The following is a 115,343-nucleotide window of genomic DNA, read 5'->3' on the forward strand; positions in this document are numbered from 1 at the left end:
TCTCGCCATTAAAAAAAAGAATCTAACCGTAAACTTTCCTGAGTTGAGGCCGATAACCCCACTATTCGTTCTACGTGTCGTTACATTAAGGAATAAATATGGCAAGTATTTCTACGTTGGGAGTCGGATCAGGTTTGCAGTTAGGCGACATTCTGGACAGTCTGACCGCTGCACAAAAAGCACAGCTGACGCCGATCTCTAAGCAGCAAACTTCCTATACAGCAAAACTTAGTGCCTACGGCACGCTGAAAAGTGCATTGGAATCCTTCCAGACGGCAAATACTGCACTTAGCAAAGCCGATCTGTTTACAGCGACTACCACCGCCAGCAGCAGCACAGCCTTCAGTGCCACAACCAGCGGCAGCGCGATTGCGGGTAAATACACCATTAACGTATCGCAGCTTGCGCAGGCGCAAACCCTGACAACAGCTAAAACGCAAAGTGATAATAAAACGGCGATTGCGACAGCGGACAGCACCATCACCATTCAGCAAGGTGGTGACAAGAAACCTGTCACTATTAATATCAGTGCGGAAAACTCATCTCTGAGTGGTATCCGAGATGCGATCAACAAAGCGGATGCTGGCGTAAGTGCCAGTATTATTAACGTCGGTAATGGTGAGTATCGTCTGTCCATTACGTCGAAAGATACCGGTAAAGACAATGCCATGACTATTAGTGTCAGCGGCGATACGGCACTTCAGTCCTTCATGGGCTACAACGGTAATAGCGCAGATACCGCTAACGGCATGATGGAAAGCGTTACGGCCCAAAATGCGCTATTGAAAGTTAATAACGTTGATATTGAAAACAGCAGCAATACAATCAGTGATGCGCTGGAAGATATCACTCTCAACCTGAACGACGTGACAACCGGTAATCAGACCTTAACGATCACTACCGATAACACTAAAGCGACCAAAGCGATAAACGACTGGGTGACGGCGTATAACTCCCTGCAAGATACTTTCAGCAGCCTCACAAAATATACTGCTGTGGACGCGGGTTCAGACGCTCAGAATACCAGCAACGGCGCGTTATTAGGCGACAGTACGCTACGCACTATTCAGACTCAGTTGAGAAGCGTGCTGAATAACCCTCACACCAGTTCCAATATCAAGACCCTTGCTCAAGCTGGCATCACTACCGACCCAAGCACCGGTAAACTGGAAGTGGATGATGACAAGCTTAGCGCGGCAATGAAAAACAGCGCGGCTGGTATCAAAGACCTGCTGATCGGTGACGGGAAAACATCCGGTATCACCACCACCGTTGGAACAAACCTTACAGGTTGGCTCTCCAGCACCGGCATCATTCAGGCTGCCAAAGATGGCGTCAGTAAAACCCTGAACAATTTAACTAAGCAATATAACGCGGCCAGCGAGCGTATCGACACCATGGTAGCGCGGTATAAAGAACAGTTTACGCAATTAGACGTCATGATGAACTCGCTGAACTCTACCAGCAGTTACCTGACGCAGCAGTTCGAAAATACGTCCAGCAACAAGTAGTAAACGCTAATCAGACCCTAGGGGGATAACATGTACGGCGCAAAAGGCACGCAAGCCTACGCAAAGATAGAAGTTGAAAGCGCGGTGATGAGCGCCAGCCAGCAGCAGCTGGTTATCATGCTATTTGATGGAGCCCTCAGCGCACTGGTACGGGCACGTCTGTTCCTTGCAGACGGTAATATCCAGGCAAAAGGGCTGGCGCTCTCCAAAGCGATTAATATCATCGAAAATGGCCTGAAGGTCGGATTGGATGAAGAGAGTAAAGACGAGTTAACACAAAACCTGATCGCTCTCTATGCCTATATGGTTCGTCGCCTGCTTCAGGCCAACCTTCGCAATGATGCCAGTGCCATCGAAGAGGTGGAAAATTTACTGCGCAATATTGCGGATGGCTGGAAGGAGGCAGCAGGTATACCAACTCTTGTCCAGGACGCCGTCTAATGAGTAACGCACCGCAACTTTATGCCCTTTATCAGCAACTCCTTGAGCAGAGCCAGTTGATGTTGCGACTGGCCCGGCAGGGACTATGGGATGATCTGATCATCTGTGAAACCGACTATGTTAATGCGGTGCACTCACTGGCTCGTCTCACTCAGGAAAGTGAACCTTCGACGCAGATTCAGGAGCAGCTTCGCCCGACGCTGCGGGTGATCCTGGACAACGAAGGCCAGGTAAAAACGTTGCTGCAAGCCAGAATGGATGAACTGGCGAAGCTGGTTGGTCAATCCTCCATCCAGAAAACCGTTCTCTCCACCTACGGTAACCAGGGCGGTCATGTCCTGGTTCCGCAAAGTAATAGCGATATCAATTAGCCATTTAACTGGCGGGCAAACGTTAACCGTTTCGTTCGCCAGGCATTTCTGCCAAACCTGCTCCATACTTGAGTTTCGCGACCTCATGGAGATGGTGCATGCGCAACCCAACACTTTTACAATGTTTTCACTGGTACTACCCCACCGGCGGTGAACTGTGGCGAGAAGTCACGGCATTAGCCCCCAATCTGAACGAAATCGGCATCAATATGGTCTGGTTACCGCCGGCATATAAAGGCGCGTCCGGCGGCTATTCCGTCGGGTATGACTCTTATGACCTTTTCGACCTCGGTGAGTTTGACCAGAAAGGCAGCGTCGCCACCAAATACGGCGATAAAGCCCAGTTGCTGGAGGCCATCAACGCCTTAAAAAGCAACCAGATTGCGGTACTTCTGGACGTGGTGGTCAACCACAAAATGGGGGCCGATGAGAAGGAACCCGTCCGCGTGCAGCGCGTGGATGCGCAGGATCGCACCCAAATCAGCGATGAGATCATCGAATGCGAAGCCTGGACGCGCTACACCTTCCCCGCTCGGGCCGGCCAGTATTCGCAGTTCATTTGGGATTACAAATGCTTTAGCGGTATCGACCACATTGAAAACCCCAATGAGGACGGTATCTTCAAAATCGTCAACGACTACACCGGCGAAGGCTGGAACGATCAGGTCGACGATGAGATGGGCAATTTCGATTACCTCATGGGTGAAAATATTGATTTTCGCAACCATGCGGTGACGGAGGAGATCAAATACTGGGCGCGCTGGGTGATGGAGCAAACCCACTGCGACGGCTTCCGCCTTGACGCGGTAAAACACATCCCGGCCTGGTTCTATAAAGAGTGGATTGAGCACGTCCAGGAGGTGGCCCCGCAGCCGCTGTTTATCGTGGCGGAATACTGGTCACACGAAGTGGATAAATTGCAGCACTACATCAATCAGGTGGACGGCAAAACCATGCTGTTTGATGCGCCACTGCAAATGAAATTTCACGAAGCGTCACGCCAGGGACGCGACTACGATATGAGCCAGATTTTCACCGGTACGCTGGTGGAAGCCGATCCGTTCCATGCCGTGACGCTGGTGGCCAACCACGACACCCAACCCTTGCAGGCGCTGGAAGCCCCGGTTGAAGCCTGGTTCAAACCGCTGGCGTACGCGCTCATCCTGCTGCGTGAAAATGGCGTGCCGAGCGTGTTCTATCCGGATCTTTTTGGCGCCAGCTATGACGACACCGGCGGGGATGGCGAGACGTATCACATCGATATGCCGGTGATTGAACAACTCCACGAGCTGATCCTCGCCCGGCAGCGTTTTGCCCACGGCGTGCAGACGCTGTTTTTCGATCATCCAAACTGTATTGCGTTCAGCCGCAGCGGGACTGAGGAGCACCCGGGCTGTGTTGTGGTGCTGTCGAATGGTGATGACGGCGAGAAGACGATCTGCCTCGGGGAAAATTACGGCAATAAGACCTGGCGTGATTTTTTAGGCAACCGCGAGGAAACCGTGACCACGGCGGCGGATGGCGAAGGGACGTTCTTCTGTAACGGGGGAAGCGTCAGCGTCTGGGTGATTGAGGACGCGCTGTAGGGCTGGAACAGTGCGGTCTGCGGACCCGCTCCCGAAGCGTACGCCATCCTCACAAAATAATGTCTGCACAGACGGCCCCTTCTCCCTTGAGGGAGAGGGCTGGGGTGAGGGGGAACATACGGCTCTGGTGGTCATTCCGTTCACTTTATGTTCCTTGCTACTCTGTCACAACATAACCGGTGAACGTGCCAGGGTGGCTCAGTCGCCACCACCCTGGCGACCCGGGCTTCCGGCGGAAAATCGCCGCTTCGCGGTACCTTCGGCTTATTCCTTCCGGCTTATCGGGGACGGGCGGAGGTAACATCCCTGTAAAGCCCGCCCTCTCGGCGCATCCCTGCGCCTCGCCCCGGCCTACAGGAAACGCCTCAGCGATTTACAGCCGGACCAGAGCATCGCTGAAAGCCTTCAGTCGTTCTCAAACAAGTTTTTTGCTTCGGGTTAAAAGTTACGGAAGCTTACTCTCCAGCGGATTCTTACTCAGGTAATCTGCGCATTCCACCGTTGGACGGTCAACCTTGTACAGTTCCATACCGTCATACTCCAGCGCCGCCCCATCACGCTCCAGCGGATAGACATCCAGCTTACGCGTCACGTTATAATAATCATCTGAACGCAGCATGATCTTACCCGGCACCGCGATAACGCGCTGCCACTGACGGCAATCCAGCGTATCCCCTTCTGGCGTCACCACCAGCGTGGCAATCGCCTCCGGGCTCACCATCGCGCTCTGCGGCCCTTTCGACTGCCAGTAACCTGCCAGATGCGAAGGTGCCGGATGCTTAACCACTTCCTGATAGTTTTCGACCTGAACGCATCCCGCTAACGTCAGCATTGCAGCCACAATTGCTACTTTTTTCATCATCTTTCCTGCATGCGAAGAAAAAAATATTGTGGCATTAAAGCCATCAGGCTGCCAGCGTAAGATTGGAAGGTTTACACCTGCATCCCCATGACTTCCTGGTATGCCGACACCAGCTTGTTACGCACCTGCAACCCCATCTGCAATGACACCGACGCTTTTTGCAGATCGGCCATCACATCGTTGAGCGCCACGCCGGGTTCGCCAAGGGTAAATCTCTCAGCCTGGGTACGGGCCGCGTTTTGCTTGTCGCTGATCCGGTCCAGCGCCGCATGCAGTTGACCGGCGAAACTGACGCCCGGCAGCTGGTCAGCCACGCTCTGATTACGGGCGGTCATCGCCGTTGCCTGTAACTGACTGAGTACCCCTTCAATGCCCTGTATAGCCATGACTCTCCCCTGGATGGTTTTTTACGAGGTCAAGACTAACAGCTTGTCAATAAGATAATGGCGGTAAATAGCGTTAAAAAACCAGGTTATTTGACGCATAGAAAATCCCGAATCATCAAATAATGGCAGGGCCATCAGTATGGAACTTTTGTCGTGTTTGCCGACCCGGGAGTCAGTTTTGTTTCTCTACACGAATAACGTAAACCACCAGGATTTAAGAGGTGCGCAATGAGTGCGACAGCAGCATCGACAGCGCCACAGAATAAATCACTCGAGTGGATGAACCGCCTTCGCGCCAACCCTAAGATCCCGTTGCTTGTGGCAGGCGCTGCCGCCATTGCGATCGTTGTCGCGATGGTCTTATGGGCAAAAAGCCCCGATTACCGCACGCTCTACAGCAACCTTTCCGACCAGGATGGCGGTGCCATCGTCACCCAGTTGACCCAGATGAACATCCCGTATCGCTTTGCCGATAACGGCGGTGCACTTGAAGTACCGGCAGATAAAGTGCACGAGCTTCGCCTGCGTCTCGCCCAGCAGGGGCTGCCGAAAGGCGGCGCGGTTGGGTTTGAGCTGCTGGATCAGGAAAAATTCGGCATCAGTCAGTTCAGCGAGCAGGTTAACTACCAACGCGCGCTGGAAGGTGAGCTGGCCCGTACGATTGAAACCTTAGGCCCGGTGAAAAGTGCCCGTGTGCACCTGGCGATGCCTAAGCCGTCCCTGTTTGTCCGCGAACAAAAGTCCCCTTCTGCCTCTGTGACCGTTAACCTCGAACCTGGCCGTGCGCTGGATGAAGGGCAGATCAGCGCCGTTACGCACCTGGTTTCCAGCGCGGTGGCCGGTCTGCCGCCAGGTAACGTCACGCTGGTGGATCAGAGTGGTCATCTGCTGACGCAGTCCAACACCGCCGGGCGCGATCTCAACGACGCCCAGCTGAAATACGCCGCCGACGTGGAAGGCCGTCTTCAGCGTCGCATTGAAGCGATTCTGGGCCCGGTGGTCGGCAGCAGCAATGTGCACGCGCAGGTCACCGCGCAGATTGATTTCTCGAATAAAGAACAGACCGAAGAGCAGTACGCTCCGAACGGGGATGCCTCCCGCGCCGTGTTACGCTCGCGTCAGATCAATGAGACGGAACAGGTCGGCGGCCAGTATCCTGGCGGTGTGCCGGGCGCGCTCTCTAACCAGCCTGCGCCTGCCAACGCCGCGCCAATCTCCACCCCGCCGGCAAACCCGCAGAACGGTCAGCAAACGAATCAGCAGACGACCTCGACCGCGAACAATACCGGCCCGCGTAACAGCAGCCGTAACGAAACGACCAACTACGAAGTCGACCGGACCATCCGCCATACCAAACTGAACACGGGCGATATTCAGCGTCTCTCTGTTGCCGTGGTGGTGAACTACAAAACGCTGCCGGACGGTAAACCGCTGCCGCTCACGGCGGAGCAGATGAAGCAGATCGAAGATTTGACCCGCGAAGCGATGGGCTTCTCTGAAAAACGTGGCGATACCCTCAACGTTGTGAACTCACCGTTCAACCCGGTGGATGAGACCGGTGGCGAACTGCCGTTCTGGCAACAGCAGGCGTTCTTCGATCAGCTGATGTCCGCAGGCCGCTGGCTGCTGGTGCTGATTGTCGCGTGGCTGCTGTGGCGTAAGGGCGTTCGTCCTCAGCTACAGCGTCGTGCTGAAGCCGAGAAAGCCGCGCTGGAACAGAAGAACGCGCGTCCGGACGAGGAAGAAGCGGTTGAAGTTCGTCTCAGCAAAGATGAACAGATGCAGCAGCGTCGTGCTAACCAGCGCATGGGCGCAGAGGTGATGAGCCAGCGCATTCGCGAAATGTCAGATAACGATCCGCGCGTCGTCGCGCTGGTCATCCGCGGTTGGATGGGTAACGAACATGAGTAATACGCTTACAGGCACCGATAAGAGCGTCATCCTGCTGATGACCATTGGGGAAGATCGCGCGGCGGAGGTGTTTAAACACCTCTCCCAGCGAGAAGTGCAGATCCTCAGCGCGGCGATGGCCAACGTGCGCCAGATCTCTAACAAGCAGCTGACCGAGGTGCTGGCGGAGTTTGAGCAGGAAGCCGAGCAGTTTGCCGCCCTCAACGTCAACGCCAACGAATACCTGCGCTCCGTGCTGGTTAAGGCGCTGGGCGAAGAGCGCGCCGCCAGCCTGCTGGAAGATATTCTCGAAACGCGCGACACCGCCAGTGGGATCGAAACGCTCAACTTTATGGAGCCGCAAAGCGCCGCCGATCTTATTCGCGACGAGCACCCGCAGATTATCGCCACCATTCTGGTCCACCTCAAACGGGGCCAGGCGGCCGATATTCTTGCGCTGTTCGACGAGCGCCTGCGCCACGACGTGATGCTGCGTATTGCCACCTTCGGCGGCGTCCAGCCAGCCGCGCTGGCGGAGCTGACCGAAGTGCTGAACAACCTGCTCGACGGCCAGAACCTCAAGCGCAGCAAAATGGGCGGCGTGAGAACGGCAGCGGAAATCATCAACCTGATGAAAACGCAGCAGGAAGAGGCGGTTATTACGGCGGTACGCGAGTTCGACGGCGAGCTGGCGCAGAAAATTATCGACGAGATGTTCCTGTTCGAAAACCTGGTCGAAGTGGACGACCGCAGCATCCAGCGCCTGCTCCAGGAGGTGGACTCCGAATCGCTGCTTATCGCCCTCAAAGGCGCCGAGCAGCCGCTGCGCGAGAAGTTCCTGCGCAACATGTCCCAGCGTGCGGCCGATATCCTGCGCGACGACCTGGCCAACCGTGGCCCGGTACGTCTGTCTCAGGTGGAAAACGAACAGAAAGCGATCCTGCTTATTGTTCGTCGACTGGCCGAAACCGGCGAGATGGTGATTGGCAGCGGAGACGACACCTATGTCTGATGAACTGTCGTGGAAGCGCTGGACGCCTGACGACCTCTCCCCTCCCAGCGCAGAGTTCACCCCTGCCGTTGTGTCGTCCGACGAGGGTGACGCCGGGGCGGGCGAACCCGAGCTGAGTGAAGAGGAACAGCGCGCCCAGTTGCTGGCCCAGATGCAAATGCAGGCGCACGAACAGGGCTTCAATGCAGGGATGAACGAAGGCCGTCAGACCGGGCACGCACAGGGTTATCAGGAAGGGCTGGCGAAAGGTTTAGAGCAGGGCATCGAGCAGGCGCGCCAGCAGCAGGCGCCGCTACATGCCCGCATGCAGCAACTGGTGAGCGAGTTTCAGCATACGCTGGATGCGCTCGACAGCGTGATTGCCTCGCGCCTGATGCAGATGGCGCTGGAGGCGGCCCGTCAGGTAATCGGCCAGACGCCGGTAGTGGATAACGCCGCGCTGATTAAGCAGATCCAGGGGCTGCTCCAGCAGGAGCCGCTGTTCAGCGGCAAACCGCAGCTGCGCGTTCATCCTGATGATTTGCAGCGCGTGGAAGAGAGCCTCGGCGCGACGCTGAGCCTGCACGGCTGGCGGCTGCGCGGCGATCCGTCACTTCATCACGGAGGCTGTAAGGTCTCGGCGGATGAGGGCGATCTGGATGCCAGCGTCGCGACCCGCTGGCAGGAACTGTGCCGCCTGGCGGCACCGGGAGTCGTCTGATGACCGCTCGCCTTACGCGCTGGCTTAACACGCTTGATAATTTTGAAACGAAGATGGCGCAGCTGCCATCCGTTCGTCGTTATGGACGCCTGACGCGCGCCACCGGTCTGGTTCTGGAAGCCACGGGGCTGCAACTTCCGCTCGGCGCCACCTGCGTGATTGAGCGTCAGGACGGGGGCGACACGCGTGAAGTGGAAAGCGAAGTGGTCGGGTTCAACGGTCAGCGCCTGTTTCTGATGCCCCTTGAAGAAGTGGAAGGGATTTTGCCCGGCGCCCGCGTCTACGCGAAAAACATTAGCGGTGACGGCCTGCAAAGCGGCAAACAGCTCCCGCTCGGTCCGGCGCTGCTGGGCCGCGTCCTGGACGGAAGCGGCAAACCGCTCGATGGCCTGCCCTCCCCTGATACCACCGAAACCGGCGCGCTGATCACCCAACCCTTCAACCCGCTGCAACGCACGCCAATCGAGCACGTACTGGATACCGGCGTGCGGCCGATTAACGCCCTGCTCACCGTGGGACGCGGCCAGCGTATGGGGCTGTTTGCCGGCTCCGGCGTGGGTAAATCGGTCCTGCTCGGCATGATGGCGCGTTATACCCAGGCTGACGTGATCGTCGTTGGCCTGATTGGTGAGCGTGGTCGCGAAGTCAAAGATTTCATTGAAAACATTCTGGGTACGGAGGGCCGCGCCCGCTCGGTGGTGATCGCGGCGCCTGCGGACGTGTCGCCGCTGCTGCGTATGCAGGGTGCCGCCTACGCCACGCGTATTGCGGAAGATTTCCGCGACCGGGGCCAGCACGTGCTGCTGATTATGGACTCCCTGACCCGCTACGCGATGGCGCAGCGTGAGATTGCGCTGGCCATCGGCGAGCCGCCCGCGACCAAAGGCTACCCGCCGTCGGTCTTCGCCAAGCTCCCGGCGTTGGTTGAGCGCGCGGGGAACGGCATCAGCGGCGGCGGCTCCATCACCGCGTTCTATACGGTACTGACCGAAGGTGATGACCAGCAGGACCCGATTGCCGACTCCGCACGCGCGATCCTCGACGGCCATATCGTGCTGTCGCGCCGTCTGGCCGAAGCCGGGCACTATCCGGCCATTGATATTGAAGCGTCGATCAGCCGTGCGATGACGGCCCTGATCACCGAGCAACACTACGCCCGCGTGCGTAACTTCAAACAACTGCTCTCCAGCTTCCAGCGCAACCGCGATCTGGTAAGCGTCGGGGCGTACGCCAAAGGCAGCGACCCGATGCTCGATAAAGCGATTGCCCTCTGGCCGCAGCTGGAGGCATTTCTGCAACAGGGTATTTTTGAACGCGCCGACTGGGAAGATTCCCTCCAGGCACTGGAGCTGATTTTCCCGCAGGTGTAACACAGGTGGAGGGCGAAGGTCATGGCGCAGAACAGCGCGTTATCAACGCTGAAAGATCTGGCTGAAAAAGAAGTTGATGATGCCGCATTGCAGCTTGGCGCAATGCGACGCGGGTGCCAGCAGGCTGAAGAACAGTTGAAGATGTTAATCGACTATCAGCATGAATATCGCACCAACCTTAACACCGACATGACGCAGGGCATTGGTAGCCAGCGCTGGATTAACTATCAGCAGTTTATCCAGACGCTGGAAAAGGCGATTGAGCAGCATCGCCAGCAGCTTAACCAGTGGACGCAAAAAGTCGATACCGCGCTGAATTTCTGGCGCGAGAAAAAACAGCGGTTGCAGGCCTGGCAAACCTTACAGGACCGGCAGATTGCAGCCTCGACCCTGGCGGAAAACCGTCTGGATCAGAAAAAAATGGATGAGTTTGCCCAGCGCGCATCAATGAGGAAACCAGAATGATCACACTGCAACAACTGCTGATGACCGACAGCGACCCGTCCGGCGGCACGCTTGCCGGAAAAGGCGCTGAGGGCGCGCAAGATTTTCTCTCTCTGCTGGCGGGCGCGCTGACCGAGACCACCGGCAAAGGCAAAGATGCTCCGCTGACGCTGGCCGATCTAAAAGCGGCGGGCAGCAAGCTCTCGACAGCGGCACAGGAAAAAAACGGTGATACCACGCTCCAGGCCAAAATCGCCGAACTGCTCTCCCGTCAGGAGACTCTAACTGATGAAGATACCGCCGTCTCCCTGCAAAGCCTCGTCTCCGGCCTGAAACCCGCCGCGAATACGGATGCGCTGAAGGCGCTAACCCAGCCGGAGGCGAAAACAAACAGCGAGACCACGACTGAAGAAGAGGAGCTGGTCGGGTTAAGCGCGCTGATGGCGATGTTACCGCACCAGCAGACCACCACCCCGGTAGCGACGCACCCTGCGAGCACCGGGGAGATCGCTCCCCGTGCCACCCTCCCCTCTGCGCTAGCCCAGACGGATAACGGCCAGCATCAGCCGCTTAGCCATGCGTTAACGGGTCAGGAAAAAATGCCGGTACAGGACAGCGACACCTCGCTGCCCGCCACGGCAGCCGTTACGCCAGCCGTCGCCGCCGTCGCGGAGAAGCAGGACGTAGCGAGCGCGGCGTCGCCTGCCGCCAGCCCAACCGCGACGCTGGCCCCGATCGTCAGTCACCTGGCGCCTTCACAGCCTGCCGCTACCGTTGCGACAGCGCCGGTGTTAAGCCAGCCGCTGGGCACGCACGAATGGCAGCAGAATCTGAGCCAGCACATCACCCTGTTCACCAGACAGGGACAGCAGACCGCAGAGCTGCGTCTGCACCCGGAAGATCTGGGTCAGGTGCAAATTTCGCTTAAGCTGGATGACAACCAGGCACAGTTGCAGATGGTTTCGCCCCACAGCCACGTTCGCGCGGCGCTGGAAGCGGCCCTGCCGATCCTGCGCACGCAGCTTGCGGAAAACGGCATTCAGCTTTCCCAAAGCAGCGTCAGCAGCGAGGGCTTTGCCGGGCAGCAGCAGTCCTCATCCGGGCAGCAACAGCACGCTTCGCGTTCCGGCCAGCATGGCGGGTTTAACGATGAGAGTGAAGAGTTATTGCCTGCCCCTGCCGCCCTGCAATCCGCCGCGCGCGGCAGCCGTGCCGTAGACATCTTTGCCTAAACGCCAGAGGTAACGTGATTATCCCCGTCTTTTCCACGCTTTGACCTAAGCCGGACACGGGATAATCACCGTATTAAGCTGTACCGAAACAGGAAGCTCGTATCAGATGACAGACTCCGCTATCACCAAAAAAAGCAAGCGTTCCATCTGGATCCCGCTGCTGGTGTTGATTACCCTCGCGGCCTGCGCCACCGCAGGCTACAGTTACTGGCGTATGCAGCAGGAACCCTCCAGCGCGGCCGCCAAAGCTGAAGCGCCGCCTCCACCGGCGCCGGTCTTCTACCCGCTGGATACGTTCACCGTGAACCTGGGCGATGCGGATCGCGTGCTTTACGTGGGTATTACGCTGCGTCTGAAAGATGAAGCGACCCGTGCACGTCTGAACGACTACCTGCCAGAAGTGCGTAGCCGTCTGCTGCTGCTGTTTTCTCGTCAGGATGCCTCCGCGCTCGCCACCGATGTGGGCAAGCAAAAGCTGGTCGATGCCATCAAACAGACGCTGGCGACCCCGCTGGTAAACGGCCAACCTAAGCAGGAAGTCACTGACGTTCTGTATACAGCCTTCATTCTGCGGTAACGACATGGGCGACAGTATTCTTTCTCAGGCAGAAATCGATGCGCTGCTCAACGGCGACAGCGATAAGAGTGACGAACCGAAACCGGGTCTGACCGGCGACGATAATATTCGTCCCTACGATCCCAATACCCAGCGTCGCGTGGTGCGCGAGCGTTTACAGGCGCTGGAGATCATCAACGAACGTTTCGCACGTCAGTTCCGTATGGGGCTGTTTAACCTGCTGCGTCGTAGCCCGGATATCACCGTCGGTGCCATCCGCATTCAGCCGTATCATGAGTTTGCCCGCAACCTGCCGGTGCCAACCAACCTTAACCTGATCCATCTGAAACCGCTGCGCGGTACCGGCCTGGTGGTGTTCTCGCCAAGCCTGGTGTTCATCGCAGTGGACAACCTGTTCGGTGGCGATGGCCGTTTCCCGACCAAAGTGGAAGGCCGCGAGTTTACCCATACCGAACAGCGCGTGATTAACCGCATGCTGAAGCTGGCGCTGGAATCCTACAGCGACGCGTGGAAAGCGATTAACCCGCTGGAAGTGGAGTACGTGCGTTCCGAGATGCAGGTGAAATTTACCAACATCACCACCTCCCCGAATGACATCGTCGTGAATACCCCGTTCCACGTCGAGATCGGCAACCTGACGGGCGAGTTCAACATCTGCCTGCCGTTCAGCATGATTGAACCGCTGCGCGAACTGCTGGTTAACCCGCCGCTGGAGAACTCACGTCACGAAGATCAGAACTGGCGTGAGAACCTGGTGCGTCAGGTGCAGCACTCGCAGCTGGAGCTGGTAGCCAACTTTGCCGACATCTCCATGCGGTTATCGCAGATCCTGAAATTACAACCCGGCGACGTTTTGCCGATAGATAAACCCGACCGCATTATTGCCCATGTGGATGGCGTACCCGTGCTGACAAGCCAGTACGGCACGATTAACGGCCAGTATGCGTTACGCGTTGAGCACTTGATCAACCCGATTTTGAATTCGCTGAATGAGGAACAGCCCAAATGAGTGACATGAACAATCCGTCCGATGAAAACAGCGGAGCACTGGACGATCTGTGGGCTGACGCGTTAAACGAGCAGAAAACAACGCCGACGAAAAGCGCGGCAGACGCGGTCTTTCAGCAGTTAGGCGGCGGCGACGTCAGCGGCACGTTGCAGGACATCGACCTGATTATGGACATTCCGGTCAAGCTCACCGTTGAGCTGGGTCGCACCCGCATGACCATTAAAGAGCTGCTGCGCCTGACGCAGGGTTCCGTGGTGGCGCTTGACGGTTTAGCGGGTGAGCCGCTGGATATTCTGATCAACGGCTACCTGATTGCACAAGGCGAAGTGGTGGTGGTGGCCGATAAATACGGCGTACGTATCACCGACATCATTACCCCTTCCGAACGTATGCGTCGTCTGAGCCGTTAAGTATGAAAACCCAGGCAACACTGTCCGCGCCCTCCGCCGTACCCGGCTCACCTCTGCTCCAGGTGAGCGGCGCGCTGTTCGGTATTATTGCCTTTATCCTTATCGCCGCCTGGCTGGCAAAGCGTTTCGGTCTGGCGGGGAAAACGGCCGGTACCCGCGGGTTGAAGGTCAGCGCCAGCACCCCGCTAGGACCGCGCGAACGCGTGGTCATTGTGGAGGTGGAAGATGCGCGACTGGTGCTGGGCGTGACCGCCTCCAGCATTAACGTTCTTCACATGCTGCCCCCTGCGCCTGCCACGGTGGAGGCTAACGCCCAGGCCCCTGCGGATTTCCAGTCCGTTATGAAGAGTTTGCTCAAGCGTCCCGGGAGATCCTGATGCGCCGTTTGTTATTCCTTACGCTGGCAGGCCTGGGCCTGTTCGCGCCCTCTGTGTATGCGCAACTGCCGGGGCTGGTTTCCACGCCGCTGGCGAACGGGGGACAAAGCTGGTCCCTGTCCGTGCAGACGCTGGTGTTCATCACCTCGCTGACCTTTATCCCGGCGATCCTGCTGATGATGACCAGCTTCACCCGCATCATCATTGTGTTTGGTCTGCTGCGAAATGCGCTCGGCACACCGTCCGCACCGCCCAATCAGGTGCTGCTGGGTTTAGCCCTGTTCCTGACCTTTTTCATTATGTCGCCGGTTATCGACAAGATTTACACCGAGGCGTACCAGCCGTTCAGCGAAGATAAAATTTCCATGCAGGTTGCCCTGGAAAAGGGGGCTCAGCCATTACGTGAATTTATGCTTCGCCAGACGCGCGAAGCGGATTTGGCCCTGTTTGCCCGTCTCGCTAACACGGGCGAGTTACAGGGACCGGAAGCGGTGCCGATGCGCATCCTGCTGCCAGCGTATGTCACCAGCGAGCTGAAAACCGCGTTCCAGATTGGCTTCACCATTTTCATTCCGTTCCTGATTATCGACCTGGTGATCGCCAGCGTTCTGATGGCGCTCGGGATGATGATGGTTCCGCCCGCGACCATTGCCCTGCCCTTTAAGATCATGCTGTTCGTGCTGGTCGACGGCTGGCAGCTGCTGGTCAGCTCGCTGGCGCAGAGTTTCTACAGTTGAGGAGCGCGCAATGACGCCTGAGTCGGTCATGATGATGGGCACGGAGGCGATGAAAGTCGCGATTGCCGTCGCCGCGCCCCTGCTGCTGGTTGCGCTAGTCACCGGTCTGATTATCAGTATTCTCCAGGCCGCCACGCAGATTAACGAAATGACCCTGTCGTTCATCCCGAAGATCATTGCCGTCTTCGTGGCGATTATCGTTGCCGGGCCATGGATGCTCAATTTGCTGCTGGACTATATGCGCAACCTGTTCACCAATCTGCCTTACATCATCGGCTGACGGACGATGCTGCATTTCACCAGCGATCAATTTGTTCAGTGGCTCGGGATCTATTTCTGGCCGATGCTGCGCATCATGGCGCTGATCTCCACCGCCCCCATACTCAGTGAAAAGTCGGTGCCTAAACGCGTCAAAATTGGGCTGGGCATGGTTATCACGATTATCGTTGCCCCTTCCCTGCCGGCGGTGGATATCCCGATCTTTTCCCCGAATGCGATCTGGATTGCCCTGCAACAGGTGATGATTGGCGTGGCGGTCGGGTTCACGATGCAGCTCGCCTTCGCCGCGGTTCGAACGGCGGGTGAACTTATCGGTTTGCAAATGGGCCTGTCTTTCGCGACGTTCGTTGACCCGGGCAGCCACCTGAATATGCCCGTGCTGGCGCGTATTATCGACCTGCTGGCGATGCTGTTGTTTCTCTCGTTCAACGGCCACCTGTGGCTCATCTCGATGCTGGTGGACACCTTCCACACGCTGCCGATTGGCGACAACCCGGTCAACAGCAACGCGTTTCTGGCGCTGGTGAGGGCTGCCGGGCTGATCTTCCTCAACGGGCTGATGCTGGCGCTGCCGATCATTACCCTGCTGCTCACCGTTAACCTCGCATTAGGTTTACTCAACCGAATGGCTCCGCAGCTGTCGGTATTCGTCATCGGCTTTCCGGTGACGTTGACGGTTGGCCTTTTATTAATGTCATTATTGATGCCACTTATCGCCCCCTTCTGCGAACATTTATTCAGTGAGATATTCAATCTGTTAGCGGATATTGTTAGCGAACTTCCACGCAAATAATAACCCGCAGTGTTTGCAATGTCTTTCTGAGGATATTCCTAAAAATAATCTCGAAAAACATCTACCAGGATATATCTGACGCGGTTTAAATGTTTCTAACCACCTCACAATACTTAATATTTACTTTACTTTAAGATGATTCCTGGCAAATTATACGTAACTTTACGGGATAGTGAGTTCGCCTGAAAGTCTTTGTCATGCTCACAGGTTTTATTAGATTTTTTCCATCCCGTATGGCTGTTTATGAGCTCTCAGGCAGGTGGTGAATTATCGTTACGCATTGAGTGAGGGTATGCCATGTCAACGATCATTATGGATTTATGCAGCTACACCCGGCTAGGGTTAACCGGGTACTTAGCAAGCAGAGGGGTTAGAAAGAGAGACATCAACGATGCACACACCGTTGAAGAACTCGCAGCCGCTTGTGACGCCCACAAGCCCGGCGTGGTGTTTATTAATGAGGACTGTTTCATTCACGACCCCGCTAACAGTCAGCACATTAAGCAGATCATTAATCAGCATCCTAAGACCCTGTTCATTGTTTTTATGGCGATCGCCAATATTCATTTCGATGAGTATTTGTTGGTGCGTAAAAACTTATTAATCAGCTCGAAATCGATTAAACCAGAGTCACTTGATGACATTCTGGGCGATTATTTGAATAAAGAAGTTAAGAATGTAGGGGCGATTAACTTACCCACCCTATCATTAAGCAGAACTGAATCAAGTATGCTAAGAATGTGGATGGCTGGACAAGGGACAATTCAGATCTCAGACCAGATGAATATCAAGGCAAAAACAGTATCGTCACACAAAGGAAATATTAAAAGGAAAATTAAAACGCATAATAAGCAAGTGATATACCATGTCGTACGCCTGACAGATAATGTGACGAATGGGATTTTCGTTAATATGCGCTAATTTGCACGGCCATGTTGTACCCTACCTTGATCTCTGGCCTGGCCAGAGATTTTGCTTTTAAGCAGCCGGAGCCGGGGAGAAGACGCCCCCGACGCCGCCCTATTCCGCCGTTTCCACAAAGATCCCATCCGGGTGCCCCAGTTCGTTGAAGAACCAGATGCCGAGCGGGTAATCTTCCAGCGACACCAGATACATTGTGCCTTCATTAAACTCTTCTATTGCCAGAACCACGCCCGGGCGGCGCGGCCCACCGTCCGTTTTGACGGTTACCCGATCGTTGACCTTCATACATTCCTCCTGTGGTTTTGAGCCAGTGTAGAACAAATTACATTGCCTGGCATCGCCGCCTGGCGCGAATGGCGTTTTTGTGTGCGGTCTATACTTAGCTGTTGAGACGGTTAAATGAGGAGCCCGCCATGAAGACTGACAAAGAGTACAGCGACACCATTAAGCGTGAGGTTGAAGTGGATGTCGATGCCCTGCTTGCCGCCATCAATGAAATTAGTGAGTCCGAAGTTCATCGCGCGGAGGATAATTCAGACCGTGTCGTGGTCAATGGTCGGGATTACCATACCTACCGTGAACTGGCTGAAGCATTCGAGCTGGATATCCATGACTTTAGCGTCTCGGAGACGAACCGCTAAGACGAAAAAAATCCCGGTCATGGGGATGACCGGGATCAAACTTGCTTATGCAAGAAGCACTTGTAAATTCGTTACACCAGGAAATCTGATGCAGGTAAGACATTATCCCCAACAGAATTGTCTTACAAGCATATATTCTCTTAGCGAATATTATATTTTATACATGTGAATTTTGGTTATGAGTATAAACCTGCGCCGCGTGTGGGTTTGTCGGGATCGTTTCCACTTAAACGGCGCTTCAATGCCTATTTTTTTTAAGATTTTTCTTAGGAAAAAGCATCATCCGGGAGACATTATGCCTTCGCTTGAGGAGACTCTTCTTGTCTTTACCGACCTCGACGGCACGCTGTTGGATTTTCACACCCTTGACTGGCAGCCTGCGGCCCCGTGGCTGGAAAAATTAATGGATGAACAGATACCGGTCATTCTGTGCAGCAGCAAAACCGCGTCCGAGATGGATGACATCCAGCAGGAACTGGGGCTTGGCGGGCTGCCCTACATTGCGGAAAACGGCGCGGTGATCCAGCCTGACGTACGGTGGGAAAACGCCGCACGGTTCATCTCAGAAAAGAAGCATGACGATATCCGGCAGTGTATTGCCCGGGTACGCCAGGAGATGCATCTGAAATTCACCACCTTCGATGATGTGGACGAGCACGTAGTCGCCGAATGGACCGGGCTGAGCCGTCCCCGTTCGGTGCTTGCGCGCAAGCACGAGGCTTCCGTGACGCTGATCTGGCGTGACAGTGATGAACAAATGAGATACTTTGCCGCCGAACTCGCCCGGCAGCGGCTGAAGATCGTCCAGGGTGCACGCTTCTGGCATATTCTGGACACCTGCTGCGGCAAAGACGTGGCGGTTCACTGGCTTGTGGACCAGTATCGCCTGCACGAGGGCTACGAACCGACGACGCTGGGCCTGGGCGACGGCCCCAATGATGCCCCGCTGCTGGACAGCGTAGGCTTCGCCGTGGTGGTGAAAGGCTTCAACCGGGAGGGTATCAGCCTTATAAACAACGATCCAGCCCGGGTTTATCACACTCAGCACACCGGGCCGACCGGCTGGTGCGAGGGACTTGATTACTTTTTGAGGTGATCTTGCCAGATGACCCGGTTACGCCCGCGCTGTTTCGCCTCATACAGACGCGCATCGGCGGTGGATTGCAGATTTTCGAAGTGATAATTGCCCTTCTCCTGCGCACCAGAGACGCCAAACGACGCACTCACGCGCAGGGTGGTACTTTTCTTAATCAGGATCTCTTTGCTGTCGATACGCTCGCGGATCTGCTCTGCGACTTCCGCCGCCTCTTCAAGCGTCATGCCGGGCAGCACCACACAGAACTCTTCCCCCCCGACGCGTCCGTCAATATCTTTATCACGGAGGGTGCTGGCAATCAGCCCCGCGGCATGGGACAACACCTTATCACCCGCCTGATGCCCGAACCGATCATTGATACTCTTGAAGCAGTCAAGATCGATCTGAATGACCGAGAAAGGAAGCGACTGCTGTTCACACTGCTTCGCCAGTATTTTCGCCTGATCAAACAGCGATCCACGATTATTCAGCCGGGTCAGAGGGTCATGCCAGGCCTGCCATTGCAGCGAGTTCTGCATCGAATACATATTACTGACCATGCGCCGGATCACCAGCCATGAGATGAGCAGCATCGCGGTGAACAGCGCCCAAAGCAATGCCAGCACAATGCTGATGCTACCGAAATCGCCGCGCACCCCTTCATCCAGGGTGTGCACGCGCAGGATGACGCCATCAAAATGGTCAAGACGCTCCCAGCTGACAAAACGACTCCCCAGACGAATGCCGCCTTCGGAATCCGATTCTATCGCGTGCGCTATCTGGGCTAATTCGCGCGCGTCAAAATGATTAACGTCCACAGCAGGTGACTCAGATGTCGCAAGCAGGGTAAGCCGGCTGTCATACAGCTGGTATTCCCCTTCCGGGTTATCGCCCACGGCTTCCACCAGCAGGCGACGCAGGGTGGCAAAGGTGAAATCCATCGCCACCACGCCATACCAGACGTGATGGTAATAAACTGGCACGCTGGCGGTAATCAGCGGCTTTTTGCCCACAAAAGAGGAAGGCGGCGAGATAAACCAGCGCACGGCACGCGCACGGTTTTCACGCTCGGACTGTTGGGTAAACCAGGGCTGAGTGACCAGATGATAATAGCGCTGCACGATATCGCTGGAATTTCCCGGCGTATCCGTTTCCAGAAAGAATCCGGCGCGAGAGACATAAATCACGCGCTCTTCGTTGCGGGAAGGGCTGGATGCCAGACGCAGTAAATACCCCACTTCAAGCGCCGCGGACAATTCATTATCAAGGTACTCATCATCACGGTTCAGAAGAGTGGTCTTTTCAACGAAGGCATCCGAAACACCGTTGATCGGTAATGTGCGCCGTTTATCAACCGCAATTTGCCAGGTGGGAGACGTGCGCAAATGCGCAAAACGCTTTACCGCATCATGCAGCGCGCCAAACGCCAGCGGCGTTTCCAGCGCATCATGCATGCTGTGGCGAAAAAACAGCATTTTATCGACGCTGAACTGAAGCTGTCTGTCCAGCGCACTGGCAACCGTTTCCAGATGGTTACGCTGGCTGGAGATATAAGCATCTTCCAGTACCACAACTTCGCGCCAGGTCAGGAGAGTGGAAAAAATCAGGACAACGATAAAACAGAGGTTAACAATCAAACTGGGATTGCTACGCTTATGCAGCCACTGCAAAAAAGATTGTTTTACAACAAAGGTATCGTGCTGCACACACACTCCCTGATTGTCGCTCACCATCCGATATGATAAGTCTTCTGCCAGTAAAAACGCCCGGCAAGGCCGGGCGTTGTGTGATTAAGCCTTGTCGCGTTTTTGCCTTTTATTAGCAGGCTGAAGCTCGTCTTCACGAAAAGCCTCCCGCTTAATGCCGTATCCATCATGCCACCGACACTCCACCATTCCGCTGGAATACCCGGTGACGATCATGCCTGGACCACCATTTTTAGGCTTAACTTCATCACTGATCAAAAAGACCATACCTGCCTCCTGTATCAGGGTGAAACGTTTTCAATTTAGACGAGGAATAGTCTTTTTGCACCCGGGGTCAGCAATAATTAATGCGATTTCCCGCGTACTTTTTCAACCAGCTTAACAACGGCTACCACAATCAGACCGACGATAAAGCCCAGCACGAGGTTAAGCAGTGTGGGCAGGATCGCAGCGACTACCGCTCCCTGGCCTGACGCAAAATGTTCAATCATGTGATGCAGCGAAGCAACACCGTGCACGATAATTCCACCGCCGACCAGGAACATTGCCAGGGTTCCCACCACCGATAAGGTTTTCATCAGCCACGGCGCTACCACCAGCAGGCTTTTCCCGATGCCGCGCGCAATTGCGCTGGATTTTTTTTCCAGCCAGAATCCGATATCGTCCAGCTTGACGATCAGCCCGACCAGACCATAAACCCCTATCGTCACGAGGATCGCAATGCCGGACAGGATCAGCACCTGGTTCATCAGAGGGGCTTCTGAGACGATCCCCAGCGTAATCGCCACAATTTCGGCCGAGAGGATGAAGTCAGTACGGATCGCGCCTTTGACCTTATCGCGCTCGAAGGTTTTTGGATCCTGCGCGGCCAGCGCTTCCAGACGCTGCTGGCGCATTTCTGGGGTGTCTTTCTCTTTGCGTGCAGCGAACATATGCAACACTTTTTCGGCACCCTCGAAGCACAGGAACGCCCCGCCAATCATCAGCAGGGGCGTAATGGCCCAGGGTATAAAGGCGCTAATCAACAACGCCAGCGGAACGAGGATCACCTTGTTAATAAAGGACCCTTTCGCTACGCCCCACACCACCGGCAACTCACGGTTCGCCCGCACGCCGCTGACCTGCTGCGCGTTCAACGACAAATCATCTCCCAGTACCCCGGCGGTTTTTTTCGCCGCCAGTTTTCCCATAACCGAAATGTCATCCAGCAAGGTGGCGATATCATCCAGCAATGTTAATAAGCTACTTCCTGCCAAAATCTCTATCCTTCTTTTTTTGCTAATTAAGTGAATAGTATGGAACAAAACTCACCGCCCGGAAACAGGCACCTCACGTCAACAAAAATTTCACATTAACTACACAATTAAAGCACTCGCCAGCCCGATAGTTTTGGCGTTAACTATGAGCGAACTTTTTATTTCGTCGTGAGGGACTATGCGTTTTCGGCATTTATTACCGCTCATTGGAGCACTCTTTTCTCTTTATATCATCTGGGGATCCACCTATTTTGTCATTCGTATAGGCGTGGAAAGCTGGCCCCCGCTGATGATGGCCGGTATTCGTTTCCTTACGGCCGGCGTGCTGCTGATGGCATTTTTATTGCTGCGCGGCCACAGGCTACCGCCGCTGCGTCCCTTGCTTAACGCCGCCCTGATTGGCCTGCTGCTGCTGGCGGTGGGCAATGGCGCGGTAACCGTCGCCGAGCACCAGAACGTACCGTCGGGCATCGCCGCCGTGGTCGTCGCGACCGTGCCGCTGTTTACGCTCTGCTTTAGTCGTCTCTTCGGGATCCGCACCCGTAAGCTCGAATGGCTGGGCATCGCGATTGGGCTTGTGGGTATCATCCTGCTGAACAGCGGCGGTAACCTGAGCGGGAACCCCTGGGCTGCCGTTCTGATCATGATCGGCTCCATGAGCTGGGCCTTCGGCTCGGTCTACGGTTCCCGCATCGAGCTGCCTTCCGGGATGATGGCGGGTGCCATTGAGATGCTCGCGGCAGGCATTGTGCTGCTGATGGCCTCCGCGTTGACGGGTGAAAAACTGACGGCGATGCCAGACCTTTCAGGTTTCCTGGCCGTCGGGTATCTGGCGCTGTTTGGCTCCATTATCGCCATCAATGCCTATATGTACCTGATTCGCAACATCTCACCGGCGGTTGCCACCAGCTACGCCTACGTTAACCCGGTGGTTGCCGTGCTGCTGGGTACCGGTTTTGCGGGCGAAGTGCTGTCGACGATTGAATGGCTGGCGCTGGGCGTGATTGTCTTTGCCGTGGTGCTGGTCACGCTGGGTAAATATTTGCTGCCCGCGAAACCCCTTGTCAAGGCGTGTGAGGTGGAGAAACCGTGATCGGGTGAATGCCCTGGGTATCGATCTGCGCGGCCTGACCGCCGCCGCAGATCCACTCTTCCAGCCGCTCCGTCAGTTCCACGTCATTCAGCTTCATTCTTCCGCGCAGCGCGCACTCCCAGACAATCAGCACCCGCCAGCCCTGAGCGTAAAGCTGCGAAACATCGCGTTTATCACGCTCGACGTTCCTGCCAATTTTGTCCAGCCAGAAGTCGGTGCGTGTCGCCGGGACTTTAAACAGATAGCAGTCATGATGATGCCAGAAACAGCCGTGGGTAAAGATGATGCACTGGTACGCGTCGATGACGAAATCAGGACGCCCGGCAAGCGTGGCATCCTGAACCCTGAATTCAAACCCGACGGCGGTCAGGAGGCCCGCGATCCGTTTTTCGATCGCGGTATCACGCGTGCCGATGGCACGCATGTTTTTACTGCGCGTGGCCTTATTGTGAACGTCCGCCATTGACGGCCTCACTCTGACGAAGCTGAACGGCCTTGCTGATACGTGAGGCCAGCAGTTTTGCGACGGCGGCAAAGGCGGGCACTACCACCGAGTTGCCAAACTGACGATAGGCCTGGGTGTCCGACACGGGGATGCGAAAACTGTAGCCCTGCGGCGTCTCAAAGCCCATTAAGCGAGCGCACTCGCGCGGCGTTAAGCGCCGCGGTCGGTGCTGTTGGTTCTGTGGATCGTCGAAATCTTTTTCGCCCAGCGCCTTATCCCAGCCCCGATCGATAAGAATTTCCGCGCCATCTTTGTAATAGCGCGCCGACAGCGTACGCGTCACGCTGTCAGGATTAAGCGGATTGACCATGCCAAACCCAAAGCCATTGCCTTTGGCCTGATGCTTTTTGGCATAGCGATAGAGGTATTTCCACAGCACCGGGGTCAGAATGAATTTTGCATCGACGGCCGGCTCCAGCAGATCGGCTACCGTCGGGCGGCGCGCCGGATACAGCGAAGGCAAATCACGCAGCGTAAAATCGCCTTTCAGGTTGAGATCGCGGCGGAAGCCCACCAGCACAATACGTTCGCGGTGCTGTGGCAGGAAGTGTTTACCGTCGATAATTTTCGGATCGTCCGGCCCCATATCCTCTGCATCCGCCACGTCGTAACCCAGTTCATCCAGCGTTTGCATGATAATGCGGAAGGTTTTGCCGCCGTCATGACTCTTTAAATTCTTGACGTTCTCCAGCACAAAAATTGCCGGGCGGCGGGCATCAATAATCCGGGCAACGTCAAAAAACAGTGTGCCCTGCGTATCACAGGCAAAGCCGTGTGCGCGTCCCAGCGCGTTCTTTTTCGACACGCCAGCCAGCGAGAACGGCTGACACGGAAAGCCTGCCAGCAGCACATCGTGCGCCGGAATGGTATTGCGAATGTGTTCGGCGGCCTCTTCATCGCTGACGCCAGTTTTGTGGCTCAGCGTGACATCACGAATATCCGCGTTGAACTGGTGCGCGTCGGGGTCGCAATACCAGTTGGCTTTATAGGTACGGACGGCATGTTTATTCCATTCACTGGTGAACACACACTGCCCGCCAATAGCTTCAAAGCCATGGCGAATGCCGCCGATACCGGCAAAGAGATCGATAAATCGAAAGGCATAATTCGGATGCGCAGCAGGAGGACGCGGCAGCAGGTTGCGCAGATAACGGAACTCGCCGTCGCTCAGGCGGTGCCCTGCCCTGTCGCTTATCAGCAACCGCTTGAGTATCGCCGGGCTCCAGTGACTCTCGCCATGGGCCACCAGCTGGTTTGCCAGCGTTTTAGCATCATACATTTCCAGCAGCTGACGCAGGAGTGCCTGCACGGCTGCCGTTGATTTCTCAACCCGCTCAGGCGCGGGCACAGTCACTGATCGATTTTCCTGCATTCTCTTAACCGGACAATAAAGACAGAAAACAGAGTACCACAGTTCAGGATCGCACACTGCGACGGAAATGGGTCAATATCTGGCTGTCGGTTCCGAGGTAATCGCCCTGTAATTCGGCACTCAGCTTCGCCATAAACTGGATCAGAAAATCGGCATTGTGACGCGCAAGTTTGCGCCCCCGCGCGGTTTGCATAGTGTCCGGCAGGCGCAGGAGTTTGGTCTGAAAGTGGTCGAGCGCGAAGGCTTTATCATCCAGCGCTCGTGTTCCGGCGAACGGGTCGTCGGCATCAAACAGCGCGGCGCCCAGCGCACCGGAGACGGCAAAGACGCGCGCCAGGCCGATAGCGCCTAACGCCTCCAGCCGGTCGGCATCCTGCACAATTTCGGCCTCCAGGCTTTGCGGCGCGATACCGGCACTGAAGCTGTGCGCTTCAATAGCATGCTCAACGGCTGCATAACGATCCGGCGGAAAATCAGGAAAGTCGCGACTGAGGATCTCGCGCGTTTTTCGCGCTGCCAGCCGCGAGGAGTGGCTACGTTCCGGGTGATTTTTCGGCAGGCTGACAATGTCATGGAAGTAGCATGCGGTCAACACAACCAGCGGATCGCTATCCTCGTCAGCCATAATACCCTGCGCCGTCATCCAGACGCGGCGAAAATGGGCGATATCGTGCGCCGCATCATCAGTAAAATGATTTTCGTCGAGCCAGCGCTCATAACGGTGCTGCCACTGCGCAAGTTCCATCATCCCATCCTGTTGCTCAAAAGAGAGTGAATTATAATACATCCGAATCAAAATCTTTAATAAATAGAATTACGAAATACTTAATAATAATTACCCGCTATATTTTCAATTAATTAATTCACATGAAAAATAAAGAGATAAAAAGAAATATTTTGTAATATTTTTACCAGTTTAATTACATTTATTTTTGAACCTAAATAATAATCCATAGAATAGTATCAGCCATGTAGTTACGGAGGGTAATTACATATATTCAGACAATTTATATTTAAAGGGAATATATAATGAAAAGAAAAGTTCTGGCAATTCTCGTACCCGCGTTATTAATGGCTGGCGCAGCAAATGCAGCGGAAATGTATAACAAAAACGGCAACAAAGTTGACCTGTACGGTAAGGTTGATGCGCGTCATACCTTCTCCGACAACCCAGGCGACGACGGCGATGAAACCTATGTACAGGTGGGTTTCAAAGGCGAAACGCAGATCACGAACGACCTGACAGGTTACGGCCAGTGGGAATATAAAACCTACGCTAACGATACCGAAGGCGCAGGCGACACCTCTTTTAACCGTCTGGCCTTTGCTGGCCTGAAATACGGCGAATATGGCTCATTCGATTATGGCCGTAATTACGGCGTCGTGTATGACGTTGAAGCCTGGACAGATATGCTGCCGGTATTTGGTGGCGACTCCTATACCTGGACCGACAACTATATGGTTGGCCGTACTAACGGTGTGGCGACCTACCGTAATAATGACTTCTTCGGTCTGGTCGACGGCCTGAACTTTGCGCTGCAATACCAGGGTGCTAACGAAGGTGCTAACGCAAACGAAAATCAGGAAGGCACCAAAAACGGTCATGATGATGTTCGTTTCCAGAACGGCGACGGCTTCGGTATGTCTACCACCTATGACTTCGATTTCGGCCTGACGCTGGGTGCGGCTTATTCTTCCTCTGACCGTACTAACGACCAGGTCGCTTACGGCGCTGGCACCTATAACCGCTTCAGCAAATATGCTGGCGGTGAACGTGCGGAAGCGTGGACAATCGGCGCTAAATACGATGCTAATGATGTCTATCTGGCCATGATGTATGCGGAAACCCGTAACATGACTCCGTACGGCAACGATGGCATCGCCAACAAAACCCAGAACTTTGAAGCCGTAGCACAGTACCAGTTTGACTTCGGTCTGCGTCCATCCCTGGCGTGGGTCTATTCTAAAGGCATCGATTTGGGTGGTAACGATTATCATCCAGGCAATGGTTATGACTATGTTGACCAGGATCTGGTTAACTATATCGACGTGGGCATGACCTACAGCTTCAACAAGAACTTCTCCACCTACGTTGATTATAAAATCAACCTGCTGGACGAAGATGATGCCTTCTACAATGACAACGGTATTGCTACCGATGACATCGTTGGCATCGGTATGATCTACCAGTTCTGATCCCCATAAATAGCAAAGCCCGCAACGCGGGCTTTTTTATTTGACGCTGAAATGTTATGGCGCTTCCTGCAAGGCCAGGCGAACAAACCCGTTATTCTGCGCCAGCAATTCATGCGCTTTCCAGGCATTCAGACCCGTCAGCACCATCAGTACCGCCGTTTTGCACTGGTGGTTACAGCTTTCCAGCGCGGCCTTCGCCTGCGCCCGGCTACATCCCCCCGCTTCCATCACAATGGCAATTTGTCGTTCGGCCCATCTGGTGTTGCTTGCCTCCAGATCAACGCGCAGGTTGCTGTACACCCGTCCTGTCCGTATCGCCAGACCGGTGGTGACCATATGCAGGATCATGCTTTGCGCAATGCCTGCTTTAGCGTTGGTATACCCGGCCACCACATCCGCGCCCAGATCGGGAGCAATGACCATACTCGCCAGCTGCGCCGCTTCACTTTGCGCATCCTCCGTAATGAGCGCAACCGTTGAGCCCAGAGACCACGCATGACGCATCGCGCCCCATACCCATGGCGTTTTGCCGCTGACGGACAGCGCCAGCATCATGTCATGCTCGCCAAATTCTATCGTCTGAAGGTCGGCAACGCCGCGCGCGTAGCTTCCGGCGTTATCACCTGCTGTTAACGCAATGACGGGGTGTTTGCCCGGCGCAAACGCTTCTGCCGCCTGCTCAGTCATGCGTCCGGACGCGCCCGCGCCGGTCAGCACCAGACGTCCGCCGTGGCTAAGCGTCGCCGCCGCGTTATCCACCACGCGGGCCAGCATACTTAAGTGTGGGGTAAGTGCAGAAGAGATTTGCGCGTCATCCTGGTGTATGACGTTAAGCATATCCAGCGTCGATAATCTGTCGATGTTCATCGTGCTGGCGTGCCGTCTTTCCCTGGCCGTACCGGTAAGCATAATGCTCATAAACTGCCTCCTTATTATGAGTACCCACACACTATAAAGTGTTTTATATAGGTCACCTGAGAGGAGGCTCACGAAACGCCTCTCTTTACATGGCTTTATGAAACGCCCGTCATCAGCGATAATTAGCCCTTTCTTTTTCATCGCGGAGTGTTAATGAGCGATTTGCAGCCCTTCCCCCCGACGCGCAAGCGCCCTATGAAGCTGAATACGCTGGTTACGCTGATGGTGTGCGCGATTATCGGCTCGGTGCTGCTGGTGGTCTTCGCGCTCTACTCTGTGCAGATCACCCGCGCCACGCGCGATGACGTGAAAGATACCGCGCTGGGTATCGCCCGGACGCTGGCCGACAGCCCGGAGATCAAGCGTGGCCTGATGGAATCGCCGCAGGCTGGCATCATCCAGCCGATTGCCGAGGCGGTGACGAAGCGCAACGACCTGCTGTTTACCGTGGTCACCGACCTGCGTGGGATCCGCTATTCCCATCCAAACGAAGCGCTGTTAGGTTTGCATTTTATTGGCGACGATCTGACGCCCGCCCTGGAAGGGAAAGAGAACGTCTCCGTTAACCGCGGTGCGCTCGCGGAAGCGCTGCGCGTCTTTACGCCCGTGTATGACGACCAGCACGACCAGATCGGCGTGGTGGTGGTGGGCATTTCGCTGAATAAAGTTGAAGATCAGATTGCCCGCGGGCGGCTCAACGCCGTGTGGACCATCTTATTCAGCGTTCTGATGAGCTCAGTGGCGATATGGGGTCTGGTCCGGGTGCTGAAGCGTATCCTCTTCGGGCTGGAGCCTTACGAGATCTCAGCCCTCTTTGAGCAGCGCCAGGCCATGTTGCAGTCCCTGCGCGAAGGCGTGATGGCCGTGGATATACACGGGCGCGTGACGATGATTAACCACACCGCCAGAGAGATTTTGCTCCTGAGCTCGGGTGAGCACTCCGAGAGCAGCGGCGAACCACTGCTGGCCAGCCTGCGGGAAGTGGCGAAAACCGGCATTGCTCGCCAGGATCAGGAGATCGGCTGTAACGGACGGCTACTGCTGTGCAACATGGTCCCCGTGAAAAGCCAGAATCAGGTGATCGGGGCAATCAGCACCTTCCGCGATAAGACCGAAATCAGCCAGTTAATGCAGCGTATCGATGGCATGGTCAACTATGTTGATGCCCTGCGCTCCCATACGCATGAGTTTATGAACAAGCTGCACGTGATCCTCGGCCTGCTGCACATGAAGCGCTACGATAAGCTGGAGGAGTACATCATCCAGACCGCGCAGAATTATCAGACGGATATCGGCGCGATACAGCGCAAAGTTAAATCGCCGGTCATTGCGGGTTTCCTGCTGGGTAAAATTAACCGCGCCAAAGAGGCTGGAGTGACCCTGACGCTGGCGGAGGAGAGTCAGCTTCCTGACACCGTCAATGAAGAGCAGGTTGCGGTGCTGATCACCGTGCTGGGCAATTTAATCGAAAATGCCCTTGATGCGATGGAAGGCCAGCCGGAAGGCGAGATCGGCCTGCTGCTGCATTATCAGAACGGCTGGCTGAGCGGTGAGGTCAGCGATGACGGTCCCGGTATTGATCCCGAGCGGCTGGAGGCTATTTTTACAAAGGGCTACTCAACAAAAGGTGAAAACCGCGGCGTTGGGCTGTTCCTTGCGCGTCAGCAGATCCAGAATCTGGGCGGAGATATTACCGTCGAGTCTGAACCTGGCGTATTTACCCAATTTTTTGTTCAGATCCCCTGGGATAGCGAGAGGAATATCGCGTGATAAATGTGTTAATTGTCGATGATGACGCCATGGTAGCCGACCTCAACCGTCTGTATGTTAACCGCGTTGAGGGTTTTAGCTGCTGCGGCGTCGCTTCCACGCTCAACCAGGCCGAGGCGTTGATCGCCAACCCAGGCCAGCCGATCGATCTGGTGCTGCTGGATGTCTATATGCAGCAGGATAACGGGCTGGATCTGCTGCCCATCATTCGCGCGTCGGGCCGCCCGATTGACGTCATCATGATCTCGTCGGCCTCCGACGCCGCAACAATCCAGACGTCCATGCACTATGGCGTGGTGGATTACCTGATTAAACCATTCCAGTTCCCGCGTTTTGAAGAGGCGCTGAACGGCTGGAAGGCAAAGCGCAGCCTGATGGGATCGCATCAGTATTATGAACAGGCCGACGTCGACAGGCTGATCCACGGCGGCGCGCCGGAGCTGGCTGACAGCAAAAAATTACCGAAAGGCCTAACGCCGCAGACGCTGCGCACCATTTGCCAGTGGATCGACAGCCATCCGGAGATAGAATTTTCCACCGACGATCTGGCGAATGCGGTCAACATTTCCCGCGTCTCCTGCCGCAAATACCTGATCTGGCTGGCGCAAATTAATATCCTGTTCACCAGCATTCATTACGGCGCTACCGGCCGACCGGTATATCGCTACCGTTTGCAGCCGGAACAGGTCGGACTGCTCAAACAGTACTGCCAGTAATTCGGTAGCTGTCGTCCAGAAGGGTAAAACGGAAGTGGTGCATCGAGGAGATCACCACTTCTTTTGTTTTGGTGACAAAAATGGCTTCAATATCGGGGCGCGAACGCAGCGCGGCGCAGCCCTTTTCCACACCCATGCCGTAGATCAGCGTGGTCCAGATATCGCCGTCGAGAGAGTCTGGCGAAATAATCGTCACGCTGTCCAGTTCGTTATCCAGCGGGTAGCCGGTGCGCGGGTCAAGTATGTGGTGATAACGTTTGCCGTTCTGCTCGAAATAGCGCTCATAGGTGCCTGACGTTACCACCGACCGGTTCTCTACCGTCATAGCGCCAATCAGCGCGTCACCGGCGAACGGTTTTTTCAGGCCGACGCGCCAGCCGCCCTCCGGCGAACCTAACGTCTGGACGTTGCCGCCAAGGTTGATCAGCCCAAGTTCAACGCCCTCTTTATGCAGGTGCTCCCGCACCCTGTCGGCGATATAGCCTTTAGCAATAGCACCCAGATCGATCTCCATTCCCTGGCGCGTAAGAAACACGCTGCTGTTGGCTTCATCCAGCACCACGTCCGCAGGATCCGTGATGCCCAACAAGGCGGCGATCTCGTCCGCGGGCGGTACAGCGTCCCCCTTAAAGCCAATTTTCCAGCATTTCACCAGCGGGCCGATCGCCAGGTTAAAGGCGCTGCCTTTAAGCAGGCTTGCCGCTTTCGCGCAGCGGATCAGCTCAAACACCGGACGACTGACGGCAACCGGATGCTGGCCGGCCGCATGGTTGATGTCCATTACCTGGGAGTGCGCACGGTTAACGGTGAGCAGATCTTCGTACTGTTTGATCAGGCGAAACACGCGGGAGGCAAGCGCTTCGTCATGCGAAAAGAGTTTCAGGAGGATGGGCGATCCCATCAGAACGGCGGAGTAGCTGTAAACGCGATGGCTATCAGGCATTGCATGAGTCCTCAGGTGTAGCCCCGGCAGGCACCGCGCCGCCGGGGAAACAGGAGCCTTACCGTGTTTTCGAACGCATAGCCGCCTGATGTCCTGCAAGCGTACCAAAAATAATGATATCTGCCACCGCATTACCGCCGATGCGGTTACCGCCGTGGATGCCACCAACAACCTCACCCGCAGCAAACGCTCCCGGCAATACGTTATGGTTGCTGTCCAGCACGCAGGTATCGGTATTGATGGTCACGCCGCCCATGGTGTGGTGAACCCCTGGTGCAATCTGAATGGCGTAGAACGGCCCTTCGTTGATTGGCGCACGCAGCGCGGTGGTACGTCCAAAGTCGTCATCGTGCTGTTTCTCCACAAAGCCGTTGTAGCGTTCCAGCGTTGCCAGGAACTGGTGGTGATCCATCCCCAGCGCTTCCGCCAGGGCTTTTGGCGAGCTGGCGCTGGTAACAAACCCTTTCGCGATGTACTCATCCGCGGCTTTATTTTTGACGCGAACATGCTCGTCAAAGACGATGTAAGCGTATTTCTCCGGCAGCGCGATGATTGACGCCGAGACTTTATCGCGGGTCGACATTTCGTTATAGAAGCGGTTGCCCTGCTGGTTTACCAGAATCGCCCCGCCGCCGCGGATGGATTCGGAAATCAGATACGACGTTTTCTGCTCAACGGTTGGGTGGATCTGAATTTCGCCCATATCCACTGTGCCTGCACCGATACGCTCCAGCAGCGCGATACCGCCCCCGGTCGCCCCTTTGTGGTTAGTGGTAACGAACCCTGCCAGATCCGGACGGTATTTCACCACCATCTCGCTGTTGGCGCTGAAGCCGCCCGTTGCGACAATCACGCTTTTGGTTGCCACGGTGAGGGTTTCGTTCTCTTCGGTGGTCAGACGCACGCCGGTCACTTCGCCGTTTTCGAAGATGATGTCGCTCACGGAGGTATCCAGCATCACCTCGATGTTGCGCTTGTTGACGTTACGCACCAGGCCGCTGATCAGATACCCGCCCACTGCGGAACCGTCTTTAGGACGGTGCGTACGGTCGATGCTCATCCCGCCGGTGGTGGTGATGTCGTCCAGCATAATGCCGCGCGTTGCCAGCCATTCGATGGCCTGCGGCGCGTTCTCGACAAAGCGACGCAGCAGTTCAGGGTTGTTCTTGTTGCCACCGCCTTTCAGGCTTTCCTGGTAGAACAGCTCTTTGCTGTCCTGAATACCTTTCACGCGCTGGAAGCGGGTCTCCGCCGCGTTCATCCCGGCAGAGGCTTTAATGGTGTTCCCGCCAATAGTCGGCATTTTCTCAACGATCAGCACGCTCGCGCCTTCGTCGTGAGCCTGAATCGCCGCCGCCAGACCGGCGCCGCCGCTGCCGACCACCACCACGTCCACGCTTTTAGTCTCATTCGGGTCAGCGCCCTCTTCTGCCGCCAGCGCTTTGCTGGATTTCAGCATCGCCTTCGAGACCGCTTTTTTCACCGCCTCGCTTTGGCTGGTCGCGCCGGTGATAGCATCTACGTGCGGAGTGTTGGCATCAAGAATTCGGGTACGGATCTCTTCGAAGCTGGTGACAAACTCGACGTCTTCACTCGGGCCGGAGGCCAGTTCGATATCGGCAATACGATCGGTTTCGAGGCTGACGTTAATCACCAGTTCGTTAGTATCGTCCTGCACTTTTTCAATAAAGGTGCCCGGTTTGAATTTAGATTCGCCCATGCTCATGTCGCGGATCATCGCTTCCACCAGCGAGAAGCGCCACAGCGGTTCCGGGATGCTCAGTTCTTCGCGTCGGGTACTGTCCATAAACAGCTCCAGGCTTTCGCCCGCCGCGATGCGATCGGTCCAGTCCGGATAGGCGATGGTGGCACGACCAACGGCAATCAGGTCGTAACCGTGATCCAGCGCTTCATTCACATCCGTGGCATTCACCACGCCGCCAACGCCCATCACCGGTACCTGAGCCAGCGTGTCTGAGCGCATGGCGCAGTATTTTTCGATAAGTGGCGTCGGGTCCTGAGTATCGACGATAGAAGGACGCAGGGCGGCGCCAAGGGAAAAGTGGAGATAATCCACCCCGCGCGCGGCCAGTTTTTCCAGCAGATACAGGGTATCTTCGAAGCGAATGCCCGGGACTTCCAGCTCTTCCGGAGAGAAACGGTAGCCAATGATAAACGCGTCGTCCGCGTACTGGCGCACCATCTTGTGGGTAATGTCCAGCACCGCCAGCGGGAATTTCGCGCGGTTTTCGCGGCTGCCGCCCCACTCGTCGTCGCGCTGGTTGGAGTTCGGGGAGAAGAACTGCTGGATCAGATAGGTATTCGCCCCGTGGATTTCGACGCCGTCGAACCCGGCCTGAATTGCGCGGCGCACGGCTTCGCCAAACTTGCCGATCATGCCTTCCACCTCTTCCGCGGTCAGGGCAACCGGCGTGGCGGCACCGTCACGCGGCGCGGCAACGGCGCTTGGGCCAACCGGCGTGCGACCGCCGATCAGTTTTGGGTCGACCATACGGCCGCCGTGGTAGATTTGCAGCAGGGCTTTGGAGCCTTTTGACTTGATGGCGTCAGCGATTTTTGCCAGCCCGGCGATTTTCTCGTCGTTATCAATGCCAATTGCGCCCGGGAACGCCAGGCCGAGATCGTCAACAAAACAGCACTCAACGATGATGGTGCCGATGCTGCCCGCGCGGGCGCGGTAGTACTCCACCAGCTCGCTGGTCACGGTGCCATCGTAATAACCGGTACAGGTTGTCATCGGGGCCATTAACAAACGGTTTTTCAGTTCAGTACCATTCGGCAATGTGAAGGGGCTTAAAATACGTTCGTTAGTGCTCATAATAGAAACTCCAAACTTTAAAAAATTAAGAATTCGTTATCGGGATGATTTTTTTATTTCGTGTCTTTTGCCGATGTCATGATAGTAATATAAAGCTTTTTTTAGTTTCTAAAGCCATTTCGTTAGTTAATAAACTATTTAATACCTTCGATAACATTAATAACACATTGGTGTTAGCGGGAATGTTTCACTCGTTCACAATAATTTAAAAAAAGTTAAATCACAAAAGGTCAAACCAATACACCACAACTATCAAAAAAACAAATAAAACAACAACAAGCAAAAGCACCAAAATTTAAATGTTATAGTTTTGATACATAAAATGCGTAAAATCAGCGAATAACCACACTACTCAGAGTGGTTATTATAAAAAATATAAAAATAGCCATTCAGTTCCGTTTTTTTGATCGTGATCAATAGTTATGGCATTCAAAAGAGCAATATAAAAACATCATCATTTTTTATTTGGCGCAAACAAAAATGCGTTAAATCGCTATTACTGAAAACACAAAAACGCACCTTAAATAACTAAAAAAAGCAAAACGAATAAAGCAATCGAATTTGTGTTTTCGCTGTACGACGAATTTTTGACAACTTAAGACGTGAAACTATGAAAACAAAAACTGCTGTAACGCCTCCTGCGGCGAATCTGGCATCAAATGGAACAGCAAAACGCCTGCTGATGATGGCCCTGCCCGTCATTGTTGCCGTCCTGCTGTTGTTTGTTCCCGTTCCGGACGGGCTGCCGCCTTATGCGTGGCACTACTTCGCCATCTTTGTCGGCGTCATCGTCGGGTTAATTTTCGAACCGCTGCCGGGCGCCGTGATCGGTCTTACCGGCGTCGTGGCGATTGCGCTGTGCAGCCAGTGGGTGCTCTTTAGCCCGGAACAGCTGGCTGACCCAAAATTCAAGCTGGCGGGCGCCTCCTTTAAATGGGCGGTCAGCGGGTTTGGTAACTCCACCGTGTGGCTGATCTTCGGTGCCTTTATGTTTGCTGCGGGCTACGACAAAACCCGCTTCGGCCGCCGCCTGGCGCTGATACTGGTGAAATATCTGGGCCGTCGCAGCCTGACGCTCGGTTACGCCATTACCTTCGCAGACCTGCTGCTGGCCCCGTTTACCCCGTCCAATACCGCGCGCAGCGGTGGGACCATCTACCCGATCATCGCCAACCTGCCGCCGCTGTACGGTTCAAAACCCAACGACCCAAGCGCGCGCAAAATCGGTTCGTATCTGATGTGGGTGGCAATTACCGCGGCCTGTATCACCAGCTCGATGTTCCTTTCCGCTCTGGCGCCTAACCTGCTGGCGCTGGCGCTGGTAAAAAGCACGGTCGGAATTGATATCTCATGGGGGACCTGGTTCCTCGCCTTCCTGCCGCTGGGTATTCTGCTGATCCTGACCATGCCGCTGCTGGCTTACTGGTTCTACCCGCCGGAAGTGAAGGTAAACAACGAAGTACCGTTATGGGCGACCCGTGAACTGGAAAAACTGGGCAAACTGTCGCGCAATGAGATCCTGCTGCTGGTGTTCGTGTGCTGTGCGCTGCTGATGTGGATCTTCGCCGCCGCATGGATTGAGCCCGCGATGGCTGCCCTGCTCATCGTCGGCCTGATGCTGTGGACCGGCGTGCTGGAGTGGAACGACATCACCGGCAACAAAGCCGCCTGGAACACCTTCGTCTGGTTCGCCACCCTGGTGGTGCTGGCGGATGGCCTCTCCTCCACCGGTTTTATCAGCTGGCTGGGTAAAGAAGGCGGCCTGCTGATGAGCGGTATTTCTCCGGGTGTCGCCACCATTGTGCTGCTGCTGGCGTTCTACCTGCTGCACTATCTGTTTGCCAGCACCACCGCGCACACCACGGCGCTGCTGCCTGCGATGCTGACTATCGCCTCCACCATTCCGGGCATGAATATGGAAGTGTTCGTCCTGCTGATGGTGACCTCACTGGGCGTGATGGGGATCATCACCCCCTACGGTACGGGTCCAAGCCCGATTTACTACGGTAGCGGTTACCTGCCAACCAAAGACTACTGGCGCCTCGGCACCATCTTCGGTGCCATCTTCCTGGCGGCCCTGCTGCTGATTGGTTACCCGTGGATGTCCATGATGTTCTGATTCCTGACCGCCGGACATATCCTCCGGCGGTTTTATTTTTGTGGAGCAAGCTATGTCAAACAAACCCTTTATTTACCAGAACCCCTTCCCTCTCGCGCATGACGACACCGAATACTATCTGCTGACCAAAGAGCATGTCTCCGTTGCCGAGTTCGACGGTCAGGAAGTGCTGAAAGTGGAGCCGGAAGCCCTGACCCTGCTGGCGCAGCAGGCTTTCCACGACGCCGCGTTTATGCTGCGTCCGTCTCATCAGAAGCAGGTTGCCGCCATTCTTAACGATCCGGAAGCCAGCCAGAACGATAAGTACGTTGCCCTGCAATTCCTGCGCAACTCCGAAATTGCGGCGAAAGGCGTGCTGCCCACCTGTCAGGATACCGGTACGGCAATCATTATGGGTAAGAAAGGCCAGCGCGTCTGGACCGGCGGCGGCGACGAAGCGGCGCTGAGTCAGGGCGTGTATAACACCTATATTGAAGACAACCTGCGCTACTCGCAGAACGCGGCGCTGGATATGTATAAAGAGGTGAATACCGGCACCAACCTGCCCGCGCAGATCGACCTCTACAGCGTTGATGGTGACGAGTATAAATTCCTGTGCATGGCGAAAGGCGGCGGTTCCGCCAACAAAACTTATCTGTATCAGGAAACCAAAGCGCTGATCACCCCGGCGAAGCTGAAAAAATATCTGGTTGAGAAGATGCGGACCCTGGGCACCGCGGCCTGCCCGCCTTACCATATCGCCTTCGTTATCGGCGGCACCTCTGCGGAAGCCACGCTGAAAACCGTCAAGCTCGCCTCTGCGCGCTACTACGATGGCCTGCCAACCGAAGGCAACGCGCACGGCCAGGCGTTCCGCGACGTCCAGCTCGAGCAGGAACTGCTTCAGGAAGCGCAAAACCTCGGCCTGGGCGCGCAGTTTGGCGGGAAATACTTCGCGCACGATATTCGCGTAATCCGTCTGCCGCGCCACGGCGCCTCCTGCCCGATCGGCATGGGCGTCTCCTGCTCCGCTGACCGCAACATCAAGGCGAAGATTAACCGCGAGGGGATCTGGATTGAGAAGCTGGAGCACAATCCGGGCCAGTATATTCCTGAATCCCTGCGCCAGCAGGGAGAAGGCGACGTGGTAAGCATTGATCTGAACAAGCCGATGCCCGACATTCTGGCGCAGCTTTCCGCGCACCCTGTCTCCACCCGCCTGTCGCTGAACGGCACCATTATTGTGGCGCGCGACATCGCCCATGCGAAGCTGAAAGAGCTGCTCGACAACGGGGAAGAACTGCCGCAGTACGTTAAAGATCACCCGATTTACTATGCAGGCCCGGCGAAAACGCCAGAAGGTTACGCGTCTGGCTCCTTAGGCCCGACCACCGCCGGGCGTATGGACTCCTATGTAGACTTACTGCAATCCAACGGTGCGAGCATGATCATGCTGGCCAAAGGTAACCGCAGCCAGCAGGTCACCGACGCCTGCCATAAGCACGGCGGCTTCTACCTCGGCAGCATTGGCGGCCCGGCGGCGGTACTGGCGCAAAACAGCATCAAGAGTCTGGAGTGCGTGGCGTATCCTGAACTGGGAATGGAAGCCATCTGGAAAATTGAAGTGGAGAACTTCCCGGCGTTTATCCTGGTGGATGACAAAGGCAACGACTTCTTCCAGGAGATCCAGAATAAACAGTGCAAAGGGTGCTCACAGCGCTGAGCGTTTCCATAACGCCGGAAGCTGCGACAGCGTATCGTTGATCAACCCGCGCTTGTCGCTGCCCGGCTTCCAGATGGTGACCATCGTCTGGCTTATCCCCTGGCTGCCCACTTCGGTGGGCAGCCTTTTTACGTTTTTCCACTGCGTTGCGTGAAGATGGGTCGGCAAAAATCCCCAGCCGCAGCCCTGCTCCAGCAGGCCGCGCAGCATCTCCAGTTCGTTAGTGAAAAGCGTGTGCCCTGAAATTTGCAGGCGACGGGCAACCGGCTCGTCTGACGCGGCATGCATAACCACCTGTGGAACCAGAGAGAGATCGAGCAGCGACACTGGCGACGCAACCTCCGCAAAAAGCGCCGTTGCGGCGTAAAAATCCATTTCGATCGCCCCCAGCGCCCGCCACTCCATCTCATTGCCCACGCTGCGGTTGCGCGCCTGGCAGATCCCCAGATCGGCCTGACCGCTCGCCAGCATGGCTTCCGCCTCATCGCGCGATGCGCTGGTCAGGCTCAGGCGGATCTTTTTCGTCGCCAGTGTGGCAATCAGCGCCTGTAAAAAAGCTCTTGGGGTGAACGGATCGTAAACGAGGGCAATGTCCTGCGTCGCGCTGTCCGGCACCGTACGGGCAAACGCCTCAAACGCTTTGACCTGCCGCATCAGCAGGTGCGCCTGCCGCTGAAGCTGCTCCCCCTCCGGCGTCAGGCGCAGGCTACGCCCCTCCCGCAGGAACAGCGCGTAGCCCAGCCCATCCTCAAGGAAATCGATCAGATCCCGCAGGGTTGTACGATCTTTGCCGAGTTTACTGGCCGCCTTCATCAGGCTGCCGTGCTCAGCGACGGCGGTGAACGCCTCAAGCTGGGCAAAGGAATAGATCAGTGATGCCACGTCATTCTCCACGCGATTTTTCCGGGGGATTTTCCCCCATAACGCGTTTTTTATTATAGGCCTCAGGTTCTTAAACTGAAGTCCTTCCTGAGCCAAACGAGATAAATATGAAAATCAAAACAAACCGCACACTGCTCACGGCGCTGGTTATCAGCAGCCTGCTCTCGCCCGCCGTCATGGCGGCCTGCAACGGTACCGACCTCACGACCTGTCCGGCGCCTTTCGATGCCAGACTCCCGGACGCACATACCATGCTCACCTGGAGCCAGGCCGATCGCGTGGTGGGCTTTCGCAATGACTACCGCAACTACGCGGGCGATGTGTTCCGCCACGGCAACGATACGCCACTGCTGCCCGCAGAAAAACCGCTCACCGATGCCCGCTATCAGGTGAAGGGTAAGATTTACAATATTCAGGATTACCTGAAACGCCAGAACGTCAGCGGCATGCTGGTGCTGAAAAATGGCAAAGTGGCCTATAAATATCTGGGAGAAGGCAATACCGACTCTACGCTCTGGACGTCGCGTTCCGTGGGCAAATCCGTGGTCTCCGCGCTGGTGGGTGTTGCGATTAAAGAAGGGAAAATCCACTCCCTGGACGACCTTGTCACCCAATACGAACCGGATTTAAAAGGCACCGCCTGGGAGGGCGTAACGCTGAAACAGCTCATCACCCACACCTCGGGCGTGGCGTGGACTGAAGATTACACCAACGCGCAATCTGACTTCGCCCGGCTTACCGAATGCGAAGCGAAACCGGGCACCTACGACTGTGTGCGCACCCTGGTGAAGGGGTTACACCGTGAACACCCGGCGGGCGAAAACTGGTCCTATTCCTCGGGTGGCGCCTGGCTGTTAGGCGATGTGCTTGAGCGCGCCACCGGCATGACGCTCGCGGCGTATCTGGAGAAAAGCATCTGGCAGCCGTACGGTATGGCGAGCGACGGCGTGTGGCATGCCTACAGCAAAGGCCAGCACGACGTGGGTGCGCATGGGTTCAACGCCACGCTGGAAGACTGGGGGCGTTTCGGGGAGTTTATCCTGCATAACGGTACCCTGCCGGACGGAAAGCAGATCCTCCCCGAGGGCTGGGTGAAACAGTCCTCAGCCTGGACACAGGCCAAAGGATCGGTGTTCGAGGCGCATCCGAAGGGGTTGTACGGCTACCAGTGGTGGAACAATGAAGTGCCAGCCACCGCCACAAATGTGGAGCCGAAAGTCGAAAATTCGCTGAAGGATTCCCTGTGGGCGCTGGGTATTTTTGGGCAGATGATCATGGTTAATCAGAAAGAAAATCTGGTTATCGTCCAGTGGTCCACCTGGCCGCAGGCAGAGCCGTCATTCAGCGCCCAGCCGCTGGAAGCGTCGCTGATGTTTAGCGCGATTGCGAACGCGCTGCGCTGATAATCCCAAGCCAGGCCCCGCCTGGCTTCTCATCTGCGCGGTGTCACAAAACTGATATATCAGCGACTTAGCGAAACGTGGTAAATAAAAGATCATCGAAATGTTAAGTTATTGTTGAATATGTAAATACTGGTCAACGCATTGTCATTAATGCACCACACGCATCGGTTTATGCGCTATTTGCGCTTATTAATTTCCACTTCCTGATCCAGTTTTCAGAAACAGACGAGCATAACGTCGCTATAAAACTGGAGATAATCATGGTTTCCTCAACCTCACCTACAACGGTTCGTGCGAAAGCGGGCGCGATTTTCCGCGTCACGTCGGGCAACTTTCTTGAGCAATTCGACTTCTTTCTGTTCGGCTTTTATGCCACCTACATCGCCCATACTTTTTTCCCGGCAAGCAGTGAATTTGCGTCACTGATGATGACCTTCGCCGTCTTTGGCGCGGGCTTCCTGATGCGTCCGATCGGGGCCATTGTGCTGGGGGCTTACATTGATAAAGTGGGCCGCCGTAAAGGGCTGATCGTCACCCTGTCGATTATGGCCGCCGGAACCTTTCTGATTGTGCTGATCCCTTCTTATCAGAGCATTGGCCTGTGGGCACCGCTGCTGGTGCTGACCGGCCGCCTGTTGCAGGGTTTTTCGGCAGGTGCCGAGCTGGGCGGGGTTTCGGTTTATCTGGCGGAGATCGCCACGCCGGGCCGCAAGGGTTTCTACACCAGCTGGCAGTCAGGTAGCCAGCAGGTCGCCATTATGATCGCGGCGGCGATGGGTTTCGCGCTGAATGTGGTGCTGGAAGAGAGTGCCATTCGCGAATGGGGGTGGCGTATTCCGTTCCTGTTTGGCTGTCTGATTGTGCCGTTCATCTTTTTCCTGCGCCGCAAGCTCGAAGAGACCGAGGAATTCAGCGCCCGTCGCCACCATCTGGCGATGCGTCAGGTCTTCACAACGCTGCTCGCCAACTGGCCGGTCGTCGTCGCGGGCATGCTGATGGTGGCGATGACCACCACCGCGTTTTACCTGATCACCGTTTACGCGCCGACCTTCGGTAAAAAAGTCCTGATGCTCAGCGCGTCGGACAGTCTTCTGGTCACGCTGCTGGTGGCGGTGTCCAACTTCATCTGGCTGCCGGTGGGCGGCGCGCTGTCGGATCGCTTCGGGCGTAAACCGGTGCTGATCGCCATGACGCTGCTGGCGTTGGCAACCAGCTATCCGGCGCTGACGATGCTGGCGGCAGCTCCGAGCTTCTCAATGATGCTGACCGTGCTGCTGTGGCTCTCTTTCCTCTACGGTCTGTATAACGGCGCGATGATCCCGGCCCTGACTGAGATCATGCCAGCAGAGGTGCGCGTGGCGGGCTTCTCGCTGGCTTACAGCCTGGCAACGGCGGTTTTTGGCGGTTTCACGCCGGTGATTTCGACCGCCTTAATTGAGTACACCGGCGACAAAGCCTCCCCGGGCTACTGGATGAGCTTTGCCGCCGTTTGCGCCCTGCTGGCAACGCTCTATCTCTATCGTCGTCGCACGTTAATCCTGCAAACTGCCGTTAAGGAGTGATCCCTCATGCTTACATTCAGAACGGTGATTGCCGCCCTGACCTTCGCCACCCTCAGCGCGGGCGCGCTTGCGCAGGATGTGACGGTGATGATTTCTGGCGGCTTCAAAGCGGCGCTGGAGAAGCTGACGCCGCAGTACGAAGCGCAAAGCGGCGACAGGCTCATTGTGATCTCCGGCCCGTCGATGGGCAAAACGCCGCAGGCCATTCCGGCCCGGCTCGCCCGGGGCGAAAAAGCGGACGTGGTGATTATGGTGGGCGATGCGCTGGCGAAACTGGAACAGGATCGCAGGACGGCGGCGGGCTCCCGCGTGGAGCTGGCGGATTCGCCCGTCGGGATGGTCGTCAAAGCGGGCGCGCCGGTGCCGGATATCAGTACGGTGCCTGCCCTGCGGCAAACGCTGCTGAAGGCGCATTCCATGGCTTATTCCGACAGCGCCAGCGGCCGGTATGTTGAGAGCCAGCTGTTCCGTAAGCTGGGCATAGACGGCCAGGTCCACGATAAAGCGCACCGGGTTGAGCGTATCCCGGTGGCGTCTGAAGTGGCAAAAGGGAAATACGACCTCGGCTTTCAGCAGGTGAGCGAGCTTCTGCCGGTCCCGGGGGTGACGTTTGTCGGTAAGTTGCCTGACGACATTCAGTACATTACCCGTTTCGCCGGAGCCGTAACGCAGAAGGCCGACCATCCTGAACAGGGAAAAGCGCTGCTGACTTTTCTCGCCTCGCCACAGGCCGCCAGCGTCATTACGGCAACGGGCTTAACGCCCGTCAGTGCACCTCGCGATACTGCTCGGTAATCAGCGTTTCGAGTTCGGCAGCAATATAGGACTGGATCCGACCGCGGCGGCGGATCAGCCCCACGGTTCGCCTGACTTCAGGCTCGGTTAAAGGTACCGACGTCAGCAGCGAATGCTCTGCGCGGGGCATTGACATGGCGGGAACGGCCGCAATGCCGATCCCGGCTTCAACCATCCCCAGCATGGTCGTCACGTGCCGCGTTTCGCAGATGCTGGGGCGCTCAGGCCGAATATGCCCGACCCGCTGGTCGAGAAGATTGCGGTTGCCGGAGGTCTTATCCAGACCGATATAATCCTGCTGATAAAAAGCCTGCCACGTCAGGCTTTTTCTTTTTGCAAGCGGGCTGTCGCGTCGGCAGGCGGCCACGTAGACATCCTCCACCAGCGGGACAAACTCGATGTCGGGCTGCAAACTCCGGGCAAAGCAAATACCAAAATCCGCCTGTCCGCGGGTGACGGCCTCGATAACATTTCCGGCGCTGCTGTCGATCAGTTTTATGCGCACGCGGGGGTAACGGGACTGAAAGCGGCGGATCACATCCGGCATAAAGTAACAGGCGGCTGACGGCACCGTCGCCACGGTGATCAGCCCCGTGCGCTCTTCGCTGGCCTTATCGATATCCGAAAGCATGGACTCCACGTCAGCAAGCAGTTGCCCGCACCGGTCGGCAAAGGTCTGTCCATACAGGGTCAGCGTGACGCGCCGGGTGGTTCTGTCGAACAGTTTTGTCCCCAGTGCCGCCTCCAGCTTTTCAATTCTGCGACTCAACGCCGACTGGGAAAGGCAGATAGATTCTGCCGCAAGACGGAAATTGCCGTATTCCAGTAAAGCGCGGAAGGCATAGAGATCGTTGAGGTCAAAATTGACGGGCATACTGACGGGATCCTTAAGCACGGTAGGGTAAGAAGAGATTTATCATAGCCGCGCACGACATACTTCACAAAATGAAGGGGATACCCCTAAAGCGCTATCAACCTGACGGCACATAGTGATAGTTTATGCGGGCTGGATTCCTCTTAAACAGGCCGCCACTCTGCATGCAGCCGATGAGGAGTGTCATACTGCTTAACAGAGTATGTTGGCATGCTAACAGCCCCTGACCTTTCCATTTTGTTCACGTGCGAGTAACGAGCAAAGCGATGATTAAGTGGCCCTGGAAAACGAACGACGCTGGTCGAAATATGGCGCTCCCCTGGGATGAGGCTCTGGCGATCCCCGTGCTGGCGAATCTCTTGCCTGAAGAGCAATCAAAGCTGATTCAGCTGGCCGAGCGTTTTTTACAGCAAAAACGGCTGGTACCGCTACAGGGCTTCGAACTGGATCCGCTTAAAAATTCGCGCATCGCCCTGCTCTTCTGCTTGCCGGTGCTGGAGCTGGGTATCGAATGGCTGGATGGCTTCCACGAAGTGCTGATCTACCCGGCGCCGTTCATCGTCGATGATGAGTGGGAGGATGACATCGGGCTGGTGCACAACCAGCGTATGGTGCAGTCCGGGCAGAGCTGGCAGCAAGGGCCAATCATCCTCAACTGGCTGGATATTCAAGACTCGTTCGATGCCTCGGGCTTCAACCTGATCATTCACGAAGTGGCGCATAAGCTGGATACCCGTAACGGCGATCGCGCCAGCGGCGTGCCGCTGATCCCGCTGCGTGAAGTCGCGGGATGGGAGCACGACCTGCACGCGGCGATGGAAAACATTCAGGATGAGATCGACCTGGTGGGTGAAAGCGCGGCCAGCATTGATGCCTACGCCGCGACCGATCCCGCCGAGTGTTTTGCGGTGCTGTCCGAGTATTTCTTTAGCGCACCTGAGCTTTTTGCCCCGCGCTTCCCGGCGCTGTGGCAGCGTTTTTGCCAGTTTTATCAGCAGGATCCACTCCAGCGTCTGCGGCAAAGTGAGGACGCAGCAAGCACATCCTCTCATCCGTTCCACTAATGTTTAAGGGGTACGATCGGTCGATCGTACCCACACGCTCACCGCGAGAAACAGCAGTGCCATTCCCCATGCGGCAGTAATCAAAAACTGCTCACCGTAAAAGCGCGTCACCACGGGTACCAGCAGCGCGCTGGCCCCGTAGCCCAGCGTATGGCTGGTGGCGATCACCCCTGCGCCTTTGCCCGTCGTCAGCCGATCGTTGAGCAAAAGCTGGTATCCCGGCGTTGCCATGGCGGCCCCCAGCGAAGTGATGACAATGCCCACGTAGAACAGGGCTAAACTGGCGAGAGACATCAGCCCAAGACCCGCCACCATCAGCACTGCGGCAATTAAGAGTAAAACTCTCGGGGTAAAATGCTGCGGGCGTACCACCAGAAACTGCGCGCCAGGGTCGCCAGGGCGGCCAGACTCAGCAATAGCGCGACATGATGGCTGATTTGCACGGCATCGCCATTGAATAACGGATGAAGATGCGGCGATAAGCCAAGCTGCATCAGGCTGACCAGCGCTGCCAGCAGCAGCGCCAGCACCAGGAAAGGCAGCATGGAGGCCTGTAACCGCGTCGACTGGTGCGCCACCGGCGGCAGCGGGGGATCGGCGGCTTCGCGCAGCACCAGCAGCAGCGCGATCAACGGCGCCAGCGCCATCAGCCAGAGCGGTGCGACCGGGCTGACGCCGAGCATCAGCGCGGCAAGAGGCGGTCCCAGCAGACGCCCGCAGCTCAGGCCAGAGCTTATCGTCGCCAGCGCCGCCATCCTTTTATCCAACCCCGCGCGTTGAATGGCCCACGTCTGGGCCGCAGGCACCAGCCCTGATACCGTCAGGCCGTACAGCATGCGCGACAGAACCAGGCCCGCCATTCCCCAGAGGGCATTCAGCGCGCCGTTCGCCATCGCCCAGACTACCAGCGCCATCACGACGAAGCTCGCCAAGTAGCCGCCCAGCGAGGCCAGCATAACGATCTTACAGCCGTGCCGCTCGCTCTGGCGTCCCCACCAGGGCGATGCGGGTAAAAAGAGCATCGAGCCGAACATCAACAGCCCGGCCCAGACGGAGAGCGACAATCCGGTCAGGGAGACCAGCTGCGGCAGCATGACCAGCAAACCGTTTTGTCCAATACCTAATAAACCGGCGCCCAGTGCCAGGGGCCAGTTAGCTTTGGGGGCCACAACGTCAGTGAGATTCTCGGTACGGGTGCGCATAAAATTGTGAAGATAATGTCAATAAATGTGTGGAAATTATGAAGTTTATGAAAACAAATATTGCAAAAATAGTTGCCACTGTAAACAGAATGAATATCATAACGAGAATTATTATCAGTCATGGAATGAGGTACAACTATGCGTACTCTGCCCCGCTCCGCCGGTACAGATGTTGCGGCCCAGTGTTTTTTGAACGCGCTGCTGCGCGAAACGAAGGACTGGCACTATCTTCCCGCAACCCGTGCGGATGAGTTATCACTGATTCATATCCCGCTCTCCCCAACCCAGGCCATTCGGGTTCCGGTACGCTATTTCTCCCCCACACAGCATCACCAGTATCGTTTCCCGGCAACGCTGATTCAGGCCGACAGCGACGGCGGTGACACGGTCACATTCCATCAACTGATTGATTTAATTATTGAAAAAGAGACGGTTAAAGGCGCTCTGGATGCCGATACGCTGGCTCGCTTTAAGCAGCGCGTCCTGGAAAGCCATACACACACCTGGCAGGCCATTGATTTACGCCACAACTGGGCAAACCTGCGCGATAAGCCGCTGACCTTTGCCGAAGCGGAACAGGCGCTGCTGGTCGGCCATGCTTTTCATCCTGCCCCAAAGTCGCACGAGCCGTTTAACGAGGCCGAGGCGCGTCGCTATCTGCCGGATTTCGCCTCCCGCTTCCCGCTGCGCTGGTTTGCGGTTGAGCATGAGCTGATTACCGGCGACAGCCTGAATGTCTCCCTGCGGGAACGTCTGCTGCGCTTTGCAGCGCAGAGCGCGCCGGCTCTTCTCGGTCACTTCACCGACACCTCCTGGCTGCTGCCGATGCACCCGTGGCAGGCCGACTATCTGCTGGAGCAGGACTGGTGCCAGCGTCTGGTAGAAAAAGGCGCCCTGCGCGATCTGGGCGAAGCCGGTGCGCCATGGCTACCCACCAGCTCTTCCCGCTCGCTGTACAGTGAAACCAACAGCGACATGATTAAATTCTCCCTGAGCGTGCGCCTGACCAACTCCGTGCGCACGCTGTCGGTGAAAGAGGTTAAGCGCGGCATGCGCCTGGCGCGGCTGGCGAAAACGGCACGCTGGCAGGAACTTCAGGCGCGCTACCCGACCATGCGTGTGATGCAGGAAGACGGCTGGGCGGGGCTGCGCGATGAGCACGGCGTCATTCAGGAAGAGAGCCTGATGGCCCTGCGCGTCAATCTGCTGTTCGATACCCCTGAAACGCAAACCAACGTGCTGGTGAGCCTGACCCAGGCCGCGCCGGACGGCGGCGACAGCCTGCTCGCCGCGGCGGTGCGTCGTCTGAGCCAGCGTCTGGACTTACCCCTCGCCCAGGCCGCGCGCTGCTGGCTGGATGCCTACTGCGACCGCGTATTGCTTCCGCTGTTCAGCGCCGAGGCGGACTACGGTCTGGTCCTGCTGGCGCACCAGCAAAATATCCTCGTTGAGATGCAGCAGGATTTCCCCGTTGGGCTGATCTACCGTGACTGCCAGGGCAGCGCCTGGACCGAAGGGGCCGACGCGTGGCTGAATGAGGCAGGTGAAACCGAAGTTGAAAACCGCTTCGGTGAGAGCCAGCTGCTGCGCTACTTCCCTTATTACCTGCTGCTGAACTCTACCCTTGCCGTCACCGCCGCGCTCGCCGCTGCCGGTTTCGACAGCGAAGAGAACCTGATGTCCCGCGTGCGTGACGCGCTGGCCGAACTGCGCACGACGGCGAAGCAGACCCGCTGCCTTGATTATGTGCTCGACAGCCCGACCTGGAACTGTAAAGGCAACTTCTTCTGCTACCTGCACGATCGCAACGAAAACACCATCGTCGATCCGGCGGTGATCTATTTCGACTTTAGCAACCCGTTTTATAAGGAGAAGGCGTGATGGCAAACGCGAATATCGTCCATTCCGGCTACGGCTTTCGCTGCACGGTCACGGAACAAAACCTGCCGCTGACGCTGGGTCTCGACGGCAGCGCGGTGCTGGAGCGGCTGACCGGGCTCCCGGACGGCTGGCTGGTGGACGCCCTCGACCAGCTGTTTGTTGCCGCGCCCGCCCTGACCGGCATTACCCTGCCGTGGGCAGCCTGGCAGGATGAACCTCAGGCGCAGGCGCTGTTTAGCCTCGTTCACGGAGATTATCTGGCGCGTGAAATTTTCTGGCAGCAGCCGCTGTGGCTGAAAGGCGAACGCCCGCAGGCGAGCGGCGGAATGCAGTTTGATGAAAGCCGTCAGCTGTACTTCCCGCTGCGCCCTCACCGCCCGCAGGGCGAGGTGTATCGCCGTTACGATCCGCAGATTAAGCGCACCCTGAGCTTCCGCGTGGCGGACGTGGCGCTGGACGGCGAGCGTTTTACCCGCTGGATGAACACCCCACGCGTGAACGCTTTCTGGGAGATGGCGGGCACGCAGGCCGAGCAGGAAAACTACCTGCGCCGTCAGCTCGACTCGACCTATTGTTACCCGGTGATCGGCTGCTTTGACGATCAGCCATTCGGCTATTTTGAACTCTACTGGGCGGCGGAAGACCGCATTGGCCGCCACTATCGCTGGCAGCCCTTTGACCGCGGGCTGCATATGCTGGTGGGCGAAGAGAACTGGCGCGGAGCGCAGTATATCCGCAGCTGGCTGCGCGGCCTGAGCCACTATCTGTATCTCGATGAACCGCGCACGGCGCGCATTGTGGCGGAACCGCGCTTCGACAACCAGCGTCTGTTCCGCCATCTGGCGTCCGCCGGTTTCGACACGGTGAAAGAGTTCGACTTCCCGCACAAACGCTCCCGCCTCATCATGAGCGAGCGTCATCGCTTCTTCCACGAGGTGGAACTGTGAACGCGCTCTGGCAGAAAGTGAACCGCGAGATGGTGGCGAAGATCCTCGCCGAACTGGAATATGAACGCACCCTGCGCGCCGAGCCGGTTTCGGCGGACTACTGGCGCATCAGTATGGGCAACGCGACCTGGCAGTTTCGCGCCACGCGTGGGATCTGGGGCTGGCTGCATATTGACCCTGATACCCTGACCACCACCAGCGGCGCGGCGGTCGAAGCGGAAAACGCGCTGCTGCAACTGGCCACCGTACTGGAGATGAGCGACGCGCAAACGGCGGAGCACATGGAAGATCTCTACGCCACGCTGCGGGGCGACATGCAGCTGTTGCAGGCGCGTGAAACGCTGGATGCCGATGCGCTGATCCACCTTGACCCGGACGAGCTACAGTGCCTGATGCGCGGTCACCCGAAGTTTATTTTCAATAAGGGACGCCGCGGCTGGGGGCTGGATGCCCTGCGCCTGTACGCGCCGGAATATCGCGGGCGTTTTCGCCTGCACTGGGTCGCCGTGCAGCGCGATCGTCTGGTCTGGAGCAGCGACGCCGATTGCGATATTAACGCCCTGCTCTCCAGCGCCATGGACGATGCCGAGCGCGAGCGGTTCGACGCCCGCTGGCAGGAGCTGGATCTGGATGATAGCTGGCTGCCGGTGCCGCTGCACCCGTGGCAGTGGCAGCAAAAAATTGCCATTCATTTCCTGGCGCAGCTCGCACGCGGTGAAATGGTGGAGCTGGGTGAGTTCGGCGATGAGTATCTGGCGCAGCAGTCCCTGCGCACGCTGACCAACGCCAGCCGTCGCGCGCCGTATGACATCAAGCTGCCGCTGACCATCTACAACACCTCCTGCTATCGCGGTATTCCGGGCAAGTATATTGCCGCCGGTCCGCTGGCCTCGCGTTGGCTACAGCAGCAGTTTGCCAGCGATGCCACGCTGATTCGCTCCGGGGCGCAGGTGCTTGGCGAACCCGCTGCCGGATATCTGTCGCATCCGGGTTATGCCGCATTGCCTGAGGCGCCGTACCGCTATCAGGAGATGCTGGGGGTGATCTGGCGCGAGAACCCATCCTGCTATTTACAGGATGGTGAACAGGCGGTGCTGATGGCGGCGCTGATGGAAACCGATAATCAGGGGCGCCCGCTGATTGACGCATGGATCAAACGCTCGGGGTTAACCGCTGACGCATGGCTGGAAAAGCTGTTTGAGGCGACGGTGATCCCCTTCTATCACCTGCTCTGTCGCTACGGGGTGGCGCTCATCGCCCACGGCCAGAACGTCACGCTGGTGATGAAAGATTACGTTCCGCAGCGCATTTTGCTGAAGGATTTCCAGGGCGATATGCGCCTGGTGGATGAAGATTTCCCGCAGGCGCAGAGCCTGCCGGAGCAGGTAAAAGCGGTGACGGCGCGCCTCAGCGCGGATTACATCATCCACGACCTGCAAACCGGCAACTTTGTCACGGTGCTGCGCTTTATATCCCGCCTCACCCTGCAATGCGGCGTGAATGAAACCCGCTTCTATCAGATCCTGGCGCTGGTGTTACATCGTTATATGGCCGCCCATCCGGATCTTGCGGCGCGCTTCGCGAAGTTCGACCTGTTTAAGCCGCAGATTATTCGCGTGATCCTCAACCCGGTCAAACTGACCTTCTCTGAACACGACGGCGGCAGCCGCATGCTGCCGAACTACGTCTGCGATCTTGATAACCCTCTTTTTCTGGTCTCCCGGGAGTCAGCGCAATGAAAACCTATGATTTCATCGGCATTGGTATCGGTCCGTTCAACCTCAGTATTGCCGCGCTGGCGGAGGGGCTGGACGGTTTTAGCTCGCTGTTTCTTGAACGCAAGCCGCACTTCTCATGGCACCCGGGGATGATGGTGCCGGACTGCCATATGCAGACCAGCTTCCTGAAGGATCTGGTCAGCGCCGTAGAGCCAACCAACCGCCACAGCTTCCTGAACTACCTGGTACAGCGCAAAAAGTTCTACCGTTTCCTCACCACCGAGCAGCGCACCGTGTCGCGCGAGGAGTTTGCCGACTACCTGTGCTGGGCGGCGGATAACCTCACCAACCTGGCCTTCAGCCAGCAGGTACAGCAGGTCAGCTTTGATGAGCAAAACGGCCTGTTTGAGATCGTGACCCAGCGGGATCGCTTCCTGGCGCGGCACGTCTGCGTGGGGATTGGGAAGCAGATCAATCTGCCAGACTGCGTCACCGCGCAGGACGATACCTGCTTCCACGCCAGCGAAATGATGCTGCGCACGCCGGATTTAGCGGGCAAGCGCGTCACCGTCGTCGGCGGCGGCCAGAGCGGTGCGGATCTGTTCCTGAATATCTTCCGTGGGGAATGGGGCCAGCCGCTGAGCCTCAACTGGGTGTCGCGCCGCAACAACTACAACGCGCTGGATGAAGCCGCGTTTGCTAACGAGTATTTCACGCCAGAGTATGTGGACAGCTTCTCGACCCTCGGTGACGACGCCCGACGTCAGATGTTGCAGGAGTAGAAAATGACCTCCGACGGGATCACCACCGAGTCCCTGCTGGCGATTTACCGCGCCATGTACCACCGTTTCGAAGTGCTGCGTGAAAAACCCTGGGCGCACCTGATGCCGTCCCGCTCGGTGACGGCGCTGACGCGCCAGGAAACCGGACCTCGCCTCAGCATCCAGCATCACCTGGACGGCGGGCGCGAACAGCTTGAAAGCGACGTGGTGATTTTCGCCACCGGCTACCGCGCCGTGCAGCCTGCTTTTCTCGCCCCGCTCTCTTCCCGACTGCGTCTGGATGAGGATGAAGCCTTCTGCATCAACAACGATTTTACCCTTGAATGGGACGGCCCGCAGAGCAACCGCCTGTTTGCCGTGAATGCCGGGATGCACCGTCTCGGTATTGCCGAACCCCAGCTCAGCCTGATGGCCTGGCGCGCGGCGCGAATTTTGAATCGCGCTCACGATGACGAGCCGTTTGAGCTGGCAACCACCCCCGGCGTGATCCACTGGCGGAGCACCACCAGCCCGGAGAGCAGCCAGGTTTTTAAATCATTAATAAAGACCACCGAGTACTGACACACACATTCAGGATCAACATAACAATGAAACGTTCTCATCTTTGGGTTTTAAATCCGTGCTTGCTTGCCATGCTTTCTACCTCTGCGTGGGCGGAAGAACAAAAGGAAGAAGATATTGTGGTCTCCGCCAGCCGGGCACATCGCAGCGTGGCAGAGATGGCGCAAACCACCTGGGTTATTGAGCGGGCGGAAATTGAGCAGCAGGTTCAGGGCGGGAAAGAGATTAAAGACGTTCTGGCCCAGCTGATCCCCGGCATGGACGTCAGCAGCCAGGGACGTACCAATTACGGCATGAACCTGCGCGGTCGCTCCATGATGGTGATGGTGGACGGCGTACGTCTGAACTCGTCCCGCAGCGACAGCCGCCAGCTCGACTCTATCGATCCGTTCAACATTGACCGCATCGAAGTGATCTCCGGCGCCACCTCGCTGTACGGCGGCGGCAGTACCGGCGGGCTGGTGAACATCGTCACCAAAAAAGGCCAGCCGGAGACCGAAGTGGAGTTCCAGACCGGGGCAAAAAGCGGGTTTAACAGCCATAACGACCATGATGAGAACGTCTCCGCAGCCGTGAGCGGCGGCAATGACAACGCCTCTGGCCGTCTGTCGGTCTCCTATCAGCGCTACGGCGGCTGGTATGACGGCAACGGCGACGAGGTGATTATCGATAACACCCAGACCGGCTTGCAGTATTCCGACCGTATCGACGTGATGGGGACAGGCACCATCAACATCGACGATCATCAGCAGCTCCAGTTAACCACGCAGTACTACAAGAGCGAATCTGACGGCAAGCACGGCCTGTTCCTTGGGGAGAATTTCGCTGCGGTCACGGGCGATGCCAAAGCCTATAACAAAGACAACCTGAACTCTGACCGTATCCCGGGCACAGAGCGTCACCTGATCAACCTGCAATACTCGAACACCGATTTCTGGGGTCAGGATCTGGTTGCGCAGATTTACTACCGTGACGAGAGCCTGACCTACTACCCGTTCCCGACGCTGAGCAAAGGCGCGGTGACCAGCATTGGCGCGTCCCAGCAGAAAACCGATTTTTACGGCGGCAAGCTGACGCTGAACAGCAAGCCGATGGACGACCTGACCCTCACCTGGGGCGTGGATGCCGACCATGAAACGTTCGATGCCAACCAGCAGTTCTTCGACTTAAGCAAAGCGGCGGCGAGCGGCGGCATGGAGCTGGACAATGCCTACAACGTGGGCCGTTATCCGGGTTACAGCATTACCAACCTCGCGCCGTTCCTGCAAGCCAGCTATGACATTGACGCCATCACCCTGAGCGGCGGCGTGCGTTATCAGTACACCGAAAACAAGGTGGACGATTTTGTCGGTTACGCCCAGCAGCAGGCAATCGCCACGGGCAAAGCCACCTCCGCTGACGCGGTGCCGGGCGGGAAAACCGACTACAACAACTTCCTGTTTAACGCCGGGATCCTTGGACGTCTGACCGAACAGCAACAGCTGTGGTTTAACTTCTCCCAGGGCTTCGAGATCCCGGACCTGGCGAAGTACTACGGCTCCGGCACCTATCAGCTGGTCGATGGTCACTATCGTCTGCAAAATAGCGTCAATGTGAACGACTCAACGCTGGACGGGATTAAGGTCAATGCTTACGAGCTCGGCTGGCGCTTCACCGGCGATAACCTGCGTACTCAGGTGGCGGCATACTACTCGCTCTCGGATAAAACCATCACCATCAACAAGAGCGACATGACCATCAACCTGGAGGACGACAAACGTCGTATCTATGGGGTTGAAGGCCAGGTGGACTATTTCTTCACCGACAGCGACTGGAGCACCGGGGCGAACTTTAACGCCATCAAGTCCGAAACGCGTGAAAACGGGAAATGGGAGAAGCTGACGGTCGACAGCGCCAGCCCGTCTAAAGCCAGCGCATGGGTCAACTGGGCGCCGGGCGACTGGACGCTACGCGTGCAGAGCACACAAACCTTTGACGTGTCTGACGCCGACGGTAAGAAGATTGATGGCTATAACACCGTTGATTTCCTGGGTAGCTACGCCCTGCCGGTGGGCAAAGTCAGCTTCAGCGTGGAGAACCTGCTGGACAAAGACTACACCACCGCCTGGGGCCAGCGCGCACCGGGGCTGTATAGCCCAACCTACGGCGCACCGGGTCTTTATACTTATAAAGGCCGTGGACGTACGTTTGGTCTGAACTACTCCGTTCTGTTCTGATCCTGCGCGCCGTCTGTCTGCGGGCGGCGCGATTTGCTGTGCAATTTGAAAGCAAATTTGCTATTAAATCATCGGTTTGCTGAAATTGTCGACAAACGAACAAAAACGGTGTTTTCCCCTTTGACAAGGCGCACGCAGGTCGATAATATGCGCCTCGTTCACACGATTCCTCTGTAGTTCAGTCGGTAGAACGGCGGACTGTTAATCCGTATGTCACTGGTTCGAGTCCAGTCAGAGGAGCCAAATTTGAAAAGCCTGCTTTTAAAGCAGGCTTTTTGCTTTTGTGGGTTCGGTAAGTTTGCCGGGTGGCGGCTGCGCCTTACCCGGCCTACTGATTAGCGACTAAATCTGATAATCAATCGCCACCTCTTCCGGCTCCATCACCTGGCGTTTGATCTCATCCACCGACAGCCCCGCGTTGCATAGCTCAATAAAACGCCACACGTAGTTACGCTGAAGCTGCCCGCGCTTTAGCCCCAGCCAGACGGTATTCGCATCGAACAGGTGACGCGTATCCAGACGCACCAGATTTCCGGCCTCATATTCTCCGCCAGACTGCTCGGCCACCAGGCCAATCCCCAGCCCTAACTCGACGTAGGTTTTGATCACGTCGGAATCCTGCGCGCTCAGCACCACGTCCGGCGTGAGCCCTTTACGCTTGAACGCTTCATCAATGCGCGAGCGCCCGGTAATGCCCTGCCGGTAGGTAATCAGCGGCCATTTGACGATCTCTTCCAGCGTCAACGGCGAAACCTGATTCAGCGGGTGATCGGCGGGTAACAGCAGGCTGTGGTGCCAGCGGAACCACGGGAACGCCACCAGCAGCGGGTCGTTGCTCAGCCGTTCACTGGCGATACCGATATCGGCCCCGCCGTTATGCAGCAGCACTTCGATTTCCTGCGGCGTGCCCTGGATCAGTTCGAGACGTACGTCCGGGAAGATCTCACGAAATGCTTTGATAACCGTCGGAAGACTGTAGCGCGCCTGTGTATGGGTGGTGGCGATAGTCAGCACACCGGAAGCGTCGTTGGTAAAGAGATCCGCCAGCCGGCGAACGTTGCTGGCCTCGTTGAGAATGCGCTCAGCGATGGTCAGCAATGCCTTGCCTGGCTCGGTCATACCCAGCAGGCGCTTGCCGCGACGGATAAAAATCTCAATGCCTAACTCCTCCTCCAGCTCGCGGATATGCCGGCTGACGCCCGACTGAGAGGTGTAAAGCATATTGGCGACTTCGGTCAGGTTGTAATCCCGCCTGGCCGCCTCACGAATAATTTTAAGTTGCTGGAAATTCACAATTCACTCCGGCGCATCTGACATAAGGCTATTGTTAGAGTCAGCCGGGCTGGAGAACAAATAATAAAAACCAGCATCTTATGCTTATTTGGAATATCAGCTGACCAGTTGCAGCTCGCGATTTTCCAGCGACGGCTTACTGACCAGAGACATCAGGATCTCTTTCACCGCCTGCGCCTGCGGTGACAGGGAGCCGCGCGCGGACATATTTAACGACAGCGGTAAGCTCATGGATGGCGTGGTGATACGGGCCATCCAGCCGTTTGCCGCGCTGCACAGTGAACGTGCGGCAGACTCGGGCAGAACCGTTACACCCATGCCGCTGGCAATGGCGGCAGTCAGCGTGGAGATGGAGTCAATCTCGCCGATGATCTTCGCCGTCAGACGGCGCAGCGAGAAGGCTTCGTCAACGCGCACGCGCACGGCACTGTAGTCGCGCGGCAGAAACAGGTTCATCTCTGCCACAGCGGTTAAATCAATGCTCTGGCCAGGGCAATCACGGGTACCGACCAGATAAAGATCTTCCTTCAGCAGCGGCTGGCTGGTAATCCCGGCAACCGGGGAGCGATCGTACAGCACCGCCATATCCAGCTGACCGTTGAGCAGTTTGTCATTGAGCACGGAACCACTGTTCTCATGCAGATAAACCAGCACTTCCGGTAGCTCTGCGCGCACCGCCTGAAGCAGCGGCATGGTTACCGACGATGCGGCCGTTCCCGGCGCCAGCCCGATGGAGACATGGCCACTCAGGGTCTGACCCACATTGTGCACGGCCAGCTGCGCCTGTTCACACTGACGCAGGATCGTGCGGGCATGGGTATATAAAATTTTTCCCGCTTCGGTAGGCGTTACGCCGCGCTTGGTGCGGATCAACAGTTGCTGGTCCATTTCGCCTTCCAGAGTCGCGACCTGCTGGCTCAGCGCAGGCTGCGCGATATGCAGCACTTCAGCCGCCTGGGTCAGGCTGCCGATATCGACGATTTTTACGAAGTATTTCAGTCGTCTTAAGTTCATGTTGCCCCCTGTTCGAAAATAGCGTGCCGGTAACGGCTGTGTTGTTAAACAGGTTTTGCAATATGGATGCCAGTTTTTTGCAGCGGGTGTATGTCTCTGCTAAGCGGCTGAAAATAAGGAAAGCCAATCACTGATGCCTTTTTTGAGACGGGGACAACGGTTTCCGATCTGCCCCATTCGGGGTATATCTGCACAATAATGGTGCATTCCGTTGGCAAAAACGTCACTTTGCTGGTTTTGTCAGCAAACAGTCTGAAGTGGGCGATCCATCCTTTGACAAGGCGTACGGAGGTCGATAATATGCGCCCCGTTCACACGATTCCTCTGTAGTTCAGTCGGTAGAACGGCGGACTGTTAATCCGTATGTCACTGGTTCGAGTCCAGTCAGAGGAGCCAAATTTGAAAAGCCTGCTTTTAAAGCAGGCTTTTTGCTTTTCTGCGTTCGGTAAGTTTGTCGGGTGGCGCTCCGCTTACCCGACCTACGGTACTCAAGGCCCGGCAAGCGAAGCGCTACCAGTCATAGCAAGCTTCACCGGCATCCCCGACCGCCGTTCCAGTTCAGCGCCCGCCCCTTCACTTATCAGCTGCGTCCTTTGTGCGGCTGAAATGGGCAGCGGCACCTTATTTGTCGATTCAAATTCCGCGCGATTGCGTGAAAGCGGCTCGTGAACCTCTACCCAACGGCTACCGTCCGGCTCCGTGGTCACTTTTACGGGCTGATCGATAAGCTGTACCCGCGTCCCCACCGAAACGTTATCGAACAGGTATTTGATATCGTTATTACGCAGGCGAATGCAGCCCTGGCTGACGCGCAGACCAATGCCGAAATTTGAGTTGGTACCGTGGATCGCGTACAGCCTGCCGATATAAAGGGCATACAGCCCCATCGGGTTATCCGGCCCGGCGGGAACGAACGCGGGCAACGTTTTCCCTTCCTTCGCGTAAGCGCGTCGCGTATTTGGCGTGGGTGACCAGGTTGGGCCTTCCTGTTTGCGCTCAACGGCGGTTACCCAGTTACGCGGCGTTTCGCGCCCGGCCTGACCGATGCCAATAGGCAGCACCTCAACCGTGTTGCTGCCGGGTGGATAATAGTAAAGTCGCATTTCCGCGACGTTCACCACAATTCCCTCGCGCACCGTTGGCGGCAGAATAAGCTGCTGCGGCACCGCAAGCTGTGTTCCGGCTCGCGGTAAAAACGGATCCACCCCCGGGTTGGCTTCCAGCATATTGCTCAACCCCTGTCCGTGCTGCGCTGCAAACGCTTCGAGCGGCAGAGTATTGCCCTCAGGCACGGTGATGGTGATCGGCGCCCCCACCAGGCGGCTGCCCTCGGGAGGGAGGGGGTAGGTTACAGCAGATGCAGCGGGAACCAGAATACCAAGCGTAAAAACGAACGAGGCAAATCGAATCATAGTGTTCTGTACTCAGTCAAAGAGAAAGCCTGCCGGTGGGCAGGCTTAGCCTGCTCATTCAGTCATCTTTTCGTCGTGCGCCATCTCCGGGTAAGGACTTTTTCTGCTTCAACAATCATGAACATCGCAAACCCAATCAGGCAGGTAATGATCCAGTAGCGGAACGGTAGCGCTTCGGTACCGAACAGCATTTGCATGAACGGCGCATAGATGATCAGAAGCTGAAGGGCCAGAAGTACGCCGCTCACGATCCATATCCCCTTATTAGCCAGCAGACCTTTACTCAGGGAGAAACCGTCGGTGACGCGGCAGTTGAGCATGTAAAACCACTGGGCGGTGACCAGCGTTTGCAGCAACACGGTGCGGATGAACTCCGGCGAGTAACCGCGTGGTTGCAGCCAGGCCTCCAGCACAAAGGCGCTGATGGCAATCATCAGTCCGACAAACACCACTCGCCAGATGGCATATCCGTCCATCACATGCAGGTTAGACTTACGCGGCGGCCGGTTCATGATGTCCTTCTCACCCGCTTCAAACGCCAGGCCAAACGACAGCGTTGCCGAGGTTGCCATGTTCATCCACAGGATCAGTACCGGTGTTAACGGGATCAGGTTCCCCGCCAGCAGGGCAATAATGATCAGCAGGGCCTGGGCGATGTTGCTCGGGATAACGAACAAAATGGTCTTTTTCAGGTTGTCGTAGACCCGACGCCCTTCATGGACCGCCCGGGCAATGGTGGCAAAGTTATCATCCGTTAACACCATATCGGCGGCTTCTTTGGTGACTTCAGTACCTTTGATCCCCATCGCGATGCCGACATCCGCCCGCTTCAGCGCAGGCGCATCGTTCACCCCGTCCCCGGTCATTCCGACCACTTCCTGCTTACTTTGCAGCGCCTGCACCAGGCGGAATTTATCTTCCGGGCTGGTTCGGGCAAAGATATCGTATTTTTGCGCCGCCTCGCTCAGCTGGTGGTCGTCCATCGCCTCCAGCTCGCGCCCGGTAATGGCGCTCGCCGCGTTGCCAATACCCAGCATCTGTCCAATGCTCATCGCCGTTTGTGGATGATCCCCGGTAATCATTTTCACGCGAATGCCCGCCTGCAAGCAGTCGGCAATGGCCGAAATGGCTTCCGGGCGCGGGGGATCCATCATGCCCGCAATGCCGAGCAGTATGACCCCTTCTTGCAGATCCGCATGCGTCAGCTCGCGCTGCCCGCTGGCGGCCGGTTTCCAGGCCGCAGCCACCATGCGCAATCCCTCGCGCGCATACTCTTCAATCTTCTCTTCCCAATAGTGCAGGTTGAACGGCTCCAGCCCGTTTTGGGTCTGCTGGTGCTGGCAAAGACGGAAAAGGACGTCCGGCGCACCGGTGATTAACATCACCTCTTCGTCGCCCAGGTGATAAAGGGTGGACATGTATTTATATTGCGAATCGAATGGGATTTTACTGCGCAATTCGGCGTCAATTGTCGGAAGCGGGATTTTGGCCGCCAGCACCTTCAGCGCGCCTTCAGTGGGCCCGCCGGTGATTTTCCACAGCCCCTGCTCATCTTTGATCAGCTGGCTGTCTTTACAGAGATCGACGGTGCGCAGATAGCGCTCAAGCACAGACCCCTGGGTCACGGTGACCGGTGTTGGATCGTCAACAGGGTGAATAGCGCCCACCGGCTCGTAACTGTCTCCCTCCACGCGGTAGGTGGTGTCCGCGGTAATCACCGCTTTTACCGTCATCTCATTCATGGTCAGGGTGCCGGTTTTATCCGAGCAGATAACCGTCATCGCCCCCAGCGTTTCCACGGTAGGCAGCTTGCGAATAATCGCCTTGCGACGCGCCATCGCCTGCACGCCCAGCGAGAGGATGATCGAGATAATGGCCGGTAATCCTTCCGGCACCGCCGCCACCGCAAGGCTAATCAGCGACAGCACCAGCTCTGAAACGGGCATATCGCGGAAGATGAGGCTGAAAACGAACAGCGCCAGCATCATCACCAGAATGGTGATAAAAATGGTCTTGCCGAGCTTGTCCATTTGCACCATCAACGGGGTACGGTGTTTTTCAATGTCTGACATCATCTGGTTGATATGGCCGAGTTCGGTCTCCCCACCGGTTGCCACCACCAGCCCTTTTCCCCCGCCGGAGCTGACGGTGGTGCCCGAATACAGCAGATTGTAACGGTCACCTAACGGGAGTTCGCCGCTGAGCACATCGCTGCTTTTCTCCACTACCGTGGATTCGCCGGTGAGAATAGCTTCTTCCACCCGCAGGTTGTGCGCCTCTATCACGCGAAGATCGGCAGGAATGCGATCCCCGGCGCGTATCACGACGATATCTCCGGGCACCAGCGCTGTCGTCGGGATAGTTTCATGGTTGCCCTGCCGGATGACCACAGCCTCGCTGGAGAGCATATTACGAATGCTTTGCAGCGATTTCTCCGCATTGCTCTCCTGAATATGGCCAATCAGGGCGTTAATGATAGCCACCCCAAGAATGACAAACATATCCACCCAGTGTCCCATTATCAGCTTCAGCAGCGCCGCCGCCAGAAGGACGTAAATAAGGACATCGTTGAAATGGGCCAGAAAGCGCAGCCAGCCGGGTTTACCCGTTTTTTGCGGTAAGGCGTTTTCGCCGTATTTTTCCAGCCTGGCGGTCGCTTCTGTACTGCTGAGTCCGTCGAGGCTGGATTGGATATTTGTCAGGGTTTCATCAACGGTCTGTTGATAATACGGGCGGTGAGGCTTTTCTGTTATCATCGTTCCTTCCTCGGGTTCTTTTCAGAAATCACCTTGCTTTCATGTCATTAACGAATAACGAAAACAGGAACATGCGCATAACGAACGATACTCGCCGCCTCTGACCCTAATAAATGGGTTTGAATATTGGGATTACGCGATCCCACAATAATCGCACCGACGTTAAGTTCATCCGCCAGTTTGATTACCTCATCACGTATATTCCCGCTGCGAACATGCAGATGGACATTTGCTTCCGGCAGGTTGATTTTTTTTACCAGCGCAGCCAGTTTTTCTTTAGCATTATTAATCATATATTCATCCATCTTTCTCGCGTCTGCAATAAAACCGCGGGTCAGTTCCGCCGAGAACTTTGGCATAACGTACAGCAGATGGACATTACCCGATGCGCTTTGCGCCAGGAATTGGGCATGCTGTAGCGCTTTATCAGACAACGCTGTTTCGTATACATCCACCGGCACCAGAATCGTTTTATACATATCAAGCATCCTTTTTATAACCAACACAACAGTGAGTGAATCAGGAGAAATCGCATCAACCCCATGGGTACAGGCGTGAATGCCTTTTACGGAAAAAAGGAATGGATGCTATTAAACGTAGCACAGGAATATCAGGATGTTATTCAAAGGGGATACGCTATCGTAACGCTTGTATAGCCTGAGTATGTCACGCCACTAATAATGGTTATTTAACATTTATTTATTCACCGACTATGCTCATAGTCAGGCATGCAATACGTTCATTCTCTTTATCCCGCGCCACCTTCAACCTCATGGAGGAATGCATGTACGGTTTAAGCCTGATTCGCCTTGGTTTGTTTATTGCGCTCGCCATTATCGCCAGCACAGCAATCGGTTTATTTACCTATGTGGTCGTCTCGGCCCTGGCAGAATAGCGCCACCCCAGCATTGATGACGAAATAAATAAGACAATTATTATCAGGGGAATACTGTGAAGCGCTACCTCTCTCTTCTGCCTGCTGCTTTATTGCTGCTGACGGCGTGCGATCCGAAATCCGACCGCGCCGCGCCCCTGCCGAAAATGGTAAAAGTCGCAGAGGTGGTGAAGGCTGGCAACGCGCAGCAGCGCGTCTTTCCCGCCCGTATCGAATCCGGCGACGCCACGGATCTTGCGTTCAAACGTGCCGGGCAGATTGAGACCCTGGACATTCGCCAGGGTGCCGTTGTCAAACAGGGGCAACGGCTCGCCAGTCTTAACGATCGCGAAGCCCGGCAGCGTCTGAACGACAGGCAAACGACGGCGACCCTGGCTCAGCGGCAATTCGACCGCTTCCAGACCCTGGCAGGACGCCAGGCCGTGTCGAAGGCCGAGATGGATGTCCAGCGCGCAAACCGCGATTCTGCAAACGCCGCGCTTCAGATTGCACGCGAAGAATTGAGTCAGATGACGCTCGTCGCCCCCTTTAGCGGGACAGCGGCCAGCGTACATGTGCGAAATCATCAGGTCGTCTCAGCCGGCCAGCCCGTCGTCACATTGACCCGTACCGATCTGCTGGACGTGGTGTTCAGCCTTCCAGAGAACCTGTTTAACACCTTCGATATTCGCAATGCGCAGTACAAACCGGTAGTGAGGATCAACGCCCTGCCCGGTCGCGAGTTTACCGCTGTGTACAAAGAGCACTCAGGCAGTAGCGACAGCAACACTTTGACCTGGCAGGTAATTTTAACCATGCCCCGCCCGGATGATTTTCCCGTCGTAGGCGGCGTCAGCGGAACGGTCACCATAAATTTAACCAACCTACCGGCGGGCGTGGGCAGTGAGGCGCTGGTGGTGCCGGTTGAAGCGGTCTTTAACCCGGATAACCGCCCGCGCAATGAGCCACACGTCTGGGTGGTGGCGGGCGAAGACGATACGTTGCACCTTGAAGATCGTAAGGTCAGCGTGGGGCAAGTCAGCGCTGAGGGGGTCATCATCGTCGGTGGGCTTAAGGCGGGTGAACGCGTGGTGGCCGCAGGCGTTGGGGAGTTACATCCCAACCAGCCGGTACGTATCTGGACGCGTGAACGGGGACTGTAATGGATATCTCTCGTCAGTTTATCAGCAACCCGGTTCGCGTCTGGCTGACGATTTTGCTGCTGGGCGTAGGCGGCATTATTGCCCTGTTGAACATCGGCAGACTGGAAGATCCGGCGTTTACCATCAAAACGGCGGTGGTGATCACCCATTATCCGGGCGCGTCGGCGCAGCAGGTTGAGGAAGAGGTCACCCTGCCGCTGGAAAACGCGCTTCAGCAATTACCTTACCTGGATAACGTCAGCTCCATCTCCTCCAGCGGCCTGTCGCAGATTACGGTCAATATAGCCTCGCGCTACCACTCAAATGCGCTGCCGCAAATCTGGGATGAACTGCGTCGCCGGGTGGGTGATGCCGCCCGACAGTTTCCACCCGGCGTAGTGACCCCGTTTGTGAATGACGATTTTGGCGATGTGTTCGGCTTTTTCTTTGCCATTTCCGGCGATGAATTCAGCAATCCGGAACTGGTCCGGTATGCCGAGCAGCTGCGCCGGGAGTTGGTCCTCGTGCCAGGCGTGGGCAAAGTGGCCATCGGCGGAGCCCTCACCCAGCAGATTAACGTGGATATTTCTCTGAGCAAAATGGCCGCGCGCGGGATAACGCTGAACCAGCTTTCTGCCCAGCTCAACAGGCTGAACGTGGTCTCCAGCGCGGGAGAGATCCCCTCCGGTACCGAGTCAATTCGTCTGCATCCTACCGGTGAATTCGAGAGTATTGACGAGCTGGCCGATCTCATCGTGACCCCGCCGGGCGTTGGGGCGGCTACCCGCTTACGGGATATTGCCACCCTGTCACGCGGGCTGGATGCCTCCCCTGCCAGCATCTACCATGCCAACGGCAGAGAAGCCGTCACCATGGGCGTCTCCTTTATCCCCGGCGTTAACGTGATCGACGTGGGACATGCCCTGGAGGCGAAGCTTGAGCAGATGTCAGCCGAGAAACCGGCAGGTATCCATATCGACCTGTTTTACGATCAGGCGGCGGAGGTCGGGCATTCCGTTAACGGATTTATCATTAACTTCCTGATGGCGCTGGCGATTGTTATCGGTGTGTTGCTGATCTTTATGGGCTTACGCAGCGGGATCATTATCGCCTTTTCCCTCGCGCTTAATGTGCTGGGTACGCTGCTGATCATGTATCTCTGGGGTATTGAACTACAGCGCATTTCACTGGGCGCGCTGATCATCGCCCTCAGCATGCTGGTCGACAATGCCATTGTTATTGTCGAAGGGGTACTGATAGCCCGGCAGCAGGGCTCGTCCCTGATGAACGCCATTAGCGACATTATTCGCCGTTCTGCGCTGCCGCTGCTGGGTGCGACGGTGATCGCCATCCTGGCCTTTGCGCCCGTCGGGCTGTCGCAGGACTCTACCGGCGAATACTGTAAGTCGCTGTTTCAGGTTCTGCTGATTTCGCTCATGCTGAGCTGGTTCTCTGCCCTCACCATTACACCGGTGCTGATCAAATTGTGGCTGTTTAAACGGGACGCTGCGCCGCCAGAGGCCGACGAAACGGATCCCTATGACAAACGCATCTATCGGATCTATCAGGCGGTACTCAACGCGCTGTTACGGCGTAAAGCGCCAACGCTGGTGGTGATGACCGCACTGCTGGCAGCCGCCATCTGGGGCTTTGGCTCGGTGCGGCAGAACTTCTTCCCCTCCTCCAGCACGCCGATTTTCTTTGTCGACCTCTGGCTCCCTTACGGTACCGACATTAAATGGACCGAGAAGATGACCGGTGATATCGAGAAAACCATTAACGGACAGCCTGGTGTGGAAACCACGGTCTCGACGATTGGTCAGGGAAGTATGCGATTTATTTTGACCTACAGCGGACAGCGGCAGTACAGCAACTATGCGCAAATCATGGTGAGAATGGACGACCAGCGTAACATCCCCGCCCTGACCCGCCACGTTGATGAGTACATCGCCCGGAACTATCCGCAGGTTAACGCCAGCACGAAGCGGGTGATGTTTGGCCCCTCCGGCGACAGCGCTATTGAAGTGCGTATTAAAGGCCCTGACCCGGACAGGCTGCGTCTGATCGCCAGCCAGGTAGACAACATTCTTACGCGCGATCCGGCGACGGACAGCGTCAGGAACGACTGGCAAAACCGCAGCAAAGTGATCCGCCCGCAGTACGTCACCGCGCTCGGACGTGAGCTTGGCGTGGATAAGCAGGACGTCGATAACGCACTGGAGATGAATTTCTCCGGCAGCCGGGCAGGACTGTACAGAGAAGGAAGCGATCTGTTACCCGTGGTGGTGCGCCCGCCGGAAAGCGAGCGGCTGGACGCCAACCACCTGAACAACGTCCTGGTCTGGAGCCAGACCCGGCAGCAGTATATTCCGCTGAGCAACGTCGTCAGCGGCTTCGCGCTGGAGTGGGAAGATCCGCTGATCCTGCGTCGCGACCGCTCGCGCGTGCTGACCGTGCAGACCGACCCTGACCCGTTGAGCCAGCAAACGTCCGGCGATATTCTCGCCCGCGTGAAGCCGCAAATAGATGCCCTGCCCCTGCCTCACGGCTACAGCATTGAGTGGGGCGGGGACGCGGAGAATTCCAGCGAAGCGCAGCAGGGGCTATTTACCACGCTGCCGATCGGGTATCTGGTGATGTTTGTGATCACGGTGCTGATGTTCAGTTCGGTGAAAAACGCCGTCGCTATCTGGCTGACCGTGCCGCTGGCGCTGATCGGCGTGACGCCGGGGTTTTTAATTACCGGCATCCCCTTTGGCTTTATGGCGTTGATTGGCCTGCTGAGCCTGAGCGGGATGCTGATCCGCAACGGCATTGTGCTGGTGGAAGAGATAGAGCAGCAGAAAGCGCAGCAGGATCAGCACAGTGCGATCGTTTACGCCGCCACGTCGCGCCTGCGTCCCATCCTCCTCACCGCCTTTACGACCGTACTCGGCCTCGCCCCCCTGCTGCTGGATGTGTTCTTCCAGAGCATGGCCGTTGTGATTATGTTTGGGCTTGGGTTTGCTACAATCCTGACGCTGCTGGTACTCCCCGTAATTTACGCGTGTTTCCATCGTAAGGACAAAGCTGAACAACAATGAATGCGACAGGGCTGAATATCATCAAGACGCTGGGCTGTATGACGGCGGTTACCTTTTTCACCATCTACAACACCTGGGATCATTACGATTATGACTATCACTGGATCCTCGGTTTTTTAACCTTCATTTCGACCATCGCCACGCCGTTGTTTTTTGTGGTTGCAGGGTATCTGGACGGGCAATCCCGACACGGCACGCGCTGGCAGCTGGATAAGATCAAACGCCTGGTGATCGTCTTTCTGTTCTGGGTAACGATTTACTACCTGTGGGAACCCTATCAGCGCGGATATCTGATCCAGCCCTGGTTCGTGTTCGCGTTTATCGTGATTTACACGTTTCACCCGGTGGTGGAGCGGCTCAGCCAGCGACGAATGCTCTTTTGCGGGGTGATTACCGCCCTGCTGCTTTTCTCTTACGGGTACGATTTGCTGTCGGCCCTCTATCCTGATGCCCACGTCCTTTCATTGTCGCCGCAGTATCGCCTGTGGACGTGGCTGCTGTTTTATCTGACAGGCCAGCTCTTTTGCGATCCGCAGATCGCGGCGTGGATCGGCCGCAAAAACGTGGTCAGGGCCGCGGTGATTGCGATACCGTTCATCTATCTCTTCACATGGTTTTACGAACGGCACTTCTTTTTTGCGCTATTTAAAGCAGACAGAAACGCCTTTATCCTCACCGGATCGCAAATTTACATTCTGATTATTGCCCTGGTGATTGCGGCAAATGGCGTGCGGTTTCGCCGCAATGCGGAGTTTAAAGAGTCCGTGCTGGCCGCCATTAGCAAAACGATGACCGGGGTCTATATCATGCACTACTCGGTGTTTCACCTGCTGACCGCGCTCATTCCGGTGACGTCCCTGAGCACCAAACTTGCTCTGATTGTGCTTACGTTTGTTACGTCGGTCCTGTTTTCGCTGCTGATCCTGTCCAACACAGTGGCCAAAAAAGTGATCACCCTCTAAAAGCCCAGGCGCAGCCAGGCAAACAGCACGTTGCCGTTGTTGTAGGTCCCAGGAATATACGTGAACTGGACGGTGACACGCTTATATCCGGCAGAGAAAAGCGGGAAGATAAACGGCAGCGGGACATAGTTGGCAAAGTCGTCGCGCGCGGTGATCCCCGCGGCGGCCCCGAGCCCCAGACGGAAATCTTTTGCGTTATCCAGAAACCACCCCTTCTCCCAGCCGTAGCCCATCGCGGGCTGCCACTCGTTGTGGGAATCTTTAAACATCATGGCAAACAGCGCGCTCCAGTTGCCCTCGTCGTTGTAGCGAGACACGCCCAGCCCCCCGCCCCACGGCATTTCGTTGTAATTATCCGTTTTCTCTTTGTCATACATGAAGCGTGCATGCCAGCTCAAAAACGGAAGGTAGAGATCGTAACGATCCGGCTGTTCCCAGGTTTGCGCAATATCGTCCGTTACTGCATCCCACCAGCGATGAATACGCTGTTCGCCATAGACTTTCGGCTCCGCATGCAGCGGAGATACGACTAAAAACAGGACTACCCACAGTGCAGGAAAGAGGCGTTGCATCGTTATTCCCTCAGCTTACGTCATACAGCGATCATTATTACTGTAAACCATTCAGCCCTAACCGGAGCCAAACAGGCTGATTTATGTTGTCGCCCGATAAGATGAAATTTATTTATTCTGCGCTTTCAGGAAAGATAAAAACGTTTTCTCAGGCCGCGTGTCGCGGTAGTCTCATACGTTCCGCCAATATGACGGCCGTGATGTGAGTGACCTTTTCTTATACCAATAATTAAAAATCAGTACAGACAGGACAACTATGGACTCCACCCTTATCTCCGCTCGCCGCAACGAGGAGACACCTTCGCTTAACCGCGCCCGCCGCGCCGCTTTAGGTAGCTTCGCAGGCGCCGTCGTCGACTGGTATGACTTTCTGCTCTACGGTATTACCGCTGCGCTGGTCTTTAACCGTGAATTCTTTCCCCAGATCAGCCCCGCCATGGGTACGCTTGCTGCGTTTGCCACCTTCGGCGTCGGTTTTCTGTTTCGTCCGCTGGGCGGGATAATTTTCGGCCACTTCGGCGATCGCCTTGGCCGTAAACGTATGCTGATGCTCACCGTGTGGATGATGGGTATTGCCACCGCGCTAATCGGTATTTTGCCCTCCTTTGCATCGATTGGCTGGTGGGCCCCGGTGTTGCTGGTGACGCTGCGCGCCATTCAGGGCTTTGCCGTTGGCGGCGAATGGGGCGGCGCGGCATTGCTGTCCGTGGAAAGCGCGCCGAAGAACAAGAAAGCGTTCTACAGCAGCGGCGTGCAGGTAGGTTATGGCGTGGGTCTGCTGCTCTCCACGGGTCTGGTGTCGCTAATAAGCCAGCTCACGACAGACGAGCAGTTCCTGAGCTGGGGCTGGCGTATTCCGTTTATCTTCAGCATTGTGCTGGTCGTGGTGGCCCTGTGGATCCGTAACGGCATGGAAGAGTCGGCTGAGTTTGAGCGGCAGCAGCGCGAAAAACCGGTCGCCAAAAAACGGCTGCCAGTGATGGAAGCGCTCGTGCAGCACCCTGGCGCTTTTCTGAAAATTATCGCCCTGCGCCTGTGCGAACTGCTGACGATGTATATCGTCACCGCCTTTGCCCTCAACTATTCCACGCAAAACCTCGGCCTTCCGCGGGAATTGTTCCTGAATATTGGCCTGGTGGTGGGCGGGATCAGCTGCCTGACCATCCCCTGCTTCGCCTGGCTGGCGGATCGCTTTGGCCGTCGACGGGTGTATATCACCGGGGCGCTCATAGGCACACTTAGCGCCTGGCCGTTCTTTATGGCCCTGGAGGCACAGTCGGTCTTCTGGATTGTCTTCTTCGCGATCATGCTTGCAAACATCGCTCACGATATGGTGGTCTGCGTGCAGCAGCCGATGTTTACCGAGCTGTTTGGCGCAAGCTACCGCTACAGCGGCGCGGGCGTGGGATATCAGGTGGCGAGCGTGGTCGGCGGCGGGTTTACGCCGTTTATCGCCGCCGCGCTGGTGACGTTCTCCGGCGGTAACTGGCATAGCGTGGCGATTTATCTGCTGGCGGGTTGCCTGCTTTCTGCTGCCACCGCCCTGTTGATGAAGGAAACCGCGCACAGCTGATCTCCTCACTTTTGTTTCACAGGCGTGTGACATACTATCGGGTAAAGCCGCACACCTGTGGAACAAGGAGACAGACATGAATAATAAGGGCTCCAGCCTGACCCCGGCTCAGGCACTGGAAAAACTCGACGCGCTGTATGAACAGTCCGTCAATGCACTGCGCAGCGCCATCAGTGACTATATCGAAACAGGGAAACTTCCCGATGAAAAGGCCAGAACCCAGGGCCTTTTTGTTTATCCATCGCTCTCTGTCACCTGGGACGGTAGCGCCAGCAGCAATCCGAAAACCCGCGCCTATGCGCGTTTCACCCACTCCGGCTGTTACAGCACAACCATCACGCGACCTGCGCTGTTCCGCCCCTACCTGGAAGAGCAGCTTACCCTGTTGTATCAGGATTACGGCGCGCATATCAGCGTTGAGCCGTCCCTGCACGAGATCCCTTACCCGTACGTGATAGACGGCTCAGCGCTGACGCTGGATCGCTCCATGAGCGCAGGGCTGACCCGTCATTTCCCGACCACTGAGCTGTCGCAGATTGGCGATGAGACGGCGGACGGGATCTATCACCCGGCAGAGTTTTCACCGCTGTCGCACTTTGATGCCCGCCGTGTCGATTTCTCGCTGGCACGCCTGCGCCACTACACCGGCACGCCAGCCGAACATTTCCAGCCGTTCGTGCTGTTTACCAACTACACCCGCTATGTAGACGAATTTGTTCGCTGGGGCTGTAGCCAGATCCTCGATCCGGACAGTCCTTACGTCGCCCTCTCCTGCGCGGGCGGGATCTGGATCACCGCCGAAACCGAAGCACCGGAAGAGGCCATCTCCGACCTGGCGTGGAAAAAGCACCAGATGCCCGCCTGGCACCTGATCACCGCCGACGGTCAGGGCATTACGCTGATTAACATCGGCGTTGGCCCGTCGAATGCGAAAACCATCTGCGACCATCTGGCGGTACTGCGCCCGGACGTCTGGCTGATGATCGGCCACTGCGGCGGCCTACGTGAAAGCCAGCTAATTGGCGATTACGTCCTCGCCCACGCTTATCTGCGTGACGACCATGTTCTTGACGCGGTTCTGCCGCCGGATATTCCTATCCCGAGTATCGCGGAAGTGCAGCGCGCTCTGTACGACGCCACCAAAGAGGTGAGCGGCATGCCGGGTGAAGAGGTGAAACAGCGCCTGCGTACCGGTACGGTCGTTACCACCGACGATCGTAACTGGGAGCTGCGCTATTCCGCCTCCGCCCTGCGTTTCAATCTTAGCCGTGCGGTCGCAATCGATATGGAAAGCGCCACCATTGCCGCGCAGGGCTACCGCTTCCGCGTCCCTTACGGCACGCTGCTGTGCGTGTCCGATAAACCGCTGCACGGCGAGATCAAACTGCCGGGCCAGGCGAACCGTTTTTACGAAGGGGCGATCTCAGAGCACCTTCAGATTGGTATTCGCGCCATCGATTTACTGCGTGCAGAGGGCGACAAACTGCATTCCCGCAAGCTGCGCACCTTCAATGAGCCACCGTTCCGCTGATAACAAGGACACATCACGCATACCACTCACCCGGCCTGGGATTTCGTAGGTCGGGTAAGGCGAAGCCGCCACCCGACAATTTCACGAACGCAGAAAAGCAAAAAGCCTGCTTTAAAAGCAGGCTTTTTAAATTTGGCTCCTCTGACTGGACTCGAACCAGTGACATACGGATTAACAGTCCGCCGTTCTACCGACTGAACTACAGAGGAATCGTGTGAACGGGGCGCATATTATCGATGCGCCCTGAGGATGTCAAAGGGTGAATGCAGATTTTCAATCGTTTGCCGATTTATTCTCCACTTCGCACATTTGTCAGGCACTTGCCGTTTCCGAAACCTCCTGCTCCGGTTTTTTTCGCGGATATTTCCACAGCCAGCGCCCGCTCACCATGCGCCAGTAGAACAGCGCGCCGCGCACGGCCCAGTCAAGGAACATCCCCAGCCAGACGCCGACAACGCCCATACCTAACATCACCCCCAGCGTGTAGCCCGCCACGACGCGACAGCCCCACATGCCGAGCATGGAGACCCACATCGCAAACCGGGCATCGCGCGCCCCTTTCAGCCCGGCAGGAAGTACCCAGGACGCGGCCCAGATTGGCATAAACGCCGCGTTGAGCCAAATGAGCACCTTCACGACCTCTTTCACGTCGTTTTCATGCGTATAGAACGAGGCCATCAGCCCGGCAAAAGGCGCAGTTCCCCACGCAATCGCCGTCAGTCCAATGGTTGAAAGCCAGAAGACATGCCGAAGCTGCCGTTCCGCCTGCCCTATCTGCCCCTTTCCGAGACGTCTGCCGGTGATGATCGTCGACGCCGACCCCAGCGCGTTTCCCGGCAGGTTAATGAGTGAGGCAATGGAGAAGGCAATAAAGTTGCCGGCGATGACGTCTGTTCCCATCCCGGCAACAAACATCTGCGTCAGCAGTTTCCCGCCGTTAAACAACACGGATTCGATGCTGGCCGGGATCCCGATCCCCATCACTTCCCAGATGATGGCGAAGTTAAGCGGACGGAAATAACTTTTCAGCGTCAGGCGCAGCGATGGCGTAATTCCCGCCATCAGTACGCCAATTATCGCTGCCGCACCAATATAGCGGGAAATGGTCAGCCCTAAACCCGCGCCGACAAAGCCCAGCCCCTCCCAGGAAAAGACGCCATAAATCAAAACGCTGCTGATAATGATGTTCAGGATGTTCATGCCGCCGTTGATCAGCAGCGGGATTTTGGTATTCCCTGCTCCACGAAGCGCACCGCTACCAATCAGCGCGATGGCAGCCGCCGGATAACTCAGCACCGTCATTTCCAGGTAGGTGAGAGCCAGATCCTTCACCTCACTGGTCGCTTCTCCCGCGACAAAGTCGATAATTTCTTTGCCGTAATAATGGATAACCGCCGCAAGGATGATCGAAAAGAGGGTCATGATCATCAGCGACTGTCTGGCCGCTTCGCGGGCACGCTTCGGATCGAGCTTACCCAGGCTAAACGCCACCACCACCGTCGTACCGAGATCGATAGCGGCAAAGAAGGACATCACAACCATATTGAAACTGTCCGCCAGCCCTACCCCGGCCATAGCTTCTTTACCGAGCCAGCTCACCAGGAATGTGCTCAGCACGCCCATCAACAGGACGCAGGTATTCTCCAGGAAAATAGGCACAGCAAGGGGGGTGATTTCACGCCAGAAGAGAACTCGATAACTCTTACGTTTTGCATACCAGGGCGTGCGCATAATCGCCTGGCGTAGGGGTGCGGTGACGTTCAAAATGGACCTTAGCGAGAAAGTTGAAACTCCATTTCAAATGATGGGGCAGAAATGCGTATCCTGCAAAGTATTTTCCATAAAATTATGTTTGGATTTACAACAAAATGACGACAGAATCATCAAACAAACGCTTTTGCCTGAGATCAGGTTTGACAAAAGTTTTTTCGCCGCTAAGATAAGCCTCCACAACGATTCCTCTGTAGTTCAGTCGGTAGAACGGCGGACTGTTAATCCGTATGTCACTGGTTCGAGTCCAGTCAGAGGAGCCAAATTTAAAAAGCCTGCTTTTAGAGCAGGCTTTTTGCTTTTTTGCGTTCGGTAAAATTTTCGGGTGGCGGCTTCGCCTTACCCGACCTACGTGATAACAGTCCTGTAGGCCCGGTAAGCGCAGCGCCACCGGGCAACAGAGTGTGCGATTACTCGCCTTTAGCGTCGACGTTTTTGATTTCGCCCATCACTTTCAGCTTCTTGGAGATGTCGCGACGCTCTTTGGACAGCTCAGCGTTTTTGATGATGTAGTCATCAACGCGATCTTCATAATCGCTCTTCATGCTGGCGATGATGCCCTGAATAGCTTCAACGCTCATACCTGGCTTGATGTAGTCGCTCAGGTTGTCCAGCAGCAGGACACGTTTCTGGTTGTCACGGATCTTCTTCTCTACGTCCTGGATTTCGCGCTGTAGCTTGTTTTTGCGGCGGAACAGGCGGACGAACTCCAGAACATCCTGGAACGAAGGCTTGGTAGTTTCCATTTTTACACCCCTGATAATGTGAGATTCGGATTCGTTAAAGCAACCGTTTTAACAGACAGCGGCTGCGAATGACAATGAGTATATCGTTTAAAACCATCATAACCCTAATTGTTGCTGAATCGAAGCAGCAGGCATCACATACGCTTTTTATTTGCGCAGAGCCCGGCAAATCAACTGCGATAACAACTCCAGCTGCCGCGCCAGCTCCATACTCAGCCAGACATAACCATGGATGGGCGTTTCCGCCACATTGTCGCCCTGGCGCTCATTCATCAGCTGTTTGAGCTCGGCGACGATTTCGTTCAGCCGCTCGCTGTTCGCCCGTATTGGCTGCGGGTTACCTTCATAGAGCGCATGAGCGATGGTCAGCAGGGTTTGTTGCGTCATCTGCTGCGTCTCTTTCAGCGTATGCGCGTTGAGCATCAGAAGATGGCTGGGGCGTGAGGCCCAGTGGGCATTGATTTGCAGTTCAAGCATACAGACCAGATTACGGCTGACCGTCTGAATAGCTTCAAAGATGGCTTTCTGGATATGGGTTTCTTTGCTTGCTGGCGTAATTAACCTGCGCATTTTGACCACATCATTGAGGATTTTTTGCAGATGCTTTTCCAGCCGCGGACGCTCAATCAGATTCGGCGAAAACCCGGCCTGGTAGACCCGGTTAAATGCCGTGACGTAGTTTGCCATCTGAATGCGCCAGTGCAGGAAGGCGCGCTGCGGCCAGATGCCGGTAAACAGCATGGCGAGCAACGAGCCGAGGATCACGTCCCCGCTTCGCCACAATGCGGTGGTCATATCGCCCGCAGGTGCGCCGACCACAACCGCGAGCGTAATGCCAATCAGCAGCGCCTGATACGGTTTCTTGCCGAGGGCCAGCCATCCGCAAAGAAACATCGCCACCGCGCACCACAGCAACATGAACGGAAATGAAATCAGCTCCAGCTTCAGGGCGATAAGCCCAAGCGCTGAGCCTAAAACGGTACCGCCTATACGTTCGAAAGCGCGCGGGACCACGTTCCCCCAGAATGAGATCGGCCCCATCACCACCACCAGCGTGATCAGCGGCCACGTCCCTTCCGGGATATCCAGCAAACGAACCAGTACGAAGGTCAACACAAACGCCAGCGCAATGCGGCAACCGTGCACCACGCGATAATGTTTGTATAACCGAATTTCAAAAGGGGTTAATGACTTGTCGGGGCGCACACCCGTCTCCAGCTCTACGGCAAACCACAATTGTACTGTGTTTTCAGCCGGGTGGATCGCGCCCGGCTGAAAAACCCTGCGTTTCGCAGGATTATCCCACTTTGTGCTCTACCGGTACAAACATCTCAATATCCCAGTAGCCGTCAGCATTGCCATCGTTCAGATAGCGTTCGAAGCAGGGTTTTGCTGCAATCTGGAATTTGCTGTCTTCCAGCAGGGAGTTGAAGAACTGATACCATGGAGTAGCGAAATCATGATTTTCAACGCGCGCGGCGGCAATAGCATACTCTCCGGCAGCAATTTCGGTCATCATCACCCCTTCGCTGTTTTCAGGAATAGTGAAATCGTCTACTACCGTTACGGCGGTAACGCAGCGGAGCTTTTCTGCCGGCACGTCATCCGGATTGTCATAATAAACGGCCACCCACTCCTGCGGCTGAATATGACGACCATCTACCCACATGACCAGCTGTTCAAATCCCTGCTTGACCGTCTTTTCCCACGGCCCCACGAGATGAAAGCCTGCAATCGTACGTTTCTGTTGCTGCCTGATGCTGTAGTCCATGCTGCCTCCGTTTATTACTGTATATATATACACTTTAAAGCAGAATCGAGATTATCGGCAATCCAGGAGTGTTTATTATGTGAGCAGACTCGCAACACTGCCAGTCTGCCCGAAAAGGTCAGAGTTTATGATGCAGATAATCGCCAAGACGGGAGAAAAGCCCACCCTTTTCAACGCTTTCCAGCGTAACCAATGGCCAGTGCGCGACCACCTTGTCACGATCGTACAGCTGGATCTCCCCTACCCGCTGATGCGCGGCGATCGGCGCTTCCAGCTCTTTTTTATCCATCACGTATTTCGCCTTGATGTTCGGCACTTCCGATTTGGGTAATGCCAGCCAGAAGTCCTGATCCGTGCCCAGCGCGATCTGCTCTTTATCGCCGTACCAGATGCGCTCGGTTCCCACTTTTTTACCGTTATGCAGGATCTGCACCGTATCAAAATTTTGCTGTCCCCAGTGCAGCAGCTTGCGCGCCTGATCTTCACGTCCTTTCGGGCTGTCTGCCCCCATCACCACCGCAATCAGTCGACGCTGACCGTCCACCGCTGAGGCAATCAGGTTAAAGCCCGCGCCCGAGGTGTGTCCCGTTTTCAGGCCATCCACGTTCATGGTCTTATCCCACAGCAGGCCGTTGCGGTTCTGCTGGGTGATGCCGTTCCAGGTCAGGCTCTTCTCGCTGTACATGTGGTAGAACTCAGGCTCGCCGTGAATGATGGCCCGGGAAAGCACGGCGAGATCGTAGGCGGAGCTGTGCTGACCCGGTGCATCCAGCCCGTGTACGGTTTCGAAGTGGGTATCGCGCAGGTTCAGTTTTTCAACATAGTCATTCATCATCCTGACGAACTGCGGCTGACCGCCCGCCACGTGATCCGCCAGCGCCACGCAGGCATCATTGCCGGAATCAACAATCAGGCCGCGGCTGAGATCGCGCACGGAAACCCGATCGCCCTCCTTCAGAAACATCAGCGACGAACCGTCAAAGACCGGATTGCCTTTTGCCCAGGCGTCACGTCCGACCGTCACAATGTCATCGGGGCTGATGCGGTGGCTATCAATGGCGCGATCGACAACGTACCCCGTCATAAGTTTGGTCAGGCTCGCCGGATTGCGCTGCTGATGTTCGTTGCCCGCCGTTAAGATTTGACCCGTGGTGTAATCCATCAATACCCAGGAGCCAGCCTGGATGGCAGGCGGCTGAGGTGAAAAATCCAGCGGCTCGGCAGCCAGCGCGGATGAAATACTCGAAGCGAGTAAAGAAACAGCAATAAACAGACGGCGTTTCAACGGTATATCCTCAGGTCAGTAAAAATCGATGACCTTTTTACGGGAGTTCTGATGTCGTTACCTGCCTTAATTGCAAAAAAATGTGACAGAACGCAGATTTTTTCGGAACAAATCTCGCAAATTTCTTGCCTGACGGTGCTTTTTGTTCGGACTGCTCACCCCAATCGTTTACCATAGAGACGTCAACTTTTAACAGGATGAGATTACTGGTGTCTGACTCTGCCGCGCGCCCGACTTTTTTGTTCCACGATTACGAAACCTTTGGCACCCATCCGGCGCTGGACCGACCGGCGCAGTTTGCGGCTATCCGTACCGATGACGAATTTAACGTCATCGGCGAACCCGAGGTGTTTTACTGTAAGCCCGCCGATGACTATCTGCCGCAGCCGGGCGCGGTGATGGTGACGGGCATCACGCCTCAGGAAGCGCGGGATAAAGGCGTTAGCGAAGCAGAATTTGCCCGTCGCATCCACGACCTGTTCACGGTGCCCAATACCTGCGTGGTGGGTTACAACAATATCCGTTTTGACGATGAAGTGACGCGCAATATCTTCTACCGCAACTTCTACGATCCGTATGCCTGGAGCTGGCAGAACCGTAATTCACGCTGGGATTTGCTGGATATCATGCGCGCCTGCTATGCGCTGCGCCCGGAGGGGATTAACTGGCCGGAGAACGACGACGGCTTGCCGAGCTTCAGGCTCGAGCACCTGACGCGGGCCAACGGCATTGAGCACAGCAATGCCCACGACGCGATGGCAGACGTTTACGCGACCATCGCTATGGCGAAACTTGTAAAAACCGCGCAGCCGCGCCTGTTTGAGTATCTGTTGAGCCATCGCAGCAAGCAAAAGCTGATGACGCTGATTGACGTGCCGCAGATGAAACCGCTGGTGCATATTTCAGGGATGTTCGGCGCGTGGCGCGGGAACACAAGCTGGGTGGCGCCGCTTGCCTGGCATCCGGACAACCGTAACGCCGTCATCATGGTGGATCTTGCCGGAGATATCTCCCCGCTGCTTGAGCTCGACAGCGACACCTTACGTGAACGGCTCTATACGCCGAAAGAGGCGCTGGGTGACCTGCCAGCCGTACCGGTAAAACTGGTGCACATTAATAAGTGCCCGGTGCTGGCGCAGGCCAACACGCTACGCCCGGAAGACGCCGACCGGCTGGGGATTAACCGTCAGCACTGCCTCGATAACCTGAAAGTGCTGCGCGACAACCCGCAGGTGCGCGAGAAAGTCGTCGCCATTTTTGCCGAAGCAGAGCCGTTCGTGCCGTCTGAGAATGTGGATGCGCAGCTTTATAACGGCTTCTTCAGCGACGCCGATCGCGCGGCGATGAATATCGTGCTGCAAACCGACCCGCGTAACCTGCCCGCGCTGGATATCACCTTCGCAGATAAGCGCATTGAGAAGCTGATGTTTAATTATCGCGCGCGCAACTATCCCGGCACGCTGGATGAAGCAGAGCAGGAGCGCTGGTTACAGCATCGGCGCAACGTGTTTACGCCGGAGTTTCTTAATAGCTACGCCCAGGAGCTGGAGATGCTTTACGGTCAGTATGAAGGGAATGCTGAGAAGCAGGCGCTGCTGAAAGCGCTGTTCCAGTATGCGCAAGAGATTGTCTGAATAGCGGGTACAAAAAAGCCGGAGGCGATGTCTCCGGCTTTTTTTTTGCCCGATGGCGCTTCGCTTACGCGGGCCTGCGGGGTATTTAGGTCGGGTAAGACGTAGCCGCCACCCGACGCAGTCTTACGCGACGTCTTCGTACTGAGGAACCGGGTTGCGGAAGCTCTTCGTCACACAGGCCAGGTAAACCAGGCCGATACCTGCCCAAATCAGGCCAAGCACCATTGAGCTCTCTTCCAGGTTAACCCACAGCGCGCCCACGGTCATAGCACCACACATCGGCAGGAACAGATACTGGAAGTGGTCTTTCAGCGTCTTGTTACGCTTTTCACGGATCCAGAACTGAGAGATCACCGACAGGTTAACAAAGGTAAAGGCCACCAGCGCACCAAAGTTAATCAGCGCCGTTGCCATCACCAGGTCAAAGTTAATCGCCAGAAGCGCGATCGCACCGACCAGAATGATGTTCATCGCCGGGGTACGCCAAGTTGGATGCACGTAGCCGAAGAAGCTTTTCGGGAATACGCCATCGCGGCCCATAACGTACATCAGACGCGCAACGCCTGCATGCGCGGCCATACCGGACGCCAGTACGGTGATGGTGGAGAAGATCAGCGCGCCGACCTGGAACGCTTTACCCGCCACATAGAGCATAATTTCCGGCTGAGAAGCATCCGGATCTTTGAAGCGAGAGATATCCGGGAAGTACAGCTGGAGGAAATAGGTCGAGAAAATAAAGATCAGGCCACCAATCAGCGCCGTCAGGAAGATTGCACGCGGAATTACGCGCTCTGCATCTTTCGTTTCTTCAGACAGGTTGCTGATACCATCAAAACCGGTAAAGGAGAAGCACAGAATCGTCGCCCCGGTAATCATCGGGATCACATGCGCATCACCAGACCAGAACGGCTTGCTGCTCGCCAGAGTGCCCGCGCCTTCACCGTGGAACACACCGTAAATCACCATGCCGAGGATCACGGCAATCAGTACAACCTGAAGCACAACGATAACGGAGTTAAAGTTGGCAACGGACTTGATGCTGCGAAGGTTGAAGGCCGTCATAAAGGCCACCAGCGCCACGACGAACATCCAGGATGGAATCGATGGCACCAGCGCTTCAAAATAAATTTTTGCCAGCAGAATGTTGATCATCGGCGCGAACAGATAGTCGAGCAGCGAAGACCAGCCCACCATAAAGCCCACCGTCGGGCTGATGGATTTCTGGGCATAGGTGTAGGCGGAACCGGCAGACGGATAACGGCGCACCAGTTTACCGTAGCTGAGCGCGGTAAAGAGGATCGCAATCAGTGCAAAGCCGTAAGCCGTCGGCACATGACCGTCCGTGAGGCCTGATACGATACCGAATGTATCGAACAGCGTCATCGGTTGCATATAGGCAAGGCCCATCATGACAACCGGAATCAACGTAAGCGTTTTACGTAATTCCACGCGAGAGGTGTTTGGAGTTGCGTTATGCGACATAGTTATTCTCCTTTACGGTGATAACCGCCACGTAAGCGAAAAATTGCCCCATTTCTTTCTTCCTCAGCGACAACAACTGTCGGATTTTAGTAAGTATCTATCCGGTACGAAGCCCGGCCTCTTGGTTTTTAGTTTCGTTTCGTACATGCAAAAAAAAATAACCGACGCCTTTTATATCGTCGATTATTTATTTGTTTGCAGCGGCGGCATTTTGCCCTATTCAAGATACAAAAGGCAATACATTGAGAAACCTGCCCATAAAATAATTTTTCTAACTGGTTGATTTACCATCATCTGCCTGAGTGTAAACTGTCGCGATAGCACTATTTGCTAAAATTTCGTCTCGCCACCAGGCGCTGGCAAGGCCGGCGGTCTGTTCATTCCAGCCCACCCATACCGATTCGTTACTGCTCTGCGCTAAAACTTGTTTTTCCACCAGCGCTCCGCTGTCAATAAACCGCTGCGCTAAATAACGGGGAAGGTAACCGCACCCCAGGCCGCTTATTTGCAGCTCCAGCTTGGTTTTAAAATCAAAAACGGTGATGGCCTCCTGCTCATCCAGCAGCTGCGATGAAATGCCGCACTCGGGGCGAGAACTGTCTCCAACCACAATGGCACGATAGTTTTTAATGACGCGTCGGGTAACCGGCTCCGGTTCATTCGCCAGCGGGTGATGAGGCGCAACGGCAAAAACCTGCTCCAGAACACCCAGCCGCGCAAAACCAAATTCGCTCAACTGGGGAGGCTCATGCAGCGCGCCAACGATGATATCCGCCCTTCCCTGCGTCAGGGCCTCCCAGGAACCGCCCAGCACGCCATTGATAAAAACCAACCGCGTGACGCTGTGGCGCTGATAGAACGCCTCAATAAGCGGGGTAAGCAGAGAGAAAGGGAATGTATCATCAACCCCAATCACCAGCTCATTTTCCCAGCCCTGATGAAGCTTAACGGCCTGTTTTTCCAGCTCGCGAACCGTATGCAGCACGTCACGCCCTTTTTCCAGCAGCATCTGCCCTGTACGGGTGAAACGCGCGCGATGCCCGGTGCGGTCAAGGATTTGGATATTAAGATCGCTCTCGAGCTTTTGCACGGTGTAGCTCAGAGCCGAAGGGGTTTTATAGAGCTTCGCCGAGGCGGCGGCAAAGCTCCTCTCTTTTTCCAGCGCATCCAGAATAACAAGAACATCCAGCAGCGGTTTCATCTTCGCCCCCTTGCGGTGTGCGATTGTCTCCGCCGGCGCAATTATTCCATGGGCATTACCAGCGGATCGGGATACTGATATTCAAATCCCAGTTCATGGCAAATACGATTGCCATCAATAATTTTGCCTTTGCGCTCCCCCTGCGCATCACTGAATACCGGCGGCGCCAGGCCAAGCTGGCGCGCCATCAGCGGATAAAAGGTACTACGCGGCGGATGCGAAGGCGCACATATATTATAGATGTGCCCCCCTTTCGGAGCCTGTAAAAGCAGCTCTATTGCACCGATAACATCCTCAAGGTGCACAAGATTAACCCCGTGCTGGCCATCCGGCGCGGATTTACCGGCAAAGAAGCGCCCCGGATGACGCCCCGGCCCCACCAGCCCGGCCAGACGTAAGATATCCACCTGCGTGCCAGGCAGATTGTGCAGCCAGTCTTCCAGCTCTTTCAGCACCCGGCCGCTGGCGGTCACCGGACGGCGCTCGGTGTTTTCTTTCGCCGTACCGTCGATAGCGCCATAGACGGAGGTGGAGCTGGTGAAAATGATGCGCGGGATATGGTGCGCCAGGGCGCTGTCGACAATCTCCTGCACCGCCTGCAAGTAAAACGTCTCGCTCGGGCCGCTGCGCCGCGCCGGTAAGGTAATGACCAGCGCGTCCACATTCATCAGTTCATCCAGCTCGTCGGTATCGCAGATAAGCTCGGGTTCGAGACGCAGCTCGACACCATCAATGCCGCACATGCGTGCCGCTTCAACCCCATCTCGGGTGGTCTTACTCCCTGTCACCTGCCAGCCTTTCGCGGCTAATGACATCGCCAGTGGCATTCCTAACCATCCTAACCCGACAATCGCGACCTTTTTCATTACATTCTCCGCTTAACGATGCCTGTTATAAGGCTACGCCAGCCTGGTGGAACGTACAATTCATACCATCAATATGAAATGAATTAATGATCAAAAAAAGCCCTTGCTTTATGGCGTACAACTGGTTTAGGTTAAAAGACATCAAATGCATAAGCATTCAACGAGAATTTATATGACACGCGTTCCTTTTAAAAACCACCATCATCACCATCATCCTGACTAGTCTTTCAGGCGATGTGTGCTGGAAGACGTTTGGATCTTCCAGTGGTGCATGAACGCATGAAAAAGCCCCCGGAAGATCTTCTTCCGGGGGCTTTTTTTTGGACCGCATTCAGACAGGTTAAAACAGGTTAACGAGGAACACAGAATGTTAGATAACTCACGTTTACGCATAGCTATTCAAAAATCAGGCCGTTTAAGCGACGATTCACGCGAACTGCTGGCCCGCTGCGGGATTAAAATCAACCTGCACACCCAGCGCCTGATCGCCCTGGCTGAAAATATGCCGATCGACATTCTGCGCGTACGTGATGACGATATCCCGGGCCTGGTGATGGATGGCGTCGTTGATCTCGGCATCATCGGCGAAAACGTACTGGAAGAAGAGTTATTAACCCGCCGAGCGCAGGGCGAAGATCCGCGCTACTTTACCCTGCGTCGTCTGGACTTTGGCGGCTGCCGCCTGTCGCTGGCCACGCCGGTCGATGAAGCCTGGGACGGCCCGGCCGCGCTGAACGGCAAACGTATCGCCACCTCTTACCCTCACCTGCTGAAGCGTTACCTCGATCAAAAAGGCGTGCAGTTTAAATCCTGTCTGCTGAATGGCTCTGTTGAAGTGGCGCCGCGTGCGGGCCTGGCCGATGCCATCTGTGACCTCGTCTCCACCGGCGCCACGCTCGAAGCGAACGGCCTGCGCGAAGTGGAGGTGATCTACCGCTCCAAAGCGTGCCTTATCCAGCGCGACGGCGAGATGGCCGACGCCAAACAGCAGCTCATCGACAAACTGCTGACCCGCATTCAGGGCGTGATTCAGGCGCGTGAATCCAAATACATCATGATGCATGCGCCAACCGAGCGTCTGGAGGAAGTGATTGCCCTGCTGCCGGGCGCTGAGCGTCCAACCATTCTGCCGCTGGCGGGCGACCAGCAGCGCGTGGCGATGCACATGGTGAGCAGCGAAACCCTGTTCTGGGAAACCATGGAAAAACTGAAGGCGCTGGGCGCAAGCTCCATTCTGGTGCTGCCAATTGAGAAGATGATGGAGTAACGACCATGAGCTTTAACACAATCATCGACTGGAATACCTGTAGCGACGCGCAACAGCGCGAGCTGCTGATGCGCCCGGCAATTTCCGCTTCGGAGAGCATCACCCGCACCGTGGCGGAGATCCTCGATAACGTCAAAGCCCGCGGAGACGACGCGCTGCGCGAGTACAGCGCGAAGTTTGACAAGACGGAAGTCGGCGCTTTACAGGTTACCGAGCAGGAAATCATTGATGCCAGCAATCGTCTGGGTGATGACATCAAACAGGCGATGGCCGTCGCGGTGAAAAATATTGATACCTTCCACACCGCGCAGAAATTGCAGGCGGTGGATGTGGAAACCCTGCCCGGCGTGCGCTGCCAGCAGGTGACGCGACCGGTGGCGTCCGTCGGCCTCTATATTCCCGGCGGCTCTGCTCCGCTGTTTTCGACCGTCCTGATGCTGGCCACCCCGGCACGTATTGCCGGTTGTCAGAAGGTGGTGCTCTGCTCTCCTCCACCAATTGCCGATGAGATCCTGTACGCGGCGAAGCTGTGCGGCGTGCAGGCGATCTATAAAGTGGGCGGTGCGCAGGCGATTTCTGCCCTGGCGTTCGGGACAGTATCCATTCCTAAGGTCGACAAAATCTTTGGTCCGGGCAATGCGTACGTAACCGAAGCAAAGCGTCAGGTCAGCCAGCGTCTGGACGGCGCGGCGATTGATATGCCTGCCGGTCCGTCTGAAGTGCTGGTGATTGCCGACAGCGGCGCTACACCGGATTTCGTGGCCTCTGACCTGCTCTCGCAGGCCGAGCACGGCCCTGACTCGCAGGTGATTTTACTGACGCCAGATGCCGACATGGCAAAACGCGTGGGCGACGCCGTTGAGCGTCAGCTGGCTGACCTGCCGCGTGCGGAAACGGCGCGTCAGGCGCTATTGGCCAGCCGCCTGATTGTGGCTCGCGATCTTGACCAGTGCATCGCCATCTCTAACCAGTACGGTCCTGAGCACCTGATTATTCAGACCCGTAACGCGCGCGATCTGGTCGACAGCATCACCAGCGCAGGCTCAGTGTTCCTCGGAGACTGGTCACCGGAATCAGCCGGGGATTACGCCTCCGGCACCAACCACGTGCTGCCCACGTATGGCTATACCTCAACCTGCTCCAGCCTGGGGCTGGCGGATTTCCAGAAGCGCATGACTGTGCAGGAACTCTCCCGCGAAGGGTTTGCCTCGCTGGCGTCGACCATTGAAACCCTGGCCGCCGCCGAACGTCTGACTGCCCACAAAAATGCCGTGACGCTGCGCGTTGCCGCCCTGAAGGAGCAAGCATGAACATCGAAGAATTAGCCCGCGAAAATGTCCGTCGCCTGACGCCCTATCAGTCTGCGCGTCGTCTTGGCGGCAACGGCGATGTCTGGCTGAATGCCAACGAATACCCCACGCCGGTGGCCTTTGAGCTTTCGCAGCAGACGCTGAACCGCTACCCGGAGTGTCAGCCGAAAGCGGTGATCGAGAACTATGCGCAGTATGCAGGCGTGAAGCCTGAGCAGGTGCTGGTCAGCCGTGGGGCGGATGAAGGGATTGAGCTGCTGATCCGCGCCTTCTGCGAGCCGGGTAAAGACGCGGTGATGTACTGCCAGCCCACCTATGGGATGTACAGCGTCAGCGCCGAAACCTTTGGCGTGGCCTGCCGCAACGTGCAGGCGCTGGACAACTGGCAGCTGGATTTGCAGGGCATCGCCGATAACCTCGACGGCGTGAAGGTGGTGTTTGTCTGTAGCCCGAACAACCCGACCGGGCAGATTATCAATCCGCAGGATATCCGTTCTCTGCTGGAAATGACGCGCGGCAAAGCGCTGGTCGTGGCCGACGAAGCCTACATTGAGTTCTGCCCACAGGCGACACTGGCAGGCTGGCTTGAAGAGTATCCGCATCTCGTTGTGCTGCGTACCCTTTCCAAAGCCTTCGCCCTCGCCGGCCTTCGCTGTGGATTTACGCTGGCGAATAAAGCGATTATCGACCTGCTGCTGAAAGTCATCGCCCCGTATCCGCTCTCAACGCCGGTTGCCGATATTGCGGCACAGGCGCTGGCCCCGCAGGGCATCAGCGCGATGCGCGAGCGTGTGGCGCAGATCCTGGAAGAGCGTCAGTATCTTGTCGATGCCCTGAAAACGATTCCGTGCGTGGAGAAGGTGTTCGACTCGGAAACCAACTACATCCTGGTGCGCTTCACCGCCTCAAGCGCGATATTTAAATCGTTGTGGGATCAGGGCATTATCTTACGAGACCAGAATAAACAACCTACCCTGAGCGGCTGCCTGCGTATTACCGTCGGCACCCGTGCAGAGAGCCAGCGCGTGATTGACGCCCTGAAAGCGGAGAAAGTATGAGTCAGAAGTATCTCTTTATCGATCGTGACGGCACCATCATCTCGGAGCCACCCAGCGATTTTCAGGTCGATCGTTTCGACAAGCTGGCCTTTGAACCCGATGTGATCCCGGTGCTGCTGAAGCTTCAGAAAGCAGGCTATAAGCTGGTGATGATCACCAACCAGGATGGTCTGGGCACCGACAGCTTCCCGCAGGCGGACTTTGACGGCCCGCACAACCTGATGATGCAGGTGCTGACCTCGCAGGGCATCGCCTTCGACGAGGTGCTGATCTGCCCGCATATGCCTGCCGACGAGTGCGACTGCCGCAAGCCAAAATTGAAGCTTGTTGAACGTTATCTGGCTGAAGAGGCGCTGGATAAAGCCAACAGCTATGTGATTGGCGATCGCGTCACGGATATCACGCTGGCGGAAAACATGGGCATTGCGGGTCTGCGCTATAACCGCGACACGCTAAACTGGGCGATGATTGGCGAGCAGCTCACCAGACGCGACCGCTATTCCCACGTTGAACGCAACACCAAAGAGACGCAGATCGACGTGAAGGTCTGGCTCGACCGCGAAGGCGGCAGCAAGATCCACACTGGCGTCGGTTTCTTTGACCACATGCTGGATCAAATCGCCACTCACGGCGGCTTCCGTATGGAGATCACCGTTAAGGGCGACCTGTATATTGACGATCACCACACCGTGGAAGATACCGGCCTGGCGCTGGGCGAAGCCCTGAAGCTGGCGCTCGGCGACAAGCGCGGCATCAACCGCTTCGGCTTTGTTCTGCCGATGGACGAGTGTCTGGCGCGCTGCGCGATGGATATCTCCGGGCGTCCGCACCTGGAATATAAAGCCGACTTTACCTACCAGCGTGTGGGCGATCTCAGCACCGAGATGGTGGAACACTTCTTCCGCTCGCTTTCTTACACTATGGGCCTGACGCTGCACCTGAAAACCAAAGGCAAAAACGATCACCACCGCGTCGAGAGCCTGTTCAAAGCCTTTGGCCGTACCCTGCGCCAGGCGATCCGCGTGGAAGGTGACGCCCTGCCCTCGTCGAAAGGAGTGCTGTAATGAACGTGGTGATTCTGGACACCGGATGCGCCAATCTGAACTCCGTACAGTCGGCGATTATGCGCCACGGCTACGAGCCGGTGGTGAGCCGCGACCCGGACGTGGTGCTGCGTGCGGATAAACTCTTTCTGCCGGGCGTAGGCACCGCCCAGGCGGCGATGGATCAGATCCACGAGCGCGAGCTGGTTGATCTCATCAAAGCCTGTACTCAACCGGTGCTGGGCATTTGCCTCGGGATGCAGCTGCTTGGCCGCCGCAGCGAAGAGAGCAACGGTGTCGATCTGCTGGGCATTATAGAAGAAGACGTGCCGAAAATGACCGACCACGGCCTGCCACTGCCGCACATGGGCTGGAACCGCGTTTATCCGAAGGCGGGCAACAGGCTGTTCCAGGGTATTGAAGACGGCGCGTACTTCTATTTCGTCCACAGCTACGCCATGCCCGTGAATACCTACACCATCGCCCAGTGCAATTACGGCGAGGCGTTCACCGCCGCCGTGCAGAAAGATAACTTTTACGGCGTGCAGTTTCACCCGGAACGCTCCGGTGCCGCCGGTGCGCAACTGCTGAAAAATTTCCTGGAGATGTGATGATAATTCCCGCTTTAGATTTAATTGACGGTACGGTTGTTCGTCTCCACCAGGGCGATTACGGGCAGCAGCGCGACTACGACAACGACCCGCTGCCGCGGTTACAGGCTTACGCCGCCGAGGGCGCTGAGGTGTTGCATCTGGTCGATCTGACCGGCGCGAAAGATCCGGCGAAGCGCCAGATCCCGCTGCTTAAAACACTGGTGGCTGGCGTGGACGTCCCGGTGCAGGTGGGCGGCGGCGTGCGTACGGAAGCCGATGTTGCCGCCTTACTGGACGCGGGCGTGGCGCGCGTGGTGGTCGGTTCGACCGCTGTGAAAGATCCTGAGAGTGTCAAGGGCTGGTTCCGCCGCTTCGGTGCGGATGCGCTGGTGCTGGCGCTGGATGTGCGCATTGACGAACAGGGTAACAAGCAGGTCGCGGTCAGCGGCTGGCAGGAAAACTCCGGCGTAACGCTGGAAGAGCTGGTCGGGATGTATCTCCCCGTAGGGCTGAAGCACGTCCTGTGCACGGATATTTCACGCGATGGTACGCTCGCAGGCTCTAACGTCTCGCTGTATGAAGAGGTTTGCGCGCGTTATCCGCAGGTGGCGTTTCAGTCCTCTGGCGGTATCGGCGACCTGGCGGATATCGCCGCTCTGCGCGGAACCGGTGTACGTGGCGTGATCGTGGGTCGCGCGCTGCTGGAAGGCAAATTTACGGTAAAGGAGGCGATTCAATGCTGGCAAAACGGATAATTCCCTGCCTGGACGTGCGTGATGGTCAGGTTGTAAAAGGCGTGCAGTTCCGCAACCACGAGATCATTGGCGACATTGTTCCACTGGCAAAACGCTATGCCGAAGAAGGCGCAGACGAACTGGTATTTTACGATATCACCGCCTCCAGCGATGGCCGCGTGGTGGACAAAAGCTGGGTGGCGCGCGTGGCAGAGGTGATTGATATTCCCTTCTGCGTGGCGGGGGGGATTAAATCTGCTGACGATGCGGCGAAAATTCTCTCTTTCGGTGCGGACAAAATTTCCATTAACTCCCCTGCGCTCGCCGATCCAGAATTGATTACGCGTCTGGCGGACCGCTTTGGCGTGCAGTGCATTGTCGTGGGAATTGACACCTGGTTTGATGCCGCAACGGGCAAATATCACGTCAACCAGTACACCGGCGATGAAAGCCGCACGCGCGTCACACAATGGGAGACGCTGGACTGGGTGCAGGAAGTACAAAAACGCGGTGCAGGTGAAATCGTGCTGAACATGATGAACCAGGACGGCGTACGCAACGGTTACGACCTCGAGCAGCTGAAAAAAGTGCGCGCGGTCTGCCACGTTCCGCTGATTGCCTCCGGCGGCGCGGGCACCATGGAACACTTCCTTGAAGCCTTCCGCGATGCGAACGTAGACGGTGCGCTGGCCGCTTCCGTGTTCCACAAACAGATTATCAATATTGGTGAGTTAAAAACGTACCTGGACGACCAGGGCGTGGAGATCAGGGTATGTTAACAGAGCAACAACAGGCGCAGCTGGACTGGGAAAAAACTGACGGATTACTGCCGGTGGTTGTACAGCATGCCGTTTCAGGCGAAGTGCTGATGCTGGGATACATGAACCAGGAGGCGCTGGCAAAAACGATCGACACCGGCAAGGTGACGTTTTTCTCGCGCACCAAACAGCGACTGTGGACGAAAGGGGAAACCTCGGGCCACTTCCTGAACGTGGTCAGCATTACGCCAGACTGCGACAATGACACCCTGCTGGTGCTGGTCAACCCGATTGGGCCGACCTGTCACAAAGGCACCAGCAGCTGCTTCGGCGAGGCGAGCCACCAGTGGCTGTTCCTCTATCAGCTGGAACAGCTGCTGGCAGAGCGTAAATCAGCGGATCCCGAGAGCTCGTACACGGCGAAGCTGTACGCCAGCGGCACCAAGCGTATTGCGCAGAAGGTGGGTGAGGAAGGCGTTGAAACAGCGCTGGCGGCCACCGTGCATGACCGTGAGGAGCTGACGAATGAAGCGTCGGATTTGATGTATCACCTGCTGGTGCTGCTCCAGGATCAGGAGCTGGATTTAACGAAGGTGATTGAGAATTTGCGGAAACGGCATAAATAAAAAAGACCGGGGAAACCCGGTCTTTTTTTGTGTGTAAATCAGGCTCTTGGTTTGTAGTTTCTCAGCGCGTTACGGCCAAGGACGACAGCAGAACCGATGATCCCACCGAGTAGTACGGCAAGGATGAGGGTGATGGCCTTTTTAGGGCTGTCACGACGGATAGGCAGATTAGGTTTCATAACGTAACGATAGACATGAATAGTGTCTGGGTTAACGTTGAGATTCTGAATATCCAGTAAGTTCTGTTTGGTCTGGTAGTAAGCGCCTGAGAAGACCAGCGGACGTGACGCTTCGTTATCAATCATTGATTTCAGCGCTGCTGTCCCCAAAAGGAACATAGTTTCTTGAGTCACATCCTGTGTTTGCTGAATCTGGGGTGTAGTAATCTTCGCGGCTTCCGCATTCTTAAATGACTCAGTGATCTGTTTAATACGCAGATCTTTTTGCTCTTGAGCCACCTTTTCCTGGTTCTGAAGAGAGTCGTTCAGGGTTGTAATCTGCTGCTTGAGGTTATCTCTGAGGTCAAGGGTCAGTTCTTTTGCCGTCTGCTCGTCAACCTGCTGGATGTACTGAGCCAACTGCTTTTGAGCGGCTTCAGCGGATTCGCCCTGATAAGTTACCGTCAAGGGTAATGCCTGCCCTTTCACAGTTGGGTCAATGGTCAATTTCTCGGGATCTTCCTGGTTTTCCAGCGCCTGCGCTAGCGCAGAGAATGAAGAGTTGAAACGACCAATAGCACGATTCTGAATGTCCAACATGGAAGGAGCTGCCCCACCGTAGAGGATATTCAACGCATTAGAGTAAGTGGCGATTTGTGCCGCATCAGGCTGGGCTATGATAGCAGATGACGTCCATTTCTCTTTGGCTACAGTAATATAAACAACGGCGAGAACGATAAAAGCAGCAACAAATGCCCCTATTACCCACTTCCCACGCCACAGCTGTAGCACTAAATCCAGTAAATCAATTTGCTCCGGGTCATTGTTGCGTGTGACCAGGTTATTGTTGTTTTGCGTCATACAATCCCTAACAGATGAAAAAGGGCAAAAATAATCTTGTTTACTTAGTGTATCTGTTGCTGGCGATTTTTCTATAAGAATCCGATGAGTTATATCGGAAAGATGGGTTATGTAAGTGAAGTGCGACGCGCTATCATAGTCGGATTCTGATGTCCTGGGACATCAACAAGAACACTGTGAATGAGGGAAGCTATGAAATTTCTTGTAACGGGCGCGGCGGGCTTTATCGGTTCTCATGTCAGCAAGCGCCTGCTTGATGCAGGGCATGAAGTTGTTGGGATTGATAATCTGAATGATTACTATGACCCTAACCTCAAGCTCGCTCGCCTCGAACTGCTCAAATCCGAGAGTTTCACCTTCCACAAGCTGGACTTAGCGGACCGCGAGGGCATGGCTGCGCTCTTCGCCAATGAGAAATTTGACCGCGTAATCCATCTTGCCGCACAGGCGGGCGTGCGTTACTCGCTGGAAAACCCGCATGCCTACGCAGATGCGAACCTGGTAGGTCACCTGAACGTGCTGGAAGGCTGTCGCCACAACAAGGTTCAGCATCTTCTGTATGCGTCATCCAGTTCTGTTTACGGCCTCAACCGTAAGATGCCGTTTTCTACTGACGATTCCGTAGACCATCCGGTATCCCTGTATGCCGCAACCAAAAAAGCCAATGAGCTGATGTCGCATACCTATTCGCATCTGTATAACCTGCCGACCACTGGCCTGCGCTTCTTTACCGTCTATGGCCCGTGGGGACGCCCGGACATGGCGCTGTTTAAATTCACCAAAGCCATGATTGAAGGCAACAGCATCGACGTATACAACTACGGCAAGATGAAGCGCGACTTCACCTATATCGATGACATTGCGGAGGCGATTATTCGCCTACAGGACGTCATTCCTCAGGCCGATACCGACTGGACAGTCGAAACCGGTTCGCCAGCAACCAGTTCTGCCCCGTATCGCGTGTATAACATCGGTAACAGTTCACCTGTCGAACTGATGGATTACATTACCGCGCTTGAAGAGGCGCTGGGCAAAGAAGCGGTGAAAAATATGATGCCGATCCAGCCGGGGGATGTGCTGGAGACCAGTGCGGACACCAAAGCGCTGTATGACGTTATTGGATTTAAACCACAAACCTCAGTCAAAGAAGGCGTAAAAAACTTCGTCGACTGGTACCGCAACTTCTACAATGTTTAAAACAATAAACCCGGCAGAGCGCCGGGTTTTTTTATATCACGATATCAATCAGTCGCTGCCGAACAAATCGCGGGTATAGACTTTATCTTTAACGTCCGCCAGCTCTTCCGCCATACGGTTGGAGATAATTACGTCCGCTTCTTTTTTGAATGCATCCAGATCGCGGATCACACGCGAATGGAAGAACTCATCTTCCTGCATGGCCGGTTCATAAATAATCACCTGAACGCCCTTCGCCTTAATACGCTTCATGATCCCCTGAATGGAAGAAGCGCGGAAGTTATCAGAACCGCTCTTCATGATCAGACGATATACACCCACCACTTTCGGCTGACGCGCCAGAATGGAGTCTGAGATGAAGTCCTTACGCGTGCGGTTGGCATCCACAATGGCGGAAATCAGGTTGTTTGGTACCGCCTGATAGTTTGCCAGCAGCTGCTTGGTATCTTTTGGCAGGCAGTAACCACCGTAACCGAAGGACGGATTGTTGTAATGGTTACCGATACGTGGATCAAGACACACGCCCTCAATGATCTGACGGGTGTTCAGACCTAAGCTCTCGGCATAGCTGTCAAGTTCGTTGAAGTAAGCCACGCGCATCGCCAGATAGGTATTGGCGAAAAGCTTAATGGCCTCAGCTTCTGTGGAATCGGTGAACAGCACCGGAATGTCTTTTTTGATTGCGCCTTCCTGAAGCAGTGCAGCAAAACGCTCCGCACGCTCGGAACGCTCGCCAATCACGATACGGGATGGGTGCAGGTTATCGTATAACGCCCTGCCCTCGCGGAGAAATTCCGGCGAGAAGAAGACATTATCAATACCCAACTCTTCTTTAATCGATTTGGTGAAGCCCACTGGAATCGTCGACTTGATAATCATCACTGCGTTCGGGTTGATTGCCGTAACGTCTTTGATCACCGCTTCAACGGTTGAGGTATTGAAGTAGTTAGTTTTAGGATCGTAGTCGGTTGGGGTGGCGATGATGACGAAATCCGCATCGCGGTAAGCGTCTTCTTTGTCCGTGGTAGCGCGGAAGTTCAGCGGTTTGGTCGCGAGGTATTCTTCAATCTCTTTATCGACGATCGGGGACTTCTTCTGGTTAAGCATGTCCACTTTTGCCTGCACGATATCCAGCGCAACCACTTCATGGTTTTGTGCAATCAGAATACCGTTTGAGAGACCAACATAGCCTGTTCCGGAGATAGTTATTTTCATTTGTTTGACTTCTACACGTTTGAGTTTTTGATAGCCCTATAGTGGCCACCACAATGATTAACTAGGAGTTTTTTAGCGCTAATACTCATTCACTGTCAAGGTTTCAGGATTTTTGAAAAATGTTTTTGCTCAACAAAAAGACCTGTCGTTGCAATAAGCAAAGCACCTGTTTTACAGCAACAATAAGACGTTAAAGGGCACTCGACAGTAAGCAGAGGAAAACTGCTTACTTCGTCAAATCAGACTAATCCCTTGGTCAGATTCAGCAGATACTGACCATACCCGGTCTTTTTCAACGGTTCAGCGAGTACCCGAAGTTGTTCGGCATCAATAAAACCTCGTCGGAACGCAATCTCTTCAGGACATGAAACTTTTAGCCCCTGTCGCTCTTCAATTGTGGCGATAAAATTGCTTGCCTCGATCATACTCTGATGCGTTCCGGTATCCAGCCAGGCGTAACCGCGCCTCATCATCGCGACAGATAATCGTCCCTGCTGCATATAGATGCGGTTGATGTCGGTAATTTCGAGTTCACCGCGCTCAGACGGCGTTAAACTTTTGGCCATCTCAATCACATCGTTGTCGTAAAAATAAAGACCGGTTATTGCGTAATTACTCTTGGGTTGCTGAGGCTTCTCCTCAAGGCCAATTGCAGTACCGTCTTTATCAAACTCAACGACGCCATAGCGTTCCGGATCGCTGACATGATAGGCGAATACGGTCGCCCCCTCTTGCTGGCTTGCTGCGCCTTCAAGCAGTCTGGGGAGATCGTGTCCGTAGAAAATATTATCGCCTAATACCAGCGCACAATTATCCTCACCGATAAACTCTTCACCCAAAATAAACGCCTGAGCAAGGCCATCCGGGCTCGGCTGCACTTTGTACTGGATATGCAATCCCCACTGGCTACCGTTCCCGAGCAGTTGTTCAAAACGGGGAGTGTCCTGAGGCGTGCTGATAATCAGAATATCCCGTATACCTGCCAGCATAAGCGTAGAGAGCGGATAATAGATCATTGGCTTATCGTAAATTGGCAACAATTGCTTACTTACGGCCATAGTCACGGGATAAAGACGTGTACCCGATCCGCCAGCTAATATAATCCCTTTACGTTTCGTCATTTACTTACGCTCCCCATAATTTTGCTCAATCCAGCTCTTATAGGCGCCGCTTTTTACATTCGAAACCCACTCCTGGTTATTCAAATACCACTCAACCGTTTTACGGATGCCGCTTTCAAAGGTTTCCAGAGGAGTCCATCCGAGCTCGTCGCTAATTTTATGAGCATCAATTGCATAACGTCTGTCGTGTCCAGGACGATCCGTTACATAGGTAATTTGTGCGCGATAGGATGTTTCTTTCGGTAACATTTCATCGAGCAGATCACAAATGGTCTGAACGACTTCAATATTTTCCTTCTCGTTATGACCGCCAATATTATAGGTTTCTCCCGGCTTACCCGTGGTCAGAACCGTATACAGTGCACGAGCATGGTCTTCAACGTATAACCAGTCACGGATTTGATCGCCCTTACCGTAAATCGGCAATGGTTTATTATCCAGCGCATTAAGGATAACAAGAGGGATCAGCTTTTCAGGAAAGTGGTATGGGCCATAATTATTCGAACAATTTGTCACAATCCCGGGTAAACCATAGGTGCGTATCCAGGCTCGAACTAAATGGTCGCTGGACGCTTTTGACGCTGAGTAAGGGCTGCTTGGCTGGTACGCTGTTTTCTCAGTAAACAGCGGTAACGGGGTGGAGTCATAATGTTCATCGGGATGAGGCAGATCGCCGTAAACCTCATCAGTAGAAATGTGATGGAAACGGAAAGTAGATTTTGCTGCCTCGTCCAGTGAAGACCAGTAAGCACGACTTGTTTCTAACAGGATATACGTGCCAACAATATTGGTTTCAATAAACGCAGCGGGACCGGTAATAGAACGGTCGACATGGCTCTCGGCAGCCAGGTGCATTACCGCATCAGGCTGATGGGTGGCAAAAATACGCGCCATTGCCTCTTTATCACATATATCGGCATGCTCAAAAACATAGCGTTCGCTATCGCTTACTTCACGCAAGGATTCCAGATTACCGGCATAGGTCAATTTATCAACGTTAACAACGCTATCCCGAGTATTGCTAATAATATGTCGGATAACCGCGGAACCGATAAAACCGGCACCGCCAGTAACTAGAATTTTCACGCAATCTATTCCATTAAACAGTAGGTGGATCGGGCAAGATAAAAAAGCCCGGTATCGCTACCGGGCTTGATGGCATGGCTAACCGTATATTAATCCAGCCATTCGGTGTGGAACACACCTTCTTTATCCGTACGCTTATAGGTATGCGCACCGAAGTAGTCACGCTGTGCCTGAATCAGGTTCGCTGGCAGAACGGCAGCACGATAGCTGTCATAGTACGCCACCGCAGCGGAGAAGGTCGGAACCGGGATACCATTCTGCACGGCGTACGCAACCACATCACGCAGCGCCTGCTGATATTCGTCAGCAATTTGCTTAAAGTAAGGTGCCAGCAGGAGGTTTGCGATACCCGCATTTTCAGCATAGGCATCGGTGATTTTTTGCAGGAACTGAGCGCGAATGATACAGCCGGCACGGAAGATCTTCGCAATCTCACCGTAGTTCAGATCCCAGTTATTCTCGTCAGATGCCGCGCGCAGCTGAGAGAAGCCCTGCGCGTAAGAGACGATTTTACCCAGATACAGCGCGCGACGGACTTTCTCAACGAACTCCGCTTTATCACCAGCGGGTTTAGCCTGAGGACCAGACAGCACCTTAGATGCCGCAACGCGCTGCTCTTTCAGAGAAGAGATATAACGTGCAAATACGGATTCGGTGATCAGGGACAATGGCTCACCCAGATCCAGAGAGCTCTGGCTGGTCCATTTACCGGTACCTTTGTTCGCAGCTTCATCCAGAATCACATCAACCAGGTATTTACCCTCTTCATCTTTCTTGGTGAAGATATCTTTGGTGATGTCGATCAGGTAGCTGTTCAGCTCGCCTTTGTTCCACTCGGTAAAGGTCTCTGCGAGCTCCTCGTTGGAGAGGTTCAGGCCACCCTTCAGCAGAGAGTAGGCTTCAGCAATCAGCTGCATGTCGCCATATTCAATGCCGTTGTGAACCATTTTCACGTAATGACCAGCGCCATCAGGACCGATATAGGTTACACACGGCTCTCCGTCTTCAGCTACGGCTGCGATTTTAGTCAGGATAGGCGCGACCAGTTCGTACGCTTCTTTCTGACCGCCAGGCATGATGGATGGACCTTTCAGAGCGCCCTCTTCACCGCCGGATACGCCGGTACCAATGAAGTTGAAGCCTTCAGCAGACAGTTCACGGTTACGACGAATGGTGTCCTGGAAGAAGGTGTTGCCGCCATCGATAATGATGTCGCCTTTATCCAGATACGGTTTCAGTGAATCGATAGCTGCATCGGTACCTGCGCCCGCTTTCACCATTAACAGGATACGACGAGGTGTTTCCAGAGACTCAACGAACTCTTTAACCGTATAGAAAGGAACCAGCTTCTTGCCTGGATTCTCAGCGATGACTTCTTCGGTCTTATCACGGGAGCGGTTGAAAACGGAGACGGTATAACCACGGCTTTCGATGTTGAGCGCCAGGTTGCGCCCCATCACTGCCATACCGACAACGCCGATCTGTTGCTTGGACATTACATACTCCTGTCAGGTGTGGTCACCGCGACTGTTGCGCGGCTTGAAATGTGGTTGAGATGTTAACTCAGCAAAAGACTGTTGGGTAGCAGAACTGCATTATTAAATACAAAAAGGCTAATTATATAATTAAATATTTATTCTATTTAAAAATTTTCAATTATTTTTTATAGCCATCAGGGTTTGCAACTTGCCAATTCCAAGCGTCACGAAGCATATCCTCAAGAGTAAGTTCTGCGCGCCAGTGGAGTTCCTTTTGAGCTAAAGATGGATCGGACCAGCATTCAGCGATATCACCACTTCTACGCGGAGAAAACTTATAATTAATAGCTATCCCAGATATCTTTTGAAAAGTACTAATAACGTCAAGTACAGAATGACCTTGCCCTGTCCCTAAATTATAAACATTGTAATTACCATATTTACCAATGTAATCTAAAGCAGCTAAATGCCCTTTTGCGAGATCAGTGACATGAATATAATCTCTGACACCTGTTCCATCTTTAGTAGGATAATCACTGCCATATATAGAAACAATTTCATGTTTTCCAACTGCGACTTGGGAAACATAAGGGACAAGATTATTTGGAATCCCATTTGGATCTTCACCTATTCTCCCACTGAAATGCGCGCCTACGGGATTAAAGTATCTTAAAACAGTCACGTTAAACTTTTTATTACTTTTAGCATAATCTTGCAAGATTTTCTCGGCGAAAAGTTTCGATGTGCCATATGGATTAGTTGTCCCACCAATTCTATTGGACTCGCAGACAGGTATAGTTTCAGGATCGCCGTAAACTGTAGCGGATGAACTAAAAATAAAATTATTAACTCCATATCTTATTGCTTCATCAACCAAGGATATTGTTGCAACAATATTGTTTTCATAATACTCCAATGGTTTTTGAATGGATTCTGATACAGATTTCAAGCCTGCAAAGTGAATAATTGAATTAATATTCTGCTCTGTAAAAACTCTTTGTAAAAGTTTTTTATCCCTGACATCGCCTTTATAAAGCACAGGTGATTTCCCGCATAATTCTGTAATCCTTTCCAGTGACACTTGAGAAGAGTTGACAAAATTATCAATAACAACGACCTCAACACCACGCATCAGCAATTCGAGTACAGTATGAGAACCAATATAACCTGCACCACCAGTAACTAATATTTGCATATGCCCTCAGTTAAAAATAGAGTAAACAATTAATAAGTCTTTTAATTGCCATTAATTAGATAAACGTAATCATCATATTTACTAAGTAAACTGTAGCGGTCTTTTTTCTCTTCAGCATAATTTTCATACATTCTATAATCCCTGATTAAGGTCTTGAGAGCAGCGGTTAATGATTCAGGCGTATTTTGATACAAAATACCATTAGGATTATGTTCATCAATAAGTTCACTACAACCGCCCACATCACTTAGTAACATTGGTAGCCCAACTGAGGCAGCTTCAAGTGCGGACATAGGCAAACCTTCACTATCAGAAGTTAGAACAAATGCATCATACTTGTAGAAATTCTCGAAATTTTTAACCTCTCCTAGAAAATGTATGTTGCTAAAGGACTTATATTTTTCTTTGAGAGTTGGCAGCAGCGGTCCATCACCTATCATGTCAATAGATACACTATTAAACTGAGATACGACATTAAGAAGTAGATCAGGTCGTTTTGGATGGATCATCCGCCCAACAAAAACCAATTTCAGTTGGTCATGGATACTACCGCTTACTCTGGATTGTAGTGGCATGATACCATTAGTAATGGTTATTATTTTGCAATCAGAAATTCCTATTTGGCCAATTGCTTTTTCACGGTCTTTCTTTGACACGCATAGAATGTTGTTAGTAAAGAGGGATAAAAATTTTTCTATAAGGCAGAAGATTTTCGAATATCTACCGCCATTGTAAATACAGGACCAGCCATGAGAGACGTATATTGAGCGATGATTAAAATAAAGTTTAGCAAGGCGTCCATGTATACCTGCACTTGCTGAATTACTAATTACTACAGCCGCATCAATTTCTCTCAAAATTTTAGATATTTTGTAAGACGCGAGAAGTGATTTAAAAGATAAAATATCTTTGACATAAAACACATGGTCCTCTTCAAACTGTTCAGATAGCCAGCCAGGTGCTGAAGTTATAAGATAGATATCGAAGCAGTTGCTTAATAAGTCCTTCTGCTCTTTAATCCATTTTTGAGCACCGCCTACTTCTGCTTTTGTTATTATATATACTATTTTTTTTGCCATTAATTTTACTCGTTGAAGGGTTTTCTATATGTTAATAGCCATTATTTATTTAAAATTTTACCACAGGCGAGAATGCAGAATTTTTTCCAAGCAATCACTGTTTTCCAACCTAGTAGGGATATACTAATGGGAATAGTTCGAAAAATATTTTTTTCTTTTATAGCAATCAAGAATACAACGTTACTAAGATAATTAATTATATTTTCTTCGCTTAAAAGGGTTCTGTTTTTGTTTAGCCATTTTTCACAAAAATCAACAGTTGCGCCCTTTGTATGTGCATTCAATGCGCGATCTAAAATAATCCAGTGCGATAATATCTGATCTATAAAAACGAACGAAACTTCTTTTTTATATGCGTCAAAACAAAACTGAACATCCTGATGACGAGGAAGGGATTCATCAAATGTTAACATCTTTGCAGCATTTTTATTTATACTTATGGTAGATGTTTGTATAACACCATGTTCATTTAATAGATAATCGATAATATTGTTGTTAGATGGCCCAGTCTTAGGAACTATCTTTGCTTTCCCGTTTTCGATATCATTGTAGGTGCCCCTCAATGATTTGTGAAATGCAATCAAAGGCTCTTTCCCAACTTTTTCAAAAGTAGCGGAAACAACTTGTAGTTTGTTTTCACACCAAATATCATCTGCATCTAGAAAGCAAATAATTTCACCTACTGAATTTTTGATTCCTATGTTTCGTGTAACGGAAGCATTACTTTTAGTGCACAGTCTGATAAGCTTAATAGTAATTTTGTTGATGTAATTTCCTATTTTTTTTTCCAACTCAATAAGGTCATCACTTGCATCATCAATCACAAGCACTTCATACGACTTATACGTTTGGGATACAATTGCTTCTAATGTTTTTTCAATATAGCTACTTGAGTTTCTGGTGGTTATAATTATGCTTACTAACATATTTTGCGCCTTCAATAAGTCCAGCCATTGCAAATAAATAAAAATAAGTAAAACTTTTCAAGAAAAGCTGTTGAGATAGCACTAAAACGATTAAAGCGAAAAGATCAATTCCCGCAGTTCTCTTGAGTTTTTTATTATTATACCAACTTGTTAATATAACAAATACAATAAATGCGAAACCAATGATACCGAATTGATCCCAGTAAACAAATATATTATGCGTATAAGCACCCCAACGTACACCAAATCCGTCGATATCTGTTTCAGCCTGTGAACCGAAACTACCCAAAAATGGATGTTCGCCAATGATAGATAAAGAATGAAGTAACAGTTTCATCCTGCCCAAAAAAGATGCGTCATCGCTAAAATTCCCAGAGAAAATATTGTATATTCTACTATTATAATTTTCAAAGAAAGAGGGAATAAATTCAATATCAGGGATTAGTATTACAAGTGAAATTAATGCAATCAATAACCCAACGATAATAAATATCGGTTTTTCGCTTACAACCTTTTTAACATTAAAAATAAAACATAATGCTAATAAAAAACCAATCAATCCCGAACGAGCATTAAGTATAAGCAAAAAGAATAAAGTAATTAAGATAATAACTATTTTTAACGTTTTCGACGTTCTGCTTAGAGACAGCATACATATCACTGTAAATGCTAAGCTGTCGCTTACGATTTGATAGACACCAACAAATGATGGGTCTATTAATTTTGAAAAATCTATCTTAAAGGATTGTGAATCAAAAAATAAAATAGTTATGACAGCAAGACCACTATACATGAGAATTAAAGAATATAATCCAACACGTGTTCTAAAAAAATCATAACCTTTTTTGAATATAAAATAACAACACAATGAGATAATAAAGAAAGGGGAATAATATCTCAAAGCGGATATATAGCGTCCGTCTTCAGTATAAGAATAAAGGTTGCTATGTAAAATTATTATTACAAAGAACCACACAAAGGAAGCTAAAATTAGGTAGTCATCTAACGATACACTAATATTTCCGCGATACAATGCTGTGAACATAATGCATAGCAGCAAAAACAAACCAAACCCAATAACCACGAAACTAATGGGGTAAAAAGTAAGTAATCCAAAAAGAGAAAATAAAGTTAAAATAGGTGAAATTACCAATATCAATAGAATATATAATTTTGATAATGTCGCAAGCATTATGACTTCCCACGATATTTTATAATACGTGCAGGAACCCCAGCAGCAACCACCATATCAGGAATGACGTTTGTAACTATAGCGCCTGCTCCTACTGCTGTATTATTACCTATATCATTCATAATGACTGCATGTGTACCGATCCATAAATTATTTCCTAACTGTACAGTTCGATATTCAGCCTTACTTTCACCAAACGTGTTTTTTATATCATTTATATCATGGTGTTTTGCCCCACTCATTATTGACACTCTCGCGGCGAGAATAACATCATTACCTAAGACACATTTACTTAAAATACAAAACTCTTCTATAGTACAATTATTTCCTATTATAACATCGGGGTACACTATATACGCGCCCCAAAAAACTCTCAAATTTTTCCCACATGATTTTAAAGATAGTTCATAATAAAACTGTCTGATTAGCAACCCAATTACCCCTGGAAAAAAAGCTAATAATTGCGTAGAGGTTTTGTAATTTATTAATTTGAATTTATACAATATATATATAAACAAACTAACTGGAGAAAAAATATATTTAATAATATAAGAAATATTTCTTTTCATGTTTATTTTACCCTGACTGTAAATATGGCCTTTAATTGTAATTTGAATAACTCCCTGGTTAACTTATCGAAAATATTTAACAGTACTCCCATAATCATTTGCGTAATTAAATAACCCCAGACAGCCGCCATAACTCCTAACTTAGGAATAAATAGCATATTCCAAACGACGTTAAATGAAAGAGCAATAAGTGTTCTGATTAAGCGTTTGTTTGAATAATTATTAAAGAAGAGATATTGCGAATTAATGGCTGCCAATCCCGAAAAAAGTATTGAAAGCATCCCGACATCTAGGATAGATATCAGTTTTACGGATAAGTCAGGGAAAATATAAATAATAACAAATCGACCAGCTATAAAATACCCAACATAAATAAATAGACCGATATAAATAGCACCGCGATAGGCTTTTAAGAGTGCGTTTTGTATATCTATATTGTTTCCATTGTTCTTAGCATTACCAATCGCTGAATACATACCAGTAACATATGCGGATTGAAGATAACCTGCAGCGAGGATCATACTTGCGGATAAAGCATATACGCCCAATGTCTTAACACCTAAGTAATGTTCAACAATCATTTGATCAAACCGATAAAATAACATAACTGATAATGACGATATTCCGACCGGTAACGATAAATTAATAATGGATTTAACAACACGCAAATTTATTTTTTTTACTTCAAAAACCCCTTTAATAGATAAATATAAAATAAATGTTGTAACCATCGTCTCAAACAACGTAGTACACATAAACACAATGAATCCGAAATTCAATACTAAAAATTTTAGTAAAATAAAAAGCAAACTGATACAAATCAAAGTAAGTATTGTTTTATATTTATTTGGTTTATCAAGGATAATTAGCAACAAATAGAAACAATTCCAGATATACGTCCAAGATAAAAGTGAAACAATCCAGAAATCAATTCCAGCTCGTTTCCAAAATAATACCAAACAACAACAGAAGAAAGCTAATCCACTTAAAACCATCCTTATATGAAGCAGTGCAAATGGTAATTTATTTCCTTCTGCAATACATTTCACGAAATAATCATCTAAACCTAATGATAATGCCACGCCAAATATATTTACAATAGCAAAATAATAAGCATATTCACCGTAAATCTCGATACCATATGCTTTAGTAATCATAACAGACACTAAAAAACCAAGACCTGTGCGTAGTAACCTTTCGGCACTAAAAAGAGCTGTATTTTTAAATAGATTCATTATTAGTTAATTTTTTTGTTATATTTAAATGGGATATAATAGAGGTCCACTCAGGGGCTACGTAACTCCCATCATTGAAGATGTAAATAAATTCATCACCAATGATTTTATAATTTAAGTTATTATTAATAACAAAATCCATTACCCATTTATATTTATTACTTATAACATCTTTACCTAACGTAAGATACTCAATTAATTTAGTGGAGGTCTGCCGATTATATGGGTAAACGTCAGGCACATAATTTATACATACTCTAACATCGGTGAGAAGAGACGGTATTTCAGATTGCTCAACTTTCCCAGCAAATTTAATATTAAAATCATTTTCATATCTAGTCATTAAATAATCTGGAGACGTGCCGATGAGTAGTATACTCTTTCCTTTCATTATTTTTGAATCAAGAAAATTCTCTAGTTTCCGCTCAGCTGACATACTACCCACATAGGCGAAATCATAGTTCACGACTGATTTATCAGGATTTATGCTACGATTCTGGATGAAAACATCGGATACCCCCATATCTCTTAACTCGCCAAGCACACCATTTATTGCCATTTTTGATTGTATAAAATCGTTAAGGAATATCTGGTAATCAGGGCGGTGACTGCAATTATGCTTAATTAAATCTTTTATTAATTTTATAAATTTATATTTACCCGTAGATAAGGAGGCGTATTCATGGATTAAATAACTTTTACAGTTAACCTGATTAATAAATCGCGGTCTATTGTAAAAATGAGTACCCATGATATGCCATTCAACGTACATTTCTGTCTTTTCTATAGTCCGTGGCATTACCTTCAAATTTTTAAAACATACGATACCTTGCATAGAAAAATAAGCAATATAATGATTTATTTCAGGAAGATTTTCATGTTGGGGAAAAATAAAATTAATAATAGTCATTTTGATCGAGCTCAAAAAAGCGACGCTACCGCCCTTGGCTTAACAGTTACCAATGTACTGGATATGAGTAACCTCGCAGTGGAGGTATTGGTAGTTCGAACATTTTTCCAAAAAGATTCGGTGGCACGACCTCACCACCGAACCTTAAGCAGATATGTTAACTGCTTTTGTTTAACAAATTAAAGACAAATTCACGTAATTTCTGCCCTTCTTTCATGTTTCGCAATCCATAGTTCACAAACGCCTGCATATACCCCATTTTCTTACCGCAGTCATAGCTATCGCCGGTCATCAGCATCGCATCAACCGACTGCTTCTTCGCCAGCTCAGCAATCGCATCGGTCAGTTGGATACGGTCCCAGGCACCCGGCTCAGTTTTTTCCAGCTCAGCCCAGATATCCGCATTCAGCACATAACGGCCGACTGCCATCAGGTCGGAGTCCAGGGTCTGCGGCTGATCGGGTTTTTCGATAAACTCAACGATACGGCTCACCTGCCCTTCCGTCTCCAGTGGCTCTTTAGTCTGAATAACAGAATACTCGGAGAGATCGCCCTTCATACGTTTCGCCAGCACCTGGCTACGGCCCGTCTCGTTGAAGCGTGCGACCATTGCCGCCAGATTATAACGCAGCGGATCGGCAGAAGCGTTATCAATAATGATATCCGGCAGAACAACGATGAACGGGTTATCACCCACCACCGGACGCGCGCACAGGATGGAGTGGCCCAGACCCAGCGGCTGCGCCTGACGCACGTTCATGATGGTCACGCCAGGAGGACAGATAGACTGAACTTCTGCCAGAAGCTGACGCTTAACGCGCTGCTCAAGCAGCGCTTCGAGTTCATAAGAGGTGTCGAAGTGGTTCTCAACAGCATTCTTCGAAGAGTGCGTCACCAGAACGATTTCTTTAATCCCAGCAGCAACAATCTCGTCGACGATGTATTGAATCATCGGCTTGTCAACGATCGGCAGCATCTCTTTAGGAATGGCTTTTGTGGCGGGCAACATGTGCATGCCCAGGCCCGCTACCGGTATAACTGCTTTCAAATTGGTCATTTTATCTTCCACCTTAAAATGGTTGACGAAGTATAGACCTAATCAGGAAAATTGCCCGATTAAGAGGTCTACTACGTCTTATGCAAATCACGTTTCGCGTTAAAACTCACATTACCAAACATGAGTATGCATTAAGTGTGACCCAGAATTATCGGAAACCCTGTCGCGAAAATCGCACAGCCCTCTGTTTCCGACAAATCGCAACCTTTGAGGCATTATTCAGATACAAACGTGATGTCATCTTTCTTCTCATGAACGAACTCATACTTCAGCGTACGGTCCAGACCTTGAGATAAGGTATAAGGCGCTTTAAATCCAGAGCTATGTACCTTGGTCGCGTCAAACTGTGTAGTTGCACAGAATTTCTTCACACGCACAGAGCTTATTGCATATTTTTTCCCGGTAACTTTGCTAAGAATATCAAAGCAATACCCACCTAACATTCCAAGCGGGTAAGGGAGATGAACTGAAGGGATTTTTTTATTGAGACTCTTCTCAACTTCTGAAACTAGCTGATTCATGTTCAGGTCTGGTTTGTCTACATAGTTGTAGACATCATAACCCGGCTTAACATTGGTCAGCTTAAATTTGATAAATTCAACAATGTTACCGACATAAGCCATTGACTTATAGTTGGTTCCAGCGCCTACCATGGCGAATTTACCCCCTGCAATTTGCTTAAGCAGGTTGTACACATTGCCACGGTTACGCTCACCAAAGATGACCGTAGGCCGGACAATTGTCAGGGATCTTTCCTCTGGAGCTTTATTAAACCACTCGCGCAGAACTTCTTCCGCTTGCCATTTGCTTTTGCCGTAATGGTTGAAAGGATCATGGGGATGGGATTCGTCAGGGTTCACTTTGTTAAGACCATACACAGCCACAGAACTGGTAAAAATAATGTTCTTAACGTTATTTTTTTCCATAGCAGACAATACGTTACGAGTACCCTGTACGTTTACATCATAGTATAGCGATGTTGGGCTAACGTCATCACGGTGCTCAGCGGCGAGCAGCACGACAGTTTCAAAACCAGCAAGCGCCTGATCGAGTTGATCCTGATTACGAACATCACCGGAGACAGTAATATCCGGATAAAAATGACTCTGCTGTTTGTCGAAGTTAGTAACATCAAAATCAGTCTTGGAAATCTCGATTAAACGAGTGCCGACAAAACCAGACGCGCCAATAAACAAAACCTTATCGTTCATAATCCACTCAATGCGTTATGTGTGTTTGGCGAACCTCTGGCAATCGCTTCTTTCCCTGAGGTAGCGCTGTTGATTAAACAAATCTTGCAAAGTAATTTCAGGGATTATAAACCTTAAAACCGCTGAATTCAGTAACAAATTTTTAGGGGTTACATCAGATTGAATGGCATACGCCTAAGGCTTCCACCGTCACCTGTGCGGCAGCGCAAAATTCAACCGTTCCGTATTCACCACGTGTTGATCGACCCGATCAATATCCACCGAACTCTGCCCCTTTTCATTAACCGCTTTTATGTTCGCAAGCGACAACAGCGTCTCGTTTTTGGCCATAAACTTCCCGCGCACGTCTTTGCGCAAGTCGAAGTTCATCTTAAGCGCAGGCCCCGTCGTTGACTCCTGCATCACGTTGATATTGCGCAAGAAAAGGTGCTGTGGCTTGTTGTGCAGCTCAAGTGTTGCCCGCTGCATGTTGACGTTGGTGATGGCAACAAACGACGTGGCATTGCCGGAGGAAATCTGTATCCCGCGCAGCTTATAGGCAAGCTGTCGGTTATCCAGGAGAATATCGTTAAGTTTGAAGTTTTGCGGTATCGACAGATAATCGCCCTTGATCACGCCATACCCGATTAACATTCCGGCGCTGTTCACCATATCGATATTATCGATAACGAAATTATCACAACCATAAATAGCTACCGTTGCGTTATCAATTCCGGCCTTTTTACTGAAGTCGGGAGTAATATTGCTGGCCTTGATATTACGGATCACAAAGTGTTTACCGTTTTCAACATGCACCAGCTGCCGACAGTTGCTGCCGGTGATATTCGCCACCACGAAGTTTTTAACGGTCTGCTGTTCCGGATAGTCATTCTCGTACGTGCTGCCAGCCAGCCCAATGCCTATGCCCCAGTTGATCTTGCCGTTTGTGCAGTTGATGTTATCGATCACGTGGTCAGAGATCAGGATGTTACGGTCGTTAATCGCCACGTTCCACTCAATCGCGTCACCCTGCAAATGACTGAATTTGCTGTTGGTAATGCGCGCACCATCCACCTGATTATGGAAACCCTGGCGCAGAATGGCGTAGTTGGCCTGGCTCACGACAATGCGATCGATAAGCAGGTTACGCATCACTCTCGGCTTTTTACCGCCAATGTAGATCTGGGTGACGGGGCCGAAGCCGCTCATCGCCAGCCCTTTAATGACACAGTCGGAGCCACGCACGTCCAGCGTAATGTTATGCGTGCGCCCCTCTCCTTCCCCAATGACCTTGCAGCCTTCCTGGAGCACAAACCGCCCACGGCCGTTGCCCTTCAGCGCACCGCGGATCAGCAGGGTTTTGCCATCAGGAATGAAAATGCCGGTATTGATGTTTTCACAGGTTAACCCGGCGGGAACAACAACGGTATCGCCCTCGGTAAATGCCTGCTTAAAGGCGGCGATCCAGTCGTTATTGTTGTAGCGATCGACAGAAACCGTCTTCCCGGTCGCCGCCCGCGCAGCGCGGGGCGACAGCAGCGGCATGGCAGCCAGGACGGATAAAGAAGAGACAAATCGGCGTCGGGTAATCTTTTTCAGCATACAACCTCAGCGTTACAGCGTTTGCAGCAGGCTCGCTAACTGGCGATTAATCACCTGCTGATTGAATTCTGCTTCAACTTTTTGCCGCGCATTTTGCAGCACAGGGATCAGCGTCTGCTGATCGATATTGCTGAACGCGGCCAGACGATCCGCCAGCGCCAGCGCATTGTTTTCAGGGACCAGCCAGCCGGAATGCTCAGAGGTGATCAGCTCCGGGATCCCGCTGTGCAGGGTCGAGACTACCGGAATGCCGACCGCCATCGCCTCCATCAGCGCCACGGGAATGCCTTCCATATCGCCGTCGGCGCCGGTTACGGAAGGCAGCAGGAACACATCCGCGTCATCAAGCATGGCTTTCACTTCGTGGCTCGGCTTGAAGCCCGGCATCTCGACCACGTCTTCCAGCTGATACTGTTCAATCAGCGTGCGCAGGCGACGCTCCCACGGCCCGATACCCAGGATGCGGTAGTGGAAGTCCACACCACGCGCCTTCAGCTGGCGACAGGCTTCGATGGCTACGTGCAGCCCTTTCTTTTCGGTCAGGCGGGCAACAGAGATAATTTGCAGCGGCTTGCCCGGCACCTTAACCGGTCGCTGAGTGAAACGTTCCATATCCACGCCCATGCGTGAAACGGTGATTTTCTCGCTCGGGCACCCCATGGTTTTCAGGCGCCCGGCCCACAGGTTGCTTATCGGTAGCATCATGTCGCCACGGCGAAACAGCTGCTGATATTCCGGTGTGTAGTGGTTCAGCACTTCCCGGCTGGAGATGTCGATACCGTGGAAAATGGTTGCGATTTTGCCGTCAATCACCCCCAGCTCACGCAGTTTTGCCGCCGTTACGCCCGCCGGGCCAAAGTGGGCGATAAAGACATCGGCCCGGTACGGCTGGGCCGTTTGCCCGCAAATGGCGGATAAGATCAGGTTGCGGGCCTCCGCCCCATAGCGCGACATATTCAGCGCCCGCCACGTCGAGGCGCGATGCAGGCCGCGCAGCGTCTGTCCGGCGCGATGGCGCAATTTGTTCATCCGTCCGGCGGGTTCATCCTGCAACCAGCGGGTTTTTGCCTCCAGCCCATACCGGGTATACGCCGCATGGGTGTTTTGCGTATCGCCCTTTTGCAGGGCGATAATCTCCACGTCATACCCCATATCGATAAACGCGGTGATTTGGTTCAGCACAAAAGTTTCAGACGACAGCGGAAATTTCAGTAAGAAGAAACCAACCTTCATTTCCCCTCCCGGACGCGGTCGAGTACGGATTTCACCATGCCAATACCTTTTTCGCGTTCGGCTTTTACCGCCACCGCCAGACGTTCGTTGATCGCATGCAACTGGCCGAGCGTGTCGCCCACCATCGCACCCAGCGATCCGTCCAGCAGATGACGAATATCGACGGCCATTTCAGGCATACCGAGCTGCTGCATAATGCCCGCGGACTTGTGTTCGTAGTTGATGGCGATGGCTGGCGTGCCGAAGTTCATCGAGATAATAGCCGAGTGCAGACGCGTGCCCACGGTCAGGTCGCAGGCAGAGAGCAGCTTGCCCATCTCCAGGTCGTTTAGCTCGTCCATCACCACGTGATAGCGGGACGGATCGTTCACCAGGTTGCGCAGGTTGAGCGCCACCATACGGTCATCTTTGTTGTAGCTGTCGATACCGGTACAGGTGGAGAGCGCCAGCACCTGGTAACCGCTGTCCAGCACGCGGTTCACCACGTCGGCAAAGGCTTTCTCGTACGCCGCTTGGGTCGTGCCGAGGCGTTTATCGAACGGCGCAAGTTCACGCAGGGTAATGGCGACGGTTTTCTGCTTTGCCGCCACGTCCAGCCAGTGCTGTACCGCGTAGCTGGCCTGGAAGCTGTCATCCTGATGATCCACCAGCCAGGCGGTGTCCACACCGTGCTCCACTTTGGTGGTGTCGATTTCGCTGCGCTTCATCATGTCGAGGCTGACCGATTCACGCAGGATCAGCGCGTCGCAGTGGCCGAAGACATAGTTCGCCAGCTGGTTAAACTGCGGATCCTGGAATGGCCCGACGCTGTGGCCAATCATAAACAGCGGCTTTTTCGCCATGAATGTACAAAGCGCATGCTCAAACTGCGGCACGCCGTACAGGTCGACGAAGAACGAACCGCCCACCTGAATAATCGCGTCATAGCCGGACAGCAGACGCACAAAATCGGTAAAGCCCTGCGCGATGGCGATGTTGCGCAGCTTGCCGGTGTCGGTTACGCGAGAAAGCAGCACCTGATGCTGGTAGCGGCGACGCAGGACTTTCTTCACGCGCCCCATCACGCCCGCAGCGTTGTTGTGCTGTTTCATCTGGCTGTAGAGCGGGTCGCCCATCACCGGGCGGTTCAGTAACCAGGATGAGCTGACCGGATAACGGCTCATCACATCCACTTCTGTCTCAGGCTTAAGGGTGTTAATTGCATCCAGTAAACCGCGCAGGATGGCGCTGTCGCCACGGTTGCCGCAGGTATGGTTGCCAAGAATAAGTAATTTCATAATGGCCTCGTAAAATTAGCCTGCGCGAAGCAGCGTTTTCATTTTTTCGTTACGGCAAAACTGGCGCTTCATCTCGACCACCAGCGCATTGCGTGACAGCACAATCATCACGCCAAACGCCAGCGCGCCTGCCGCGACCTGCACCGCAAGCAGCGCCGCCAGCGGCAGATGTCCGTTGAGCACCACGCCCAGGCCGTAGCTCACCGCAAGCGTCGGTAAGGAGAGATAGAACGGCAGCCACAGGCTGAGGATGTACTGACGGTAGCTGGAGCCCAGCACCGGTTTGATCATCACGAAGTAGCTCAGCACGGTATTGACGATTTGCACCAGCAGGAAGCCGAGCGTCACGCCAATGGCGCCCGCCATGTGCCCGCCCACAATAATTGCCGGAATAAACAGGAAGGTTTTAAACACGTTGAACTTGAAGCTGATATCCACGCGCGCCTTTGCCATCAGCAGAGAACCAATCGGGTTCCCCACCGAGCGCAGCAGCCCCACGACGCACAGCAGTTGCAGGATTGGGATGATGCTGTTCCACTTCTCGCCAAACACCAGCGGTACGAAATTGCTGGCGACCACCATCAGCCCCAGCAGGACCGGGAAGTTGATGATCCCCACCACGGAGAGCAGCTTATAAAAGTTCACGCGCAGCTTCTCGGTATCGTCCTGAATTTTGGCGAACGCCGGGAACAGGACGCGGGTAATAATCGGGTTGAGCTTCATCGGCGGGACAACCGCGACGTTATACGCCAGGTTGTAGCCACCCGCGACGCTCGCGCCCAGAATGCGCGCCAGTACCAGCGTGGAGAGGTTAGTATTCACGTAGTTGATAATGCTGTCTGCCGTCAGCCACGCGCCGAAGCGCAAGTTGGATGAAACAGATGCCAGCGAAAAATGCAGCCCCGGGCGATAAATCTTACGGCCAAAAAAGCCGAACAGCAGCGTGCGCACGGCAGAGTTAACGAGGTAGCCGAGGATGGCGGTCATCGCCAGCGGCCAGAAATGGGCGCTGACCACGGTGAAGGTAAAGCCCGCCAGCACGGCGCTGGTCTCAATCATGCCGATTTTGTTGAACTCCAGCTCTTTCTGCATCAGCGCGCGGAACTGCTGCCCGTGCGGGATCACCACGAAAGCGAACGACAGGGTGCGCATCAGCGGCGCCAGGTCCGGGTTATGCAGCACGCCGGCAATCACATCGCTCAGCAGGAACACCAGCACAAAAACGAAGATACCCAGCCCGACGTTCAGCCAGTAGAGGGTGGTCAGCTCCAGATGGCTGATCTCTTTGCGCTGGATAATGGAGTTGGCGATACCAAAGTCCGACAGCGTATCGGCCAGGGCGATAATCACCAGCGAGACGGTCAGCAGACCAAACTGGTGATTATCGATAATGCGCGCCAGCACCGTCATCTGCACCAGGCCGAGGCCAATGATGACGATGGTGGCCATGGCTGACCATTTCGCACCGCTGATGGTTTTTTCTCGTAAGCTCATCTTAGTACGCCGCTTTGTTCACGAAACCTTTGAAAATGGTCAGAAAAACAATCTTGATATCGAACCAGAGGCTCCACTCGCGGATGTACTCCAGGTCGAACTCGATACGTTTTTCCATTTTTTCCAGCGTGTCGGTCTCGCCGCGCCAGCCGTTGATCTGCGCCCAGCCGGTAATGCCTGGCTTCACCTTATGGCGCAGCATGTAGCCTTCAATCAGGGTACGGTACTGCTCGTTATGGGCCACGGCGTGAGGACGAGGCCCGACGATGGACATCCCGCCGGTGAACACGTTGATGAACTGCGGCAGCTCATCGAGCGAGGTACGGCGCAGGAAGTTGCCCACGCGGGTGACGCGCGGATCGTTCTGCGTCGCCTGGGTCACCACCTTGTCGTTCTCCATCACCTTCATGGAGCGGAATTTCCACACCATGATCGGCTTACCGTCCATGCCGTAGCGGGTCTGACGGAAGATGATCGGCCCCGGCGAGCTGAGCTTCACCGCCAGCGCAATACAGCACAGCACCGGGGAGATGAGCAGCAGGATCAGAGACGAAAGCACGATATCTTCCACGCGCTTCAGCACGCGGTTAATCCCCGACAGCGGCGTGTCGTACAGCGGAACAACCGGTACCCCGTTCACCTCTTCAATACGGGAGTGGAGAATATTGAAGGTGAAGACATCCGGGATGAGGATCACCGAGCAGGTGGTATCCGCCAGCTCGCGCATCAGTTTCTTGATGCGGGATTCATCTTTCATCTGCATGGCGATGTAGACGTTATGAATTTTGCCGGTTTTCGCATCGTCAATAAGCTGTTCGTAGTTACCTGCCCAGTCGGACGGTACGCCGCCGGGCTTCGCGTCGTGATAAATCCCGACCACTTCAAAACCTAACCACGGCTCTTTGCGGAAGCTGTCGAGCAACACCTGTCCCACCGGCAGATCGCCCGCCACGGCAACGAAGCGACGGTTATACCCGCGGTTGCGCAGCCAGCCCGCGCCAAAGCGGATCAGCGAGCGGCAGACCACCATGCCAATGCTGGTTAACAGATACCAGCAGAGATAGGTCACAAGACGGTTATCAAAATCATGGCTGAACGCCACCAGGCCTGCGCTGAAAATCAGGCTTAAGGTCCAGTTCTGGAGCAGCAGCATCAGTTCGGTGGTCATTTTGACGCCGCGCCATGAACGATAGAAATCGGTCATGCCGCCGATCATCTGAAACACCACCAGCGCAATCAACGCCATCAGCAAGTGCATGTATAAGAACGACTGCCCGCTGACCCAACACACCGCCCACAGTCCGCCGACCATGATGGTGATATCAGAAAAACGCTGCACCATAGAGATTAACGATGCATTCGTTCTCGCTCGTTCGCGCTTTTTTAGATTTGTCATCGTTGTTCCTTTAGTTCTAAACCTTACCCCTCGCCCCTCACCCCGGCCCTCTCCCCAAAGGGGAGAGGGTGTTCAAGTTCCCTCTCCCCTTTGGGGAGAGGGTTAGGGTGAGGGGTAAGGTTTTCTTTTTACTGATTCAACAGCGCCAGAATGTCCTTCGTTCGGGCTTCCATCAGCGCGGTATCGGCGCGGGACTCCACGTTCAGGCGCACCACCGGCTCGGTATTGGAGGAGCGCAGGTTGAAGCGCCACTGCGGGAACGCCATGCTGATACCGTCGGTACGGTCAATCTCCAGCGCATGAATGGCAAAGTGCTGTTCCACGCGGGCAATGGCCTCAGCGGGCTGTGCCAGTTTGCTGTTGATCTCACCGCTCGCCGGGAACGCCGCCATGCGGTCGCGCACCAGTTCGCCCAGGCTCTGCCCTTTCAGGCACAGCAGCTCGGTCACAAGCAGCCACGGGATCATCCCGCTGTCGCAGTAGGCAAAATCACGGAAATAGTGGTGGGCGCTCATCTCGCCGCCGTAGATGGCGTCTTCCTCACGCATACGCTCTTTGATAAACGCGTGGCCGGTTTTGGACATCACCGGCTCGCCGCCCGCGGCCTTCACCACGTCGACGGTGTTCCAGGAAAGACGCGGATCGTGAATGATTTTCGCCCCCGGGTTTTTCTCGAGGAACGCTTCCGCCAGCAGGCCAACGATGTAGTAGCCTTCGATAAACTGCCCATTCTCGTCGAACAGGAAGCAGCGGTCGAAGTCGCCGTCAAAGGCGATACCCATATCGGCGCCGTGCTCAATCACCGCGTTGCGGGTGTCGTCGCGGCACTCCGGCAGCAGCGGGTTAGGAATACCGTTCGGGAAGTTGCCGTCAGGCGCGTTGTGCACTTTGACGAAGGTCACCGGCACGTTCATCGCCTTAAAGCGGGCTTCAAGTGCATCGACAACCGGGCCTGCCGCGCCGTTGCCGGAGTTAATCACCAGCTTCAGCGGTTTGAGGTTCGCCACGTTGATGTAGCCCAGCAGGTGGTCGATGTACTCTTTTTGCAGGTTAATCTGCTTATAGCTGCCGCGTGTGGCTTCATTCACCGGCGGGAAGTCGTTGGCCTCGGCCAGACGCTGCACGTCACGCAGGCCGGTGTCGCCGCTGATAGGACGCGCGCCCTTGCGCACCAGCTTCATGCCGTTGTAGTCCATCGGGTTATGGCTGGCCGTCACTTCGATACCGCCATCCACGCCCAGGTGGAAGGTGGCAAAATAGATCTCTTCGGTACCGGAAAGGCCAATGTCCAGCACATCGACGCCCGCGTCCTGTAGCCCTTTCGCCAGCGCCAGCTTCAGGGATTTGCTGGTCAGACGCACGTCGCCGCCCAGCACGATAGTTTGTGGTTTCAGATATTCGCCGTACGCGCGGCCGATGCGCCACGCAATGTCTTCGTTCAGCTCTTCGCCCAGCTTGCCGCGAATATCGTAGGCTTTAAAACAGGTTAATTTTTCCATGATGACCCCTTTTTCAGGCAACAGTTGGCCCTGACCATGTAATGGCCAAATTTATTTTTTTCATTCGTAGGCCCGGTAAGCGCAGCGCCACCGGGCATGATGCGGAGTGCTACACGCGCCCGTAGCGATCCTGGAAGCGGATGATGTCGTCCTCTTCCAGATAGGAGCCGGAACGCACCTCAATTAAGTCGAGCGGAATTTTCCCCGGGTTTTCCAGACAGTGCGTGGCGCCCAGCGGAATATAAATGGACTCGTTTTCACCGAGCAGCTTCACTTCACCGTCGATGGTCACTTTGGCGGTCCCTGCCACCACCACCCAGTGTTCGGCGCGGTGATGGTGCATCTGCACCGACAGCCCTTCTCCCGGCTTCACGGTGATGCGTTTCACCTGATAACGCTCGCCAGCGTCGATGGAGTCATATTTGCCCCACGGGCGGTAGACTTCACGGTGAATATGGTGTTCGTGACGGCCATCGGCCTTGATCTTCTCCACCACTTTTTTAACGTCCTGCACGGCATTACGGTCGGCAATCAGCACCGCGTCTTTGGTCTGCACGACCACCAGATCCTTCACCCCTACCGTAGTGACGAGGCCAGATTCGGCGTAGACGTAGCTGTTTTCCGTTTTGTGGCTGATCACATCCCCGTGATGGACGTTACCCTCCGGGGTATGCGCGCTGATCTCCCACAGTGACGACCAGGAGCCGACGTCGCTCCAGCCCGCATCCATCGGTACCACTACCGCATCTGCCGTACGTTCCATCACCGCATAGTCAATGGACTCTTCCGGACAGGCGAGGAAGGCTTCTTCGTCCACGCGGATAAAATCGAGATCCGGATCCACCACCGCCATCGCTTTTTCGCAGGCGCTTAAGATATCCGGGCGATATTTTTCCAGCTCTTCCAGGTAGCGACCGGCGCGGAACAGGAACATACCGCTGTTCCAGTAGTATTCACCGCTGGCGACATACGCCTGCGCGGTTTCCAGATTCGGTTTTTCGACAAACTGCGCCACGTCAAAGGCCACGCTGTCGCCTTCACCAGGCGTAACGCTGCCGCGGCGAATGTAGCCATAGCCGGTTTCCGGGAGATCCGGCACGATGCCGAAGGTCACCAGCTTGCCGTTCTCAGCGTAAGGAATCGCGGCGCGTACCGCGTCGCGGAAGGCCTCTTCCTGCTGGATGACGTGGTCAGCCGCCAGCACCAGCATCAGCGGGTCGCAGTCCGGGCTGCTGCGTTTTGCCGCCAGCGCCGCAAGGGCAATAGCAGGCGCCGTGTTGCGTCCGGCAGGCTCCAGAATGATATTTTCGGTCAGTTTGTTCAGCTGGCGCAGCTGCTCGGCAACGATAAAGCGGTGCTGCTCGTTACAGATCACCACCGGGCTTTCACACTCCACGCCGTGCAGACGGTTAACCGTCGTTTGCAGCATGGTGAGGTCGCCTTTCAGGCACAGAAATTGTTTTGGATAAAGCACGCGGGACAGTGGCCACAACCGGCTCCCGGATCCACCCGCCATTACGACCGGATACAAAGTGGTTTGACTCATGATTTATCCCCGTATATCTGCAATAAATTGGCTCAGCACGTTCTCTTTCTCGAGCGTGCGTTCGGCATATTCACGTGCCACCGTGTTCTCTTTTGGCATGGCGAGTGCCTGCTCAATTCCGGTCACCAGCGCAGGAACCGATTCAGGCTCCACGCAAACGGCAATGCCCGGGTAGCTGTTGCACAGCTGGCCTAATTCTGTTGCGGCTTCTGCCGTAATCACCGCGTTTCCGCCCACTGCCAGAATGTTGGTCAGCTTGGACGGCAGCACCGCATCCGCCGCGCCGCGTTTTTGCACCACCAGATGGCAATCCGCCATTTTCAGCAGCGCGGGCAGCGCGTCATAAGACTGAAGCGGGAAGAAGCGGATGTTGGTCAGTCCGCGCTCGCTGGCCATTTTTTCCAGCCGCGCTTTACCGCCGCCCTGCCCGACTATCACGAACATCCACGGGTGTTCGCTCAGCTGAAGCGCGGCGTCAATCACGCTCTCCAGCCCCTGTTTTTCGCCGATGTTGCCTGAGTAAAGAATGATTTTTTGCTCAGCAGGCAACCCGAGCTGCGCGCGTAACGCCTGCGCATCCTGGTCTGTCACATCGCGGAAGCGCGCCACTTCGGACCAGTTCGGAAAGAAGATCACTTTTTCCGCCGGGACGCCCTTCTCCTGCGCCTTGTTCATCATCGAGCGCGAAATGGTCGAGACGTAATCCACGTTGTGCAGGCCGCTGCGCTCAAAGGCGCTGGCGAGCTTCGCCACCTTGCCGCCCTTGCCTTTCCCGGCCATACCCAGCCCGAGCATGGCGTCCACTTCATAATCCTGAATGTG

The 115,343-nt window shown here is 54.3% G+C and carries 100 protein-coding genes, 4 tRNA genes, 3 pseudogenes and 1 other annotated feature (1 of these 108 running past the window's edge); of the genes and pseudogenes, 54 read left to right on the forward strand and 53 right to left on the reverse strand.

Annotated elements, in window-relative coordinates; all coding sequences use genetic code 11:
* Positions 1 to 98: 98 nt before the first annotated feature.
* The 4 genes from fliD to amyA all read left to right on the forward strand — a co-directional run bounded on the left by fliD (position 99) and on the right by amyA (position 3,909).
* The gene (gene fliD, locus ACOTYB_RS02365) at positions 99 to 1,511 is read left to right on the forward strand and encodes a flagellar filament capping protein FliD (protein ID WP_032659217.1); all 1,413 of its coding nucleotides are present in this window, start codon (positions 99 to 101) and stop codon (positions 1,509 to 1,511) included.
* Between the two features lie 30 nt (positions 1,512 to 1,541).
* Positions 1,542 to 1,952, forward strand: a complete 411-nt coding sequence (gene fliS / locus ACOTYB_RS02370; protein ID WP_006811147.1) for a flagellar export chaperone FliS — start codon at positions 1,542 to 1,544, stop codon at positions 1,950 to 1,952.
* Positions 1,952 to 2,323, forward strand: a complete 372-nt coding sequence (gene fliT / locus ACOTYB_RS02375; RefSeq protein WP_003859615.1) for a flagella biosynthesis regulatory protein FliT — start codon at positions 1,952 to 1,954, stop codon at positions 2,321 to 2,323. Before fliS ends, fliT begins: the two co-directional genes overlap by 1 nt.
* Before the next feature lie 98 nt (positions 2,324 to 2,421).
* Positions 2,422 to 3,909, forward strand: a complete 1,488-nt coding sequence (gene amyA, locus ACOTYB_RS02380; protein ID WP_045329940.1) for an alpha-amylase — start codon at positions 2,422 to 2,424, stop codon at positions 3,907 to 3,909.
* A 445-nt stretch (positions 3,910 to 4,354) separates the two neighbouring features.
* Here amyA and yedD read toward each other — a convergent pair whose 3' ends face one another.
* A complete protein-coding gene (gene yedD, locus ACOTYB_RS02385) occupies positions 4,355 to 4,768 on the reverse strand; it encodes a lipoprotein YedD (RefSeq protein ID WP_045332691.1) in 414 nt (137 codons plus the stop codon).
* 74 nt (positions 4,769 to 4,842) lie between these two features.
* On the reverse strand, positions 4,843 to 5,157 hold the full coding sequence (gene fliE / locus ACOTYB_RS02390) for a flagellar hook-basal body complex protein FliE (RefSeq protein WP_045330335.1): 315 nt from the start codon (positions 5,155 to 5,157) through the stop codon (positions 4,843 to 4,845).
* A 228-nt stretch (positions 5,158 to 5,385) separates the two neighbouring features.
* Between fliE and fliF the strand changes: the two genes are divergently transcribed.
* The 14 genes and pseudogenes from fliF to rcsA all read left to right on the forward strand — a co-directional run bounded on the left by fliF (position 5,386) and on the right by rcsA (position 16,908).
* Positions 5,386 to 7,068: a flagellar basal-body MS-ring/collar protein FliF gene (fliF, locus tag ACOTYB_RS02395; protein ID WP_220153193.1), complete on the forward strand. Its 1,683-nt coding sequence runs from the start codon at positions 5,386 to 5,388 to the stop codon at positions 7,066 to 7,068.
* Positions 7,061 to 8,059, forward strand: a complete 999-nt coding sequence (gene fliG / locus ACOTYB_RS02400) for a flagellar motor switch protein FliG (protein WP_003859608.1) — start codon at positions 7,061 to 7,063, stop codon at positions 8,057 to 8,059. Before fliF ends, fliG begins: the two co-directional genes overlap by 8 nt.
* Positions 8,052 to 8,759 carry a flagellar assembly protein FliH gene (fliH, locus tag ACOTYB_RS02405; RefSeq protein ID WP_045330338.1) on the forward strand — a complete coding sequence of 236 codons (708 nt, stop codon included), beginning with the start codon at positions 8,052 to 8,054 and terminating at the stop codon, positions 8,757 to 8,759. Before fliG ends, fliH begins: the two co-directional genes overlap by 8 nt.
* Positions 8,759 to 10,129 carry a flagellar protein export ATPase FliI gene (gene fliI / locus ACOTYB_RS02410; RefSeq protein WP_003859604.1) on the forward strand — a complete coding sequence of 457 codons (1,371 nt, stop codon included), beginning with the start codon at positions 8,759 to 8,761 and terminating at the stop codon, positions 10,127 to 10,129. Before fliH ends, fliI begins: the two co-directional genes overlap by 1 nt.
* 21 nt (positions 10,130 to 10,150) lie before the next feature.
* The gene (fliJ, locus tag ACOTYB_RS02415; protein WP_006811155.1) at positions 10,151 to 10,594 is read left to right on the forward strand and encodes a flagellar export protein FliJ; all 444 of its coding nucleotides are present in this window, start codon (positions 10,151 to 10,153) and stop codon (positions 10,592 to 10,594) included.
* Positions 10,591 to 11,805, forward strand: a complete 1,215-nt coding sequence (gene fliK / locus ACOTYB_RS02420) for a flagellar hook length control protein FliK (protein ID WP_421765737.1) — start codon at positions 10,591 to 10,593, stop codon at positions 11,803 to 11,805. The genes fliJ and fliK overlap by 4 nt, the downstream gene beginning before the upstream one ends.
* Before the next feature lie 106 nt (positions 11,806 to 11,911).
* Positions 11,912 to 12,382: a flagellar basal body-associated protein FliL gene (gene fliL, locus ACOTYB_RS02425; protein WP_003859598.1), complete on the forward strand. Its 471-nt coding sequence runs from the start codon at positions 11,912 to 11,914 to the stop codon at positions 12,380 to 12,382.
* A 4-nt stretch (positions 12,383 to 12,386) separates the two neighbouring features.
* On the forward strand, positions 12,387 to 13,391 hold the full coding sequence (gene fliM / locus ACOTYB_RS02430) for a flagellar motor switch protein FliM (RefSeq protein ID WP_003859594.1): 1,005 nt from the start codon (positions 12,387 to 12,389) through the stop codon (positions 13,389 to 13,391).
* Positions 13,388 to 13,801, forward strand: a complete 414-nt coding sequence (fliN, locus tag ACOTYB_RS02435; RefSeq protein WP_003859592.1) for a flagellar motor switch protein FliN — start codon at positions 13,388 to 13,390, stop codon at positions 13,799 to 13,801. The genes fliM and fliN overlap by 4 nt, the downstream gene beginning before the upstream one ends.
* Before the next feature lie 2 nt (positions 13,802 to 13,803).
* Complete coding sequence (gene fliO / locus ACOTYB_RS02440; RefSeq protein WP_250018329.1) at positions 13,804 to 14,178, forward strand: flagellar biosynthetic protein FliO; 375 nt, start codon at positions 13,804 to 13,806, stop codon at positions 14,176 to 14,178.
* Positions 14,178 to 14,915, forward strand: coding sequence for a flagellar type III secretion system pore protein FliP (gene fliP / locus ACOTYB_RS02445; RefSeq protein ID WP_003859589.1), 738 nt, complete (start codon positions 14,178 to 14,180; stop codon positions 14,913 to 14,915). Before fliO ends, fliP begins: the two co-directional genes overlap by 1 nt.
* A 10-nt stretch (positions 14,916 to 14,925) precedes the next feature.
* Positions 14,926 to 15,195, forward strand: a complete 270-nt coding sequence (gene fliQ, locus ACOTYB_RS02450) for a flagellar biosynthesis protein FliQ (protein ID WP_003859587.1) — start codon at positions 14,926 to 14,928, stop codon at positions 15,193 to 15,195.
* Between the two features lie 6 nt (positions 15,196 to 15,201).
* A pseudogene (gene fliR / locus ACOTYB_RS02455) lies at positions 15,202 to 15,994 on the forward strand (flagellar biosynthetic protein FliR); the annotation flags it as partial.
* Between the two features lie 290 nt (positions 15,995 to 16,284).
* Positions 16,285 to 16,908: a transcriptional regulator RcsA gene (gene rcsA, locus ACOTYB_RS02460; RefSeq protein WP_003859584.1), complete on the forward strand. Its 624-nt coding sequence runs from the start codon at positions 16,285 to 16,287 to the stop codon at positions 16,906 to 16,908.
* 99 nt (positions 16,909 to 17,007) lie between these two features.
* Here the strand turns inward: rcsA and dsrB are convergent, their stop codons facing one another.
* Positions 17,008 to 17,196, reverse strand: a complete 189-nt coding sequence (gene dsrB / locus ACOTYB_RS02465; RefSeq protein WP_003859583.1) for a protein DsrB — start codon at positions 17,194 to 17,196, stop codon at positions 17,008 to 17,010.
* Positions 17,197 to 17,324: 128 nt separating this feature from the next.
* Here dsrB and yodD point away from each other — a divergent pair, with 128 nt between their 5' ends.
* Positions 17,325 to 17,552 carry a YodD family peroxide/acid resistance protein gene (gene yodD / locus ACOTYB_RS02470; protein ID WP_017383339.1) on the forward strand — a complete coding sequence of 76 codons (228 nt, stop codon included), beginning with the start codon at positions 17,325 to 17,327 and terminating at the stop codon, positions 17,550 to 17,552.
* 295 nt (positions 17,553 to 17,847) lie between these two features.
* Positions 17,848 to 18,648: a mannosyl-3-phosphoglycerate phosphatase-related protein gene (locus tag ACOTYB_RS02475; protein ID WP_003859579.1), complete on the forward strand. Its 801-nt coding sequence runs from the start codon at positions 17,848 to 17,850 to the stop codon at positions 18,646 to 18,648.
* Here the strand turns inward: ACOTYB_RS02475 and dgcQ are convergent.
* The 3 genes from dgcQ to ACOTYB_RS02490 all read right to left on the reverse strand — a co-directional run bounded on the left by dgcQ (position 18,633) and on the right by ACOTYB_RS02490 (position 21,589).
* Positions 18,633 to 20,333 (reverse strand): cellulose biosynthesis regulator diguanylate cyclase DgcQ, encoded by a 1,701-nt coding sequence (gene dgcQ / locus ACOTYB_RS02480; RefSeq protein WP_220153195.1) that lies wholly within the window; start codon positions 20,331 to 20,333, stop codon positions 18,633 to 18,635. The two genes, ACOTYB_RS02475 and dgcQ, sit on opposite strands and share 16 nt — an antisense overlap.
* 84 nt (positions 20,334 to 20,417) lie before the next feature.
* The gene (locus tag ACOTYB_RS02485) at positions 20,418 to 20,600 is read right to left on the reverse strand and encodes a YodC family protein (RefSeq protein ID WP_003859574.1); all 183 of its coding nucleotides are present in this window, start codon (positions 20,598 to 20,600) and stop codon (positions 20,418 to 20,420) included.
* Positions 20,601 to 20,677: 77 nt separating this feature from the next.
* Positions 20,678 to 21,589 carry a DUF808 domain-containing protein gene (locus ACOTYB_RS02490; RefSeq protein ID WP_003859571.1) on the reverse strand — a complete coding sequence of 304 codons (912 nt, stop codon included), beginning with the start codon at positions 21,587 to 21,589 and terminating at the stop codon, positions 20,678 to 20,680.
* Positions 21,590 to 21,767: 178 nt separating this feature from the next.
* On the opposite strand from ACOTYB_RS02490, the gene yedA reads away from it, so the two are divergent.
* Positions 21,768 to 22,682 carry a drug/metabolite exporter YedA gene (gene yedA, locus ACOTYB_RS02495; protein ID WP_220316974.1) on the forward strand — a complete coding sequence of 305 codons (915 nt, stop codon included), beginning with the start codon at positions 21,768 to 21,770 and terminating at the stop codon, positions 22,680 to 22,682.
* Here the strand turns inward: yedA and ACOTYB_RS02500 are convergent.
* From ACOTYB_RS02500 to ACOTYB_RS02510, 3 genes are read right to left on the reverse strand one after another with little or no spacing between them, the layout of a single operon-like run.
* Entirely contained in the window at positions 22,654 to 23,145 is a 492-nt protein-coding gene (locus ACOTYB_RS02500; protein WP_047653411.1) for a very short patch repair endonuclease, read from the reverse strand. The genes yedA and ACOTYB_RS02500 overlap by 29 nt on opposite strands.
* Positions 23,126 to 24,559: a DNA cytosine methyltransferase gene (locus tag ACOTYB_RS02505; RefSeq protein ID WP_057979973.1), complete on the reverse strand. Its 1,434-nt coding sequence runs from the start codon at positions 24,557 to 24,559 to the stop codon at positions 23,126 to 23,128. The genes ACOTYB_RS02500 and ACOTYB_RS02505 overlap by 20 nt, the downstream gene beginning before the upstream one ends.
* 43 nt (positions 24,560 to 24,602) lie before the next feature.
* The gene (locus ACOTYB_RS02510; protein WP_045330350.1) at positions 24,603 to 25,304 is read right to left on the reverse strand and encodes a phosphohydrolase; all 702 of its coding nucleotides are present in this window, start codon (positions 25,302 to 25,304) and stop codon (positions 24,603 to 24,605) included.
* 284 nt (positions 25,305 to 25,588) lie between these two features.
* Between ACOTYB_RS02510 and ompC the strand changes: the two genes are divergently transcribed.
* Positions 25,589 to 26,755 carry a porin OmpC gene (ompC, locus tag ACOTYB_RS02515; protein ID WP_032659241.1) on the forward strand — a complete coding sequence of 389 codons (1,167 nt, stop codon included), beginning with the start codon at positions 25,589 to 25,591 and terminating at the stop codon, positions 26,753 to 26,755.
* A 54-nt stretch (positions 26,756 to 26,809) separates the two neighbouring features.
* Here the strand turns inward: ompC and ACOTYB_RS02520 are convergent, their stop codons facing one another.
* On the reverse strand, positions 26,810 to 27,673 hold the full coding sequence (locus ACOTYB_RS02520) for an N-acetylmuramic acid 6-phosphate etherase (protein ID WP_126525234.1): 864 nt from the start codon (positions 27,671 to 27,673) through the stop codon (positions 26,810 to 26,812).
* A 153-nt stretch (positions 27,674 to 27,826) separates the two neighbouring features.
* Here ACOTYB_RS02520 and ACOTYB_RS02525 point away from each other — a divergent pair, with 153 nt between their 5' ends.
* A complete protein-coding gene (locus ACOTYB_RS02525) occupies positions 27,827 to 29,443 on the forward strand; it encodes a sensor histidine kinase (RefSeq protein ID WP_126525235.1) in 1,617 nt (538 codons plus the stop codon).
* Complete coding sequence (gene dcuR / locus ACOTYB_RS02530; RefSeq protein WP_003859556.1) at positions 29,440 to 30,159, forward strand: two-component system response regulator DcuR; 720 nt, start codon at positions 29,440 to 29,442, stop codon at positions 30,157 to 30,159. The genes ACOTYB_RS02525 and dcuR overlap by 4 nt, the downstream gene beginning before the upstream one ends.
* Here dcuR and ACOTYB_RS02535 read toward each other — a convergent pair.
* Together ACOTYB_RS02535 and ACOTYB_RS02540 are read right to left on the reverse strand one after the other, a co-directional pair.
* On the reverse strand, positions 30,140 to 31,102 hold the full coding sequence (locus ACOTYB_RS02535) for an FAD:protein FMN transferase (protein ID WP_220153197.1): 963 nt from the start codon (positions 31,100 to 31,102) through the stop codon (positions 30,140 to 30,142). The genes dcuR and ACOTYB_RS02535 overlap by 20 nt on opposite strands.
* 58 nt (positions 31,103 to 31,160) lie before the next feature.
* Complete coding sequence (locus ACOTYB_RS02540; protein ID WP_220153198.1) at positions 31,161 to 33,941, reverse strand: flavocytochrome c; 2,781 nt, start codon at positions 33,939 to 33,941, stop codon at positions 31,161 to 31,163.
* 610 nt (positions 33,942 to 34,551) lie between these two features.
* On the opposite strand from ACOTYB_RS02540, the gene ACOTYB_RS02545 reads away from it, so the two are divergent.
* Complete coding sequence (locus ACOTYB_RS02545; RefSeq protein ID WP_409249017.1) at positions 34,552 to 36,060, forward strand: anion permease; 1,509 nt, start codon at positions 34,552 to 34,554, stop codon at positions 36,058 to 36,060.
* Positions 36,061 to 36,112: 52 nt separating this feature from the next.
* Complete coding sequence (fumA, locus tag ACOTYB_RS02550; protein ID WP_032609604.1) at positions 36,113 to 37,762, forward strand: class I fumarate hydratase FumA; 1,650 nt, start codon at positions 36,113 to 36,115, stop codon at positions 37,760 to 37,762.
* On the opposite strand, the gene ACOTYB_RS02555 is transcribed toward fumA, so the two are convergent.
* Positions 37,751 to 38,656: a LysR family transcriptional regulator gene (locus tag ACOTYB_RS02555; RefSeq protein WP_058656739.1), complete on the reverse strand. Its 906-nt coding sequence runs from the start codon at positions 38,654 to 38,656 to the stop codon at positions 37,751 to 37,753. The genes fumA and ACOTYB_RS02555 overlap by 12 nt on opposite strands.
* A 95-nt stretch (positions 38,657 to 38,751) precedes the next feature.
* Between ACOTYB_RS02555 and ACOTYB_RS02560 the strand changes: the two genes are divergently transcribed.
* The 3 genes from ACOTYB_RS02560 to ACOTYB_RS02570 all read left to right on the forward strand — a co-directional run bounded on the left by ACOTYB_RS02560 (position 38,752) and on the right by ACOTYB_RS02570 (position 42,404).
* Positions 38,752 to 40,047 carry a serine hydrolase domain-containing protein gene (locus ACOTYB_RS02560; RefSeq protein WP_220316976.1) on the forward strand — a complete coding sequence of 432 codons (1,296 nt, stop codon included), beginning with the start codon at positions 38,752 to 38,754 and terminating at the stop codon, positions 40,045 to 40,047.
* A 260-nt stretch (positions 40,048 to 40,307) separates the two neighbouring features.
* A complete protein-coding gene (locus ACOTYB_RS02565) occupies positions 40,308 to 41,609 on the forward strand; it encodes an MFS transporter (RefSeq protein WP_220153200.1) in 1,302 nt (433 codons plus the stop codon).
* 6 nt (positions 41,610 to 41,615) lie between these two features.
* A complete protein-coding gene (locus tag ACOTYB_RS02570; RefSeq protein WP_032609610.1) occupies positions 41,616 to 42,404 on the forward strand; it encodes a substrate-binding domain-containing protein in 789 nt (262 codons plus the stop codon).
* Here the strand turns inward: ACOTYB_RS02570 and ACOTYB_RS02575 are convergent.
* Complete coding sequence (locus ACOTYB_RS02575; protein ID WP_003859540.1) at positions 42,376 to 43,278, reverse strand: LysR family transcriptional regulator; 903 nt, start codon at positions 43,276 to 43,278, stop codon at positions 42,376 to 42,378. The two genes, ACOTYB_RS02570 and ACOTYB_RS02575, sit on opposite strands and share 29 nt — an antisense overlap.
* Before the next feature lie 266 nt (positions 43,279 to 43,544).
* Between ACOTYB_RS02575 and mtfA the strand changes: the two genes are divergently transcribed.
* Positions 43,545 to 44,342 carry a DgsA anti-repressor MtfA gene (gene mtfA / locus ACOTYB_RS02580; RefSeq protein ID WP_003859539.1) on the forward strand — a complete coding sequence of 266 codons (798 nt, stop codon included), beginning with the start codon at positions 43,545 to 43,547 and terminating at the stop codon, positions 44,340 to 44,342.
* A 3-nt stretch (positions 44,343 to 44,345) separates the two neighbouring features.
* On the opposite strand, the pseudogene ACOTYB_RS02585 reads toward mtfA, so the two are convergent.
* A pseudogene (locus ACOTYB_RS02585) lies at positions 44,346 to 45,544 on the reverse strand (MFS transporter).
* Positions 45,545 to 45,682: 138 nt separating this feature from the next.
* Between ACOTYB_RS02585 and ACOTYB_RS02590 the strand changes: the two are divergent.
* The 6 genes and pseudogenes from ACOTYB_RS02590 to ACOTYB_RS02615 all read left to right on the forward strand — a co-directional run bounded on the left by ACOTYB_RS02590 (position 45,683) and on the right by ACOTYB_RS02615 (position 53,892).
* Positions 45,683 to 47,425 (forward strand): IucA/IucC family protein, encoded by a 1,743-nt coding sequence (locus ACOTYB_RS02590; protein ID WP_214582487.1) that lies wholly within the window; start codon positions 45,683 to 45,685, stop codon positions 47,423 to 47,425.
* Entirely contained in the window at positions 47,425 to 48,372 is a 948-nt protein-coding gene (locus ACOTYB_RS02595; protein ID WP_421765738.1) for a GNAT family N-acetyltransferase, read from the forward strand. The genes ACOTYB_RS02590 and ACOTYB_RS02595 overlap by 1 nt, the downstream gene beginning before the upstream one ends.
* Positions 48,369 to 50,111 (forward strand): aerobactin synthase IucC, encoded by a 1,743-nt coding sequence (gene iucC, locus ACOTYB_RS02600; protein ID WP_276523955.1) that lies wholly within the window; start codon positions 48,369 to 48,371, stop codon positions 50,109 to 50,111. Before ACOTYB_RS02595 ends, iucC begins: the two co-directional genes overlap by 4 nt.
* A pseudogene (locus tag ACOTYB_RS02605) lies at positions 50,108 to 51,433 on the forward strand (lysine N(6)-hydroxylase/L-ornithine N(5)-oxygenase family protein). Before iucC ends, ACOTYB_RS02605 begins: the two are co-directional and overlap by 4 nt.
* A gap of 26 nt (positions 51,434 to 51,459) precedes the next feature.
* Positions 51,460 to 53,649 carry a TonB-dependent siderophore receptor gene (locus ACOTYB_RS02610; RefSeq protein ID WP_023324924.1) on the forward strand — a complete coding sequence of 730 codons (2,190 nt, stop codon included), beginning with the start codon at positions 51,460 to 51,462 and terminating at the stop codon, positions 53,647 to 53,649.
* Between the two features lie 167 nt (positions 53,650 to 53,816).
* Positions 53,817 to 53,892, forward strand: a tRNA-Asn gene (locus tag ACOTYB_RS02615).
* A 99-nt stretch (positions 53,893 to 53,991) separates the two neighbouring features.
* On the opposite strand, the gene cbl is transcribed toward ACOTYB_RS02615, so the two are convergent.
* Positions 53,992 to 54,942 carry an HTH-type transcriptional regulator Cbl gene (cbl, locus tag ACOTYB_RS02620; RefSeq protein ID WP_003859532.1) on the reverse strand — a complete coding sequence of 317 codons (951 nt, stop codon included), beginning with the start codon at positions 54,940 to 54,942 and terminating at the stop codon, positions 53,992 to 53,994.
* Positions 54,943 to 55,038: 96 nt separating this feature from the next.
* Complete coding sequence (gene nac, locus ACOTYB_RS02625) at positions 55,039 to 55,956, reverse strand: nitrogen assimilation transcriptional regulator NAC (RefSeq protein WP_003859531.1); 918 nt, start codon at positions 55,954 to 55,956, stop codon at positions 55,039 to 55,041.
* Between the two features lie 320 nt (positions 55,957 to 56,276).
* Between nac and ACOTYB_RS02630 the strand changes: the two genes are divergently transcribed.
* Positions 56,277 to 56,352: transfer RNA gene (locus ACOTYB_RS02630), tRNA-Asn, on the forward strand.
* Between the two features lie 92 nt (positions 56,353 to 56,444).
* Here the strand turns inward: ACOTYB_RS02630 and ldtA are convergent.
* From ldtA to ACOTYB_RS02645, 3 genes are all read right to left on the reverse strand, one after another.
* Complete coding sequence (gene ldtA / locus ACOTYB_RS02635; RefSeq protein WP_032659287.1) at positions 56,445 to 57,368, reverse strand: L,D-transpeptidase; 924 nt, start codon at positions 57,366 to 57,368, stop codon at positions 56,445 to 56,447.
* A gap of 62 nt (positions 57,369 to 57,430) precedes the next feature.
* A complete protein-coding gene (locus ACOTYB_RS02640) occupies positions 57,431 to 60,124 on the reverse strand; it encodes a cation-transporting P-type ATPase (protein WP_409248747.1) in 2,694 nt (897 codons plus the stop codon).
* 47 nt (positions 60,125 to 60,171) lie between these two features.
* The gene (locus ACOTYB_RS02645) at positions 60,172 to 60,603 is read right to left on the reverse strand and encodes a universal stress protein (protein ID WP_003859525.1); all 432 of its coding nucleotides are present in this window, start codon (positions 60,601 to 60,603) and stop codon (positions 60,172 to 60,174) included.
* 472 nt (positions 60,604 to 61,075) lie between these two features.
* Here ACOTYB_RS02645 and ACOTYB_RS02650 point away from each other — a divergent pair, with 472 nt between their 5' ends.
* From ACOTYB_RS02650 to ACOTYB_RS02660, 3 genes are read left to right on the forward strand one after another with little or no spacing between them, the layout of a single operon-like run.
* On the forward strand, positions 61,076 to 62,161 hold the full coding sequence (locus tag ACOTYB_RS02650) for an efflux RND transporter periplasmic adaptor subunit (protein ID WP_220153203.1): 1,086 nt from the start codon (positions 61,076 to 61,078) through the stop codon (positions 62,159 to 62,161).
* Entirely contained in the window at positions 62,161 to 65,223 is a 3,063-nt protein-coding gene (locus tag ACOTYB_RS02655) for an efflux RND transporter permease subunit (protein ID WP_409248746.1), read from the forward strand. Before ACOTYB_RS02650 ends, ACOTYB_RS02655 begins: the two co-directional genes overlap by 1 nt.
* On the forward strand, positions 65,220 to 66,185 hold the full coding sequence (locus tag ACOTYB_RS02660) for an acyltransferase (protein WP_023324931.1): 966 nt from the start codon (positions 65,220 to 65,222) through the stop codon (positions 66,183 to 66,185). The genes ACOTYB_RS02655 and ACOTYB_RS02660 overlap by 4 nt, the downstream gene beginning before the upstream one ends.
* Here the strand turns inward: ACOTYB_RS02660 and pagP are convergent.
* Positions 66,182 to 66,757 (reverse strand): lipid IV(A) palmitoyltransferase PagP, encoded by a 576-nt coding sequence (pagP, locus tag ACOTYB_RS02665; RefSeq protein WP_023324932.1) that lies wholly within the window; start codon positions 66,755 to 66,757, stop codon positions 66,182 to 66,184. The two genes, ACOTYB_RS02660 and pagP, sit on opposite strands and share 4 nt — an antisense overlap.
* Positions 66,758 to 67,013: 256 nt before the next feature.
* Here pagP and shiA point away from each other — a divergent pair, with 256 nt between their 5' ends.
* Positions 67,014 to 68,330: a shikimate transporter gene (gene shiA / locus ACOTYB_RS02670; protein ID WP_017383305.1), complete on the forward strand. Its 1,317-nt coding sequence runs from the start codon at positions 67,014 to 67,016 to the stop codon at positions 68,328 to 68,330.
* Positions 68,331 to 68,406: 76 nt separating this feature from the next.
* Positions 68,407 to 69,861 carry an AMP nucleosidase gene (locus ACOTYB_RS02675; RefSeq protein WP_023324933.1) on the forward strand — a complete coding sequence of 485 codons (1,455 nt, stop codon included), beginning with the start codon at positions 68,407 to 68,409 and terminating at the stop codon, positions 69,859 to 69,861.
* Between the two features lie 133 nt (positions 69,862 to 69,994).
* On the opposite strand, the gene ACOTYB_RS02680 is transcribed toward ACOTYB_RS02675, so the two are convergent.
* Together ACOTYB_RS02680 and emmdR are read right to left on the reverse strand one after the other, a co-directional pair.
* A tRNA-Asn gene (locus tag ACOTYB_RS02680) sits at positions 69,995 to 70,070 on the reverse strand.
* 103 nt (positions 70,071 to 70,173) lie between these two features.
* Complete coding sequence (gene emmdR / locus ACOTYB_RS02685) at positions 70,174 to 71,592, reverse strand: multidrug efflux MATE transporter EmmdR (RefSeq protein ID WP_023324934.1); 1,419 nt, start codon at positions 71,590 to 71,592, stop codon at positions 70,174 to 70,176.
* 226 nt (positions 71,593 to 71,818) lie between these two features.
* Between emmdR and ACOTYB_RS02690 the strand changes: the two genes are divergently transcribed.
* Positions 71,819 to 71,894 (forward strand) — tRNA-Asn (locus tag ACOTYB_RS02690).
* 147 nt (positions 71,895 to 72,041) lie between these two features.
* Here the strand turns inward: ACOTYB_RS02690 and ACOTYB_RS02695 are convergent.
* From ACOTYB_RS02695 to dacD, 4 genes are all read right to left on the reverse strand, one after another.
* Positions 72,042 to 72,377 carry a DUF496 family protein gene (locus tag ACOTYB_RS02695; protein WP_000450410.1) on the reverse strand — a complete coding sequence of 112 codons (336 nt, stop codon included), beginning with the start codon at positions 72,375 to 72,377 and terminating at the stop codon, positions 72,042 to 72,044.
* A gap of 147 nt (positions 72,378 to 72,524) precedes the next feature.
* Positions 72,525 to 73,583 (reverse strand): FUSC family protein, encoded by a 1,059-nt coding sequence (locus ACOTYB_RS02700; RefSeq protein WP_220153205.1) that lies wholly within the window; start codon positions 73,581 to 73,583, stop codon positions 72,525 to 72,527.
* A 91-nt stretch (positions 73,584 to 73,674) separates the two neighbouring features.
* Positions 73,675 to 74,148: a DNA gyrase inhibitor SbmC gene (gene sbmC, locus ACOTYB_RS02705; protein WP_023314443.1), complete on the reverse strand. Its 474-nt coding sequence runs from the start codon at positions 74,146 to 74,148 to the stop codon at positions 73,675 to 73,677.
* Between the two features lie 118 nt (positions 74,149 to 74,266).
* A complete protein-coding gene (gene dacD, locus ACOTYB_RS02710) occupies positions 74,267 to 75,439 on the reverse strand; it encodes a serine-type D-Ala-D-Ala carboxypeptidase DacD (protein ID WP_047740833.1) in 1,173 nt (390 codons plus the stop codon).
* 191 nt (positions 75,440 to 75,630) lie between these two features.
* Between dacD and sbcB the strand changes: the two genes are divergently transcribed.
* The gene (gene sbcB, locus ACOTYB_RS02715; RefSeq protein ID WP_015572402.1) at positions 75,631 to 77,067 is read left to right on the forward strand and encodes an exodeoxyribonuclease I; all 1,437 of its coding nucleotides are present in this window, start codon (positions 75,631 to 75,633) and stop codon (positions 77,065 to 77,067) included.
* 123 nt (positions 77,068 to 77,190) lie between these two features.
* Here sbcB and plaP read toward each other — a convergent pair whose 3' ends face one another.
* The 4 genes from plaP to ACOTYB_RS02735 form a co-directional block, all read right to left on the reverse strand.
* A complete protein-coding gene (gene plaP, locus ACOTYB_RS02720; protein WP_003859499.1) occupies positions 77,191 to 78,549 on the reverse strand; it encodes a putrescine/proton symporter PlaP in 1,359 nt (452 codons plus the stop codon).
* Positions 78,539 to 78,601 carry a membrane protein YoeI gene (gene yoeI / locus ACOTYB_RS02725; RefSeq protein WP_099458931.1) on the reverse strand — a complete coding sequence of 21 codons (63 nt, stop codon included), beginning with the start codon at positions 78,599 to 78,601 and terminating at the stop codon, positions 78,539 to 78,541. The genes plaP and yoeI overlap by 11 nt, the downstream gene beginning before the upstream one ends.
* Before the next feature lie 219 nt (positions 78,602 to 78,820).
* Positions 78,821 to 79,750: a LysR substrate-binding domain-containing protein gene (locus tag ACOTYB_RS02730; protein WP_409248745.1), complete on the reverse strand. Its 930-nt coding sequence runs from the start codon at positions 79,748 to 79,750 to the stop codon at positions 78,821 to 78,823.
* Positions 79,751 to 79,791: 41 nt separating this feature from the next.
* A complete protein-coding gene (locus ACOTYB_RS02735) occupies positions 79,792 to 80,616 on the reverse strand; it encodes an SDR family oxidoreductase (RefSeq protein WP_058659474.1) in 825 nt (274 codons plus the stop codon).
* Between the two features lie 172 nt (positions 80,617 to 80,788).
* On the opposite strand from ACOTYB_RS02735, the gene hisL reads away from it, so the two are divergent.
* The 9 genes from hisL (at position 80,789) to hisIE (ending at position 88,005) form a co-directional block, all read left to right on the forward strand.
* On the forward strand, positions 80,789 to 80,839 hold the full coding sequence (hisL, locus tag ACOTYB_RS02740; protein ID WP_099516347.1) for a his operon leader peptide: 51 nt from the start codon (positions 80,789 to 80,791) through the stop codon (positions 80,837 to 80,839).
* Positions 80,815 to 80,938, forward strand: a sequence feature (His leader region). Its footprint overlaps the gene before it by 25 nt.
* Before the next feature lie 45 nt (positions 80,939 to 80,983).
* A complete protein-coding gene (gene hisG, locus ACOTYB_RS02745; RefSeq protein WP_003859492.1) occupies positions 80,984 to 81,883 on the forward strand; it encodes an ATP phosphoribosyltransferase in 900 nt (299 codons plus the stop codon).
* Positions 81,884 to 81,888: 5 nt separating this feature from the next.
* On the forward strand, positions 81,889 to 83,193 hold the full coding sequence (hisD, locus tag ACOTYB_RS02750; protein WP_003859490.1) for a histidinol dehydrogenase: 1,305 nt from the start codon (positions 81,889 to 81,891) through the stop codon (positions 83,191 to 83,193).
* Positions 83,190 to 84,251: a histidinol-phosphate transaminase gene (hisC, locus tag ACOTYB_RS02755; protein ID WP_058648558.1), complete on the forward strand. Its 1,062-nt coding sequence runs from the start codon at positions 83,190 to 83,192 to the stop codon at positions 84,249 to 84,251. The genes hisD and hisC overlap by 4 nt, the downstream gene beginning before the upstream one ends.
* Positions 84,248 to 85,315, forward strand: coding sequence for a bifunctional histidinol-phosphatase/imidazoleglycerol-phosphate dehydratase HisB (gene hisB / locus ACOTYB_RS02760; RefSeq protein ID WP_003859487.1), 1,068 nt, complete (start codon positions 84,248 to 84,250; stop codon positions 85,313 to 85,315). The genes hisC and hisB overlap by 4 nt, the downstream gene beginning before the upstream one ends.
* A complete protein-coding gene (gene hisH / locus ACOTYB_RS02765; protein WP_003859485.1) occupies positions 85,315 to 85,905 on the forward strand; it encodes an imidazole glycerol phosphate synthase subunit HisH in 591 nt (196 codons plus the stop codon). Before hisB ends, hisH begins: the two co-directional genes overlap by 1 nt.
* Positions 85,905 to 86,642, forward strand: coding sequence for a 1-(5-phosphoribosyl)-5-[(5-phosphoribosylamino)methylideneamino]imidazole-4-carboxamide isomerase (gene hisA, locus ACOTYB_RS02770; protein WP_409248744.1), 738 nt, complete (start codon positions 85,905 to 85,907; stop codon positions 86,640 to 86,642). Before hisH ends, hisA begins: the two co-directional genes overlap by 1 nt.
* Positions 86,624 to 87,400 (forward strand): imidazole glycerol phosphate synthase subunit HisF, encoded by a 777-nt coding sequence (gene hisF / locus ACOTYB_RS02775; RefSeq protein ID WP_126525107.1) that lies wholly within the window; start codon positions 86,624 to 86,626, stop codon positions 87,398 to 87,400. The genes hisA and hisF overlap by 19 nt, the downstream gene beginning before the upstream one ends.
* Positions 87,394 to 88,005 (forward strand): bifunctional phosphoribosyl-AMP cyclohydrolase/phosphoribosyl-ATP diphosphatase HisIE, encoded by a 612-nt coding sequence (gene hisIE, locus ACOTYB_RS02780; RefSeq protein ID WP_126525108.1) that lies wholly within the window; start codon positions 87,394 to 87,396, stop codon positions 88,003 to 88,005. Before hisF ends, hisIE begins: the two co-directional genes overlap by 7 nt.
* A gap of 38 nt (positions 88,006 to 88,043) precedes the next feature.
* On the opposite strand, the gene wzzB is transcribed toward hisIE, so the two are convergent.
* Positions 88,044 to 89,024, reverse strand: coding sequence for an LPS O-antigen chain length determinant protein WzzB (gene wzzB, locus ACOTYB_RS02785; protein ID WP_126525109.1), 981 nt, complete (start codon positions 89,022 to 89,024; stop codon positions 88,044 to 88,046).
* A gap of 192 nt (positions 89,025 to 89,216) precedes the next feature.
* Between wzzB and ACOTYB_RS02790 the strand changes: the two genes are divergently transcribed.
* Complete coding sequence (locus tag ACOTYB_RS02790; protein WP_045330399.1) at positions 89,217 to 90,221, forward strand: NAD-dependent epimerase; 1,005 nt, start codon at positions 89,217 to 89,219, stop codon at positions 90,219 to 90,221.
* 48 nt (positions 90,222 to 90,269) lie between these two features.
* Here ACOTYB_RS02790 and ugd read toward each other — a convergent pair whose 3' ends face one another.
* The 21 genes from ugd to wcaI all read right to left on the reverse strand — a co-directional run.
* Complete coding sequence (ugd, locus tag ACOTYB_RS02795) at positions 90,270 to 91,436, reverse strand: UDP-glucose 6-dehydrogenase (protein WP_003859477.1); 1,167 nt, start codon at positions 91,434 to 91,436, stop codon at positions 90,270 to 90,272.
* A gap of 239 nt (positions 91,437 to 91,675) precedes the next feature.
* Complete coding sequence (rfbA, locus tag ACOTYB_RS02800; protein ID WP_017693099.1) at positions 91,676 to 92,557, reverse strand: glucose-1-phosphate thymidylyltransferase RfbA; 882 nt, start codon at positions 92,555 to 92,557, stop codon at positions 91,676 to 91,678.
* On the reverse strand, positions 92,558 to 93,643 hold the full coding sequence (gene rfbB, locus ACOTYB_RS02805; RefSeq protein WP_126525111.1) for a dTDP-glucose 4,6-dehydratase: 1,086 nt from the start codon (positions 93,641 to 93,643) through the stop codon (positions 92,558 to 92,560).
* Between the two features lie 89 nt (positions 93,644 to 93,732).
* On the reverse strand, positions 93,733 to 95,139 hold the full coding sequence (gndA, locus tag ACOTYB_RS02810) for an NADP-dependent phosphogluconate dehydrogenase (protein ID WP_023303973.1): 1,407 nt from the start codon (positions 95,137 to 95,139) through the stop codon (positions 93,733 to 93,735).
* Positions 95,140 to 95,299: 160 nt separating this feature from the next.
* The gene (galE, locus tag ACOTYB_RS02815) at positions 95,300 to 96,316 is read right to left on the reverse strand and encodes a UDP-glucose 4-epimerase GalE (protein WP_126525112.1); all 1,017 of its coding nucleotides are present in this window, start codon (positions 96,314 to 96,316) and stop codon (positions 95,300 to 95,302) included.
* A 41-nt stretch (positions 96,317 to 96,357) separates the two neighbouring features.
* Entirely contained in the window at positions 96,358 to 97,395 is a 1,038-nt protein-coding gene (locus ACOTYB_RS02820) for a glycosyltransferase (RefSeq protein ID WP_126490548.1), read from the reverse strand.
* A gap of 41 nt (positions 97,396 to 97,436) precedes the next feature.
* Entirely contained in the window at positions 97,437 to 98,321 is an 885-nt protein-coding gene (locus ACOTYB_RS02825; RefSeq protein ID WP_126525113.1) for a glycosyltransferase family 2 protein, read from the reverse strand.
* A complete protein-coding gene (locus tag ACOTYB_RS02830; protein ID WP_409248743.1) occupies positions 98,281 to 99,513 on the reverse strand; it encodes an O-antigen ligase family protein in 1,233 nt (410 codons plus the stop codon). Before ACOTYB_RS02830 ends, ACOTYB_RS02825 begins: the two co-directional genes overlap by 41 nt.
* Positions 99,513 to 100,082 carry an acyltransferase gene (locus ACOTYB_RS02835; protein ID WP_126490551.1) on the reverse strand — a complete coding sequence of 190 codons (570 nt, stop codon included), beginning with the start codon at positions 100,080 to 100,082 and terminating at the stop codon, positions 99,513 to 99,515. The genes ACOTYB_RS02830 and ACOTYB_RS02835 overlap by 1 nt, the downstream gene beginning before the upstream one ends.
* Before the next feature lie 2 nt (positions 100,083 to 100,084).
* A complete protein-coding gene (locus ACOTYB_RS02840; RefSeq protein WP_126525115.1) occupies positions 100,085 to 101,317 on the reverse strand; it encodes a polysaccharide biosynthesis C-terminal domain-containing protein in 1,233 nt (410 codons plus the stop codon).
* On the reverse strand, positions 101,304 to 102,227 hold the full coding sequence (locus ACOTYB_RS02845; protein ID WP_126525116.1) for a hypothetical protein: 924 nt from the start codon (positions 102,225 to 102,227) through the stop codon (positions 101,304 to 101,306). The genes ACOTYB_RS02840 and ACOTYB_RS02845 overlap by 14 nt, the downstream gene beginning before the upstream one ends.
* Positions 102,228 to 102,384: 157 nt before the next feature.
* A complete protein-coding gene (gene galF, locus ACOTYB_RS02850; protein ID WP_126525117.1) occupies positions 102,385 to 103,284 on the reverse strand; it encodes a UTP--glucose-1-phosphate uridylyltransferase GalF in 900 nt (299 codons plus the stop codon).
* Between the two features lie 215 nt (positions 103,285 to 103,499).
* Positions 103,500 to 104,495 (reverse strand): NAD-dependent epimerase/dehydratase family protein, encoded by a 996-nt coding sequence (locus ACOTYB_RS02855; RefSeq protein WP_045337622.1) that lies wholly within the window; start codon positions 104,493 to 104,495, stop codon positions 103,500 to 103,502.
* A gap of 189 nt (positions 104,496 to 104,684) precedes the next feature.
* On the reverse strand, positions 104,685 to 106,076 hold the full coding sequence (gene wcaM, locus ACOTYB_RS02860) for a colanic acid biosynthesis protein WcaM (RefSeq protein ID WP_421765741.1): 1,392 nt from the start codon (positions 106,074 to 106,076) through the stop codon (positions 104,685 to 104,687).
* A 12-nt stretch (positions 106,077 to 106,088) separates the two neighbouring features.
* On the reverse strand, positions 106,089 to 107,309 hold the full coding sequence (gene wcaL, locus ACOTYB_RS02865) for a colanic acid biosynthesis glycosyltransferase WcaL (protein ID WP_023314466.1): 1,221 nt from the start codon (positions 107,307 to 107,309) through the stop codon (positions 106,089 to 106,091).
* On the reverse strand, positions 107,306 to 108,586 hold the full coding sequence (wcaK, locus tag ACOTYB_RS02870) for a colanic acid biosynthesis pyruvyl transferase WcaK (protein WP_063979043.1): 1,281 nt from the start codon (positions 108,584 to 108,586) through the stop codon (positions 107,306 to 107,308). Before wcaK ends, wcaL begins: the two co-directional genes overlap by 4 nt.
* A gap of 15 nt (positions 108,587 to 108,601) precedes the next feature.
* A complete protein-coding gene (gene wzxC, locus ACOTYB_RS02875) occupies positions 108,602 to 110,080 on the reverse strand; it encodes a colanic acid undecaprenyl disphosphate flippase WzxC (protein WP_003863527.1) in 1,479 nt (492 codons plus the stop codon).
* 1 nt (position 110,081) lies between these two features.
* Positions 110,082 to 111,476, reverse strand: coding sequence for an undecaprenyl-phosphate glucose phosphotransferase (gene wcaJ, locus ACOTYB_RS02880; RefSeq protein ID WP_214623727.1), 1,395 nt, complete (start codon positions 111,474 to 111,476; stop codon positions 110,082 to 110,084).
* A gap of 128 nt (positions 111,477 to 111,604) precedes the next feature.
* The gene (gene cpsG / locus ACOTYB_RS02885) at positions 111,605 to 112,975 is read right to left on the reverse strand and encodes a phosphomannomutase/phosphoglucomutase (protein WP_220153209.1); all 1,371 of its coding nucleotides are present in this window, start codon (positions 112,973 to 112,975) and stop codon (positions 111,605 to 111,607) included.
* 109 nt (positions 112,976 to 113,084) lie between these two features.
* Complete coding sequence (cpsB, locus tag ACOTYB_RS02890) at positions 113,085 to 114,521, reverse strand: mannose-1-phosphate guanyltransferase (protein ID WP_003863522.1); 1,437 nt, start codon at positions 114,519 to 114,521, stop codon at positions 113,085 to 113,087.
* A 3-nt stretch (positions 114,522 to 114,524) separates the two neighbouring features.
* A protein-coding gene (gene wcaI / locus ACOTYB_RS02895; RefSeq protein ID WP_022651482.1) for a colanic acid biosynthesis fucosyltransferase WcaI crosses the window boundary here: on the reverse strand, positions 114,525 to 115,343 show its 3' portion. Its footprint extends 405 nt past the window's final position; 819 of the gene's 1,224 nt are visible here — the last part of the coding sequence; the start codon falls outside the window, past its right edge; its stop codon occupies positions 114,525 to 114,527.

Source organism: Enterobacter cloacae complex sp. IR5450 (assembly GCF_049238665.1).
GTDB classification, from domain to species: domain Bacteria; phylum Pseudomonadota; class Gammaproteobacteria; order Enterobacterales; family Enterobacteriaceae; genus Enterobacter; species Enterobacter hormaechei_C.

Excerpts from the sequence above, each read along its gene's own strand:
- fliD (WP_032659217.1), top strand. The coding sequence starts at position 99 with ATGGCAAGTATTTCTACGTTGGGAGTCGGATCAGGTTTGCAGTTAGGC.
- fliS (WP_006811147.1), top strand. The coding sequence starts at position 1,542 with ATGTACGGCGCAAAAGGCACGCAAGCCTACGCAAAGATAGAAGTTGAA.
- fliT (WP_003859615.1), top strand. The coding sequence starts at position 1,952 with ATGAGTAACGCACCGCAACTTTATGCCCTTTATCAGCAACTCCTTGAG.
- amyA (WP_045329940.1), top strand. The coding sequence starts at position 2,422 with ATGCGCAACCCAACACTTTTACAATGTTTTCACTGGTACTACCCCACC.
- yedD (WP_045332691.1), bottom strand. The coding sequence starts at position 4,768 with ATGAAAAAAGTAGCAATTGTGGCTGCAATGCTGACGTTAGCGGGATGC.
- fliE (WP_045330335.1), bottom strand. The coding sequence starts at position 5,157 with ATGGCTATACAGGGCATTGAAGGGGTACTCAGTCAGTTACAGGCAACG.
- fliF (WP_220153193.1), top strand. The coding sequence starts at position 5,386 with ATGAGTGCGACAGCAGCATCGACAGCGCCACAGAATAAATCACTCGAG.
- fliG (WP_003859608.1), top strand. The coding sequence starts at position 7,061 with ATGAGTAATACGCTTACAGGCACCGATAAGAGCGTCATCCTGCTGATG.
- fliH (WP_045330338.1), top strand. The coding sequence starts at position 8,052 with ATGTCTGATGAACTGTCGTGGAAGCGCTGGACGCCTGACGACCTCTCC.
- fliI (WP_003859604.1), top strand. The coding sequence starts at position 8,759 with ATGACCGCTCGCCTTACGCGCTGGCTTAACACGCTTGATAATTTTGAA.
- fliJ (WP_006811155.1), top strand. The coding sequence starts at position 10,151 with ATGGCGCAGAACAGCGCGTTATCAACGCTGAAAGATCTGGCTGAAAAA.
- fliK (WP_421765737.1), top strand. The coding sequence starts at position 10,591 with ATGATCACACTGCAACAACTGCTGATGACCGACAGCGACCCGTCCGGC.
- fliL (WP_003859598.1), top strand. The coding sequence starts at position 11,912 with ATGACAGACTCCGCTATCACCAAAAAAAGCAAGCGTTCCATCTGGATC.
- fliM (WP_003859594.1), top strand. The coding sequence starts at position 12,387 with ATGGGCGACAGTATTCTTTCTCAGGCAGAAATCGATGCGCTGCTCAAC.
- fliN (WP_003859592.1), top strand. The coding sequence starts at position 13,388 with ATGAGTGACATGAACAATCCGTCCGATGAAAACAGCGGAGCACTGGAC.
- fliO (WP_250018329.1), top strand. The coding sequence starts at position 13,804 with ATGAAAACCCAGGCAACACTGTCCGCGCCCTCCGCCGTACCCGGCTCA.
- fliP (WP_003859589.1), top strand. The coding sequence starts at position 14,178 with ATGCGCCGTTTGTTATTCCTTACGCTGGCAGGCCTGGGCCTGTTCGCG.
- fliQ (WP_003859587.1), top strand. The coding sequence starts at position 14,926 with ATGACGCCTGAGTCGGTCATGATGATGGGCACGGAGGCGATGAAAGTC.
- rcsA (WP_003859584.1), top strand. The coding sequence starts at position 16,285 with ATGTCAACGATCATTATGGATTTATGCAGCTACACCCGGCTAGGGTTA.
- dsrB (WP_003859583.1), bottom strand. The coding sequence starts at position 17,196 with ATGAAGGTCAACGATCGGGTAACCGTCAAAACGGACGGTGGGCCGCGC.
- yodD (WP_017383339.1), top strand. The coding sequence starts at position 17,325 with ATGAAGACTGACAAAGAGTACAGCGACACCATTAAGCGTGAGGTTGAA.
- ACOTYB_RS02475 (WP_003859579.1), top strand. The coding sequence starts at position 17,848 with ATGCCTTCGCTTGAGGAGACTCTTCTTGTCTTTACCGACCTCGACGGC.
- ACOTYB_RS02485 (WP_003859574.1), bottom strand. The coding sequence starts at position 20,600 with ATGGTCTTTTTGATCAGTGATGAAGTTAAGCCTAAAAATGGTGGTCCA.
- yedA (WP_220316974.1), top strand. The coding sequence starts at position 21,768 with ATGCGTTTTCGGCATTTATTACCGCTCATTGGAGCACTCTTTTCTCTT.
- ACOTYB_RS02500 (WP_047653411.1), bottom strand. The coding sequence starts at position 23,145 with ATGGCGGACGTTCACAATAAGGCCACGCGCAGTAAAAACATGCGTGCC.
- ACOTYB_RS02505 (WP_057979973.1), bottom strand. The coding sequence starts at position 24,559 with ATGCAGGAAAATCGATCAGTGACTGTGCCCGCGCCTGAGCGGGTTGAG.
- ACOTYB_RS02510 (WP_045330350.1), bottom strand. The coding sequence starts at position 25,304 with ATGGAACTTGCGCAGTGGCAGCACCGTTATGAGCGCTGGCTCGACGAA.
- ompC (WP_032659241.1), top strand. The coding sequence starts at position 25,589 with ATGAAAAGAAAAGTTCTGGCAATTCTCGTACCCGCGTTATTAATGGCT.
- ACOTYB_RS02520 (WP_126525234.1), bottom strand. The coding sequence starts at position 27,673 with ATGAGCATTATGCTTACCGGTACGGCCAGGGAAAGACGGCACGCCAGC.
- ACOTYB_RS02525 (WP_126525235.1), top strand. The coding sequence starts at position 27,827 with ATGAGCGATTTGCAGCCCTTCCCCCCGACGCGCAAGCGCCCTATGAAG.
- ACOTYB_RS02535 (WP_220153197.1), bottom strand. The coding sequence starts at position 31,102 with ATGCCTGATAGCCATCGCGTTTACAGCTACTCCGCCGTTCTGATGGGA.
- ACOTYB_RS02540 (WP_220153198.1), bottom strand. The coding sequence starts at position 33,941 with ATGAGCACTAACGAACGTATTTTAAGCCCCTTCACATTGCCGAATGGT.
- ACOTYB_RS02545 (WP_409249017.1), top strand. The coding sequence starts at position 34,552 with ATGAAAACAAAAACTGCTGTAACGCCTCCTGCGGCGAATCTGGCATCA.
- fumA (WP_032609604.1), top strand. The coding sequence starts at position 36,113 with ATGTCAAACAAACCCTTTATTTACCAGAACCCCTTCCCTCTCGCGCAT.
- ACOTYB_RS02560 (WP_220316976.1), top strand. The coding sequence starts at position 38,752 with ATGAAAATCAAAACAAACCGCACACTGCTCACGGCGCTGGTTATCAGC.
- ACOTYB_RS02565 (WP_220153200.1), top strand. The coding sequence starts at position 40,308 with ATGGTTTCCTCAACCTCACCTACAACGGTTCGTGCGAAAGCGGGCGCG.
- ACOTYB_RS02570 (WP_032609610.1), top strand. The coding sequence starts at position 41,616 with ATGCTTACATTCAGAACGGTGATTGCCGCCCTGACCTTCGCCACCCTC.
- ACOTYB_RS02575 (WP_003859540.1), bottom strand. The coding sequence starts at position 43,278 with ATGCCCGTCAATTTTGACCTCAACGATCTCTATGCCTTCCGCGCTTTA.
- mtfA (WP_003859539.1), top strand. The coding sequence starts at position 43,545 with ATGATTAAGTGGCCCTGGAAAACGAACGACGCTGGTCGAAATATGGCG.
- ACOTYB_RS02590 (WP_214582487.1), top strand. The coding sequence starts at position 45,683 with ATGCGTACTCTGCCCCGCTCCGCCGGTACAGATGTTGCGGCCCAGTGT.
- ACOTYB_RS02595 (WP_421765738.1), top strand. The coding sequence starts at position 47,425 with ATGGCAAACGCGAATATCGTCCATTCCGGCTACGGCTTTCGCTGCACG.
- ACOTYB_RS02610 (WP_023324924.1), top strand. The coding sequence starts at position 51,460 with ATGAAACGTTCTCATCTTTGGGTTTTAAATCCGTGCTTGCTTGCCATG.
- nac (WP_003859531.1), bottom strand. The coding sequence starts at position 55,956 with ATGAACTTAAGACGACTGAAATACTTCGTAAAAATCGTCGATATCGGC.
- ldtA (WP_032659287.1), bottom strand. The coding sequence starts at position 57,368 with ATGATTCGATTTGCCTCGTTCGTTTTTACGCTTGGTATTCTGGTTCCC.
- ACOTYB_RS02640 (WP_409248747.1), bottom strand. The coding sequence starts at position 60,124 with ATGATAACAGAAAAGCCTCACCGCCCGTATTATCAACAGACCGTTGAT.
- ACOTYB_RS02645 (WP_003859525.1), bottom strand. The coding sequence starts at position 60,603 with ATGTATAAAACGATTCTGGTGCCGGTGGATGTATACGAAACAGCGTTG.
- ACOTYB_RS02655 (WP_409248746.1), top strand. The coding sequence starts at position 62,161 with ATGGATATCTCTCGTCAGTTTATCAGCAACCCGGTTCGCGTCTGGCTG.
- ACOTYB_RS02660 (WP_023324931.1), top strand. The coding sequence starts at position 65,220 with ATGAATGCGACAGGGCTGAATATCATCAAGACGCTGGGCTGTATGACG.
- pagP (WP_023324932.1), bottom strand. The coding sequence starts at position 66,757 with ATGCAACGCCTCTTTCCTGCACTGTGGGTAGTCCTGTTTTTAGTCGTA.
- shiA (WP_017383305.1), top strand. The coding sequence starts at position 67,014 with ATGGACTCCACCCTTATCTCCGCTCGCCGCAACGAGGAGACACCTTCG.
- ACOTYB_RS02675 (WP_023324933.1), top strand. The coding sequence starts at position 68,407 with ATGAATAATAAGGGCTCCAGCCTGACCCCGGCTCAGGCACTGGAAAAA.
- emmdR (WP_023324934.1), bottom strand. The coding sequence starts at position 71,592 with ATGCGCACGCCCTGGTATGCAAAACGTAAGAGTTATCGAGTTCTCTTC.
- ACOTYB_RS02695 (WP_000450410.1), bottom strand. The coding sequence starts at position 72,377 with ATGGAAACTACCAAGCCTTCGTTCCAGGATGTTCTGGAGTTCGTCCGC.
- sbmC (WP_023314443.1), bottom strand. The coding sequence starts at position 74,148 with ATGGACTACAGCATCAGGCAGCAACAGAAACGTACGATTGCAGGCTTT.
- sbcB (WP_015572402.1), top strand. The coding sequence starts at position 75,631 with ATGAGATTACTGGTGTCTGACTCTGCCGCGCGCCCGACTTTTTTGTTC.
- plaP (WP_003859499.1), bottom strand. The coding sequence starts at position 78,549 with ATGTCGCATAACGCAACTCCAAACACCTCTCGCGTGGAATTACGTAAA.
- ACOTYB_RS02730 (WP_409248745.1), bottom strand. The coding sequence starts at position 79,750 with ATGAAACCGCTGCTGGATGTTCTTGTTATTCTGGATGCGCTGGAAAAA.
- ACOTYB_RS02735 (WP_058659474.1), bottom strand. The coding sequence starts at position 80,616 with ATGAAAAAGGTCGCGATTGTCGGGTTAGGATGGTTAGGAATGCCACTG.
- hisG (WP_003859492.1), top strand. The coding sequence starts at position 80,984 with ATGTTAGATAACTCACGTTTACGCATAGCTATTCAAAAATCAGGCCGT.
- hisD (WP_003859490.1), top strand. The coding sequence starts at position 81,889 with ATGAGCTTTAACACAATCATCGACTGGAATACCTGTAGCGACGCGCAA.
- hisC (WP_058648558.1), top strand. The coding sequence starts at position 83,190 with ATGAACATCGAAGAATTAGCCCGCGAAAATGTCCGTCGCCTGACGCCC.
- hisB (WP_003859487.1), top strand. The coding sequence starts at position 84,248 with ATGAGTCAGAAGTATCTCTTTATCGATCGTGACGGCACCATCATCTCG.
- hisH (WP_003859485.1), top strand. The coding sequence starts at position 85,315 with ATGAACGTGGTGATTCTGGACACCGGATGCGCCAATCTGAACTCCGTA.
- hisA (WP_409248744.1), top strand. The coding sequence starts at position 85,905 with ATGATAATTCCCGCTTTAGATTTAATTGACGGTACGGTTGTTCGTCTC.
- hisF (WP_126525107.1), top strand. The coding sequence starts at position 86,624 with ATGCTGGCAAAACGGATAATTCCCTGCCTGGACGTGCGTGATGGTCAG.
- hisIE (WP_126525108.1), top strand. The coding sequence starts at position 87,394 with ATGTTAACAGAGCAACAACAGGCGCAGCTGGACTGGGAAAAAACTGAC.
- wzzB (WP_126525109.1), bottom strand. The coding sequence starts at position 89,024 with ATGACGCAAAACAACAATAACCTGGTCACACGCAACAATGACCCGGAG.
- ACOTYB_RS02790 (WP_045330399.1), top strand. The coding sequence starts at position 89,217 with ATGAAATTTCTTGTAACGGGCGCGGCGGGCTTTATCGGTTCTCATGTC.
- ugd (WP_003859477.1), bottom strand. The coding sequence starts at position 91,436 with ATGAAAATAACTATCTCCGGAACAGGCTATGTTGGTCTCTCAAACGGT.
- rfbA (WP_017693099.1), bottom strand. The coding sequence starts at position 92,557 with ATGACGAAACGTAAAGGGATTATATTAGCTGGCGGATCGGGTACACGT.
- gndA (WP_023303973.1), bottom strand. The coding sequence starts at position 95,139 with ATGTCCAAGCAACAGATCGGCGTTGTCGGTATGGCAGTGATGGGGCGC.
- galE (WP_126525112.1), bottom strand. The coding sequence starts at position 96,316 with ATGCAAATATTAGTTACTGGTGGTGCAGGTTATATTGGTTCTCATACT.
- ACOTYB_RS02820 (WP_126490548.1), bottom strand. The coding sequence starts at position 97,395 with ATGGCAAAAAAAATAGTATATATAATAACAAAAGCAGAAGTAGGCGGT.
- ACOTYB_RS02825 (WP_126525113.1), bottom strand. The coding sequence starts at position 98,321 with ATGTTAGTAAGCATAATTATAACCACCAGAAACTCAAGTAGCTATATT.
- ACOTYB_RS02830 (WP_409248743.1), bottom strand. The coding sequence starts at position 99,513 with ATGCTTGCGACATTATCAAAATTATATATTCTATTGATATTGGTAATT.
- ACOTYB_RS02835 (WP_126490551.1), bottom strand. The coding sequence starts at position 100,082 with ATGAAAAGAAATATTTCTTATATTATTAAATATATTTTTTCTCCAGTT.
- ACOTYB_RS02840 (WP_126525115.1), bottom strand. The coding sequence starts at position 101,317 with ATGAATCTATTTAAAAATACAGCTCTTTTTAGTGCCGAAAGGTTACTA.
- ACOTYB_RS02845 (WP_126525116.1), bottom strand. The coding sequence starts at position 102,227 with ATGACTATTATTAATTTTATTTTTCCCCAACATGAAAATCTTCCTGAA.
- galF (WP_126525117.1), bottom strand. The coding sequence starts at position 103,284 with ATGACCAATTTGAAAGCAGTTATACCGGTAGCGGGCCTGGGCATGCAC.
- ACOTYB_RS02855 (WP_045337622.1), bottom strand. The coding sequence starts at position 104,495 with ATGAACGATAAGGTTTTGTTTATTGGCGCGTCTGGTTTTGTCGGCACT.
- wcaM (WP_421765741.1), bottom strand. The coding sequence starts at position 106,076 with ATGCTGAAAAAGATTACCCGACGCCGATTTGTCTCTTCTTTATCCGTC.
- wcaL (WP_023314466.1), bottom strand. The coding sequence starts at position 107,309 with ATGAAGGTTGGTTTCTTCTTACTGAAATTTCCGCTGTCGTCTGAAACT.
- wcaK (WP_063979043.1), bottom strand. The coding sequence starts at position 108,586 with ATGAAATTACTTATTCTTGGCAACCATACCTGCGGCAACCGTGGCGAC.
- wzxC (WP_003863527.1), bottom strand. The coding sequence starts at position 110,080 with ATGAGCTTACGAGAAAAAACCATCAGCGGTGCGAAATGGTCAGCCATG.
- wcaJ (WP_214623727.1), bottom strand. The coding sequence starts at position 111,476 with ATGACAAATCTAAAAAAGCGCGAACGAGCGAGAACGAATGCATCGTTA.
- cpsG (WP_220153209.1), bottom strand. The coding sequence starts at position 112,975 with ATGGAAAAATTAACCTGTTTTAAAGCCTACGATATTCGCGGCAAGCTG.
- cpsB (WP_003863522.1), bottom strand. The coding sequence starts at position 114,521 with ATGAGTCAAACCACTTTGTATCCGGTCGTAATGGCGGGTGGATCCGGG.